Raw genomic sequence first — 112,898 nt, 5'->3', positions numbered from 1 at the left:
ATATCCGCAAAGCGGCGAGGTATAGATTTCAACGGATGGCATGTGAGGTCGGTCCCGGTCCTGTCTTACAATGGGTCCTAATTAGGCATCCTTGGCCACGCGCGCCAGTGCTATCACGTCAACGTTTTCCGCGCCCGCGTCAAAGGCGGCCTGCGTCGCGGCGGCGAAGGTCGCGCCCGAGGTCATCACGTCATCGACCAGCAGCACATTGCGCCCGGCCAGGATATGCGCCCGCCTGGGGTTGGGCTGGATCGCGTCGCGGATATTGGCAAAGCGGGCCTCACGGTCCCTGCCATCCTGGCTGCCGGTGGCGCGCACCCGTTTCAGCGCGTCGGGCGCAAAGAAGCCCTGCGTCTGGTTGGCCAGCGCCTGCGCCAGCAGCGCAGACTGATTGAAGCGCCGCCGAAAGAGACGCCACCAATGCAGCGGCACCGGCACGATCACGGTATCCTCGGTGATGAGGGGGGCCGCGGCACGGGCGAGCCAGGGACCGGCGGCGCGCGCGACATCCGCCCGGTCGCCGTGCTTCAGCGCCAGCACCAGCCTGCGCCCGTTGCCCGCGTAAACCATAACCGCGCGCCCCCTGGACCAGGGGCGCGCGATGGTCATGCAATCGTCGCAACGCAACCCCTCCTCGGGGTCGGTGCCGGGCAAGGGGGTGCCGCAGGCATCGCAGGCGGCCCCGGTGACAAAGGGGGTATCGGCCCAACAGGTGGCGCAGAGGCCAAAGCCGGTTTCGACCGCCGCACCGCAGGAAATGCAATCCGGCGGATAAATCGCATCAACAGCCGTTTGCATTTTCATTGCGTCCCCCTAGGTTGCAGCGCGATGCAAGACGATCCCGCCAAAGACCGCCCCTCCTTCGTGGACCAGGCCGCCCTGACCCGCCAGCGCACCCGCGCGCGGCTGGACCGGGCCGGGTTCCTGCATGACGAGGCGCGCCTTGAACTTCAGGAAAGACTGCTCGACGTTAACAGATCGTTTACACATCCCGCCATCGTGACACCTTTTTGCGATACGTGGGCGGATTTTCTGCCAGATGCGCGCGTGGTGCCGGATGCAGCGGTGCTGGATCTCGACCCCGGCGCGCATGACCTGGTTATCCACACGATGGGGCTGCATTGGGCCGACGACCCGGTGGGCCAGATCGTGCAATGCCGCCGGGCGCTGCAACCTGACGGGTTGTTCATCGGCGTCATGCTCGGCGGTGACAGCTTGCAGGAGCTGCGCCTGTCGCTGGCGCAGGCCGAGGCCGAGGTGATGGGCGGCCTCTCGCCCCGCGTCGCCCCGATGGGCGAGATCCGCGATCTTGGCGGGCTGCTCGGTCGTGCCGGTCTGTCGCTGCCCGTGGCCGACCGGCTGCCGCGCGACGTGAGTTACCAGACGATGTTTCACCTCATTCGCGACCTGCGCGACATGGGCGAGACCAATGCCCTGACCGCGCGTCACCGGGCGATACCGCCGCGTGCCTTCTTCCCCCGCGCGGCGCAGATCTATGCCGACAATCACGGCACAGGCGAGGGGCGCATCAAGGCCAGGTTCGAGCTGGTCTTCCTGACCGGATGGGCGCCGCATGACAGCCAGCAAAAGCCGCTGCGCCCCGGATCGGCCGCCGCCCGTCTGGCCGAGGCGCTTGAGACCACCGAATTCAACGAGGCCGCGAAGCCCGTCCCGCCGAGGAAAGACGACACATGACAGCCCTGCCCCACGCCCCCGCCGATCATCCGCCCGTCAAGTTCGGCAAGATCGGCATCCTTCTGGCCAATCTCGGCACGCCGGACCATTACAGCTACTGGCCGATGCGGCGCTACCTGAACGAGTTCCTCTCGGATCAGCGCGTCATCGACTATCCGAAATGGAAATGGCAGCCGCTGTTGCAGCTGATCATCCTGTCGAAGCGCCCCTTCACCTCGGGCGCGGCCTACAAGTCGATCTGGAACCACGACAAGGGCGAAAGCCCGCTGATGACAATCACCAGGGATCAGACCGCGAAGATGGCCGAGGTGATGCAGGCCCGCCATGGCGACAAGGTGATGGTCGATTTCTGCATGCGCTATGGCAACCCGTCGACGGACTCGAAGGTCCGCGCGATGGTCGCGGCGGGCTGTGACCGCATCCTTTTTGTGCCCCTCTATCCGCAATATGCGGGCGCGACCTCGGCCACGGCGAATGACCAGTTCTTTCGCGCGTTGATGGCGGAGGCGTGGCAACCCGCCGCGCGCACCCTGCCCGCCTATTACGACCACCCCGCCTATATCGACGCGCTGGCGGGTTCAGTCGAGCGTGCCTATGCGGGGATGGAGACGCGCCCGGATGTGCTGGTCGCCTCGTATCACGGGATGCCGGAACGCTACCTGATGCAGGGCGATCCCTATCACTGCCAATGCCAGAAGGTAACACGGCTGCTGCGCGAGAAACTGGGATGGGACAAGAACAGCATCGTCACCAGTTTCCAGTCGAAATTCGGGCCGGAGGAATGGCTGAAACCCTACACGGTCGAGGAGGTCGCGCGGCTGGCCGAGGCGGGCAAGAAACGCATCGCCGTGATTGCGCCCGCGTTTTCCGCCGATTGCATCGAGACGCTGGAAGAGATCAACGAGGAGATCCGCGATGCCTTCATCGAGGCGGGCGGCGAGGGTTTCACCTATATCCCCTGCCTCAATGATGACGACGCCCATATCGCCGCGCTGGCGCAGGTGATCGACGAGAACCTTGGTGGGTGGGTCTAGGGCTGTTCAGGCCGCGACCGGGCGGCCCTGAAACTGGCGTTCGCCAACCCGCACGACGATATGGCCATTGGCCAGCTTGCGGACAAAGATGCCCTGAACGGACACGCATGAGCCGAGAAGTATGGTCTTGAGCACGTAGAAATCCCCCGAATTCTTTGGCTTGCGAAAATAGTTAGACGAGTTTTCCGAAAAATCTCCAAGAAAGGGTTAAATTCCTCGAAAAACCTCTACAGCCAGTCGCGCAGGATCGGGATCAGCGGCAGGTCGGCAGGCGGCATCGGGTAGTCGCGCAAGCGGTTCGGACGCGCCCATGCGAGGGTCTGCCCCTCCCGGCCCGTCACGATGCCTTGCCACTTGCGGCAGGCGAAGAGCGGCATCAGCAGGTGGAAATCCTCGTAGCTGTGGCTGGCGAAGGTCAGGGGCGCCAGGCAGCTTTCCCAGGTCTCGATCCCCAGTTCCTCGTGCAGTTCCCGGATCAAGGCGGCCTCGGGCGTTTCACCCGGTTCGACCTTGCCGCCCGGAAATTCCCACAGGCCGGCCATGGATTTGCCCTCGGGCCGCTGCGCCAGCAGGACGCGGCCATCGGGGTCGATCAGTGCCGCCGCCGACACCAGAATGGTTTTCACGACCGGTAATCCGCGTTGATGGTGATGTATTGATGCGTCAGGTCACAAGTCCAGACCGTGGCTTGCCCGTGACCGAGGCCCATATCGACCGCGATCAGAAGCTCCTCGCGGCGCATGTACTCCGCCCCCGCTTCCTCGGTGTAGCTTTCGGCGACCCATCCCTTTTCCGCGACCAGGATGTTGCCGAAGCGGATATTCAGCAGGTCGCGGTCAGCCGCGGCACCCGATTTGCCAACGGCCATGACGATCCGGCCCCAGTTCGGGTCTTCACCGGCAATGGCGGTCTTGACCAGCGGGCTGTCGGCAATGGCGCGGGCGACCTTCTCGGCATCCGCGTCATGCGCGGCCCCGGTCACGCGCACCTCGACCAGTTTCGTCGCCCCTTCCCCATCGCGCACGATCTGCAGGGCGAGGTCTTTCAGGACGCCATGCAGCGCCTCGGCGAAGGCCACGCCGGTATCGCCGGAGGCCGAGATGATCGGGTCATTGCCCGCGCGCCCCGTGGCACCGACCATCACCGTGTCGGATGTGGAGGTATCGCTATCGACCGTGACCGCGTTGAAGCTGGTCCTGACGCCCGCGCGCAGCATGTCCTGCAAGACCGGCTGCGCAATCGCGGCGTCGGTGAAGATATAGGCCAGCATCGTGGCCATATCCGGCGCGATCATGCCCGAGCCCTTGGCAAAGCCGCCGATGCGCACGGGTGTGCCGTCCAGATCGACCTCGGCCCATGCCCCCTTGGCAAACGTATCCGTCGTCATGATCGCGCGCGCGGCACCGGGCCAGCCATCGGGGACCAACCCGTCCTTGAGCGCGGCCATCGCGTCGGTGATCTTCTCGGGGGCAAGCGGCTGGCCGATCACCCCGGTCGAGGCGGAGAACACGTGCCCCTTGGGCAGGTCCATCAGCGTCGCCAGCCCGCCCGTGACGGCATCGACCGTCGCCTGGCCCGCATGGCCGGTGAAGGCGTTGGAATTGCCCGCGTTGACGATGATGGCAAAGCCCTCTTCCGGCACGGGTGCCAGCGCGGCCAGCTTGGCTTCGCAATCCAGCACCGGCGCGGAGCGGGTCGAGGAGCGGGTGAACACCCCCGCGATCACCGATCCCGGCGCCAGTTCGGCCAGCATCACATCCGGGCGGTCCTTGTATTTCACACCCGCCGCGAAGGAAGACAGGCGCAAGCCGTCAAGCGGCGGGATGACCGGGAAGCCATCCCTGGGGGCCAGCGGCGATACCGCTGGTCCCGATGTCTTGGCGGGGGCCGTGTTGCGCGCCTGTTTCAGCTTTTTCTTCAGCTTCCGCAGGCGCTTTTTCAGCTTGGCGTTCTCAGCCGCCAGATCGTCCGACTGTGCCATATTGGCCCCCTATATGTGACGATCAGTTGCCGATCAGCGCGGAATCACGGATCAGCGCGGGGTCGATCTCCAGCTCGGGGCGGTCGATCTCGGCATTCTCGGAGAGATCCTCGATATAGGCATCGACGCGCGCCACGCGCAGGCCCTCGACCAGATCGGCGCGCACTTGGTCAAGCGCAGGGGCGTCCTGTTCACGGGTTTCGTTCAGCTTCACGACATGCCAGCCAAATTGCGTCTCGACCGGGGCGGAAATCTCGCCGACCTCCAGTTCGAACACGGCTTCCTCGAAGCTCGGTACCATCATGCCGGGGCTGAACCAGCCAAGCTGACCGCCATTGGGGCCCGAGGGGCCGGTGGAATTCTGCTGCGCCAGTTCGGCGAAATCGGCACCGCCTTCGAGTTCCTCGATCAGCGACTGCGCCTCTTCCTCGGTTTCGACCAGGATATGCGAGGCGTTGTATTCGGTCGCGGGCGCGGCGTCGCCATATTGCGCGTCGTATTCGGCCTGCACGTCTTCCTCGGCCACATCGGCATTGCCGACCGCGTCCAGCGCCATCGCGGCCAGGTAGGCGCGGCGTTCGTTCTCAAGCCCGATCTGCATCGCCTGGCTCATGTCCTCGGCAACGGCGGACGCGACGACCTCCTGCTGGACAAGCTGTTCCAGGATCGCGTCAAGCAGCACGTCATCGGGCAGGGCCTGATACTGCTCGGGCAGTTGCGACCGCGCCACGATGACATGGCCCAGCGTGATGTCGCTGCCATTCACGGTGGCCAGCACCGTATCGGCATCCTGGGCCATGGCGGGCGTGATCATCAGGGTGGCAAGCGCCACACCGGCGAGAAACTTTCTGGTCATCGATGGAACATCCTTCGTTGGTTGGGCCGGGGCGGTCCCCCGGCTGCGTTGACACATTTCCGGCAGCCCCTTATGTCCCTTTCGGGTTCGGCATCGGGCTTAGCCTTACTTGGGGGTCGTTTTAGACTGCCGCAACCGGCCGAACAACCCGATGCCAACAGGAACGGTCCCATGCGCCCGCATCCGGGGCGCAATTCAGCGGAAGGCGATAGAAAAAATGCTTGGGTTAGGAACACTCACGAAAAAGGTCTTCGGCACACCGAATGACCGCAAGGTCAAAGCCGCCCGTCCGATCATCGAAAAGATCAACGCGCTGGAGCCCGAGTTCGAGAAGCTCTCGGATACCGAGATCGTCGCCAAGACCGCCGACCTGCGCCTGCGCGCCCAGAATGGCGAAGCGCTGGACGATCTCCTGCCCGAAGCCTTTGCCAATTGCCGCGAGGCCGCGCGGCGTGCTTTGGGCCTGCGCGCCTTCGACGTGCAGTTGATGGGCGGGGTCTTCATGCACCAGGGCAATATCGCCGAGATGAAGACCGGCGAGGGCAAGACCCTTGTCGCCACCTTCCCCGCCTATCTCAACGCGCTGTCCGGCAAGGGCGTGCATGTCGTGACCGTCAACGACTACCTGGCCAAGCGTGACGCCGAATGGATGAGCAAGGTCTACACCGCGCTTGGCCTGTCCACCGGCGTCGTCTATCCGCGCCAGCCCGATGCCGAGAAACGCGACGCCTATGCCGCCGACATCACCTATGCCACCAATAACGAGCTTGGGTTTGATTATCTGCGCGACAACATGCGGCCCACGCTGAAAGACATGGCACAGCGCGGACATAATTTCGCGATTGTCGATGAGGTCGACTCGATCCTGATCGACGAGGCGCGCACGCCGCTGATCATCTCGGGCCCCGCCGATGACCGCTCGGACCTCTATATCTCGATGAACGAGGTCATCCCGCATGTGCAGGAAGGCCATTTTACCCTGGACGAAAAGACCCGCGCAGTGACCTTCACCGACGAGGGCAACGAGTTCATGGAGGAAAAGCTGCACGAGGTCGGCATCCTGCCCGAGGAGCAGAGCCTCTATGACCCCGAGTCGACGACAATCGTCCACCACGCCACCAACGCGCTGCGCGCCCACAAGGTCTTTACCCGCGACAAGGATTACATCGTGCGCGATGGCGAAGTCGTGCTGATCGACGAATTCACCGGCCGGATGATGCCGGGCCGCCGCCTCAGCGACGGTCTGCACCAGGCGATCGAGGCCAAGGAAGGCGCGAATATCCAGCCCGAGAACGTGACGCTGGCCTCTGTGACCTTCCAGAACTATTTCCGCCTCTATGACAAGCTGTCCGGCATGACCGGCACCGCCGCCACCGAGGCCGAGGAATTCGCCTCGATCTACGGGCTTGGCGTGGTCGAGATCCCCACCAACCAGCCGATTGCGCGGGTAGACGAGGATGACCGCGTCTACCGCACCGGCACCGAGAAATACGCCGCCATTGTCGAGGAAATCCGCGAAGCCCACGAAAAGGGCCAGCCGGTCCTGGTCGGCACCACCTCGATCGAGAAATCCGAGATGCTCAGCCAATTGCTGACCAAGGCCAAGCTCAAGCATAACGTGCTGAACGCGCGCCAGCATGAGCAGGAGGCGCAGATCATCGCCGATGCCGGCAAACTGGGCGCGGTGACCATCGCCACCAACATGGCCGGGCGCGGCACCGACATCAAACTGGGCGGCAATGTCGATTTCCAGATCATGGAGGCCATCGCCGCAGACCCCGACGCCAACCCCGACGAGATTCGCGCGCGGATCATCGAGGAACACGCCGCCGATGAACAGGCGGTGAAGGAGGCGGGCGGTCTTTACGTTCTGGCCACCGAACGCCACGAAAGCCGCCGCATCGACAACCAGTTGCGCGGCCGCTCGGGCCGTCAGGGCGACCCCGGCCGCTCCTCCTTCTTCCTCAGCCTCGAAGATGACCTGATGCGCATTTTCGGCTCGGAACGGCTGGACAAGATGCTGTCGACCCTGGGCATGGAGGAAGGCGAGGCCATCGTTCACCCCTGGGTCAACAAATCGCTGGAACGCGCCCAGGCCAAGGTCGAGGGGCGCAACTTCGACATCCGCAAGCAACTGCTCAAGTTCGACGACGTGATGAACGACCAGCGCAAGGTGATCTTCGGCCAGCGGCTGGAGATCATGGCCGCCGAGGATATCAACGATGTGGCCGAGGACATGCGCCACCAGGTCGTCGATGACATGATCGAAACCTACATGCCGCCCCGCTCCTACGCCGATCAGTGGGACACGGACGGGCTGCACGAGGCGGTCAAGCAGGCGTTGTCGCTGGACCTGCCCATCGGCGAATGGGCCGAGGAGGAAGGCGTCGACGATGACGATATCCGCGAACGCATCATCAAGGCGTCGGATGCGTTCATGGCCAAGAAGGCGGTGGATTTCGGGCCCGAGAACATGCGCCAGATCGAAAAGCAGCTTCTCTTGCAGACCATCGACGCGAAATGGCGCGAACACCTGGTGACGCTGGAACACCTGCGCTCGGTCGTGGGCTTCCGTGGCTATGCGCAGCGCGATCCGCTGAACGAATACAAGACCGAGAGCTTCCAGCTCTTCGAGGGGATGCTGGACAGCCTGCGCGCCGATGTGACCGAGAAACTTTCCCGCATCCAGCCGATGACGCCGGAACAGCAGGCCGAGGTCATGCGCCAGATGAAGGAACGCCAGGCCGCCGCCCAGGCCGCAGCCGAGGCGACGCCGACACCGGGTTCCGCCCCCGATGACCAGGCCGCCGGGTTCGACGAGAACGACCCCGCGACCTGGGGCAATCCGGGCCGCAACGACCCCTGCCCCTGCGGCTCGGGCAAGAAGTTCAAGCATTGCCACGGGCGGCTGGCCTGACACCGGATCGGGCGATGCGCGGGGGCCACAGCCTGCGCGCATTTCCCCCGGATTACCACCAAGGCTCCGTATTCTCGCCCCAATTGAACGCGATTGTTTCCGGGAAATCGACCCGCCCGGAGGCATGTCCATGATCAGCAAACCCAAAGCAGCGATTGCCCTCACCGTGGGCCTCGGCATTGTCGGCAGCGCCGCGCTCTACATGCAGGCCGGGGGCTCTGCCGAGACGCCCGCGCCCCGGGTTGCCGCGATCACGCCCGTCGCCCCTGCCGCGCCCGAGCCCATGCCGGTGGCGCTGGACGCCGAGGCCGTGACCACGGAGACAGCCCCCACGCCGGTCCCGATCATCGCGCCGATGAACGCGCCCGTCGCGCCCACCCTGCCGATGCCCGGTGCCGCCCGGCCCGAGCGTCTGGCCCAGGCCGACGCGCCCGAGATCGTGACCGATCAGGCGCTCAGCCCCTTCGGCCTGCCCTGCGGCCTGACCGTCACCACCGAGGCCCGCCCCGGCGCCATGGTGGCCCTCGACATCATGGACCCGTGCCAGGGCAATGCCCGTGTCGTGGTGGAACATTCCGGCCTGAACCTGACCGGCCAGACCGACGTGATGGGCATCCTCACGATGGACATCCCGGCCTTTGAAAGCCCCGCCTTCTTTACCGTGCGCATGCCCGACGGGGCCTCGGCCTCGGCGCTGGCGGGCCTGCCCGATATCGGCGATTACACCCGCGTCGGCCTGCAATGGAACGAGGATCGCGCGCTGGAGCTTCACGCGATGGAGTTCGGCGCGACCTATGGCGATCCCGGCCATATCTGGCGCGAGAACCCCGGCACACCCGCCCGCGCGGAGGCGGGCGAAGGCGGCTTCCTGACCCGCCTCGGCACCACCGATGTGGACGCGCCAATGCTGGCCGAGATCTACACTTTCCCGCGCGATACGCTGAACGGCGACGGCACCGTGCGCCTCTCGATCGAGGCCGAAGTGACCGAGGCCAATTGCGGCCAGGACACCCTCGCGCGCACGCTTGAATCGGACGAGGAAGGCGCGGTCGCGGTGATCGAACTGACCTTCACCGTGCCCGGATGCGACGCCGTGGGCGATTATCTGGTGTTGCAAAATCTGTTGCAGGACTTGAGAGTCGCCACCAACTGAGACCTGATCGGCGCTGACACTCCCATGCACTCTTACCTGGGGGCGGCTGTCATGGCCGCCCTTTTGATGTTGAGCACCGCCCTGCCCGCCTCCGCACAGGATGTGGCCCTGCGCAGCCATGACGGAAGCGTCGAACTCTCCGGCACGCTGATCGGGTTCGACGGGGAATATTACCGCGTCGACAGCATCTACGGGCCGCTGACCGTCAGCGCCCAGGGTGTGACCTGCCGTGGCCCCGGCTGCCCCGACCTGGAAAACTACGTCGCCGAGATCCGCTTTGCCGGAGCCTCCGCGATCACCGATCAGCTGTTCCCGGCCCTCGTCGCCCGCTTTGCAGCCAGCCGCGACCTGACCCTGCGGCGGCAGGTGCTGGATGCCGACCGCTCGGTGTTCTCGCTGATCCGCGAGGATGCGCAGGTCGCGGCGCGGTTCCATGTCACCGGGACCAGCACCGATGAGGGGCTGGCGGCCCTTCTGGCGCGCGAGACCGACATCGCGCTGGCCACGCGCCAGCCCGACGAAACCGAGGCCGCCGCCGCCCGCGCCGCCGATCAGGGCGACATCTCGATGGTCGCGCGCAGCCGGATCATCGGGCTGGACGCGCTGGTGCCGCTGGTGGCACCCGGCAACCCGGTGGACGCGCTGTCGCTGGAGGATCTGGCGGGGATCTTCGCGGGCGAGGTGACCAATTGGCAGGACATGGACGGCCCCGACGCGCCCATCGCGCTGCACCTTCTGGAGCCCTCGACCGGCCACGCGCAGGATGTGGAGACCCGCATCCTCGCCCCGTTCGACCGCCAGCCCGCGGCCACGATCATCCGCCATGCCAGCACGGCGGCGCTTGCCGATGCGGTCGCCGCCGACCCCTTCGCCATCGGGATCGGCAGCTATTCCGAGATCGGCAATGCGCGCCTTGTGCCCCTGCGCGGGGTCTGCGGTTTCATCCAGCACGCCACGCCCGACAGCCTGAAATCCGAGGATTACCCCCTGACGGCGCCCTTGTTCGTCTACCTGCCCGTCCGCCGGATGCCGCAGCTTGGCCGCGAGTTCCTGGCCTTTTTCGAAAGCCAGGACGCCGACCGGGTGATCCGCCGCCTTGGCTTCGTCAACCAGGCGATCACCGCACAACCCCTGCGGGAACAAGGCGAGAGGCTGGCCAACGCGGTGGCAGCGGCGGGCGAGGAGGTCGATCTTGAGGATTTGCAGGAGATGGTCGCCGCCATGGCCGGGGCCGAGCGCCTGTCGCCCACCTTCCGCTTCGGCGATGGCACGGCCGAGCTGGACGCCCAATCGCTCAGCGCCGTCGCACGGCTGTCCCGCGCCATCGAACGCGGGGTCTATGACGGGCGAGACCTGGTCTTCGTCGGGTTTTCCGACAGTCAGGGCAACGCGGGCGCGAACCTGCGGCTGGCGCGCGGACGCGCCGAGGCGGTGCGGCTGGCGGTGATGGCGGCGGCCTCGGATGGTGATCTCAACCGCATCCGGTTGCGCGTCGAGGCTTTCGGCGAGGCGCTGCCGATGGCCTGTGACGACACCGCCGCAGGGCGCGCGGTGAACCGCCGGGTGGAGGTCTGGCTGCGGTGATCGGCGTCTCGATGGGTTTGGCCGGGCGGCACCGCGCTCGGTCGACCGAGCGCGTTCGCGGCCCGTGGGCGGGCCGCATCCCCCTTACAGATAGCCCGCGCTTCGGAAACTCAACTCGCTCGCCTTGCCGATGATCAGGTGGTCATGGATCACGATCCCCAACACCTCCGCCGCGTCGCGGATCGCGTAGGTCATCGAGATGTCGCTTTCCGACGGCGTCGGGTCACCCGACGGGTGGTTGTGGATCAGGATGATCGCCGAGGCGTTCAACTCCAGCGCCCGTTTCACCACCTCGCGCGGATAGACCGGGACGTGATCGACCGTGCCCCGGCTTTGCTGCTCATCCGCGATCAGCACGTTCTTGCGATCGAGGAACAGCACCCGGAACTGCTCGATATCGCCATGCGCCATGGCGGTCTGGCAATATTCCAGCAGGCTGTCCCAGGAGGACAGGACCGGTTTCCGGATGATCTTGGCGCGGGCCATGCGGTGGCCCACGGCCTCCATCAGTTTCAGCTCGAACACCACCGCATCGCCGACGCCCTCGACATCGCGCAGCCGCGCGGGCGGGGCGGCGAGGACATGGTTGAGGTCGCCGAACCGCTTGATCAGCCGCTTCGCCAGCGGCTTGGTATCGCCCCGGCGGATCGCGCGATAGAGCACCATTTCCAGCAATTCGTAATCCGGCACCGCCTGCGCGCCGCCCTCCGTAAAGCGCTGGCGCAGCCGGACGCGGTGGTTCTTGCGGTGGTCTTCCACCAATTCCGCACCGGGGTCGCGCGGCCCGGTCGCGGGGGTGGCAAGATCGAACCCCGGCAGGGGCGCTTCGCAGAATCGGTCAAGGGCACGGGTCATGCCCGCCAGACTGCCGCGCAAAGGTTAACGCAGAGTTAGGGACCTTTCGGAAAGGACTGCATCACTGAACGCTGCCTGAAATCGTGGATTTCAACGCGTTCAGTGATCATGCAACTTTCAGGTATTCCGAAAAGTTCATCAGGGATACACCCAGGAATCGAGCAGCCGCCCGGTCAGCGTCGCGGCCAGCGTATCGCCGTCCTCGACCGGCACGAGGTCCAGGTTGATGTTCGATATGGTGACGTAGCTTTCCGGCTGATCGGGGTGCAGCATCGCGGTCAGGCGCAGCAGCATCGGGCCGATCGCGGGGTCGGTATAGGTTGCGATCAGATGCACGCCCGTCACGTCGCCAAAGTCGATCTGCTCGACGGCCAGCATCCGCGGCTCCTCGAACCCCTCCACGGCGCGCGGGTAAAGCTGCTCCTGCAAGACCTGCGCGGCGATGGCGACGCGGGTGCGCAGGGGATCCTCCGCCTCCTCGGCCATCGGGATGGAGACGGTCACGACCTGGATGTTCTCCAGGAACTGGCGCGGCTCGGTGTCGGTGGCGAAGGTGAATTTCACGAAAGCCCCGCCATCGGGCTGACCATCGGCGATCAGCGCCACATCGCCGCGCTCGGGCACCGAGACCGAGAACGGCACCGGCACCTCGATGCCGAAGCGCTCGGTATAGCGGGCGTCGAAATGGAAATCCTGCGCGCGGTAGGCGCCTTCGAACTCGAACAGGTTGAACTCGACGCTTGCCTCTTGCGCGGATGCGGCCCCGGCCAGCGCTAGCGCGCCGGCGGTCAGGATGGATCGCAGGATCATGTCAAACCTCATATGTCGGGTGGAATTTGCCGCCCGGCGACAGGGTGAAGATCTCGTACCCCTCCGCCGTCACGCCGATGGAATGCTCGAACTGCGCGCTCAGGCTCTTGTCGCGGGTCACGGCGGTCCAGTCATCGGCCAGCACCTTGGTCTCGGCCCGGCCCAGGTTGACCATCGGCTCGATGGTGAAGAACATGCCTTCCTCCAGCTTCGGCCCCTGCCCCGGCCGCCCGTAATGCAGCACGTTGGGCGGGGCGTGAAACACCTGCCCCAACCCATGCCCGCAGAAATCGCGCACCACCGACATGCGCTGGCTTTCCACGAAGCTCTGGATCGCGTGGCCGATATCGCCGAAGGTGTTGCCGGGCTTGACCGCCTCGATCCCCTTCATCAGCGCGTCATGGGTGATCTGCACCAGCCGTTCGGCCTTGCGCGGGATCCGGCCCGCGACATACATGCGGGATGTATCGCCGAACCAGCCATCGACGATCACGGTCACGTCGATATTCAGGATATCGCCCTCCTTCAGTACCTTGTCGCCCGGTATCCCGTGGCAGACGACATGGTTCACGCTGATGCAACTGGCGTGCTGATAGCCCTTGTAGCCGATCGTGGCCGATTTGGCCCCGGCCTCGGTCACCAGCCGCTCGATCTCGGCATCTATCGCGCCGGTGGTGGCACCGGGCACGACATGGCCCGCGATATCGTCAAGGATGCGGGCGGCCAAGGCCCCTGCCTTGTGCATGCCTGCGAAATCCTCGGGTCCATGAATGCGGATGCCGTCGCGGGTGAGCCGGCCTTTGAAATCGTCCAATGATCTTCTCCACCTCGGGGGTCGGCCCCTAGATAGGCCAAGCGGCGGTCAGTTTCCAGTGATGGAAATCGCGCGTGTCTCTGGCCCTGCGCCGCGCGGCAAGCTAGGATTCCCGCGAAACAGAGGGACAGAGGCGCATGGCAAATCCAACCGCGGCGATGCTGGTGATCGGGGACGAGATCCTTTCGGGCCGCACCAGGGACAGCAACACCAACCACCTGGCGCAGGAGTTGACCAGCCACGGCATCACTTTGGCCGAGGTGCGCATGGTCCCCGACAATATCGCCGTCATCATCGACGCCGTTCGCGCCCTCAGCACCGCCTATGACCATGTCTTCACCTCGGGCGGGATCGGCCCGACGCATGACGACATCACAGCCGATGCGATCGCCGAGGCGTTCGGCGTGGGCCTCGACGTGCGCGACGATGCCCGCGAATTGATGCAGGCGCATTACGACCGCGCGGGGATGGAGTTCAACGCAGCCCGGATGCGCATGGCCCGTATTCCCGACGGGGCGACGCTGATCGAGAACCCGGTTTCCGTCGCGCCGGGCTTCACGGTTGAAAACGTGCATGTCATGGCCGGGGTGCCTGCCGTGTTCGAGGCGATGGTCGCCTCCATCGTGCCGACGCTGGCCAGCGGCGAACAGGTGCTCAGCCAGAGCCTGCGCGTCCTGCGCGGCGAGGGTGACATCGCGGGGCCGTTGGGCGAAGTGGCAAAGGCACATCCCGAAGTCTCCATCGGATCGTATCCCTTCACCCGCGACGGGGTTTTCGGCTCCAACATCGTGGTGCGCTCGACCGATGGCGCGGCGGTCGATGCCGTGATCACCGAGCTTGCGCGGCTTTTCCACGTCCGCAGATGAGCCTGCGCGAAACCGCCCTTTTCGACGCCATCGAGGCCACCTGGCCCGCCGCCGCGCTGCACAGTCACGGTCCTTGGCTGGTGCGCGAGGGGCGTGGCGGGGGCAAGCGGGTGTCTTCTGTCAGTGCCGTGCGGGATTGGGAGCCGGATGACATTCCCGCCGCCGAGGCCGCGCTGGCCAAACTGGGGCAGGAGCCGCTCTTTCAACTGCGCCATGGCGAGGCTGCACTGGACGCCGAGCTTGCCGCGCGCGGCTACGACGTGATCGACCCGGTCGATGTGCTGACCTGCCCGGTCTCCACCCTCACCGCCGATCTGGGGCGGCTCGACACCATCCCCTCCTGGCCGCCGCTTGCCGTGCAGGCCGAGATCTGGGCGTCGGGCGGCATCGGCCCCGCGCGACTTGCGGTGATGGAGCGCGCCACCGGCCCCAAGACCGCGCTGATGGGCCGCCACCGCGACCGCCCCATCGCAACCGGTTTCATCGCCTGTCACGGCCCCATCGCCATGCTGCACGCGCTGGAGGTCGTGCCCGAGGCCCGCCGCCAAGGCATCGCCCGCAAGATGATGCAGGGTGCCGCCAACTGGGCCGCGCGTCAGAATGCGCGGGAAATTGCCGTTCTGGTCGTTCGGACCAACGAGGCGGCGCAATCGCTCTACAGGTCTCTGGGAATGTCGCCCGAAAGCCACTATTTCTACCGCATCAAGAAAGGCCACGCCTGATATGAAACCCGACCCCAACGCCACCGCGCTGGACCTGCCGCCGATGGACCCGCTGCCCGAGCGGACGCAGAAATACTTCGACATCTGCGCCGAGAAACTGGGCCTCATCCCCAACGTGCTGGCCGCCTATGCCTTCGACGAGGCCAAGCTGAACGCCTTTACGGGCATCTATAACGACCTGATGTTGGGTGACAGCAACCTGACCAAGCTGGAACGCGAGATGATCGCGGTCGCGGTCTCCTCGGTCAATCGCTGCTTCTACTGCCTTGTCGCCCACGGCCAGGCGGTGCGCGAATTGTCCGGCGACCCGGCCCTGGGCGAGGCGCTGGTGATGAATTACCGCGTCGCGCCGCTCGATGCGCGCCAGCGCGCCATGCTGGATTTCGCGGTGCAGATGACGGAGGCCAGCTACCGCATCGAGGAACCCGACCGCCAGCGCCTGCGCGATCACGGGTTTTCCGACCGCGACATCTGGGACATTGCCGCCGTGGCCTCGTTCTTCAACATGACCAACCGCATGGCCTCGGCCGTCGATATGCGCCCCAATGCGGAATACCACGGCCAGAACCGGTGATCCGCGCCGCCCTCATATCGCTGCTGGCGCTCGCCACGCCCGCCGCCGCGCTGGAGCTGGAGCTTCCCGGCGCTGCCGAGTTGGCGCATGAGGAGGTGGAGACCGCGACCACCTATAGCCTGCCGGTCTCGCCCTGGCTCGGCTCCAGCGCCGATATGCTGGTGGTCGAAGGTGCGCTGTCCCGCTCGGTCTGGCAGGTGCAGGATTACGCGGGCAGTGCGGCACGGCTCATGGCGCTTCTGCGGGACCAGTTGGAGGCGCAAGGGTATGAGGCCATCTTCGCCTGCGACACGGTGCTGTGTGGCGGGTTTGATTTCCGCTTCGCGATGGACGTGACGCCGGAACCCGCGATGCATGTCGACCTGGGCGAATATTCCTACCTCGTGGCCGAGGCCAGGATTGGCGAGGGCACCGAGTATATCGGCCTGCTGACCTCACGCGGGGGCAGTCGCGGCTATGTCCACATGGTGCGGATCAGCCCCGCCGACATGGCCGATCTCGACGTCGGCGTCTCGACCCGCTCGCCCGCCGGGGACGAGATCGCGGGCCTGCATGACCGCCTCGACCGGGTCGGTGCCGCGACGCTGGCCGATCTGCAATTCGACACCGGGTCGGCCACCCTCTCGGATCGTGACTATCCGTCGCTGGAAGACCTTGCCGCCTATCTCGCCGACCACCCCGACACCCGCGTGGTTCTGGTCGGCCATACCGATGCCGAGGGGTCGCTGGAAGGCAATATCGCCCTCAGCCGCGCGCGCGCGGTCGCGGTGCGCGAACACCTGATCGACAGCCTGGGGACGGAACCCGCCCAACTGGCCGCCGAGGGCGTGGGATACCTGGCCCCGCGCGCCAACAACGCCAGCGACGAGGGCCGCCAGCGCAACCGCCGGGTCGAGGTTGTCATCGTCGCGCGATGATCCCCTTGACGAAAAAAACGCCGCCCAGGATATGAGCGGCGCTGAAAGGTGCCCCGCGGGACGGACGCGCGCGGGGTTGGCATGAACTCAGGTCTCGGATGTTACCACTCGTCGGGGCCCTTTTCGCGGAACTTGTCGACGAGGAAATCAATGAAGGCGCGCACTTTCGGTTGCGTGTAGCGCCCCGGCGGATAGACGGCATAGATGCCCTGCGTCTCCATCGGCAGATCGGGGATCGCATCCTCCAGCAGCCCGTTGCGCACATAATCGGCATAGAGGAAGGACGGCAGATAGGCGATGCCAAGCCCGCCCACGGCGGCGTTGAGCAACGATTGCCCGTCATTCACGGTCAGCGACCCGGCGGTGCGCACCTGGCGCTTCTCGCCCGAGGGTGCGGTGATCTTCCACACATTGCCCGCGGCCTGGTTGGAATAATGCAGCAGCTTGTGATCGTTCAGATCGTCGATCTTCTGGGGTCGGCCGAATTTCTTGAAATAATCCGGGCTCGCGATCATCCGCTTGGTGGTCTCGGTCAGCTTGCGGGCGCGCAGGGAACTGTCCTCCAGCTCACCCACCCGGATGGCCATGTCGAAGCCTTCGGAAATCAACTCCACGTAGCGGTTGTTCAGCACCATGTTGACAGTGATATCGGGATATTCATGCAGGAACCCGCCCAGGATTGGCGACAGGTGATTGACCCCGAAATCGGTCGCGACGGATACCCGCAACATCCCCGAGGGCGCGCTTTGCATGGCGGTGACCAGCGCGTCGGCCTCGCCCGCGTCATTCAGCACCCTTCGCGCGCGGTCGTAATAGGCAAGCCCGATCTCGGTCGGGCTGACGCGGCGCGTGGTGCGGTTGAGCAGGCGCGCCCCAAGCCGGGTTTCAAGGCTCGAGACATGCTTGGACACCGCCGACTTGGAGATGCCCATCTTTCTGGCCGCGTCCGTGAAGCCGCCCTGGTCCACAACCGTGGCGAAGGCTTCCATTTCTGTCAGACGGTCCATTCGTTCACCTGTTCACTTGAGTAACTTCAGCAACAGGTATCGTTTCCAAATGCGGCGCGATTACGGAGCGCGGCGGGCCAAACACGGGTATTACGGCGGATCGTTAATGGCGGGGACACCATGATTGTGGCGAAACCCGATACAGTCCGACCGCCACGGCAGGATTGTCCACAAAGAGCTCCGCCCATCTTCTTTGTTCTGAAAATATCCTGGGGAGCGCGAGGGGCAACGCCCCTCGCATCGGTCGGATTGCGCAGCAATTCGAACCCGAAAGCCGCGCACCGGCCAGAGGTTACAGAACCGCCGCCAGATGCGCGCCCTGGTTGATCGCCCGCTTGGCATCCAGTTCCGCCGCCACGTCCGCGCCGCCGATGACATGGGCCTCGATCCCCGCCGCCTCCAACTCGTCGGCCAGGCTGCGGTTCGAGACCTGCCCGGCACAGAGCACGATGGTATCGGCCTCGATCAGCGTCGGGTTCTCGCGCGCCTCGCCAAGGCTGATATGCAGGCCCTTTTCGTCGATGCGCTCGTAATTCACACCGGCGGCCATCTCGACCTGTTTCATCTTCAGCGCGGCGCGATGGATCCAGCCCGTGGTCTTGCCCAACCGCTTGCCGGGCTTCTCGTTCTTCCTTTGCAACAACGTCACTTGCCGCGCGGGCGCTTCGGGCCGCGGGCCTTCGGGCGCGACGCCGCCGCGATCCCGGGCCGGGTCGCTGACGCCCCATTCGGTCTTCCACAAGGTCAAGTCCTCGGTCGGGCTCTCGCCTTCATGCACCAGGAACTCGGCGACATCGAAGCCGATCCCGCCCGCGCCGATCACGGCCACGCGCTTGCCCACCGGGGCCTTGTGCAGCAGCACATCGACGTAAGACAGGACATTCGGCCCGTCCTGCCCCGGAATCTGCGGATCGCGCGGGGTGACGCCGGTGGCGATCACCACCTCGTCGAAACCGCGAAGATCCTCGACCCCCGGCGCAACACCAAGCCGCAAGGTAATCCCCGCCGTCTCGACCATGCGCGCATACCAATCGACGAGGCCGATGAACTCCTCCTTGCCGGGGATGGCCTTGGCCATGTTGAGCTGCCCGCCGATCTGGTCGGCCTTGTCGAAGATCGTCACCCGATGCCCCCTCTCCGCCGCGATGATGCCGGTCGACAGCCCCGCCGCGCCTGCGCCGATAATGGCGATGGATTTGGGGGTTTCGGTCGGCGCATAGGTCAGCACCGTTTCATGGCAAGCGCGCGGATTGACCAGGCACGAGGTCAGCTTGCCGCTGAATGTGTGATCCAGGCAGGCCTGGTTGCAGGCGATGCAGGGCGCGATCTGGTCCGCGCGCCCCTCGGCCGCCTTGTTGACGAAATCGGCATCCGCCAGGAAGGGCCGCGCCATCGAGACCATGTCGGCGCAGCCGTCCGCCAGAACCTCCTCGGCCACATCGGGCATGTTGATCCGGTTCGAGGTGATGACCGGTATCCCCACCTTGCCCATCAGCTTTTTCGTGACCCAGGCAAAGGCCTTGCGCGGGACGGATGTGGCGATGGTCGGCACCCGCGCCTCGTGCCAGCCGATGCCGGTATTGATGATCGTGGCCCCGGCCTTCTCGACCTCCTGCGCCAGCTGCACGACTTCGGCGTGGGTCGAGCCTTCCGGGATCAGGTCGATCATGGACAGGCGATAGATCAAGATGAACTCCGGCCCCACCGCCTCGCGCACGCGGCGCACGACCTCGATGGGCAGGCGGATGCGGTTCTCATAGCTGCCGCCCCACCGGTCGGTGCGCTTGTTGGTATGCGTCACGATGAACTGGTTGAGGAAATAGCCCTCCGACCCCATCACCTCGACCCCGTCATAGCCTGCCTCCTGCGCACGGGTGGCCGCGGTGACAATATCGGCGATCTGCTTCTCGATCCCCTCCTCGTCCAACTCCTTCGGCGGAAAGGGCGAGATCGGGGATTTCACCGGCGAGGGCGCGACGCAATCGGGCGAATAGGCATAGCGCCCCGCATGCAGGATCTGCATCGCGATCTTGCCGCCCGCTTCATGCACCGCATCCGTGATCACCCGGTGGTTCTCGATATCCTGCGGGGTGTACAGCCCCGCCGCCCCCGGAAACACACCACCCTCGGCATTGGGGGCCATGCCGCCCGTCACGATCAGCGCCACACCCCCGCGCGCACGCTCGGCATAGAACTCGGCCACGCGGGGCCAGTCCTTGGTTTCCTCCAGGCCCGTGTGCATCGAGCCCATCAGAACCCGGTTCCTGAGCGTGGTGAAGCCGAGATCGAGCGGGGCCAGAAGATGCGGATAGAGGCTATGTGACATGGCGGTCTCCCAATTTCGCGCCAAGATGACGCGAGGGGCGCGGCTTGTCACGCAGAACGCGGCGTCAGAGGGGTGGGGTGTTGGTGTGATGTCGTGGGGATAGCGGGTCCAAAGCGATCAAGGAAAACCGCCCGAACCCTCGCAGACCAGCGACAGCCGGTAGGAATGGTGAACTACCTGCCTGCAGGACTTCAGGTCGTGCCGAGAAATCCCGACGACCATTGATAAACGGTCGCCGGTATTCTTGATGCCAACTGAGATTCAGTTGTTGGCGGTCAACGGATCAATGATCTGAGAAATCTTGGTGACCTTGGATACGGGGATTCCGCTCAGCTCCGCATGCCTGCTGATTTCTTCCTCACTCTTGGCAAGGTAGACGCAGAAGGTTTTTTCTCCTGCGACATAGGAGTGCTGCCACTGAATGCCAGGGCCGATGGTCTCCAGTGCCTGGTTTGACGCCCGGGCGGCACCGCAAAGTTCGGTCAGGGAAAACTCGCCGATGCCAGGGATGTCGCGTTCGATGATATAACGGTCCATTTACTGATTTCCTTTGATGCTTCAAATGCTGTCGTTCCATGACTCTGCATGGCCATCGGCCAATCTCAAAACTCAATTTTCTTTATACCGGTAAAGGTTTTTTACAATAATCAGCTTTGATATTTTGCGAGCTAAAGGTATTCTTTACTTATGGTCGCCTTAACGCATCTCAGATCCTTACAGGCCGTCGAGCTCGCCATCCGAAAGGGGTCGTTGAAGGCTGCGGCGGACACGCTTGGTATCACACCTGCAGCCGTCGGGCAGCGTGTCAGAACGCTTGAAGACTACCTGGGGTCCGATCTCTTGTTGAGAGGGCGTTCGGGATTGCAACCGACGCCGCAGCTTGAACACGCTCTTGCTGACTTGCAGATGGCGTTTGCCGCACTCGAACGGGTGACAGATGCGCTCGACTTCCAACGTGTCAGCGAAATACAGATGGTCGCAGACCCGGATTGGGCCGAACTCTGGCTGGCACCGCGTATCGGCGCCTTCCGTGCCGAACATCCAAACATCCTGTTCTGCATAAACGGGGCTGGAGATGTCCCTTTGAGGTTGGGTGCGCCCGATATACGTATCGACTACGGAGAAGGCGCTGGCGAGCCCCTGTTTACCGACGTCTTGTTGCCCGTAACCGGCCCCGACAATCCGCGCCGTATTGCAGATTGGGACCCGGTCCTGCAGATGGAGGGGATGCCGCTACTGCACCTCAAAGGACAGCGGGATAGCATTAATCACCCTGGATGGGTCGAGTGGTTTCAGAGGTTTGGCCATCGCGAACGTGGCCCGGATCGCGGGGTCCATTATCCAAATGCCCGGGTCGCGTTGGAGGCGGTGCGCCAGAACGTGGGATTTCTGGTGTGCGGCTTGTCTCTGGTCTTGAACGATCTGGAAGACGGAACCATCGTCCACCCGTTCCCGGTGTCCCAACACCTTGCAGCGCCGCATCCCTACAGGCTCAAGCTTCGTCCTGATGCTGCAAAGAGACCCCAGGTACAAAGGTTTGCCGCATGGCTACGCAGCATGGCCAGCGAGACACGCAGTGAAATCCAGCGATTGGGTAGCCTGTAGGTCAGACAGGGCCATCAACAGATATTGGTCCGGACTGCATTATGCCCCTTCTCGGCAAGGTCGGAGCCTACACAGGACCTCCCCCATCACCGATCCGTCAATCCGCCCCCGTCTCCACGCAATGCCGCCGGAACGCGCGCTTCAACAGCTCCAGCTCCTCCCGCAATTGCACGATCTCGGCGCGGATGTCGTGTTCCAGCGGCTCACCGGCCAGGATCGTGATGCGGTCCAGCACCTCGTTGTCAGCGGCGCTGCGCAAGTTCACCGTCTGCACCCCGTCCGACAGGACCGAGGTGGGCAGGTCGAGCCCCACCAGGTGATGGCCCGGATGGCTCTCCATCTCGCTGACCTCGACGCCGCCCAAGACGCGGTCCAGATGCACCGCCTCGATCACCGGCGGCGTGCCGGAACAGGCCAGCACGCCCTCGTAGCGGCCAGCGGTCAGGCGGGTGCGGGTCAGGGTGATCTCGGCCATCTCGTGCCCTCCTTCAGATATCGGCGCGCGGGGCGCGGGTCAGGGTCAGGTCGCGCAGAAGGACCTGGTTCATGCCGGGATTGTCAAAGATCAGGTCGATCCAGATCTTCTCGACCCGCTTTTCGTTGATGTTGGAATAGGCCAGGTCGAACTCGGCCAGCCCGCGGGTCTCGACGAACTCCACCTGCCGCACGATCTGTTCCGTATTCGGCCCGTGCTGCACGTTGAGCCGCGCATAGACCTCGATCGGGTTTTCCCGCGCCATGTCGCAGCGCAGGGTGATGAAATGGTTGCGGGTCAACTGCCGGATCGCCGGATCGGGCAAGGTCAGCACCAGCGACAGGAACGAGCCGTCGAAGCGGTAGACATCCACCTGCGTGGCATAGCCCGCCGCATCCTCGGGCCGGGCGTTGCGGATCTGGCGCAGGCAGATCTCGGACTGCGCGCAATCGTGAAACAGCGTCACATTGTCCGACAGCTTGTGGGGGCTGTCCGCCGCCACGGTGCCGACGGTCCCGCAAGGCTCGCACCAGGGTGCGGGCCGCCAGGCCCAATCGCATTGGTCGGGGCGCAGGATGCCGCTTTGCGGATCGGGGATCAGCGCCGCCTCGGCAGCATTGGTCAGCTTGTCCAGCCGCACCCGCAAGGCCCGCGCCGTGGCGGTCAGGTCGACCAGTTCCTCGGCGTTCATCCCAGGCACCCTATCGGCCAGCGCGGTCCATTTCCGGATCGACCTGCGCAGCATCCGCTTTTCGATGAACCCGCTCATTCCCGTCATGCCCCCGTTACGGCCCCGTACCCTGGCCGGGTTTATCCCGCCCTTTCGTTAACGCCCCATTATTCTCCGAAACAATCCGACATTCCAGAGTGTTCCGGCGCCGCGCTGCCGTGGGGCCGGAGGCTCCGCCACTTCCGCTGCTGCGGGCAGGGCCTCGACCGGGTCGGCGACGGCCACGGAATTCGCGTCAATCACCGCGTTCGTATAGTCCTGCAACGTGGCCAGCGCCGCCTCGCTTTCGATCGGCGTCTCGATGGTTTCGAGCACCGTCAGCGTGGCGATCCGGTTGCCAACATCGAGGTAGGAGCGCCAGTATTCCGCGCTCACATCCTCGACCTCCCCGGCGCTGCTGTCGCGTGCGCGCAGGAAATAGATGTCACCCTGGTGAAAGCTGTCGAGGATCTCGACCGTCCCGGCATCGCCGTTGCGGCTCAGCAATTCGCGGCCCTCCTCGGACTGAAAGAACTGGTCCAGTTCGGGGATCGTCTCGCGCAAGCTCTGCGGCGGGTCGGGTTGCGAGACCGAGGCCGTCAGAACCGCCGGAACCTCCGGTTGCGCTTCGGACCGGCGGTTGGCAATGACGGCGCAATTGCCAAGCAGGACAAAGGCCGTGGCACCCCGGTCATTGGTCGAGCTTGGGTCGACACAGAAGCCCTGCGGCCCGGTGATGATGACCTGGTCGGTTGTGACGGCTACCTCGCGCGCGGGCGGCGGGCCCGGATCGGGGCGCAGGCCACGCAGAGGCCCCGCGCCGCCGCAGGCCGTGAGAAGCAGAGTGGACACAAGCGCAATCCGTGCCATCGGCGACCCGCGGGGTGGCGATCCGCCGGTGGTATTGACCAATTTATGCCTGCCAAGTCCGAACCTCCTCGGAGCGCAGGGCAAACCTCCCAGTATCGCCGCCCCGTGCGGGCGGGTCGGCGATGGCGCGGCGGCCTGCGGCCTTATTCCGCGCCGCGGCACCAATGAACCGCTTCTAGAGGTCCATATAGACATGCCGCTCCTCTTTGGCGCCGGGATGGGTGACCGCCCCATAGCGCGCCGACCCCACAAGCTGCGCGTATTTCCACAATGCGCCCGAGGCATAGTTGGTCTCTTTCGGCCCGGTCCACTCCGCCTTGCGGGCCTCAAGCTCCTCGGCCGTCAGATCGACCGACAGCTCGCCCGTCTGCGCGTTGATCGTGATCACGTCGCCGTTTCGCAGCAGCGCGATCGGCCCGCCATGCGCCGCTTCCGGCCCGACATGGCCGACGCAGAAGCCGCGCGTGGCACCCGAGAACCGCCCATCGGTGATCAGCGCCACCTTCTTGCCCATGCCCTGACCGGACAGCGCCGCCGTGGTCGCCAGCATCTCGCGCATGCCGGGGCCACCTGCCGGACCCTCGTTGCGGATGACGATGACCTCGCCCTCCTCGTAGGTGCGCGCCTTGACGGCGGCAAAGGCCTCCTCTTCGCTTTCAAAAACCCGTGCGGGGCCGCTAAAGACCTGCTGTTCGGCGCTCATGCCCGCGACCTTGACGATGGCCCCGTCGGGCGCAAGGTTGCCTTTCAGGCCGACAACCCCGCCGGTCCTGGTCAGCGGTGTCTCGATGGGATAGATCACGCGGCCATCGGCCTCGCGCTCGACCCGGTCCAGCTCCTCGCCCATTTCTCTGCCGCTCGCAGTCATGCAATCCTCGTGCATCAGCCCCGCCTTGCGCAATTCCTTCATCACGACCGGCACGCCGCCCGCCTCGTAAAGGTCTTTCGCCACATATTGCCCGCCCGGTTTCAGATCGACGAAATAGGGCGTTTCGCGGAAGATGTCGCAGACATCCTCGAGGAAAAAGTCGATCCCCGCCTCATGTGCCATCGCGGGCAGGTGCAGACCGGCATTGGTCGAGCCACCGGTGCAGGCCACGACGCGCGCCGCGTTCTCGAACGCCTTGCGGGTGCAGATGTCGCGGGCGCGGATGTTGCGCTCGATGAGGTTCATGACGGCGGCCCCCGACGCCGCCCCGTATTCGGCGCGCGATTCAAACGGCGCGGGCATGCCGGAAGAGTTGAACAGCGCCAGCCCGATCGCCTCTGAGACGCAGGCCATGGTGTTGGCGGTGAACTGCCCGCCACAGGCCCCGGCGGAGGGGCAGGCGACCCGCTCCAGCACCGCCAACTGCGCTTCAGAGACATCGCCCGCCTGGTAGCGGCCCACCGCCTCGAACATGTCCTGCACGGTCAGATCGCGGGTGGCGAAATCTTCCGGCACATCCGCACCCTCCGGCACCTTGCCCGGCAGGATCGAGCCGCCATAGAGGAACACCGAGGGCGTATTCAGCCGGATCATCGCCATCATCATCCCCGGCAGGGACTTGTCGCAGCCCGCAAGCCCCACCAGCGCGTCATAGCAATGGCCGCGCATGGTCAGCTCGACCGTGTCGGCGATCGCCTCGCGGCTGGCCAGGGACGACCGCATCCCCTCATGCCCCATGGCGATCCCGTCGGTGACGGTGATGGTGGTGAACTCGCGCGGGGTGCCGCCTGCGCCCAGCACGCCGGTCTTGACCGATTGCGCCTGCCAGTTGAGCGCGATGTTGCAGGGCGCGGCCTCGTTCCAGCAGGTGGCGACGCCGACAAAGGGCTGGTCGATCTGTTCCTCGGTCAGATCCATCGCGTAGAAATACGACCGGTGCGGTGCGCGTTCGGGGCCCTCGGTGACATGGCGGCTTGGCAGGCGGGACTTGTCGGTCTTGTTCTTCAGCATCGGTGTGGCTCCTCGGGTCGCATTTCGTGGCTCGGTCGAGGAATAGAACGCGAGGCAAACCCGCACAAGCGTGATTGCCGCCCCGGCGCGGGCAGGTTACAGCACTTTGCGTTTCATCTGAAAACAGACATATCGCAATGCGGGTTCGACCGTAGGGAGAGGCAGCGCATTTCGATTCAATTCAAACGCAAAGTGCTTTAGGCTGACAAAAAAGAACAGGCATTCGAGCTGATGACCACAAAAGCGCATGACGCATTCATCGCCCCGGCGCGGGCGCGGCCTCAGCTTTGGCGGCTGATCGTCGGGCTGATCCTTGTCGGGGTCACGTCCATCGCCTGGTTCTTCACCGTGGTGGGGGTGATCTACCTTGTGTCGGGCAGCGGCGGCCCGGAATGGGTGGCGCGGATGGCTCGCGCCGATACGCCCACATCGACGCTGCTGGTGCTGTCGATGCTTTTCGGGCTCGGTCTCGGCGCGATGCTGGCGGCGCGGCTCCTGCACGGGCGCGGCCCCGACACGCTTCTTGGCCGCCGCCGCCGGGTGATCCGCCATTTCGCCTGGGCCACCGGGGTCTGCGCCGCCGTCCTCATCGTCTCGACCCTCATCCCCTATGGCTACCAGCCCCTTCCCGGCCTTGACCTCAACCTGTGGCTGTCCTTCCTGCCGCTCGCCCTGGTGGCGATCCTGTTCCAATCCGGGGCCGAGGAGCTCCTCTTTAGGGGCTACATCCAGCAGCAGCTTGCCGCCCGGTTCAACAGCCCCCTGATCTGGATGCTGATCCCCTCGCTCCTCTTCGGGGCGGCCCATTTCGACCCCAACAATCCGCCGGTCCTGGCCTGGCTGATTGTGGCGGCGGCGGGCGTCTTCGGCCTCTGCGCCGCCGACCTGACGGCGCGCACCGGCTCCATCGGGGCCGCCTGGGGCTTTCACTTCGCCAACAATGTCGCGGCGATCCTGATCGTGGCGCTGAATGGCAACCTCTCGGGCCTGGCGCTCTATGTGACGCCCTTCGGGCCCCAGGACGTCGAAATTCTGCAACCGCTGATCCTGCGCGACATCGCCACGACCGTGGTGATCTACGCCGCGATCAGGATGGCCCTTTCGCGCCGCGCTGCCTAAGCGTCAATTGCATTTCCCGGCATCGCGCCTTATCTGGACCAAACGACCAAAGGAAGCGTCAGGCAGACCATGAACTGGATCACCAATTACGTCCGCCCCCGGATCAATTCGCTGTTCTCGCGCCGCGAGGTGCCCGAGAACCTGTGGACCAAATGCGACGAATGCGGCTCGATGCTGTTCCACCGGGAACTGTCCGAGAACCTGAACGTCTGCACCAATTGCGACCACCACATGGCCCTGACCCCGCGTGACCGGTTCACCGCGCTTTTCGACAATGGTGTCTTCTCCGAGGTGCAGGTTCCCGTCCCCGTCGCCGACCCGCTGCATTTCCGCGACCAGAAAAAATATCCCGACCGGATGCGCGCCGCCCAGCGCAACACCGGCGAGGCCGAGGCCATGCTGGTCGCAGAGGGTGAGGTCGGGCGCACCCGCATTGTCGCCGCGGCGCAGGATTTCAGCTTCATGGGCGGCTCCATGGGGATGTTCGTCGGCAACGCCATCATCGCCGCCGCCGAGCGCGCGGTCGAGCGCAAGCTGCCGCTGGTCCTCTTCTCCGCCGCCGGTGGCGCCCGGATGCAGGAGGGGATCCTGTCGCTGATGCAGATGCCCCGCGCCACGGTTGCGATCCAGATGCTGCGCGAGGCGGGCCTGCCCTACATCGTCGTGCTGACCCACCCGACCACGGGTGGCGTCACCGCCTCCTACGCGATGCTCGGCGATGTGCAGATCGCCGAACCCAATGCGCTGATCTGCTTCGCCGGTCCCCGCGTCATCGAACAGACCATCCGCGAGACCCTGCCCGAGGGCTTCCAGCGCTCCGAATACCTGCTGGATCACGGCATGCTGGACCGGGTGACTCACCGCAAGGACATGAAGGACGAGCTTGTCTCGATCCTGCGGATGCTGACCCATCAACCGCCCCCGGTGCGCGGCGACCTGCCCGCGCCCGAGGATGAGGCGGCGGCGATTGTCCCTCCGAAAGACGCGGCTGAGACCCCGTGACCGAGGCGCGCTCCGACATCCTCCTTGACCGGATGATGACGCTTCACCCCAAGATCATCGACCTGACGCTGGACCGGATGCACCGGCTTCTGGCCCAGCTGGATCATCCCGAACGCCGCCTGCCGCCGGTCATCCATGCCGCCGGGACCAATGGCAAGGGCTCGACGCTCGCCATGATCCGCGCCGGGCTGGAGGGCGCGGGCCACAGCACCCATGTCTACACCTCGCCGCACCTGGCCCGGTTTCACGAACGCATCCGGCTGGCCGGTGAGGTGATCGACGAGGACGTGCTCAGCGATTTCCTCGATGAATGTCTGGCCGCGAACGGGCCCGACAGCATCACCTATTTCGAGATCACGACCTGCGCCGCGTTTCTGGCCTTCGAGCGCATCAAGGCCGATTTCACCTTGCTGGAGACGGGTTTGGGCGGTCGGCTGGACGCCACCAACGTGGTCGATCAGCCGCGCCTGACGGTGATCACCCGCATCGACCTGGACCATGAGCAATATCTGGGCGACACCATCGCCCGCATCGCCTTCGAGAAGGCCGGGATCCTCAAGCGCGGCGTGCCCTGCGTGGTCGGCCCGCAGCATGACGACGCGATGCAGGTGATCGAGGCGCAGGCGGCCCGCCTTGGCGTGCCGCTGATCGCGCAAGGCCAGCACTGGCATGTCTGGGAAGAACGCGGGCGGCTGGTCTACCAGGACGAAACCGGTTTGCTTGACCTGCCGATGCCGATCCTCGTCGGCGCGCACCAGGTCCAGAACGCGGGCACCGCCATCGCCGCCCTGCGCCACCTGGGCAAGGACGAGGCGGCCTGCGAGGCGGCGCTCACCAACGCGGTCTGGCCCGCCCGGATGCAGCGCCTCAAGGCCGGCCCGCTGGTCGATCTGGCCGAGGCAGCGGGGTCCGAGCTCTGGCTCGATGGCGGTCACAACCCGGCGGCGGCGGCGGCAGTCGTCGAATCGCTCTCGCGCCTGCCGCCGCGCCCGACACATATGATCTGCGGGATGCTGAACACCAAGGACACGGGCGGCTTCATGCGCCCCCTGGCCGGTGTCGCCGAAAGCCTGCACGCCGTCTCGATCCCCGGTATCTCCGCGACGCTCACGGCGGAGGAAACCGTCGCCCACGCCCGCGCCGCGGGGCTTGACGCCGAACCCGCCGAGGATGTCGCCAGCGCCCTGCGCGCGATCCTGTCCAAATCCCCCGGCGCACGGGTGCTGATCTGCGGCTCGCTCTACCTCGCGGGGGTGGTCCTGCAATCCAACCGGTAGGGCGGGGTTTACCCTGCGATACGGCTGTCACATGGATGGGCGACCGCCATGGGCCGGTTTGCGTCCGAACTGAGAAAACTCTTCGATGCAGCCAAGGTCAGTTCACGGAAGAGTTGCTTGACCTTCCTGCGGACGGAAGGTCTAGCATCGCGCTCCGAGTTCAACGAATTTCAAGGCGCCTATGGAGATCACCTATCAGACGCTGCTGCTTGCATTCGGCCTCGGGCTACTCGGTTTTGTCGAACCCTGCACCATCGGCGCGCATATGCTGTTTCTGGGCGGCCAGAGAACCCGCCCGATGGGTCAACGGATCAGCGCGGCTTTGATCTTTCTACTGGCGCGACTCGTCGTGATGGGCGGGTTTGGCGGCTTGATCGTCGTGCTGGGCCAGCGCCTCATCGACGTTCAAACCGGCGCGTGGCTGGCGTTTGGCGCGATTTATCTGGGCCTCGGGTTTGCGATCCTCGCGGGGTGGGACAAGATGATGCGCCACCGCATCGGGTTGGCGCCCGAAAGATGGAAGGTCGCCTCCAACCCGCTGCTTCAGGGGTTGGCCTTCGGCCTGAACATTCCCGCCTGCGCCGCGCCGGTCCTTTTCGGGCTTATCGGCACCGCGACCGTCAGCGGCTCGGCCACGACCGGTTTCCTGATGATGGCGGTCTTTGCCCTGGCACTGTCGCTTCCACTCCTGCCGCTCTCCATCGCGCCCGGCCTTGCCCGGCCCCTTGACCGGCTTGCGGACTGGTTGCGGCCACGTCGCTGGCTGCTGGGCATGATCTTTGTCGGGCTGGGTGTCTGGTCGGTCTGGTTTGGCCTCTTCGTGGACCCCGTGGACTGGAGCGGGACGTGACCCCCCGCCGCCGCTTCTGGCACGTCGCGGGCGCGGGCACCGCATTCCAGGCCGGTTCGGCGGCGGTGGACAGTGCAACGGTCATGTCGGCGCTGGTCTTCCAACTGACCGGCAGCGCTGTCGCCGTGGGGGCCGTTTCCACGATCCTGCGCCTCGGCTGGCTCTTGCCGCAACTCTTCGTCGGCTATTTTGCCGGTCGCGGTGCGTCCTCCATGCCGTTCTATGTCCTGGGCGCGTTTGGACGAACGGCGGCCATTGCCCTGCTCGCGATCGCCCTCTGGGTCGGCGCAAATCTCGGCTGGAGCTACGCCGCGCTCGGTGCGGTGACACTTGTGCTGTGGGTGCTTTATGCGTTCCTCAGCGGGATCGTCGGCGTTCCCTACAACGACATCGTCGCCCGGTCGGTTCCGTCTGACCGGCGGAGCCGGATGCTTTCAATCCGCTTCTTCGGGGGAGGGGTCGTTGCCCTTCTTGTCGCCGCGCTGGCGGATAATCTGCTCCGGACGCTCGATTTCCCGATCTCCTATGCCGCGGTGCTTGGGATTGCGGCGTGCCTGATGTTGCTCTCGTCCTTCATCTTCACCGCGATGGGTGAGCCCGCACAGACGACGCCCGCCAAAGCGGCGGCAAGCTTCACCGCCTATCTGCGAGAGGGGGCCGTGACGTTTCGGGACGATCCGGTGTTCCGCCGCTTCGTCTTTGCGCAATGGTGCGGCGGCGCGGTTCTCATTGCCGCTCCGTTCTTCATCGTCGCGGCCAACGGGCTTGGGGTGGGTCTGGAGAACGTGGCGCTTCTGCTCGGTGCCCAGACCGCAGGCGCGCTTGCGGGAAATCCGCTATGGGGCTGGTGGGGCGACAGCCGGGGCAAGTTGAGCCTGATGCGCGGGATCGCCATTGCCCGCACGGCCCCGCCGATCGCGCTTCTCGCTCTTCTGCTGCTGCCCGTGCCGCCGGAGGCAGCCATGCCGATCCTGCTGGCCGTATTCTTCGGTCTCGGCGCATTGGCGAACGGCCTGACGATTGCGGTCATCGGATTGCTGATGGAAATATCGCCGGACGACCGGCGCCCCGCCTATAGCGGGTATTTCAACGCGCTGACGGCACCTGCGTTCGTTCTGCCGCTTGTCGGGGGTTTCGCCGTCGCCGCCCTGGGGACATGGATCGTATTCGCAGCCGCGCTCGCTGCCGCGCTCGGTCAGATCGCGTTCCTTCTGCGCATCGACGTCGGGGAATGAAGAAGATCGACAGGGCCGCTCGGCTATCGGGATGAAAAGCGGGCCCACGGCCAGTTTCTGGAAATTCCGGGGCAGCAAACAGGCGAGGCGATCCGCGAGCTTCTCCCGTCACGCCCAGCGCACAACTCCCGCCCCTTGCCCTCATCTCTGTGCGCAAATCGGTATGAACGGGGGGTGCATCGAGGGGTGTACGCAGGGTGCACGGCGCTTTTCAGTAGCCCGTCATCTCCAGATAGCCCCGCCCTTCGTGGCTGCCGCTGAAGGAAATCGGCCCCTCCCAATAGGCGAAACTCAGGTCCATCCAGGCCCCGGGGTTGAGCGGCGTGGTCACGATATCCACCCCCCTCTCCGGCAGTTCAACGCGCCAGGAAACCGGCACCTCGCGCCCCGCAATCTCGGCCCATTCCAGCGCCTCCATCCGCAGTTCCCCATCGCCATAAGGCGTCACCGTGCCATCGGGGTCTATCCATGTGGCAGAGGTGAAAACAGTCTCTAAACCACGTAAACCGAACCCCATCAGCCGCGCACCATCGACGAATTGCAGCGAGAACCAGTCCCAACCTTCCTGGTCCGCCGCTAAGGGCTGCGAGGACCATTCCCGGTCCAGCCAGCCATTGCCGGTGACCTCCACATCCCCCTCCGGCAAGGTCAGGGTTCCGGTGACGCGGTAGAAGGGCTGCGAGTAGTAATGGCTCGCCTGCCCCTGCGGCGATTTCACCGAATAGCCGTCCTGCCCATGAAAGATGATCGGCCCGTCGGCGGTCAGGTCGAGGTCATAGGAAAAATCCATCCCCCGCGCGAAGAGGGAAAGCTGTTGCAAATCAAGCCCTTCCCCCCGCATCTCCCAATCGTCGATGAAGGCCGTGAAGGGCTCCGCCACCACCCCCGCCTGCCCGATTCCGCCCCGCGCGAAGCGCTCGGAACGGTAATGCGTCTCCGCTGTCGTCAGCCCCGCATGGCCCAGATAAACCTGGCCCCCGTCCCATCCCTCAGCCTCCTCCGGGCGCAGGGCGGACCGGAACAGCGTCCATTGCACGCCGAACGCGCGCCCATCCTCGGCCTCCAGCGTGGCGGTCAGATACCACCATTCGATGCGGAAATCGGGGTGTGCGCCGTGGTCCTGCGGGAAGGTGATGTCATAATCCGGGTCGGGGATGGAAAACCCCTGCGCCTCGGTGCCCAGGCCCGCAAACCCCTGTGTTAGAGCCTGATTTGCCCAGAAGATTGCCAGCAGAAAGACCCTAACGTTCATTGGAGAACACCTTTAGCAATTGCGCCGGCGGAAGCCGCAGCAACCGCAATGCAGGCAATGCCGCCGCGATGGTCGAGGACAGCATCGCATAGCCCAGAAGCCGCGCGTAGTCGGCGGGGAACAGCGTCATTGGCAACCGCCAGCCGAACGCCTCCACGTTGACGATGGCGAGCAGCACCCAGGCCAGCGCCAGCCCCACCGGCAGCGCGATGACCCAGGTGACGGCGACGATGCCAAGCGTCCGGATCAGCTCGGTCCGCGCCAACCGCGCCCGCGTCTGCCCAAGCGCCCAGATCGGCGCGACCTGCGGCAGGCGCATGTTTGCAAGGGTCAGAAGGCTCGCCAACAAGGCAAACCCGGCCACCGCAAGGGTCAGGACATTGAGCGCGCCGGTCACGCGGAAAGTCTGGTCGAAGACACGCAGGGCCACCGCCTTCTGGCTGGCCTGGTCACGGATATGGCCCTGCGGCAGATCAAAGCGCGCCAACACCGATTGCCGCAGCGCCTCCACATCCGCATCCCCGGTGCGAAAGGCGGATCGGGTCTGGTCCGTGTCGGGAAAGGTCTGCTCCAGCAGGTCGAGCGAAATCATGGCCTGCCCGTTCGGGTTGCCGTAATCGGAGTAGATCGCAGCAACCGGGAGTGTCAGATCAGGATGCAGCGTCACGCGGTCGCCCAGATCCAGCCCAGACCGGCGCGCGAGTTGTTCGTTGATCAGCAGCCCAGTGTCGTCCGCGAGCCTATCCCATGGGTCGGTAACAGTCTCTAACAAAGGCCAATACTCGCGATAGGTGTCATCGTCCACGATGCCGAAGACGGTTGCGGGCAGCCCGTCGATCCGGGTCTCGGCCATGGCAATCGGCAGGACGGAAGCCACCTGGGGCGCGAGGAAGTCGCGGATTGCGTCGGCCTGATACTCGTCCTGCGCAGTGATGTAGAGCTCCGACACAAGCCTCTGATCCAGCCAGCCTGCGAAGGTCAGCCGGAACGAGCCGACCATTGTGGAGACACCGATATTGGCGGCCAGCGCCAGCAGCAGCGCCATCAAAGCCAATGACAGGCCGGGCAGCAATTGCCGCGTGTCTGCCAGCACCCATTCGCCATAGGCGGAGCGGATCGGGCGTTCTGCAATGCGCAGGACCACGACGACCACACCGGGCAGAAGCAACGCCGCCCCGATCAGCAGCGCCCCGAGGCTGAGGAACCCGATGGCCAGCGATCCGCCGATCCCCGCCAGAGCCGCGCTGATCACCAGCAGGACCGCGCCCACCCCGGCCTGCCGCCGCGTCGCGCGGGCCGAGCGCATCGACCACGCTCGCGGTTGCGCCGGGGCCAGAAGCGGCATGGTGATGAGGTGCCAGAAGGATTGCGCCGACGAGACCCAGGTGCCAAGCACCGCGATGGCAAGCCCGAGGAGGGCCCAGACCGGTCGGAAGGCCAGTGTGCCGCTGATCTGTGCGCCGTAGAGATTATGCAGCGTTCCCGCGACATCCGGCAGCAGCGCCGCCGCGATCACATAGCCAAGGATCACGCCCGCGCTGCCTGCGACCAGCGCGATCAGCGTGACCTCGAAGGCGAGTGCGGTAATCAGCCGGCTGAACGGCACGCCGATGGCGCGCAGGGTGCGGAACACCGGCCGCCGCTGCTCGAACGCAAGTCCTATGGAGGCGTGAACGATGAAGAGGCCGACCGCGAAGGAAAGAAAGCCGAAGGCCGTCAGGTTGAGGTGAAAGCTGTCGGTCAGGCGCGAGAGATCCTGCTCGCCAGCCGGGGCTTCCCGCCGGAGATCGGTGAGAGTCGAGAGGGGCGGCAGACCGTCGGGTTGCGTGGGCACCAGGGTGAGGAAGGAGAGGGTGTTCCGCTCCAGCAGCCGCGCGGCGGTGCCGATATCGGTCAGCATCAGGCCGGGGGCAATGGCGTCAGAGGTGATGATAGCGGGGAAATCGGGGGGCGCCGCCGGGGCGCTATCAGGGGCGACGAAGACCAGACCGGGGCGCCCGAGGAAGGCGGGCGCATCGGCGGTGGTTTCAAACGCGCCTTGGGGTATCGCACCCGTTGGCGCGGTCAGGGGATCGACCCCGATGACCCGCCATGTGGTGCCGGAGAGGGCAAGCTCGCCCTCCATCACCGGAGACACCAGCCAGCCCGCGCGGCGCAGGGAAACATAGTCTGCAACAGGGATTTCGGCCCCGTCGGGAGAGATCAGCCGTTCGCCCTGTCCGGCCCCGAGCGTGCTGGCGGCGCGGGCGTAGCTCTGCCGCGCCTCCTCGTTGATCGCCTGCACCCCGGACCAGAGCGCGGTGGCCAGCGCGAGACCCAGAACAAGCGTCGCCAATTGGCCGGGGTGGCGGCGCCAGTGCGAGAAAAGCGTCTCTAATACGGGCATATCAGCGGGTTTCCAACAGGCCGTGACGCAGGTGGACGCGGCGCGCGAAGCCTTCCGCCAACCGCCGCGAGTGGGTCGCCATGACCAGCGCCGCGCCCGTTTCGGTGACCAGTTCGTGCATCAAGGCCATGACCGCGTCGCCGGTTGCCTCATCCAGGTTTCCGGTCGGCTCATCGGCCAGCACAAGGCGGGGACCGGCAACCAGGGTGCGCCCGATGGCGACGCGCTGTTGCTGGCCACCCGACAGCTGTTCGGGATAGCGATGCTCCAACCCGGCCAGGCCAAGCCGGTCAGTCAGGCGCGCCACGCGCTCGGGGTCGTGCCTGCCCGCCAGCCGCGCCTGAAGCGCCAGGTTCTGCGCCACGGTCAGGGACGGAACCAGGTTGAATTGCTGGAACACCAGCCCGATGCGGCTGCGGCGGACCTTGGCCCGATCGGCGTCGGAAAGGGACAAGAGGTCCTGCCCCTCGAAGGTGATCTTTCCGCCCTGCGCATCATCCAGCCCCGCCATCAGGTGCAGAAGGGTCGATTTGCCCGAGCCGCTTTCGCCGGTCAGGGCGAGGGTGTCGCCTTCCTTCACGCTCAAGGACACGCCACGCAAGACCGGGACCGGACCGTCGGCGGTGTCGAAGCATTTTTCGAGGGATGTGATGTCCAGCACGGGGGGGGATGCTCGCCTTTGCGGATATGCGTGTAAGGTCGGTCGATCGGCCTCGGTGTCAAGTTGACCGCGACGGGGCGCGACATGCAAGGCTGGATCAGACCGGACACCGTGGCGATCATCCCCGCCGCGCTGACCGAATCCCGTGCGCCTAGCCTGAGCCGGCCATAATCTGCCCGGCGAAGGATCGCCTAGTCTTTCGCCCAATCCGCGCTCTGCATCTCGCGCAGGCGCGATGCGGTGCGTTCGAACTCGAAACTGCCGGTGCCCTTGTCATAGAGCCGTTCCGGCGTCTCCTCGGCCGAGATGATAAGCTGCGTCTTGGCCTCGTAGAGCGCGTCGATCAGGGTGACGAAACGCTTGGCCTCGTTGAAGCGGGACTTGTCCAGTTTCGGTACGTTTTCCAGCACCAGCAGCTTTACCGCACCGGCCAGCGCGAGGTAATCGGCGGGGCCGAGCGGACGGCCACAGAGATCGTCGAACCCGATCCGTGCCATCCCGGCCCAGTAGTTCGGCAGATGCACCTCGCGTTTCTTGATCTCCAGCACCAATTCCTCGCTCTTGCCGCCCGTCAAATCCGTCCAGATCTCGTCAATCGCGGCCTTCGCGGCATCGTCTGCGGGGTGGAAATAGGTCTGCGCACCCGAAAGGCGATCCTGCCGGTAGTCGGTCAGGGCCGTGATTTCATGCACTGTCAGCGTCTCGTTCAAGAGCTCGATGAAGGGCAGGAAAAGCTGCCGGTTGAGACCATCCTTGTAAAGGTCATCCGGCGGGCGGTTCGAGGTTGCAACCACGACCACCCCGGCCTGAAACAGCATCTCGAACAGGCGCCCGACGATCATCGCGTCGGTGATGTCGGTGATCTGCATCTCGTCGAAGCACAGCAGGCGCAGGTTCCTGGCCACCGCATCGGCGACAGGCTTCAGCGCATCATCCACCCCGGTCTTGCGCGCCTCATGCAGGCCGGACTGAATCTCCTGCATGAAAGCGTGGAAATGCACCCGGCGTTTCTCGGCAATCCCGGCATGGGCATAGAACAGGTCCATCAGCATCGACTTGCCGCGCCCGACGCCGCCCCACAGGTAGACGCCGCGAATACCCTCGGGGATGGTCGGTTTGAAGAAGCGGCCAAGCAGGCCCTTGGGCGGCGCGACGGGGCGGTCCTCCAGCGTCTCGCGCAGCTCTTCCAGCACCAGCAGAACCTCGCGCTGGCCGGGATCGGGGCGCAGAAGCCCCTCGGCCACGCGGGTGTCGTAGATTGCCTGAAGATGCTGTCCCATGCCGGTCTTGGTAACGCGAAGCGCGGGGGCCGCGCCACCGGAATTCTAGAGATTATCCTCGATCGCCTCGGCGACACTGGCGGGATGCGTGTAGGGAAGCCCGTGGTCGGCCCCCTCAAGCTCGACCTGCATCGCCTTGCGGTTGACCTGCGCCAGACGACCCATGGCCGAGATCGGGATCGCGCCATCCTCGGTCCCCCAGATCGCCAGCACCGGCAGCCCCGCCGCGGCGATGGCGCGATGGGTGGCGGATTGATCCTCCGCCAGGATACCGCGGGCCGAGGAGAGCATGGCCGCCAGCGTGCCGGATTTCCCGACCTCCTGGCACATCCTGGCCACGATGTCGCGCGCGGCAGGGTCGGTATAGGGCGGATCGGCATAGGTCGAGAGGAAGACGCGCGCGCCGAACACCTCTTGCAGCCAGTCGCCCAGAAGGGGGGCCTTGCGGGTGAAATTGGCCAGCGGGCTGATGTTGAACTCCAACCCTGCCGGGGCCAGCAGTACCAGCGCCTCGACCCTCTCGGGGCTGCGCGCGGCAAAGGCCGAGGCAATCGCGCCGCCCATGGAGTAGCCCATCAGGGTAATCTTGCCGGTGATCCCCTCGGCCTCTAGCAACTGGTCCAGATGGCACAGGAAGAACCCGGCGTTCTGGCGGCCCATGACACGATCCGAATGGCCGCGCCCGAAATGGTCATAGGTGATGACGCGGTAGCCCATGTCGGTGAGGTAGGGCAGGAGCGGATCGAACACATAGGACGGGGTCGAAAGGCCGTGAATACAGACCATGACCGGGCCATCCTCGGGGCCGTGGCGGGTGACATGGGTGGTGCCCATCCTGAGCGGCACCAGGTCGCCCGGCACCTGATCGCGGAACTCCTGCACGCCGGGGCGACGGAACCTGGCCAGCATGTAGGTGCCGCCAAAGAAGATCAGCAGGAGGATGACGATAACCAAAACCCCGGTCATGCGCGCGCCTCCGCCTCGGTCAGCAGCCCCTCGGACACCAGCCGCGCGGCCCATGCCTCCGGTCCGTCGAAAAGATGTGTCTGCCAGCCGCGTGTTTCGGCGGCCTCGATATTCTCGGCGCGATCATCAGTGAACAGCAGGTGCTTGGGCGCAAGGCCGCTGTCGGTTTCGACATGGGCGTAGATCGCAGGGTCCGGCTTGGACAGGCGCAGGTGGCCCGAGATATAGGGACGGTCGAAATCGCGCAGGAACGGGTAATGCGCCTGCGCCAGGGCAAAGCTCTCGACTCCGAAATTCGACAGGGCAAAGACGGGGATGTCCTTGGCCTGAAGCGCGCGCATCAGGTGCAGGGAGTGCGGAATGACCGGCGTGGCAAGCTCCAGCCAGCGGTCATGCCACATGCGGATCTCGTCTCGATATTCGGGGTAGCCCTCGGCGGTCTCGTAGATCACGTCACGGAACCCCTGCCCCAGATCGACGCGGTCATTCATGCCATGCAGATCGACCGCTGCGAACATGGCGCGGCGGCGATCCTCGCCGATTTCGGCATCGTAGAACCGTTCCGGCTGCCATTCGATCAACACGTTGCCGATATCGAGAACAACCGCGCGGATGGTCATTCGGCCACCCCGTAAAGCGCCTCGGCATGAAAGTTGATGTGATCTTCCATGAAGGTCGAGATGAAGAAATAGCTGTGATCGTAGCCCGGTTGCAGGCGCAGCGTGGCGTGTTGGCGGCGTGCGGCGATGGCTTGCGCCAGGGCCTCGGTCTTGAGAAGGTCGCCGAACTGGTCCGCCGTGCCGGTGTCGATCAGAACGGGTCCGGGAAAGCCCGCCTGCCGCATCAGGTGGGTGGCGTCATGGGCGGCCCAATCGGCCTCATCCCCCGCCAGATAGGCGGCGAACTGCTTGCGGCCCCAATCGCTGTCGGTCGGGTTGCAGATGGGTGCGAAGGCCGAGACGCTGGCAAAACGGTCGGGCAGCGTCATGGCGATGGTCAGCGCGCCATGCCCGCCCATGGAATGCCCGGTGATGGCCTGGCGGCCCTCATCCAGCGCAAAATGCCCGAAGACGGCGGCGGGCAGATCCTCGGTGATGTAGTCCCACATCTGGAAATGCTCGGCCCAGGGGTCTTGCGTGGCGTTGATGTAGAAGCCCGCGCCCTGCCCCAGATCATAGGCCTCGTCATCCGGCACGCCGTCGCCGCGCGGGCTGGTGTCGGGGAAAACCAGCGCGATGCCCTGTTCGGCGGCCCAAAGTTGCGCGCCTGCCTTCACCATGGCGTTCTCATGCGTGCAGGTCAGGCCCGACAGGAACCACAGGACCGGTACGGGCAGGTCCGCGGCCTCCTGCGGCAGGAACAGGCCAAAGGTCATGTCGGTCCCGGTGGCCTTGCTGGCATGGCGATAGACGCCCTGGGTGCCGCCGAATGCGCGGTTCTCGGACAGGGTTTCCATGGGATGGGCCTCCTTCATAGCGGTTTAGCCAATGGCCTAACCCGCAGGCGCCGCCCCGGCAAGCCGTCACAGAAGCGGGGTGACCCAGGCGATGACCAGCGACACGCTCAGGATCGAGACCATGGTCGAGATCAGGATCGAGGCCGAGACACGTTGCGGCGCGACGCCGTAATGCTGCGCCAGGATATAGACATTGCCCGCCACCGGCAGCGAGGCCGCCGCGATCATCACGCCCGCGTCGAACGCCGGCACGGGAAACAGGATCAGCGCGGCAAAGGCGACGGCGGCGGGGTGCAGCACCAGCTTGCAGAAGCTGAGCCAGCCCGCGACCGACATGCGTTCCGCCGATTTGCCCGCCAGCGACGCCCCGATGGCAAAAAGCGCGCCGGGCGTGGCGGCAGCCCCCAGGATGGTGAGGAACTCATTCGCCACATCGGGGATCGGGATCGAGAGACCCGAGAACGCCAGCCCGAGGCTGATCGCCACGATCATCGGGTTCCTGATCAGGCCAAGCCCCACCGTCCTGAAGATCGCCAGCGACATCCGCCCGTCGCGCGATCCCGTGATCAGGATCGTGATGAGGCTGGAGAACACGACAAGATCGACCGCCAGCACCATCAGGACCGGGCCCGCCGCGGCCTCGCCCATCAGCACGACCAGCATCGGCACGCCCAGAAAGCCGGTATTGCCGATCACCGCGCATTGCGCCTCGACCGCGGCCTCGGCAATGCCGATCCGGCGGATCATCGCGACCATGGTGGCCAGCAGGTAGACCACGCCGCAGCCCCAGAGATAGGCGGCCACGAACCACCAGTTGAAGATTTCCGAGATCGACAGGTTGGCGGAGAAGTTGAACAGCATCGCCGAAAGGGCGAAGTAGAAGACGAATTTTGTCAGGTAGGCCGTCGCCTCGGGCGTGAAGAACCCCGTGCGCCCGGCCTGAAACCCGAGCGCGATCAATCCGAAGAAGGGAAGGGTTTTCAGGAAGATCTCGACCATTTGGCAAAGGGCTATGGCATCCGCGCGAGGCTGTCCAGCGGCCAGATCGCTTGCCGAACTGAACCGATCGGTTTAATATCCGGTTTGGACGCGACGAAGGGATCACGACGTGAACGCACCTGTGCGCAAGGGCCGGAAATACGACCAGGTTCTGGAAGGGGCCCGGTCCGTTTTCATGCGCGAGGGGTTCGAAGGCGCCAGCGTGGACCAGATCGCCCGCGATGCGCACGTGTCCAAGGCCACTCTCTACAGTTACTTCCCCGACAAGCAGTCCCTCTTCCTGGCCGTCATCACGCATGATTGCGAGATGCAGGCGCGCGGCGCGATGTCCGAGGATATCGTGCAAAAACCGGTGCCCGAGGCGCTCTATGCCATTGCCCATTCCTTCGTGTCGTTCTTCCTGACCGGGTTCGCCTTGCAGATGTTCCGGCTTTGCGTCGCGGAATCCATGCGCTTTCCTGAGCTTGGGCGCGCCTTCTATGAGACCGGGCCGCAGAACGCGCAGAACCAGATCATCGCCTATCTGGAAACCCCGCGGGCGCGGGCGGAGCTGGAGATCGAGGACAGCTATGTTGCCGCCGATCAGCTGCTGCAAATGTGCCGGACGGATCTCTTGCTGAAGCGGCTCTTCGGCGTGGTCGGTGACGCGTCCGAGGACGAGATCGACCGCATCAGCCGCGAAGCGGTCGCGACCTTCCTGGCCCGATACCAGCGCAGGCCCTGACTACTTGCCGCTATCACCGGCCGGTGCCCCGGCCATCTGCTGGTCCCAAAGCTCCTCCAGCCGGTCGGCCACGGATTCGCGTGCATCATTGTCGCTGTCGGAGTTGAAGACGATCAGGAACGGGGCGACTAGGCCGGCCTCGATCGGGCAGATGAACAGCGCATCGACAACCTCGCCGCGCATGTCGTAGCCGCCGATGGTCCATTCGCTGCGCCCGGTGAAACCGTCGCCGCCATAGGCCATGCGGTAGGCATCCACCGTCGCTTCGGCCATTCGCATACATTCGTCGCGATCTTCCATCGACCCCAGGTCGGCAATGGTCCAGCCCTCGGCCCCCGCCGCCCCGGCAGAAAGCGCCAGGGCAATCCCGGCGGAAATCAGCGGCTTTCTCATTTCAAACTACCCTCCCCGGAATGAATCGGGTGCCGGACCGGGTCGGGCCCGGCACCGTCCGTCAGTATACCACAACCGCGCGGATCGATTCGCCTTTGTGCATCAGGTCAAAGCCTTCGTTGATCTCATCGAGGCTAAGGATATGGGTGATCATCGGGTCGATCTCGATCTTGCCGTCCATGTACCAATCGACGATCCCCGGCACCTCGGTGCGCCCGCGCGCGCCGCCGAATGCGGTGCCTTTCCAGGTGCGCCCGGTGACAAGCTGGAAGGGCCGGGTGGAAATCTCGGCCCCGGCGGGGGCAACCCCGATGATCACCGATGTGCCCCATCCCTTGTGGCAGGCCTCAAGCGCGGCCCGCATCACCTGCACATTGCCGGTCGCGTCAAAGGTGTAATCGGCTCCGCCGCCGGTCAGCTCCACCAGATGCGCGACCAGGTCGCCCTCGACCTCGGAGGGGTTGACGAAATCGGTCATGCCGAATTCCTCGGCCATCTTGCGCTTGTCCTCGTTCAGGTCGACACCGACGATCTGATCGGCCCCCGCCATGCGCAGACCCTGCACGACGTTGAGGCCGATGCCGCCGAGACCGAAGACAATCGCGGTGCTGCCGATCTCGACCTTGGCGGTGTTGATCACCGCGCCGATGCCGGTGGTCACGCCGCAGCCGATATAGCAGATCTTGTCGAAAGGCGCGTCGTCGCGGACCTTGGCCAGCGCGATCTCGGGCACCACGGTGTGGTTGGCGAAGGTCGAGCAGCCCATATAGTGGTGGATCGGCGTGCCATCCAGCATCGAGAATCGCGTCGTGCCATCGGGCATCAGCCCTTTGCCCTGCGTTTCACGGATCGACTGGCAGAGGTTGGTTTTCGGGTTCAGGCAGTATTCGCATTCGCGGCATTCCGGCGTGTAGAGCGGAATCACGTGATCGCCCGGTTTCAGAGAGGTGACGCCGGGCCCGACCTCCAGCACCACGCCCGCGCCCTCGTGGCCGAGAATGGCGGGGAATATGCCCTCGGGATCGGCGCCCGAGCGGGTGAATTCATCGGTGTGGCAAAGCCCGGTGGCCTTGATCTCGACCAGAACCTCGCCCTCCTTCGGGCCTTCGAGGTTCACTTCCATGATTTCCAGCGGTTTTCCGGCTTCCAAAGCCACGGCGGCACGGGTGCGCATGATTGTCCCTTTCCTGATGCTTGCTTGGGTCAAGCCTGTGCCAAAAGCGGTGGCTTTTCAATGGTGGTGATGGTGGGGGTTGTGCCGAATCTCTATATGTGTATATTAAACACTAATTAGAGGAGACACTCAATTATGAAATGCCTTATTCTTGCCGCAGCCCTTGCCCTGACCGCCGCCCCGATGGCCAGCGCGCAATTCATTGCCACACCGGGTCAGTTCATGCCCACCCCCGAGGCGAACACACACCCGGTCATCGGCGTCGGTGGCTGGACCGGCATCCCCCAGCCCCCCCGGAACGATGGTTGCGGTGCCGGTTCCATGCAGTCCTATGTCGGGCAGCCCCTGTCCTATGCCTATGCGACCGATGCCGCCATGAATGCCCGCATCCTGCGCCCCGGCATGATCACCAACATGATGTATGACGCGCAGCGGCTGAATTTCCACGTCGATTCAGGCGACACGATCACCCGCATCGCCTGCGGCTAAGGCAGAAGGATTTCCAGCCATGAAACGCCATATGCTCGCCACCGCCCTGGCCCTGACCGCCGCGCCGATGGCCAGTGCAGAAATCTTCATCACGCCCATAGCTCCTGAGCTTCCACCGGGAATCGCTTCTGAGCCGGTCGGTTGGGGTAACGATCCAAGCCAGCCCTGCGGCGCGAACTGGCTGCAAGGAATGGTTGGTCAACCCCTGTCCTATGCCTATGCGACCGATGCCGCGATGAACGCCCGCATCTTGCGGCCCGACGCGGTCGTGACGATGGACTACATCCCGCATCGCCTGAACTTCCATGTCGATAAGGCCGATATGATTTCGCGCATCGCCTGCGGCTGAACGCACGCCATTCAAGGAGACCCCGATATGAAACGCCACGCCCTTGCCGCCACTCTTGCCCTGATTGCCGCCCCGGCCCTGGCCGATAGCGACCCGCAGCCTCCTGCCATGTTCCTGACGGTCGAGCCCGCCGCCGATACCTGCCATGCCGGTGCGCTGGCCTATCTGATCGGTGTCCCCGCCGAGAATGTCGACGGGCTGGAACAGATGGGCCGCGTCTCGTCCCCGCATTCAATAGGCACGACGGATTATCTGCCAAGCCGCCGGAACATCGGTGTCGACGAAAACGGCATCATCACCGGCGTGACCTGCGGCTGACCCGAGAAAGAGACCATAGACATGAAACATCTTCTCATCCTCACCGCCCTGACCCTGCTGACAGCAGGGGCCGCACAGGCCAACCGCATCATCCAACCCTATTGTGGCGAAGGCAGCGCCTGCCAGGCAGCCATGGAAAACACCGCAAACCCGAACTATGCCGCCCTGAGCGCCAATGATGCCGGGCCAAGTTGGGAACTGGGCCCTGTCAGCCCAATTGCCGACTCGGTCGCCGTGTGTACCGCCACCGAAGGCTGCGACCCGGTCCTCCGCACCCCGGTTGTGGTTGGCAACGACTGTTCGCTGTCTGAACCTGAGAGCTTCCTTGGCCATAATATCTCGATCCTCGCGGACTATCCCGACCTGTGGGTGCGCGTCTTTGACCCTGATCACCTGGTCGGGACGACGGATTACTGGCCCGGGCGGATCAACCTGACCACCGATGCGGATGGGGTGATTGTCACCGCCGGATGCGGATGACTTGCGCCCGGCGCTGATTCCCCCTATATCCCCCTCAACAGCGGCGCGTCGGCCTCCACCCCCGACGCTCCACCGGGAACTATCAACGGGCCGCGCGCCCGTTTTTTTGTGTTGGACCCATGTCAGACCTGATCGCCAAGACCGCCATCGACAAACGCCTCGCCGAGATCGTCACCCCCGTCATCGAAGGGTTGGGGTTCGAACTGGTGCGCCTGCGCCTGATGAGCGGCAAGACCAAGACATTGCAGATCATGGCCGAGCGCCCCGATGGCAGCATCGACGTGGACGATTGCGGCCAGATTTCCACCGCCGTCTCGGCGCTGATGGATGTCGAGGACCCGATCGAGGACAATTACGCGCTTGAGGTCTCCAGCCCCGGCATCGACCGGCCCCTGACCCGGCTCAAGGATTTCGATACCTGGCAAGGCTACGAGGCCAAGCTGGAAACCACCGAACTGATTGACGGGCGCCGCCGCTTCAAGGGCGAGCTGGCGGGCGTCGAGGGCGATGAAGTGCTGGTCAACCTGCCCGAGGGCGGCGAGACCGTGACGGTCGGGCTGCAATTCGACTGGCTCAGCGATGCCAAGCTGGTGCTGACCGAAGACCTGATCAGTGAAATGCTGCGCCAACGCAAGGCGGCGGGACTTATTGACGAAACCCAATTCGACGAGATCGAAACAGAGATGCCTGACCGGGCGGAGGACTGAAGACAATGGCAATCACGTCTGCAAACCAGCTGGAACTGCTGCAAACCGCCGAGGCGGTGGCCCGCGAGAAGATGATCGACCCCGGCCTGGTGGTCGAGGCGATGGAGGAAAGCCTCGCGCGGGCCGCCAAGTCGCGCTACGGCTCGGAGCTGGATATCCGCGTCCATATCGACCGCAAGACCGGTCGCGCCACCTTTACCCGCGTGCGCACCGTGGTCGAGGAGGTGGAGAATCACTTCACCGAGTTGAGCGTGAAGGAAGCGCAGGAATTCAAGGAAGGCGCGGTTGCCGGCGATGAGATCGTCGACGAGGTTCCGCCCGTGGAAATGGGCCGGATCGCCGCGCAATCGGCCAAGCAGGTGATCCTGCAAAAGGTGCGTGAGGCCGAGCGTGACCGCCAGTACGAGGAATTCAAGGACCGCGCCGGCACGATCATCAACGGCCAGGTCAAGCGCGAGGAATATGGCAATGTCATCGTCGACATTGGCCGGGGCGAGGCCGTGCTGCGCCGCAACGAGAAGATCGGCCGCGAAAGCTATCGCCCCAATGACCGCATCCGCGTCTATATCAAGGATGTGCGCCGCGAGCCGCGCGGACCGCAGATCTTCCTCAGCCGCACCGCGCCGGAATTCATGGCCGAGCTGTTCAAGATGGAAGTGCCCGAGATTTATGACGGAATCATCGAGATCAAGGCCGTCGCCCGCGACCCCGGCAGCCGCGCCAAGATCGCCGTGATCTCCTATGACAACGCCATCGACCCGGTCGGCGCCTGTGTGGGCATGCGCGGCAGCCGTGTGCAGGCCGTGGTCAACGAGCTTCAGGGCGAAAAGATCGACATCATCCCGTGGAACGAGGATGCGCCGACCTTCCTTGTGAACGCGCTGCAGCCCGCCGAGGTCTCCAAGGTGGTTCTGGACGAGGATGCGGGCAAGATCGAAGTGGTCGTGCCGGATGACCAGCTGAGCCTTGCGATTGGCCGCCGTGGTCAGAACGTGCGCCTGGCCAGCCAGCTGACCGGGCTCGACATCGACATCCTGACCGAGGACGAGGAAAGCGCCCGCCGCCAGGCCGAGTTCGCCGAGCGTACGCAGATCTTCATGGACAACCTCGACCTCGACGAATTCTTCGCGCAGCTTCTGGTTTCCGAGGGCTTCACCTCGCTGGAGGAGGTCGCCTATGTCGAGCAGGACGAACTTCTGGTCATCGACGGTGTCGACGAGGACACCGCGCAGGAATTGCAGGCCCGTGCCCGCGACTACCTGGAAGAGCAGAACAAGAAGGCTTTGGAACACGCCAAGGAGTTGGGCGTTGAGCAGAGCCTCATTGATTTCGAAGGGCTGACCCCCCAGATGTTGGAGGCATTGGGCGAGGACGGCGTCAAGACGCTGGACGATTTCGCCACCTGCGCCGATTGGGAACTGGCCGGCGGCTGGACCACGGTGGACGGGCAGCGCGTCAAGGATGACGGGCTGCTTGAGAAATTCGATGTCAGCCTGGAAGAAGCGCAGAACATGGTGATGACCGCGCGCCTGCAACTGGGGTGGGTGACCATCGAGGAACTGGAAGAACGCGCCGCAGCCGAGGCGGAAGCCGAAGCCGCCGCCGCAGAAGAGGAGGCCGGAGCCTGATCGCAGGCTTCGGAACCTGACCGGAATGACCCGGGGTGGCCAAACCAGAACCAGCGATGAGCCCGAACGGCGCTGCATCGCGACCGGCGAAAGCCAGCCCAAATCCGGGCTGATCCGCTTTGTCGTGGGTCCGGACGAGACGATCGTGCCGGACCTGCTGGAAAAGCTGCCCGGTCGCGGCATCTGGGTCTCCGCGGATCCGGCGGCGCTGGCCAAGGCGGTGGAGAAGAACCTCTTCAGCCGGGGCGCGAAACGCAAGGTGACCCTACCGGATGACCTGGTCGCCCAGGTCGAGGCGGGGCTGGCGCGCCGCGTGGTGGACCTTGTCTCGCTGGCGCGCAAATCGGGCCATGCGGTTGCCGGGTTCGAGAAGGTGAAGATATGGCTTGCTGAGGGGCGGGCCAAGGTATTGCTCCAGGCCGCCGATGGCTCGGAGCGTGGAAAAACGAAACTCTGGACGCCGGAGGGAGGCCGATATTTCGGCTGTCTGACGTCCCAGGAATTGGGTTTGGCTTTCGGCCGCCAAAGTGTGATACATGGCGCGCTGGCGGCTGGTGGACTCGAACGACGTGTTGTAGAGGAGGCCTCGAAGCTGCGGGGCCTGCGCGGCACATACGGCGAAAACCTCGCCGAGAAGGATGCGAAAGACGTATGAGCGATCAAGACGGTAAAAAAACCCTGGGGCTTTCCGGTGGCGCGCGCAATGGCCGCGTGAACCAGAGCTTCTCGCGCGGGCGGACGAAAAGCGTTGTGGTGGAAACCAAGCGCAAGCGTGTGGTCGTGCCCAAGCCCGGATCCTCGAGTGGCGGTGCTGGCGGTGAAGCCGTCAAGCGCCCCTCGGGCGTGTCCGACGCCGAGATGGAGCGCCGCCTGAAGGCGTTGCAGGCCGCGAAATCCCGCGAGGCCGAAGAGGCCGAGACCCGCGCCCGCGAGGAGCGTGAGCGCGAGGAGGAACGCGAACGCCGCCGCGCCGAGATCGAGGCCAAGGAACGCGAAGAGCGTGAGCGCGAAGAGGCGCTGAAGGCCAAGGAAGAGGACGACCAGCGCCGCCTGGCCGAGGAGGAAGCGCGCCGCACCGCCGAAAAGGCCGCGACCGACGCCCCGGCCCCCGCGAAATCCGCCGATCCGCAGCGCGCGCCGGTCAACAAGCCCGGAACGCCGACGCCCCGCCGCGACAAGGATCGCGACGACAAGGGCGGGCGCGGCAAGGCCCCCGAGCGCGATGGCCGCCGCACCGGCAAGCTGACCGTGAACCAGGCGCTTGCAGGCCGCGATGGCGGACGCCAGCGGTCGATGGCCGCGATGAAGCGCAAGCAGGAGCGCGCCCGGCAGAAGGCCATGGGCGGCCCGGTCGAGCGTGAAAAGATCGTGCGCGACGTGCAGGTGCCGGATTCGATCATCGTCTCCGAGCTTGCCAACCGCATGGCGGAACGCGTCGCCGACGTGGTCAAGGCGCTGATGAACATGGGCATGATGGTCACGCAGAACCAGCCCGTTGATCAAGATACCGCCGAGCTGATCGTCGAGGAATTTGGCCACAACATGGTTCGGGTCTCCGATTCCGACGTGGAACAGGTCATCGACTCGGTCGAGGACAAGCCCGAGGATCTGGTCTCGCGCCCGCCGGTCATCACCATCATGGGCCATGTCGACCACGGCAAGACCTCGCTTCTGGACGCGATCCGCAACGCCAAGGTCGTCGCCGGTGAGGCGGGCGGCATCACGCAGCATATCGGGGCCTACCAGGTCACCACCGACAAGGGTGCGGTGCTGTCCTTCCTCGATACGCCGGGCCACGCGGCCTTTACCTCGATGCGCGCGCGCGGTGCCCAGGTCACGGATATCGTGGTTTTGGTCGTGGCCGCCGATGACGCGGTGATGCCGCAGACGGTGGAGGCGATCAATCACGCCAAGGCCGCAGGCGTCCCGATGATCGTCGCGATCAACAAGATCGACCGCCCCGCCGCCGACCCCAACAAGGTCCGCACCGACCTGCTTCAGCACGAAGTCGTGGTCGAGGGCATGTCGGGCGACGTGCAGGATGTCGAGGTTTCGGCCATGACCGGCCAGGGCCTGGACGACCTGCTGGACGCCATCGCGTTGCAGGCCGAAATCCTGGAACTGAAGGCCAACCCCGACCGCTCCGCCTCGGGCGCGGTGATCGAGGCGCAGCTGGATGTGGGTCGCGGCCCCGTCGCCACGGTTCTGGTGCAGAACGGCACCCTGAAACAGGGCGATATCTTCGTCGTCGGCGAACAATGGGGCAAAGTCCGCGCGTTGGTCGATGACAAGGGCGAACGTGTGAAAGAGGCCGGTCCGTCGGTTCCGGTCGAGGTTCTCGGCCTCAACGGCACGCCCGAGGCGGGCGACGTCCTGAACGTCGTCGACACCGAGGCACAGGCCCGCGAAATCGCCGATTACCGGACCCAGGCCGCCAAGGACAAGCGCGCCGCAGCCGGTGCCGCGACCACGCTCGATCAGCTTCTGGCCAAGGCCAAGGCGGATGAGAGCGTGGCCGAATTGCCGGTCTTGATGAAAGCCGATGTGCAGGGGTCCGCCGAGGCGATCGCGCAAGCGCTGGAGAAGATCGGAAACGACGAAGTGCGTGTGCGCATCCTTCATGCCGGTGTGGGTGCCATCACCGAAAGCGACATCACCCTGGCCGAAGCGTCCGGCGCACCGGTGATCGGCTTCAACGTCCGGGCCAATGCGCCTGCACGCAACGCGGCCAACCAGAAGGGTGTCGAGATCCGCTATTACTCGATCATCTACGATCTGGTGGATGACGTGAAAAAGGCGGCCTCTGGTTTGCTCTCGGCGGAGGTGCGCGAGAACTTCATCGGTTACGCCGAGATCAAGGACACGTTCCGCGTCACCGGCGTCGGCAATGTCGCGGGCTGCCTGGTGACCGAAGGCGTGGCCCGCCGCTCCGCCGGGGTGCGCCTCTTGCGCGACAACGTGGTGATCCACGAAGGCACGCTGAAGACGCTCAAGCGCTTCAAGGACGAAGTGAAAGAGGTCCAGTCCGGCCAGGAATGCGGCATGGCGTTCGAGAATTACGACGATATCCGCAAAGGCGATGTCATCGAAATCTTCGAGCGCGAAGAGGTCGAGCGCAGCCTGACCTGACACCGGGCTACGGGAACAAGAGAAAGGCGCGCCGCCGGGTCCGGGGGCGCGCCTTTCTCGTTCTCGGTGACGGATCGCCTACTCGGACGCGTCCTCTTCCATTTCATCGTCCTCCATTTCATCGTCCTCCATCTCGTCGGGACCGAGCGAGACAATGAAGGCCCAGAGGTTGGCCACATCCTCTTCATCCACCCGCTGCGGGGACATCGCGCTGCGCAGGCGGCTGTTGCCGGTGTATTCGCGCAGGAACTCGGTGGCGTTCGGGACATACTCGCTGAAGGTCTCCTCATTCCAGACCAGCCCGGCCTCGGCGGCCTCAAGGATGCCGGGACCATAGCGGAAATCCTCGATGCTGGCGGCGGGACGCCCGGAGATGCCGTAGAGGTTCGGCCCGGTACGCCCGTTGCGGCCGGCCAGCACGTTGCCCTCGGGGTCGCGCACGACGTGGCAGGCGATACATTGGCGGAACGCCGCCTCACCGGCTTGGGGATCACCGGACGGGGCGGCCTCATCGCTGTCGGCAAACGCCATCGGCGCGGCCAGCATAGCGGCTGCAAAGCTAAGGGTACGGATCATTCTAGTCCTCCTGATAATCACATTCGCGCAGTGAGTGGCAATATAGTGCGCCATCGCGGCGGGGAAACCCGAAAGAATTGTCACGGGCGGGCGCAGCGAGCCGGGTCGTGCCCGTGCCTTGCGGCCCCCTCTCTTGCGGCCACCCGGCCAGATGGTCATATAGGCCACGCAACCAAGGAGATCGGCATGAGCAATTCGGAGTTCCCCGGCTGGCACGGCACCACGATCATCGGCATCCGCAAGGGCGATGAGGTCGTTGTCGCGGGTGATGGCCAGGTCAGCCTGGGTCAGACCGTGATCAAGGGCTCGGCCCGCAAGGTGCGCCGCCTGTCTCCCGGCGGCTATGACGTCGTGGCCGGGTTCGCAGGCTCTACCGCCGATGCTTTTGCGCTGCTGGAGCGGCTGGAGGCCAAGCTGGAGGCCACGCCGGGTCAATTGCAGCGCGCCAGTGTCGAACTGGCCAAGGACTGGCGCACCGACAAGTACCTGCAAAAGCTGGAGGCGATGCTGATCGTGACCGACGGGTCGGAACTCTACGTCATTACCGGCGCGGGCGATGTGCTGGAACCCGAACACGGGATTGCCGCCATCGGATCGGGCGGCAACTATGCCCTCGCGGCCGCCCGCGCGATGATCGACACCGACAAGGACGCCGAGGAGATCGCCCGCAGCGCCATGCAGATCGCGGCCGATATCTGTGTCTATACCAACGGAAATCTGACGGTCGAGCGGATCGGCAAATGACCGACATCACCCGCGACGACATCCGCGCCGCCGTCGGCGCGGGCATGATGACCGAGGCGCAGGCGGCCTCGCTGGTGGCGCTTTCGCAGACCCGCAGCGGGGTGCGTCAGCACATGTCGGGGCTGGATGAGCCGTTCGAGCTGTTCCGTGGGTTCAACGAGGTCTTCATCATCGTGGGTCTCGTCATCCTCTATTCGGGCTGGCTTGGCGTCACCGGCATCACGCTGACCAACTTCACCGCCAACGGCTCCACCTGGACCTTGATCTACGCGCTGATCGCCATCGCGGTGATCGGCCTCCTGGCGTGGTATTTCACCCTGAAACGACGGATGGTCGGCCCCTCCATCGTGCTCGCCATCTTCTTCGCGCAGGCGGCGGGTCAGTTGGGGGCGGCGCTTGGCTGGATGATGCAGGCGAACCTGCCGCAATGGCTGACCATGGCGGCGGGCACGGCGACGGTGCTTCTTGGCGGCTATTACGCGATATTCCGGGTGCCGTTCACCATGGCGCTGATCGCGGGCGGCGTGTTCCTGACGGCCTTCGGGCTTGTCTCGCTTGGCGGCACCCTGCCCCAGGATCCGCGTGACATGTTCCTGCTGACCAATGACGGCCCCTTCGCGATCCTGACCATGGCGCTTGGGCTTGTCGGCCTGATCGTGGCGCTCTGGTTCGACATGAGCGACCCGCATCGCCTGACCCGCCGCGCGCAAAGCGGGTTCTGGCTGCATGTCATCGCCGCACCCGCCATCGTCAACACCGTGGCGCTGACCCTGTTCGAGATCGGAACCCTGTCGGCGCAGGCCAGCCTGATCGCCTTCGTCGCCGCCATGGCGATCTTTGCCATCGTGATCGACCGGCGGTCCTTCCTTGTCTCGGCGGTCGGCTATATCGTGGCCCTGTCGATGACGGTGATCGAGGATAACGCCTTCTTCGTCATCCTTGGCCTCGGCCTTGTCCTGGTGCTGCTTGGCGCGAAATGGGAAGCGATCCGCCGCACCGTCCTGAACGGCCTGCCCCGCTTTCCCGGCAAGACCCGCCTTCCCCCCTGGCAGATGCTGCCCAAAGAGGAGCCCGCACCATGACCGACATGACCCCGCGCGAAATCGTCAGCGAGTTGGACCGCTTCGTGATCGGCCAGAAGGACGCCAAGCGCGCCGTGGCCGTGGCCCTGCGCAACCGCTGGCGGCGCAAGCAGCTGTCCGACGACCTGCGCGACGAGGTCTACCCCAAGAACATCCTGATGATCGGCCCCACCGGCGTCGGCAAGACCGAGATCAGCCGCCGCCTGGCGAAGCTGGCCCATGCGCCGTTCCTCAAGGTCGAAGCAACCAAGTTTACCGAGGTGGGCTATGTCGGGCGCGACGTGGAACAGATCATCCGCGATCTGGTCGACAACGCCATCATCCAGACCCGCGCCCATATGCGCGAGGAGGTCAAGGCCCGCGCCGAAGCCGCCGCCGAGGATCGCGTGATCGAGGCCATCGCAGGCTCCGACGCCCGCGAGCAGACCCGCGAGATGTTCCGAAAGAAGCTGCGCGACGGCCTGCTGGACGATCATGAGATCGAGCTGGACGTGGCCGACACCTCCAACCCGATGAGCATGTTCGAGATCCCCGGCCAGCCGGGGCAGAACATGGGGATGATGAACCTCGGCGACGTGTTCGGGAAAGCCTTCGGGGGGCGCACCACGCGGCGCAAGATGAAGGTGCGCGACAGCTATGACGTGCTGATCGGCGAGGAGGCCGACAAGCTGCTGGACGACGAGACCGTGACCAAGGCCGCGCTGGAAGCGGTGGAGCAGAACGGCATCGTGTTTCTGGACGAGATCGACAAGGTTTGCGCCCGGTCGGATGCGCGCGGCGCGGATGTCTCCCGCGAGGGCGTGCAGCGCGACCTGCTGCCGCTGATCGAAGGCACCACCGTCTCGACCAAGCACGGCGCCGTGCAGACCGATCATATCCTTTTCATCGCCTCGGGCGCGTTCCATATCGCCAAGCCCTCGGACCTGTTGCCCGAATTGCAGGGCCGCCTGCCGATCCGGGTCGAGTTGCGGGCGCTGACGGAAGAGGATTTCGTGCGCATCCTGACCGAGACCGACAACGCCCTGACCCGGCAATACACCGCCTTGATGGCGACGGAGGAGGTGAAGGTCGCCTTCACCGAGGACGGGATCAAGGCCCTGGCGGGGATCGCGGCGCAGGTCAATCAGAGCATTGAGAATATCGGCGCACGCAGGCTCTATACCGTGATGGAACGGGTGTTCGAGGAGCTCAGCTTCACCGCCCCCGACCGCACCGGGGACGAGATTGTCGTGGATGCCACGTTCGTCGACGATAATCTGGGCGAGTTGATGAAATCCGCCGATCTCAGCCGCTACGTGCTATAGGGGCTGCGAGTCTCCCCGCGATCGGTTAGGGCCGTTCAGATGATCCGTCCTCTCTTCCTTGTTCTGGCCGTGTTTGTTGCCTCCTGCGGGCCGCAACCGCGCATCGAAATGGTGCCGGATGAAACCCAGGTGACGGCGACACGCACCGTCTTCGTCGCCACGAACCGCGCCTTCGAGGACCAGAGCTACAGCGCCGGACGCGAGTCCCAACTGGATTACACGAGGTTCGAGGTCGCGATCCCGCCCGTGCGTGAGGTCGGCGAGATCTCCTGGGCCGAATACCGCTATGATCCGGAGACAGATTTTGGTGTCGTGCGGGCTGACCGCTACGGCAGTGCGGGAGCCTTCCGCAGCCAGATCCGCCGCGAATTGCAGGCGCGTCCCGTCGCCGACCGCGAGGTCGTGGTGTTCATCCACGGCTATAACAACAACTTCGCTTCGGGCCTCTTTCGCGTGGCGCAGATGGCGCATGATTACGACACGGCCGGCGTGGTTGCGCATTTCTCATGGCCCAGTGCGGGCAACCCGCTTGGCTATGTCTTCGACCGCGAAAGCGCGACATTCTCGCGCGATGCGCTTGAGGTGTTCCTGCGCGACCTCTCTGCCGCCGGGGCCGAAAGGATCCTCTTGATCGGGCATTCTGTCGGGGCCAGCCTGGCGATGGAGACCCTGCGCCAGATACGGATTTCGGGCAATGACGCGGTGCTGGACGATCTGTCAGGCGTTGTCCTGATTTCGCCCGATATCGACATCGAGGTGTTCCAGACACAGGCCCGCGCGCTGGAACCCCTGCCGCAGCCCTTCGTCATCATGACATCGCGCCAGGACCGCGCGCTACGACTGTCGGCCGGCATTACCGGGCGGCAGAACCGGCTTGGCAGCATCGGCACGCCCGAGGATGTGGCTGAATTCGAGATCACGCTGATCGACCTTTCGGCCTTCGAGGGCGGGGCGGGCGATTGGGCCAATCACGCGACCTTTGCCACCTCGCCGTCGCTGATCCGGCTGCTCGGGGGCTTCCCGACCTTCGGCGCGGCACAGGAAGAAAGCGCCATCGGTCTCGTGCCCGGAACGGTCCTGACGATCCAGAACGCGACGCAGATCCTGCTCAGCCCCGTCTTGCAATGACGCCGTTCACGACCTTCCTGCGCGACAATGCGGCGTTTCTTTTTGCGGGCGGGCTTCTGGCCTTCACCTCCAGCTTTGGACAGACCTTCTTTATCTCGATCTTCGCGGGTCAGATCATGGAGGAATTTTCGCTCAGCCATGGGCAGTGGGGCGTGATCTATTCCATCGGCACCGCGGCCTCGGCGGCGGTGATGTTGTGGTCGGGCGCGCTGACCGACCGGTTTCGCGTCAGGAACCTGGGGGTTGTTGTGCTGCTTGGCCTTGCCGGGGCCTCTGTCGTCATGGCCGGAAACCCCTGGGGCTGGCTGTTGCCGGTGTCGATCTTCCTGCTGCGGCTGACCGGGCAGGGCATGACCAGCCACATCGCCACGGTCGCCATGGCGCGCTGGTTCGTGGCGACGCGGGGTCGGGCGCTGGCCGTGGCGGGAACCGGGATCGCCCTGGGCGAGGCGCTGCTGCCGCTGCTTTTCGTCTGGGTCATGGCCTTTGTCGACTGGCGGCTTCTGTGGCTGGCGGCGGGGCTGTTCGTGCTGATGGTGGTGCCGCTGATGCACCGGCTGCTGAGGCAGGAGCGTACGCCGCAATCGCTGGCGGAATCGGACAATGTCACGGGGATGCAGGACCGCCACTGGACCCGCGGCCAGATGCTGCGCCACCCGCTGTTCTGGTGCATGCTTCCCGCCATCATGGGCCCGTCCGCCTTTGTAACCGCCCTGTTTTTCCAGCAGGTTCACCTGTCGGAGATGAAGGGATGGAGCCATGTGTCCTTTGTCGCGCTGTTCCCTCTCTACACCACCGTGGTGACGGTGTTCATGCTGCTGTCGGGATGGGCCATCGACCGGTTCGGCACCGCGCGGCTGATGCCCTGGTATCAGGTTCCCATCGCGCTCAGCTTCCTCGTCATGGCCAGCGCCGAGAGCCTCTTTGGCGCGGCGCTGGCCTATGCGCTGATGGGTGTAACCTCGGGCGCGAACGCCACACTGCCCGCCGCCTTCTGGGCCGAGTTCTACGGCACCCGCAACCTGGGCGGGATCAAGGCGGTGGCGACGGCGGCAATGGTCCTCGGGTCGGCCATCGGACCGGCGATCACGGGGCTGTTGATCGACGCGGGCATGCCGTTCACGACGCAAATGTCAGGGATTGCCGTCTGGTTCATCGCATCGTCGCTTCTCCTGACCTTTGGCGTGATCCGCGCCCGCCCCAGTCTAGCGCGAGCGGCGTAGATAGACGTAATAGGCGCCAGCGCCTCCATGGCGCAGGTGCGCCTCGCGGATTTCCAGGACCAGCCCCGACAGGGGGGCCGCGCGCAGCCAGGCGGGAACCTGGTGTTTCAACACGCCGCGGCGCGCGGGGATCGGGCCGGGATCGTCGCGATGTTTGCCCTTGCCGGTGATCACCAGGACCAACCGCTTGCCCTGCGCCTGCGCGCGCTGGATGAAACCGATCAGCGCGGGATGCGCCTGATCCAATGTCATGCCGTGCAGGTCGATCCGGCCCTCGGGGCTCAGCTTGCCGCGTTTCATCTTCTTGTGGGTGGCGTGATCCATGCGGACGGGCGCCGCGGCCAGACGGTCCGAGATCGACGGGGACAGGCGGTGGCCGGGCAGGGCGGGCGGCGCGGTCTCACCGATGCGGAAATCCTGCACCTTGAAATCCGGCTCCGGCGTCCTGGCCGGTGTCGGTTTCGGTTTTGGACGCGATTGGTCAAGAACGGGTTTCTTGGGCTGCGCATTGCGCGTCACGGTCTTGGCGACGGCGGACCACAGTTTCCTGTCCTCATTGCTGAGCGTCCTGGGCGGGCGTCGGGCCATGGCTCAAGCCTCCGGCACGGCCAGATTGGCAAGTTCGATCGGCAAGAGAACGATCATCCGGCCAGGGTCGCGGATGCGGCCCGCCTCGCGCCCCGCCGCGTCGCCGGTGCCGTAGAAGATGTCGGCGCGTTGCGGCCCCTGAATGGCGGACCCGGTGTCCTGCGCGATCATCAAGCGGCGCAGGGGGGCTTCGCCATCCTTCTCGATCCAGACCGGCGCACCGAGGGGCGTGAAATCGGGATCGACCGCAATGCTGCGCATGGTGGTGATGGAGCGGTTCATCGCACCAAGCGGGCCATCCTCCGGGTTGCGGGTGCGGATGACGCGGAAGAAGACGTAGGAGGGGTTGTGATACAGCAGGGCGCGCCCCTCGACGGGATTGCGCCGCACCCAGTTACGGATCACCTGCGCCGAGACCTGATGCGGCTGGTAGATGCCACGCCGGACCAGTTCCTGCCCGACCGAGCGGTATTCATGCCCGTTGCGCCCGCCATAGCCGACCCGGATCACCGATCCGTCGCGCAGGCGGATGCGGCCCGACCCCTGGACTTGCAGAAAGAACAGCTCGACCGAATCGTCGACCCAGGCGATCTCCAGCCCGCGACCCTCCAGCACGCCGCTCTCCTCGATCTCCTGCCGCGTGCGCCAGAGGCCAGTGACCTCGGGGGGCAGGCGATAGACCGGGTAGCGAAAGCGCCCCGTGCGCACGCGCGAGCCGTCAAGCTCAGGCTCGAAATATCCGGTAAAGAGCGCGTCACCTTCGCCGCCGTACATCACGGGGCGGAAGAACAGCTCGAAAAACGTGCGGGCGGCGGGGCGTTGTTGGGCAAGTGCACAGAGGCGGAGCCACTCGCCATCCGTCATGTCGGGGCAGGTGTTCAGGAACACGTCGAGCGCGGCCTCGTGATCATCCTCGGCCCAACCGTCGAGATCGTCGAAACGGAGGATCTCGGCACTAACCTGGGGCATGGCGGGCGTTCCGATGCTGGCGATAAGCGATACCAGCAGTGCTATCAGCCCGCCGCGCATGGGTCATCCGCCAGTGGCAACCAGGACCCAGTTCGGGTTGTCGCTGCCCATCTCGCGGGCAAAGGTCCAGATATCGCGCTGCCGCTTGATGGCGTTGGGGTCGCCTTCGACAACCTCGCCCTCGGCATTGCGCACGACCGAGGTCAGTTCGCCGACGAAGCGGATGGTGATCTGCGCCTCGCTGGTGGCGCGGTCAAATTCGGCCTCCTGCAGGGTCAATTCGCGCACACCGACGAAATTGGCGTCGATTGTCAGGCCCTGCGCCTCGCGCTCGGATATGACGGATTCGAACGTCTCCATCACGTCATCGGCCAGGAAGGGGCGCAGCCCGTCGACATCACCGTTCTCGAACGCCATCAGGATCATTTCATAGGCGCCGCGCGCACCGCCCAGGAATTCCGAGACGCTGAAGCCGGGTTCGGCCATCTTCATCGCGGCCAGCGCCTTGGCCGAATTGCTGCCATCCTCGACATGATCGGTGATGTCACGGTCGGGGCCGCCCTCGATCACCTCGAAATCGCGGCGACGGTCGGGGCGGCTGCGCTCCACCGGGCGCATAGGTTCCGATTCGTGGCCTTCCCGCGTGCCCAACACGCTGCGCAGCTTGAGGATCAGGAATATCGCGATCCCGGCCAGCACCAGCAATTGCAGAAGCGAAGAATTCATCGCGGGACACCTCTTGTCTCGGTTGTGGCCTTACATATTCGGACCAATCACACATATGTAGGCACGGGGGACGGGCAAGTCCATGTGGCAGAGCCGCGAGTTTCCGCCCTTTTGGCCAGAAAGGAACGCATATGTGGCTGTTTTTTCTTTTCGTCGGTGTGCCGATCCTCGAGATCGCCCTGTTCATCCAGGTCGGCGGCTGGCTTGGCCTGTGGCCGACGCTGGCCATCGTGGTCGCCACGGCGTTTGCAGGCACGATGATGGTGAAGTCGCAGGGCGCACAGGCATTGGCGAAATTGCAGCGCAGTTTCAATGACCTGACCGACCCGACCGAGCCGCTGGCCCATGGCGCGATGATCCTGTTTTCCGGCGCGCTCTTGCTGACGCCGGGGTTTTTCACCGACGCGCTTGGCTTTGCGCTGCTGTTTCCGGGCGTGCGCCGTTTCGTGATGCGCCAGATCGGCAAGCGGATCGAGGTCCGCTCGGTCGTGTCAGGGCAGGAGCGCTGGCGCGCGCGGCCCGACGACGATGTGATCGACGGCGACTACGAGGTCGAGGGGAGCGAGCGGCGCGGCCCCACGGACCTGACCAGGCATTGAGGCCCCCAGACGGGTCTGGTAAACCGCGCCATGAACATTTGATGGGAGAGCCTGATGGCCGAAGAAAACGGGGCCGAAAGCCCGGAAACCACCGCCGGGCAGGATGCGCCGGTGATGCCGAAGATGCAGATCCTGGGCCAGTTCGTCCGCGATCTGTCCTTCGAGAATATCGCCGCACAGAAAGGCGTGCAGGGCAATACGCAGCCCGAGGTGCAGATGCAGATCGGCGTCGAGGGGCGCAAGCGTCAGACCGAGAACCAGTATGACGTGGTGATCAAGCTGAAGATCGACAGCAAGACCAAGGAAGACAACCAGCAGATTTTCCTGATCGAGATGGAATACGCCGGGATCTTCCAGATCGAGAACATCAAGCAGCAGCAGTTGCACCCGTTCCTGCATATCGAATGTCCGCGGATGCTGTTTCCTTACGTCCGGCGCATCGTGTCCGACGTGACCCGCGATGGCGGTTTCCCGGCGCTAAACCTCGACAATGTCGATTTCATCCAGGTTTACCGCAACGATCTGGCCCGCCGCGCGCAGGCCAAGCCGCACGCCGACGCCTGAAGCATGTCGCTCAAAAGTGGGAACCGGTTTTGAGCCTCTCGGACATGCGACTCTAAGACCGGTTCCAGACAGCGCCGTCGCCCAACTCGTCTACAAAGGCGGCATGGGCGGCGGCTTCTTCTTCTGTAAGACGGGATGGCAGCGGGGTCGGACGGGGCCGGGGGCGCCAGCTCTCGGTATCCTGTCCTAGCCCCTGATCGCGGCTGCGTGTGTTCAGCACCAAACCCGGTTGCCGACCGCCGATCAGTTCCAGATAGACCTCGGCCAGGATCTCGGAATCGAGCAGTGCGCCGTGCTTCTCACGCGCGGAATTGTCGATCCCGAAGCGACGGCAGAGCGCATCGAGGGATGCGGGCGAGCCGGGGAATTTCTTGCGCGCGATGGCCAGCGTGTCCAGCGCCTGGGTGTCGGGCAGCTTGCGCAATTTCGCCCATTCCAGCTCGGCGTTCAGGAACTTCATGTCGAAGCCCGCATTGTGAATGACCAGCTGCGCGTCGCCGACGAAATCCAGAAACTCCTGTGCGATGGCGCGGAAGACCGGCTTGTCGCGCAGGAATTCATCGCCCAAGCCATGGACCGCAAAGGCCGATTCCGGCATCGCCCGCTCGGGGTTGATATATTGGTGATAGACCCGGCCCGTGGGCATGTGGTTGAGCAACTCAACCCCCCCGATCTCGACGATCCGGTCGCCTTCTGCCGGTTCGAACCCCGTGGTTTCGGTATCCAGAACGATCTGCCGCATCACATGCCTTTCGTCAGGTTGTCGATCAACGCATCCACCTTCTGCCGCGTCACGTCACGGTCGTAGGTTTCGATAACATAGTCTGCCCGTTGCCTTTTTTCACGATCCGGAACCTGGCGGGCGAGGATCGAAGCGAATGTCTTTTCGGTCATGCCGGGCCGCTCCAGCACGCGGCGGCGCTGTTCCGTGGCATCGACCGAGACCACAAGAACCGCGTCCATCGCATCCGCCGCGCCGGTTTCATAGAGCAAGGGGATATCGAGGACCACCAGCGGGGCATCGGAATGCGCCGCCAGGAAATCGGCGCGGTCCTGCGCGACGAGGGGATGCACGATGGCCTCGATCTGTTTCAGGGCCGTGTCGTCACGCGCCATCCAATCCTTGAGCGCCCCGCGATCCACGGCACCGTCCGTCACCGCCTGGGGGCAGATTTCGGCGATCTCGGGCCCCGCCGCGCCACCCGCCTGATAGAGGCGATGCACCGCCGCGTCAGCATCCCAGACCGGCACACCGGCGCGGCGAAAGAAATTGGCCGTGGTCGTCTTGCCCATCCCGATGGAGCCGGTGAGACCCAGGACAAAGCTCATTCCTGCCCCAACATCACCGCGCGCAATTCGTCGTCAACCTCGGGCTTCTTGCCGAACCAGCGCTCGAAACCGGGGGCCGCCTGATGCAGCAGCATTCCCAAGCCATCGACAACATGGCAGCCGATCGCAGCCGCATCGCGCAGGAGGTCGGTTTCCAGCGGGTTATAGACAATATCGGCCACGACCGTGCGCGGGTAGAGATTGTCGAGGTTGATATGCAGCGGCTGGCCGCCCGCCATGCCAAGCGAGGTGGTATTCACAAGAAACGCCGTGTCGGGCAACACATCGGGAATGCGGGTCCAGTCCGTGACCTGCACCCGCGCGCCGAAATGCTGGTGCAGCGCGTCGGCGCGGCTGCGGGTGCGGTTGACCAGGAAGATATGCGGGCATCCCTCGGCCAGCAGGGTGCAAACAATCGCCCGCGCCGCGCCGCCGGCACCCAGGACCAGCGCGGCCCCCTCGTCGGCGCGCCAGCCGGGGGTGTATTGTTTCACGTTCTCGATAAAGCCCGCGCCGTCGGTATTATCCGCCTGCAAACGCCCGTTCGCCGTGAAGGTCAGCGTGTTCGCCGCCCCGATCAGCGCCGCGCGGTCGGTCACGCCATCGGCGATCTGCAACACGGTTTCCTTGTGCGGGATGGTGACGTTGACGCCGGAAAACCCAAGTTCCGGCAACAGGCGCAGCGTTTCATGCAGATTGTCGCGCGTTACATGCAGCGGCACGTAATGCCCGTCTATGCCATAGCGATCCAGCCAATGGCCATGCAACCGGGGCGAGCGGCTATGCGCGATCGGATCGCCGATCACACCGGCAAGCAGCAATTTGTCACTCATCCCTCGATCACCCCCCTCTGGGTCAGGTAACCGATCAGCTCCAGCAATGGCAAACCCAGAACGGTGAAATAGTCGCCCTCGACCCGCGAGAAGAGGCGCACGCCCTCCTGCTCCAGCTTGTAGGCCCCGACGGAATCGGCGATGCCGGGCCAGTTGCGGCTCATGTATTGGGCGATGTAGTCGTCGCTGAGGTTGCGCATTTCCAGCCGGACCTGGCCGACATGCCGCCAGACAGGTTGTTCGTTCTCGTAGATCACAACGGCGGAGTGCAGCTTGTGGCTGTGGCCGCGCAGTTCGATCAGTTGCGAAATCGCGGCCTCCACGTTCTTGGGTTTGGAAAGCAGCTTGCCACGAAATTCCAGCACCTGATCGCAGCCGATCACCATCGCGTCGGCGTGTTTCTGTGAGACCTTGCGGGCTTTGTATTCGGCCAGGGCATCGGCGATGTCATGCGGCGTGGCCCCCTCCTGAAGCATCGCGGCCTTGATCGCCGCCTCGTCGATCCGGGCGGCCTGCGTCTTGAACCGGATCCCCGATTGCTTGAGCAGCGACTGACGGACCTCGGACGCCGTGGCGAGGATGAGCGCAGGCATTGGATAACTCTCTGAACAAGTCACGGGAAAACCGCTTGGATGGGATCTGTATAACTGCGCGATTCAGCGAAATCCACGGAAGTTGGCCGGGTTATGCCGCTTTTGCGCGGGAGTTACCCTTGGGGGCAATCGTCGCACCGGGACCGGTGAAGAAACCGGGGCCCCGCGTGAGTCGGCCACAGGTTTTCAACAGATTGATCCGGCATGGTTCTTGAATATTTCCTTTTAGTATCAGTGTTATAAGTAAATTGATCCAAGATTGATCAGATTTGCCTGGATCTCGGATGCCCTGTGGACAGGTCTGTGCAGCGATACGGCCAAACCGAGTTATCCCTGTTATCCAGAGGCCCAACAACAACAACATCTTTTCTTTCTTAAATATTTATTATTGAAGAGGGACAGTGAAGGAGTGTGACATGATCGGTGAATATCTGGCCGCGGCCTACCCCTGGACCAAGAGCTTGCATGTCATCTCGGTCATCGCCTGGATGGCCGGGTTGTTCTACCTGCCGCGTCTCTTCGTCTACCACGCGGAGAAGGTCGGAGCCGGCACCGAAACCGACGCCCTCTTTCAGACCATGGAATACCGTCTGCTGCGCGCGATCATGAACCCGGCGATGATCGCCACCTGGGTGTTTGGCCTCGGCCTGGTCTTCACGCCCGGTGTTGTCTACTGGGGCGATGTCTGGCCCTGGACCAAGGCGGCGGCGGTGTTGGTGATGACCTGGTTCCACCATTGGCTGGCCTGGCGCCGCAAGGACTTCGCCAAGGGGGAAAACACCCGTTCCGGGCGCAGCTACCGGATCTGGAACGAGGTGCCGACCGTGTTGCTGATCGTCATCGTTGTCTCGGTCATCGCGCGGCCTTTCTCCTGAGACGGTTGACTTTGCGCCCAAGCGGCCTTAACTCGCGGGTCAACGGGGCCGTCCGGCCCATGTTGTTTCCCATTGAAACCTGCTCCATTGGCGCGCCGATACCCGGCTGAGCCATGCGAGGGACGAGATTATCCGCATGACAATTGACGAGCTTGAGCCCATCGAACAACTGAATCTGGCTGACCTGAAAGCCAAGTCTCCCAAGGATCTTCTGGCGATGGCCGAAGAGCTGGAGATCGAGAACGCCTCGACCATGCGCAAGGGCGACATGATGTTCTCGATCCTCAAGGAGCGGGCCGAGGATGGCTGGGAAATCTCGGGCGATGGTGTGCTTGAGGTTTTGCAGGACGGGTTCGGCTTCCTGCGCTCGCCCGAAGCGAACTACCTACCCGGCCCCGATGACATCTATGTCTCGCCCGAGATGATCCGCAAACACAGCTTGCGCACCGGTGACACGGTTGATGGCGTGATCAACGCCCCGCGCGAGAATGAGCGCTATTTCGGGCTGGTGAAGGCCACCAAGATCAACTTCCAGGATCCCGAGCAGGCCCGCCACAAGATCAACTTCGACAACCTGACGCCGCTTTACCCCGATGAGCGGTTGCAGATGGAAACGGCGGACCCCACCACCAAGGACCGTTCGGCCCGGATCATCGACCTGGTCGCGCCCATCGGCAAGGGCCAGCGCTGCCTGATCGTGGCGCCGCCGCGGACGGGCAAGACGGTGCTATTGCAGAACATCGCCCATTCGATCGAGCAGAACCATCCGGAATGCTACCTGATCGTGTTGCTGATCGACGAACGGCCGGAAGAAGTCACCGACATGCAGCGCTCGGTGAAGGGTGAAGTCGTTTCCTCCACCTTCGATGAGCCCGCGACCCGTCACGTGGCCGTGGCCGAGATGGTGATCGAAAAGGCGAAACGCCTGGTCGAACACAAACGCGACGTTGTGATCCTGCTCGATTCGATCACCCGCCTGGGGCGCGCCTTCAACACGGTCGTTCCGTCCTCGGGCAAGGTTTTGACCGGTGGTGTCGATGCCAACGCGTTGCAACGGCCCAAGCGGTTCTTCGGCGCCGCGCGGAATATCGAGGAGGGCGGATCGCTGACCATCATCGCCACCGCGCTCATTGATACCGGCAGCCGCATGGACGAGGTGATCTTTGAAGAGTTCAAGGGCACCGGCAACAGCGAGATCGTGCTGGATCGCAAGGTCGCCGACAAGCGTGTTTTCCCGGCCATGGACATTCTCAAATCCGGCACGCGGAAAGAGGATCTGCTGGTCGATAAGGCTGACCTGCAAAAGACCTTCCTGCTGCGCCGTATCCTGAACCCGATGGGCACCACGGATGCAATCGAGTTCCTGATCTCGAAGCTCAAACAGACCAAGACAAACTCGGATTTCTTCGATTCGATGAACAGCTGACCGAACGGTCGGAGGCCCCCGCAATGGACACGATCTATGCCCTGGCCACCGCGCCGGGCAAAGCTGGCGTCGGGGTGATCAGGATTTCAGGTGAACAGGCGACCCGGATCGGGCAGGCCCTGGCCGGGTCGCTGCGCGCCATCGGGGCCGCGCGGCTGCGCGTCTTGCGGGACGGGGCAGGCGGGCATCTGGACGATGCGCTTGTGATCCGCTTCGCGGCCCCGAACAGCTTCACTGGCGAGGATGTGGTCGAGTTCCAGACCCATGGCAGCCCGGCGACGATCAAGGCGGTTCTTGGAGCGATTGAGGCGACGGGTCTGGCGCGACTGGCGGAACCGGGAGAGTTCACCCGTCGCGCGCTTGAGAACGACCGGATGGACCTGGCGCAGGTCGAGGGACTCGCCGATCTGCTGGATGCCGAGACCGAGGCGCAGCGGGTGCAATCCTTGCGCGTGCTCTCCGGGGCCTTGGGCGATCTTGTAGAAGACTGGCGCGCCGACCTTCTGCAGGCGGTGGCTTTGCTGGAAGTGACGATCGATTTCGCGGATGAAGAGGTGCCGGTCGACGTGGCCCCTGAGGTGCTGGAACTGATCGGCAGGGTGGGTGCGTCACTGCATCGCGAGATTGCAGGCGTCGAGGTGGCAGAGCGCATTAGAGATGGGTTCGAGGTTGCGATCCTTGGCGCACCGAACGCTGGAAAATCCACACTTCTCAATATGTTAGCTGGTCGTGAGGCGGCCATTACCTCGGATGTCGCGGGCACCACGCGCGATGTGATTGAGGTGCGCATGGATTTGCGCGGCCTGCCCGTGACGTTTCTGGATACCGCCGGATTGCGCGAGTCGAGCGACGTGGTTGAACGGATCGGGATCGAGCGTGCCCGCGCCCGGGCCGAAGCGGCCGATCTCCGCGTTTTCCTGAAGTCCGAGCGAGATGAAGTGCCGCCAATTCCCTTGCGGAAAGAGGATTTGGTTCTGCAAGGCAAAGCTGATAAATACCCCGATCTGGGGGATGGAATCTCCGGTTTGACAGGCGCGGGGGTGGACCGGCTGATCGACACGCTCGCGGCGAGACTTGAGGCGCGGACGGCGCGTGCGGCAACCGCGACCCACCTGCGCCATGCCCAGGCAATGATTGGGGCGGTTACTGCGTTGGAGGCGGCGCAGGCTGAAGTTCAGGCCGGGTCGGAGCGGACAGAGTTGGCGGCGGAGCAGTTACGACACGCGGTGCGGCGCCTGGATGCCCTGATCGGGCGAATGGATGTTGAGACGGTGTTGGGCGAGATCTTCTCGCGCTTCTGTCTCGGGAAATGAGGTGTTTCACGTGAAACATTCGGATTTCGATGTTGTGGTGATCGGCGGCGGCCATGCCGGTGCAGACGCGGCGCATGTTGCTGCGCGGGCCGGTGCGCGGGTTGCTTTGCTGACGCTGCGCGCCGATGCGATTGGCGTCATGTCCTGCAATCCGGCCATTGGCGGCTTGGGCAAAGGCCATCTGGTGCGTGAGATTGACGCGCTTGGCGGCGCCATGGGACGGGTGGCGGATGCGTCTGGTATCCAGTTCCGGCTGCTCAATCGTCGCAAGGGTCCGGCAGTGCAGGGGCCACGGACGCAATCGGATCGCAAGCTTTATAAACAGGCGATGCAAGCCGAGCTTTCCGGTCTCGACGGCCTGACGGTGATCGAAGGAGAGGCCGCCGATTTCCTGATGGATGGGGACCGCGTTCGCGGTGTTCGGCTTGCCGACGGCTCGGAAATTCGGGCAGGAGCGGTGGTTCTGACCACCGGGACTTTCCTGCGCGGTGTCATCCATATCGGCGATGAACAACGGCCCGGTGGCCGGATGGGCGACAAGCCCTCGGTCCTGCTGGCCGAGCGGATCGACAGTTTTGACCTGCCGCTTGGGCGTTTGAAAACGGGGACGCCGCCACGACTGAACGGGCGCAGCATCAACTGGGACGTGCTGGACAGCCAGTCGGCCGATGATGATCCGGTGATGTTCTCGTTCCTGTCCAACGGACCGCAGGTTCGCCAGATCGCCTGCGGCATCACCCACACGAACGCGCAAACACATGAGATCATCCGCGATAACCTCGCGCGCTCGGCCATGTATGGTGGGCATATCGACGGTGTCGGCCCGCGCTATTGCCCCTCGATCGAGGATAAGATCGTGCGGTTCGCCGACAAGGATTCCCACCAGATTTTCTTGGAACCGGAAGGGCTGGATGATGACACGATCTATCCGAACGGAATATCCACGTCGCTGCCCGTTGATGTTCAGGAGGCCTATGTTCGCTCGATCACTGGTCTGGAAGCGGCCGAGATCCTGCAACCGGGTTATGCGATTGAATACGATTACGTCGATCCCCGCGCCCTGACGCCTGAATTGCAGGTCAAGGATGTGCCGGGTCTCTATCTTGCGGGGCAAATCAACGGGACAACCGGATATGAGGAGGCCGCCGCGCAGGGGTTGGTCGCGGGCTTGAACGCCGCGCACGAGGCGCTCGGGCGCGACCCGGTGCAGTTCAGCCGCGCGGAAAGTTATATTGGCGTGATGATCGACGATCTCGTGACGCGGGGGGTTTCCGAACCCTACCGCATGTTTACTTCCCGCGCCGAATTTCGTCTGACCTTGCGCGCGGACAATGCGGATCAGCGTCTGACGCCCCTGGCCATGGCACTTGGGCTCGCCAGCCCGGAGCGAATTACGCGGTTCGAGGACAAGATGGATCGGCTGGCCAAGGGCTATGACGTGATGCGCGGGCAGCGCGTCACGCCGTCAGAGGCCCGCAAACACGGGCTGAACGTCAATCAGGATGGACAGAGGCGCACGGCATTGGAGTTGTTGGGCTTCCCGGATATCAAGATGGATGACCTTGCGGCGATCTGGCCCGAGGTGGACGCGCTGGATGTGGAAACCAAGGCACAGCTTTCGCGGGAGGCCCTCTACGCCAGTTATATCGAACGCCAGAAATCCGATGTCGCCGCCTTGAAGCGGGATGAGGCGCACCGGATTCCGGAGGGGTTCGTTTATGACGGGATTGACGGGCTGTCGAATGAATTGCGCGGTAAACTTGCACGGATTCAACCGCAAACGCTGGGGCAGGCGGGGCGGATCGACGGGATGACCCCCGCGGCGCTGACCTTGTTGCTGATGAAACTGCGCCAGGCGGAGCGCAGGCGCGCATGACGGATGACGCGGCGAAGGCGTGGTTCGCGGCCCATGTTTCACGTGAAACACTGGAGCGCCTGCAGATCTACGCCGAGGAGTTGATGAAATGGCAAAAGGCGATCAATCTCGTCTCAGCCAGCACCTTGCCCGATCTCTGGACGCGCCATTTCCTGGATTCGGCGCAGATTTTCGCCCTTGCCGATGGGAAAACGGGTCATTGGGTCGATATCGGCTCCGGTGCCGGCTTCCCCGGCCTGGTCTGTGCCGCAATGGCAGGCCCCGAGATGCACTTCACCTTCATCGAATCCGACCTGCGCAAGGGCAGCTTCCTGAACAGCACCGCGACGAAGATGGGGGTGAAGATAAGGGTTCTCTCGCAACGGATCGAAGACGCCGCGCCACAAAACGCCGACATCCTCAGCGCCCGTGCCCTGACCTCATTAAGCGGGCTTTGCGCCTTCGCGGAGCGACATCTTGCCCCTGACGGTGTTGCGCTCTTCCTAAAGGGGGCAACACATGCAAAGGAAATCGAGGAAGCACTTGAGGCCTGGACGATGAAGATGGACAGTCTTCCCAGTCGGACGGCCGATGGGGCCGTGATTCTGAAAATCGGAGAGATCAGCCGTGCCTGAACCCATGCGCCCGCGCTGCATTGCCATCGCCAACCAGAAGGGCGGGGTGGGCAAGACGACCACAGCCATCAACCTGGGCGCTGCCCTTGCTGCCGAAGGCCAGCGCGTGTTGATCATCGACCTGGACCCGCAGGGCAACGCCTCCACGGGTTTGGGAATTGACGCGGATCAGCGAAACTATACCACCTATGACCTGCTGATCGAGGGCATGGCCCTGCAGGAAATCGTGCTGCCGACCGAGGTGGAAGACCTCTGGATCGCGCCTGCGACGACCGATCTGAGTTCCGCAGATGTGGAGCTTGTGGCCAATGAAAACAGGGTTTTCCTGCTGAAGGACGCGCTTGCGCCCGAGTTCTTGCAGGGGTTCGACATCGTCCTGATGGATTGCCCGCCGTCGCTGAACCTTCTCACCGTCAATGCGATGGCCGCCGCCGATGCGGTTCTGGTGCCGCTCCAGACCGAATTCTTTGCGCTGGAAGGACTGTCGCAACTGATGATGACCATCCGTGAGGTGCGGCAATCGGCCAATCCCCGGCTGCGCATCGAGGGCGTCGTGCTGACCATGTTCGACATGCGCAACAATCTCTGCCGTCAGGTCGAAGAAGACGCGCGCGCGAACCTGGGGGAGCTGGTCTACGAGACGCGGATTCCGCGCAATGTCCGGCTCAGCGAAGCGCCGTCCTACGCGATGCCGATCCTGCAATACGATCCAAATTCGCGCGGCAGCGAAGCCTACATTAGCCTGGCGCGAGAGGTTCTTTCGCGGCAGTTGCAACCCGCCTGACAGGAGAAGACCATGGCAAATCGAGACAGACGCGGGCTTGGGCGGGGATTGTCGGCGCTGATGGCGGATATTCCGCAGGGCGATACTGAAGCGCCGACCCCGGATGCGCCGCGTCGCGCGGATATGCAGGTGCCAATCGAACGCGTGCGCCCGAACCCCGATCAGCCGCGCCGCGCTTTCACACAGGAAGCCTTGGAGGAACTGGCCGCGTCAGTGCGCGAGAAGGGGATCATCCAACCGCTGATCGTGCGCCCCGATCCTGACGCCGAGGGGCATTTCCAGATTGTTGCGGGCGAACGCCGCTGGCGGGCGGCGCAGATGGCGCAACTGCACGAAATACCGGTGATCGTGCGGGAGTTCGACGATACGGAAGTCCTGGAAGTCGCGATTATCGAGAACATCCAGCGCGCCGACCTAAACCCGATCGAGGAAGCAACGGGCTATCGCCAGTTGATGGAGCGGTTTGACCAGACCCAGGAACACCTGGCCAACGCGATGGGCAAAAGCCGGTCGCATATCGCCAACCTGATGCGGCTCCTGTCGCTGCCCGACGAGGTGCAGACGATGCTGCGCAACAGCCAGCTTTCGGCGGGCCATGCGCGGGCCTTGATCGGTCGAGACGATGCGGTTGACCTGGCGCGTGAGATTGTGCGCAAGGGCCTGTCGGTTCGCGATGTCGAGACCCTGACACGGAAAAAGAAGAAAGCCGATACAGGCGGCGGTCGAACTGGTGCACGGCCCGAAAAGGATGCCGATACTGTCGCGTTGGAGGGCGATCTGAGCGCCGCCATTGGCAAGCCCGTGACCATCGACCATGACGCGGAGAGCGGCAGCGGTCATGTGAAGATCCGCTACACGGATCTGGCGCAGCTGGACGATATCATCCAGATCCTGAACCGCGGCTAGGCCAGAAGTTCCCGCAAGATCGCGTTCAATACGGGGCGGCCCTGATCCGTGGCCGCAATTCGATCCTTCGTGACGGTCAGGAAGCCATCATCCTGAAGCCAGGCCAGCGCACCCTCAGGCAATCCCGCGCCGTTCAGTGCCTCGAATCGACTGCGGGAGCTGCCTTCGCGCAGGCGCAGGCTCATCATCAGGTATTCGACCGCCTGATCGGCGGGTGTAATCACCTCTGTTGACGCCGTTCCGGTGCCGGTCGTCTCCACCTGGATGAGCCAGGTCAATGGGGCGAGGGCGGTTTCGGTGGCGTGACGACCGCTTGCATCCGTGAGCCGCCCATGCGCGCCGGGACCAATCCCGATGTAGTCTCCACCGCGCCAATAGATCAGGTTGTGGCGGCTTTCGGCCATGTCGCGGGCATAGTTCGAGATCTCGTATCCGCCCATACCGGCGGCCTCGCACAGCTCCTGCGTGACGAAATACATTGCCGCGGCATCATCATCGGGCGGCAGGCCGCGCAACCCCCCGCGCGCGTGTCGATCCCCGAAGGCCGTGCCGTCCTCGATGGTCAGCTGGTAGAGCGACAGGTGATCTATCGCCATATCGAGAGCCTGATTCAGCTCCCGCCGCCAATCCTCGATCCGCTGATCCTGACGGGCATAGATCAGGTCGAAACTGACCCTGTCAAAGAGGTTACGGGCGGTGTCATAGGCCGCCAGCGCCTCGGCCACGCTGTGCAGTCGCCCAAGCCGCTTGAGATCCGGATCGTTCAGCGCCTGAATACCCATCGAGATGCGATTGACGCCCGCGTCGCGATACCCGGCAAAGCGTCCTGCCTCGACGGACCCAGGATTGGCCTCAAGCGTGACCTCGAAACTGTTGGATAGGGGCCAGGTTAGCCGAATCTCTTCAAGAATCGCGTGAACCAGATCGGGATTCATCAGGGAAGGGGTGCCGCCTCCAAAAAAAACCGTATCGAGATGGCGGCCCCTGGTGATCTCTCCATAGCGGCGGATTTCGGACAGGTAGGCGCGTTGCCACCGATCCTGGTCTATATGGGCCGAGACATGGCTGTTGAAATCGCAATAGGGGCATTTCGACTGGCAGAAGGGCCAATGAAGGTAGAGGCCGAACCCGCCCTCGGGCTGCATTTCAGCGGTCAAGTGCCGCCACCAGTTTGCGGAAGGCATCGGCGCGGTGGCTGATCCGGTTCTTCTCGTCCCGATCCATCTCTCCGAAAGTCGTAACATAGCCTTCTGGTTGGAAAATCGGGTCATACCCATGACCCTGATCGCCGCGCATGGGCCAGACCAGTTCGCCCTTCATCACGCCGGGAAAGACTTCATCATGGCCATCGGGCCAGGCCAGGACCAAGGTGCAGCAAAACCGCGCGGTATGCGGGGCGCGGACACCCGACGCGACCAGCCTCTCATGCGTCTTGGTCATGGCCATGACGAAGTCGCGGCCCGTAGGCGTCTCGGCCCAATCGGCGGTGTAGACACCGGGCGCGCCATCCAGGGCGTCGATCTCGATCCCGGAATCGTCGGCCAGCGCGGGCAGGCCGGTGGCCTTCGCGGCGGCATGTGCCTTGATGCGGGCATTCTCCACAAAGGTAGTGCCGGTTTCCTCTGGTTCGGGCAGCTCATGGGCCTTGGCGGATGTCACCGTGATGCCGAGCGGATGGAGGAGATGTGCAATCTCCTCCAGCTTGCCCTCGTTATGGGTCGCAATCAGCAAGGTATCGCCGGTAAAGCGCCGCATCAGGTAGTGGCCGCTTTCTGTGCCACAACCAGCTCGGCCACGCCTTTCTCGGCCAGGCCCATCAATTCCAGAAACTGATCCTTGCCAAAGGTCGCGCCCTCTGCGCTGGCCTGAAGCTCGATCATCCGGCCCGCGCCGGTCATGACGAAATTGCCGTCGGTCCCGGCCTCGCTATCCTCGTCGTAATCCAGGTCCAGCACCGATTGTCCGGCATAGATGCCGCAGGACACTGCGGCGACGTGATCGGTGATTGGGTCCGAGATCACGTCACCCGCCTTCATCAGCTTGTTCACCGCAAGGCGCAGCGCGACCCAACCGCCGGTGATTGCCGCGCAGCGGGTGCCGCCATCGGCCTGGATGACATCGCAATCGACCGTGATCTGCCGTTCGCCAAGCGCCACCCTGTCGATGCCGGCGCGCAGAGACCTACCTATAAGACGTTGAATTTCCTGTGTTCTTCCGGATTGCTTACCGGCGGAGGACTCACGCCGCATCCGCGTATGCGTGGCGCGCGGCAGCATCCCGTATTCCGCCGTCACCCAGCCCTGGCCGGTGTTGCGCAGGAAGGGCGGCACGCGTTCCTCAAGCGAGGCGGTGCAAAGCACCTGGGTGTTGCCGCATTTGATCAGGCAGGAGCCCTCGGCATAGCGCGGCACATCGGTTTCAATGGAAATCGGACGCATCTGGTCTAGGTTTCGGCCGGAGGGGCGCATATCTGTCTCCCGATAGGGTTGGTTTGGACCGGGGATAGACCCACGCCCGGCCCACACGCAACCCCGATTGACCTTGCGGGCACGACCCCGCTTAATAACCCGGACCTGACCCGGCCCGAAATGATGACAGAAACCACCAAGATCCTTGCCGAAATGAACGACCGCTCCCGCGAGGTGTTCCGCCGCGTGGTCGAAGGCTATCTGGATACCGGCGCGCCGATGGGGTCACGCACGCTGACCCGCAGCCTGTCCGAGAAAGTGTCGGCCGCCACGGTGCGCAATGTCATGCAGGATCTGGAATATATGGGCCTGCTCGGCAGTCCGCATGTCTCGGCCGGTCGGGTTCCGACGCAGCTTGGCCTGCGGATGTTCGTCGATGGCTTGCTGGAGGTCGGCGACCTGACCAGCGATGACCGGAAGCGGCTGGATGACACGCTTGGCGACAACACGGCGGATGTGACGCATAAGCTGGACCGGCTCGGCTCGGCCCTGTCGGGTGTGGCGCAGGGGGCCAGCCTTGTCCTGACGCCCAAGCGCGAGGCCCCGATCCAGCATGTCGAATTTGTCTCGCTTTCCCCCGAACGTGCGTTGGTGGTGCTGGTCTTTGCCGATGGCCATGTCGAGAACCGTGTTTTCAGGCCGCCCCCCGGTCAAACCCCAAGCTCGATGCGCGAGGCGGCGAATTTCCTGAACGCATTGGCCGCGGGCAAGACCGTGACCGAATTGCGCCGCGCGATGGAGACCGAGGTGCAGGCGCGCCGACAGGAAATCGACAGCCTGGCGCGCGAATTGATCGAGAGCGGTGCCGCCATGTGGGTGGATGAAGGCGACCGGACCGAGCGGCTGATCGTGCGCGGGCGGTCCCATCTGCTTGATTCGGGGCCCGAGACGGAGGAGCTGGAGCGTATCCGCACCCTCTTCGACGATCTTGAGCGCAAACGCGATATCGCCGAGTTCCTCGAACTGACCGAGGAAGGCGACGGTGTGCGCATTTTTATCGGGTCGGAGAACAAACTTTTCTCACTTTCGGGTTCCTCTCTGGTGGTTTCCCCATATATGAACGCTGATCGAAAGATCATCGGAGCGGTCGGGGTCATAGGCCCCACGCGGCTGAACTACGGTCGCATCGTTCCGATAGTGGATTACACGGCACAACTGGTCGGAAAGCTGATTGCCGACCAGGGATAAGAGGCAATGGCATGGCTGAACCGAAAGACGATACGTTCCTGGACGACCCCGAGGCCATAGAGGCCGAGATCGAGGCGGCCCTCGAAGGCGAGGAGGCGGCGCTTGATGGCGGCAAGGAGACGGTCGACATCACCGAGGATCAGGGCCCGTCCGAGCTGGAACTGATGCGCGCCGAGCGTGACGAGATGAAGGACCGGCTGCTGCGGGTTCTGGCGGAATCGGAAAACGTGCGCAAACGCGCCGACCGGGACCGGCGCGAGGGTGAGCAATATGGAGGCTCGAGACTGGCCCGCGATCTGCTGCCGGTTTACGACAACCTTTACCGCGCGCTGCAATCGGCGAAGGAAAAGGAAAATGAGGCCGCAACCGCGGTGATCGAGGGCGTGGAACTGACTTTGCGCGAATTGCTCAACGTCTTCTCCAAGCACGGCGTGTCGCCGCTGGTGCCCGAGGTGGGGGACACGTTCAACCCGCAGGAGCATGAGGCGATGTTCGAGGCGCCGCTGCCCAACACCAAGAAGGGCGAAATCATCCAGGTGATGGCCGTGGGCTTCATGCTGCATGACCGCCTGCTGCGCCCGGCACAGGTCGGCGTCTCGTCGAACCCCGGTTAATCGCCGGACAGCTCTTTCAGCTCATAGATCAAATCCAGCGCATCCCGCGGTGAAAGCGTGTCGGGATGGATGGATTTGAGCCGGTCGAGCAGGGGCGAGGGCTTGGACGGGGCAGGGGGCGGTGCCTGCACGGCAGAGAAAAGCGGCAAATCGTCGATCAGCGCCTTTTGCCGTTCACCGCCCTCGCGCTCGCCCTTTTCCAGCGCCTCCAGCACCGATTGCGCACGTGAAACAACCGCCTGCGGCAGGCCCGCCAGTTTCGCCACCTGCACACCGTAGGAGCGGTCCGCACCGCCGGGGCGCACCTCGTGCAGGAAAATCACGTCACCCTCCCATTCCCGCACGGCGACGGTGGCATTCTCGACCCCCTTCATGCGGTCGGCAAGCGACGTCATCTCGTGGTAATGCGTGGCAAAAAGCGCGCGGCACTTGTTCACGTCATGCAGGTGTTCCAGCGTCGCCCATGCGATGGAGAGGCCGTCATAGGTCGCCGTGCCGCGCCCGATTTCATCCAGGATCACAAGCGCCCGGTCATCGGCCTGGTTCAGGATCGCGGCGGTCTCGACCATCTCCACCATGAAGGTGGAGCGCCCCTGCGCCAGGTCGTCCGACGCGCCCACGCGGCTGAAGACCTGGCTGACAAGGCCGATGGTGGCGTTGGAGGCCGGCACATAGCTGCCCATCTGCGCGAGGATGGCGATAAGGGCGTTCTGCCGCAGATAGGTCGATTTACCGGCCATGTTGGGGCCGGTCAGAAGGATCAGCGCGGCCTCGTCCACCTGCGCGGAAAGCTGGCAGTCATTGGTGATGAAGGGCTCACCCGACTTTTGCAGGCTGCGTTCCACGACGGGATGCCGCCCGCCCGCGATCACGAAATCGCGGCTGTCATTCACGACCGGTCGGACCCAGTTTTCCTCCCGTGCGAGCGTTGCCAGCGCGCTGGCAAGGTCGATCTCCGCGAGGGCGCTGGCGGCGGTGCTGACGGCCTCATGCTGGTCCAGAACGGCCTGCTTTAGAGACTGAAACAGGGACTTCTCGATTTCCAGCACCCGGTTTCCCGCGTTCAGGATGCGGGTCTCGATCTCGGACAGGTCTACGGTCGTGAACCGCACCTGGTTGGCGGTGGTCTGGCGATGGATGAAGCGTTCGGACAGCGGCGGCGACAGCATCTTCTGCGCATGCGTGGCCGTGGTTTCGATGAAATAGCCCAAGACGTTGTTATGCTTGATCTTGAGCGAGGTTATCCCCGTCGCCTCGATGAATTCGGCCTGCATCCCGGCGATCACGCCGCGCCCCTCGTCGCGCAGCCGCCGGGTCTCGTCCAGTTCCGCGTGATAGCCGCTGGCGATAAAGCCGCCGTCCCGCGCCAGAAGCGGCGGTTCGGCGATCAGCGCGCTTTCGAGCAGCGCGATCAGGGTGTCATGGCCCGCCAGCCCCGCGCTTGCCTCGGCCAGCAGCGGGGGCAGGTCGGTCCTTTCCAGCATCTTGTGCAGTATCCGCGCCTCGATCAGCCCATTTCGGATCGCGGCAAGGTCACGCGGGCCGGCCCGATCCAGCGACAGGCGCGACAGGGCGCGGTCCATGTCGGGCACCCGGCGCAGGGCGTCGCGCAGATCCTCGGCGATCCGGTCCTGATCCTGAAAGAACCCGATGGAGTCGAGTCGTCCCTGGATCACGTCCGCCTGCGTCGAGGGGCTGGAGAGCCGACGTTCCAGCAACCGCGCCCCGGCGGCGGTGATCGTCCGGTCAATCGTGGCGAGCAGCGATCCCGCACGGCCCCCCGCCAGCGCCGAGGTCAGCTCCAGATTGCGCCGGGTCGCCGCGTCGATCTGCATCATCCGCCCCGGGACCTGACCCACGGGCGGGCGCAGGAGCGGCAGGTTTCCTTTCTGCGTGATCTCCAGGTAATCGACAATCGCACCCATGGCCGAAAGGTCCGCGCGGCTGAACTGCCCGAAGGCATCGAGCGATTTCACCTGAAACAAAGACTGAATCCGTGTCTCCGCAGACCGGCTGTCGAAACTGGCGGGCGAGAGCGGGGCGATCGCGGCGCCGGTCTCCTCCAGCACCTGCATCGCGGCCTGATCCAGCCCGTCGGCGACCAGAACCTCCCGCGCGCCAAGCCGGGCAAGCTCTGGCCCCAACCGTACCAGCGGGCAGGCCATCACGTGAAACGCGCCGGTGGAAATGTCCGTCCAGGCCAGCGCGCCGTCACCGCGAATATCCGCGTAAGCCGCCAGGAAATTGTGGCGACGTGCCTCAAGCAGGCTGTCCTCGGTCAAGGTGCCGGGGGTGACCAGCCGGACAACTTCGCGCCGGACCACGGATTTGGATCCGCGTTTCTTGGCCTCCGCCGGGTCTTCCATCTGTTCGCAAACCGCAACGCGAAACCCCTTGCGGATCAGGGTCAGGAAATACCCCTCGGCGGAATGGGCGGGCACACCGCACATCGGAATATCCTCGCCCTGGTGCTTGCCGCGCTTGGTCAGCGCGATATCCAGCGCCTCGGCGGCGGCGACCGCATCGTCAAAGAACATTTCGTAGAAATCGCCCATCCGGTAGAACAGAAGCGCATCGCGATGCTGCGCCTTGATCTCCAGAAACTGCGCCATCATCGGCGTCACTTGTGCGTTCATCCCCGCCCCCTGGCCCGTTCCGCGAAGTCTACAAATTGTGGCGGGCGGGTGAAAGACCGCAATCCGAGCGGGCGGCTTTAAGGTTGTGGATGAAAGACATCCTGAAACAGCTTTGTTGAGATAGCGCGCGCGGGGCGGTATCACTCGACCGCTGAGCCCCGAAAAAGGATGCACCGGACCCATGGCGACAAAGTCGAAAATCACCCGCGAAGAGGCGCTGTCCTATCACTTGGAGCCGCGCCCCGGCAAGATCGACATCCAGGCCTCGGTGCCGATGACGACGCAGCGCGACCTGAGCCTGGCCTATTCCCCTGGTGTGGCGGTGCCGTGCGAGGCCATCGCCGAGAACCCGGAATGTGCCTATGACTACACCTCCAAGGGCAACATGGTCGCCGTGATCTCGAACGGGACCGCGGTTCTGGGCCTTGGCAACCTGGGCGCGCTGGCTTCCAAGCCGGTGATGGAGGGCAAGGCGGTCTTGTTCAAGCGCTTCGCCGACGTGAACTCCATCGACATCGAGCTGGACACCGAAGACCCGGAGGCCTTCATAAACGCGGTGCGCCTGATGGGGCCGAGCTTTGGCGGCATCAACCTTGAGGATATCAAGGCCCCCGAATGCTTCATCATCGAGCAGACGCTCAAGGAACAGATGGACATCCCCGTCTTTCACGACGACCAGCACGGCACGGCGGTGATTTGCGCCGCCGGTCTGATCAACGCGCTGCATCTCAGCGGCAAGAGGATCGAGGAGGTGAAGATCGTCCTCAATGGGGCAGGTGCCGCCGGGATCGCCTGCCTGGAGTTGCTGAAGGCGATGGGTGCGCGGCACGACAATTGCATCATGTGCGACACCAAGGGCGTCATCTACCAGGGCCGCACCGAGGGCATGAACCAGTGGAAATCGGCCCATGCCGTCAAGACCGAGGCGCGCAGCCTGGAAGAGGCGATGACGGGGTGCGACGTGTTCCTGGGCGTTTCCGCCAAGGGCGCGGTGACGCAGGAGATGGTGAAATCCATGGCCGACAACCCGGTCATCTTCGCCATGGCCAACCCGGACCCCGAGATCACACCCGAAGAGGCGCATGAGGTCCGCGCCGACGCCATCGTGGCAACGGGCCGCAGCGATTACCCCAACCAGGTCAACAACGTGCTTGGTTTTCCCTATCTCTTCCGCGGCGCGCTGGACATCCATGCCCGCGCCATCAATGACGAGATGAAGATCGCCTGCGCCGAGGCGCTCGCCGAACTGGCCCGCGCCGATGTCCCCGACGAGGTCGCGGTGGCCTATGGCCGCAAGCTGACCTTCGGGCGCGACTACATCATCCCCACGCCCTTCGACCCAAGGCTGATCTACACCATCCCGCCCGCCGTGGCGAAGGCGGGGATGGATACCGGCGTTGCGCGGCGGCCCATCGTGGATATGGACGGGTATGCACATTCGCTGCAGGCCCGGATGGACCCGACCGCCTCGATCCTCAGCGGCATGTATTCCCGTGCCCGCAAGGCGCAGGCGCGGATGATCTTTGCCGAGGGCGACGATATCCGCGTGCTGCGCGCCGCCGTCGCCTATCAGCGCAATGGTATGGGCAACGCGGTTGTCGTGGGGCGCGAGGCGCAGGTGCGCGAGATGCTGGAGACGGTGGGCCTTGGCGATGCCGCGCGCGAGTTGGAGATCGTGAACGCAGCCAACACGCGGCATCTGGAAAGCTACAAGTCGTTCCTCTACCAACGCCTGCAACGCAAGGGGTTCGACAGCCAGGACATCCACCGGCTGGCCGCGCGCGACCGGCATGTCTTTGCCTCGCTGATGCTGGCGCATGGGCATGGGGATGGGTTGGTGACGGGGGCGACGCGGAAATCGGCGCATGCGCTTGGGCTGATCGGACATGTATTCGACGCCAAGGCCGAGGATGGCGCGGTGGGTGTCACGGCCCTGTTTCACAAGGGGCGGATCGTTCTGATCTGCGACACACTGGTGCATGAATGGCCGAGCGCCGAGGATATGGCGCTGATCGCGCGGCGCGGGGCCGCCGTGGCGCGGGGCCTTGGAATCGAGCCGCGCGTGGCCTTTGTCAGCTTCTCGACCTTCGGCTATCCGGTGTCCGAGCGGGCCGAGAAGATGCACCAGGCACCTGCCGTTCTGGACCGAATTGGCGTTGATTTTGAATATGATGGCGAGATGACGGTGGATGTGGCGCTGAACCAGAAAGTCTTGGACAATTACCCGTTCAGCCGCCTCACCGGCCCCGCCAATGTGCTGGTGGTCCCGGCGCGGCATTCGGCCTCGATCTCGGTGAAACTGATGCAGGAGATGGCGGGCGCGACGGTGATCGGGCCGATCCTGACGGGGCTGGATCACCCGGTGCAGATCTGCTCGAACGTCTCCACCGCGAATGACATTTTGAACATGGCGGTGATGGCGGCGTGTGAGATCGGGCGACAATAAGGCGCGAAAACGGGCGTACACCCCCTGTACACCCCCCGATGCGCCCCCCGTACAGACGGGTCGGCGCGAGAGCCCGGAAATGACGTAGCCCCCGGCGCTGAATCCAAGCCCCTTACATTGTGTTCCTGCTGCTTGGTCTGATTGGTGTGCGATGCGGAAAGGAGGACCGACAAGGTGACCACTATCAAGCTGGCGATTTGCAGCATTTTCGTAGGCTTTGTCGTCCTGGGCGTAAAGGCGCTTGCGTATTGGATGACCGGTTCGGTCGCGCTGTTGTCAGACGCGCTTGAAAGCACGGTCAATGTCGCAACGGCCTTCGCTGCCCTCATTGCCATTCAGGTCGCGGCCAAACCCGCCGATGCCAATCATCCTTACGGGCATAACAAGGCGGAATTCTTCAGTGCGGTCCTTGAAGGTGTGATGATTATCGTCGCCGCGCTGCTGATCTTGCGAGAAGCCTACCACGGCTTCATGGAGCCGATCGGGCTTGATGCGCCGATTGAGGGGCTTCTTGTGAATCTGGGGGCGACCGTCATCAACGGTGTTTGGGCATGGGTTCTGATTTCTCGTGGACGGAAACGACAATCTCCGGCGTTGGTGGCCGATGGAAAACACCTGGTAACGGATGTTCTTACCTCTGTCGGCGTGGCTGTGGGCGTTCTTCTTGCGGTTGCAACGGGGTGGTGGATCCTTGATCCGGCGCTGGCCGTCCTGGTGGCCGTCAACATCCTTTGGTCGGGCTCGAAGATCATCAAGGAATCCTTGAGCGGCCTGATGGATGAAGCCGTGTCAGAGAAAACGCTGAACAGCATCAGAGAGATCATCGCGGCGGAGGCGGATGGGGCGATGGAGGCTCACGACCTTCGCACACGCCATGCAGGGTCCGTGATCTTCATAGATTTCCACCTCATCGTGCCCGGAGAGACGACCGTGTTCCGCGCACATGAAATCTGTGATCGGATCGAGAATGGCTTGAGGGATGCGTTGGCGGATGCGCGGATTACAATTCATGTCGAACCGGAGCACAAATCGAAGCAATCCGGGATCATCGTCCTTGAGTGAGGGATGGTCCTGGCCGCGATGCCAAATATAGTCTGCCGGGCCAAGCAGACCTTGGTGAATGAGCGTCGAAAGACCGCTCTGCAGCGCCAACCGGATGTGCCAAACCAAGACGCCCCCGCAGAAAACCTGCGGGGGCGTTTTGCAAAAGCGGTCCAACACATCCGGCAAAGGGCTGGCGCGACAACCTTTCGCGCACCCCGCCTGGCGCGGGCGGTCAGTCCTTGATCGAATCCCAGAAGCTCTTGACCTTGTCGAAGAAGCTGCTGGCATTGGGGTTGTTCGAGCCCGAGGACGCCTCGTCGAACTCGCGCATCAGCTCCTTCTGGCGCGAGGTCAGCTTGACCGGGGTTTCGACCGCCAGCTCGATATACATGTCGCCCTGACCGGGGCCGCGCAGCGCGGGCATCCCCTTGGAGCGCAGGCGCATCTGGCGGCCCGATTGCGAGCCTTCGGGCACCTTCACCCGGCTGCGGCCGCCGTCGATCGTGGGCACCTCGATCTCGCCGCCCAGGGCGGCCTTGACCATCGAGACCGGCACCCGGCAGAACAGGTCCAGCCCGTCGCGCTTGAAGATGTCGTGTTCGGCCACGTCGATGAAGATGTAGAGGTCGCCCGGCGGGCCGCCGCGCAGACCGGCCTCACCCTCGCCCGAGAGGCGGATACGGGTGCCGGTCTCGACGCCTGCGGGGATATTGACCGAGAGCGCCTTTTCCTTCTGCACCCGGCCCGCGCCGCCGCAGGCCTTGCACGGGTTCTTGACGATCTGACCGGCACCCGAACAGGTCGGGCAGGTGCGTTCGACGGTGAAGAAGCCCTGCTGCGCGCGGACCTTGCCCATGCCGGAGCAGGTCGGGCAGCTTTGCGGTTCCGCGCCGCCCTCGGCGCCGGATCCGTTACATTCCTCGCAGGTGGCCGAAGCCGGGACGGTGATGGATTTGTGCAGGCCCGTATAGGCATCTTCCAGCGAGATGCGCAGGTTGTAGCGCAGGTCCGAGCCGCGCGCGGCGCGTCGGCCTCCGCCGGGGCCGCGTTGACCGCCCATGAAATCGCCGAACAGATCCTCGAACACGTCCGAGAAGGCGCTGGCGAAATCGCCCTGGCCACCGGGGCCGCCGCCCGCACGCGGGCCGCCGCCCATGCCGCCGTCAAAGGCGGCGTGGCCGTAGCGGTCATAGGCCGCCTTCTTGTTGGCGTCCTTCAGAACCTCGTAGGCTTCGTTGGCTTCCTTGAACTGCGCCTCGGCCTCCGGGTTGTCGGAATTGCGGTCGGGATGCAGTTCCTTGGCCTTCTTGCGATAGCCTTTCTTGATCTCCTCGGCGGACGCGCCTTTCGAGACCCCGAGCACATCGTAGAAATCGCGTTTTGCCATGTTAATTCAGTTCCCCTCTGAAACGCATCGACCGGCCAGGGGATCCCGGGCCGGTCTCAACGTGGGTCAGGTCACGCGCTTACGACCGGCGGTCGTCGTCGCCCAGATCCTCGAAATCCGCATCGACGATGTCGTCATCGACACTGGACGGCCCGTCGGAGCCTTCCGGCGCCTCTTCGCCCTCGGCCTCGGCCTGCGCCTTGTAGATCGCTTCACCCAGTTTCATGGCCGCTTCGGTCACGTTCTGGATGCCGCCCTTGATCTTGCCGGCGTCCTCGGATTCCATGTTCTCCTCGAGCGCCTTGATCGCCAGTTCGATGGCTTCCACCGTGGTCGGATCGACCTTGTCGGAATGTTCCTCCAGCGATTTCTGGGTCGAGTGGATCAGGCTCTCGGCCTGGTTCCGGGCTTCGACCAGCTCACGGCGGCCCTTGTCGGCCTCGGCGTTTTCCTCGGCGTCGCGCACCATTTGCTCGATGTCTTCATCGCTGAGACCGCCCGAGGCCTGGATCGTGATGTTCTGTTCCTTGCCGGTGCCCTTGTCCTTGGCACTGACCGACACGATGCCGTTGGCGTCGATGTCGAAGGTCACCTCGATCTGCGGCAGGCCGCGCGGGGCGGGGGGGATATCCTCAAGGTTGAACTGGCCGAGCATCTTGTTGTCGGCGGCCATCTCACGCTCACCCTGGAAGACCCGGATCGTCACCGCGTTCTGGTTGTCTTCGGCGGTCGAGAAGATCTGGCTCTTCTTGGTCGGGATGGTGGTGTTGCGGTCGATGAGGCGAGTGAAGACACCGCCGAGCGTCTCGATACCCAGAGACAGCGGCGTCACGTCCAGAAGGACCACGTCCTTGACGTCGCCTTGCAGAACACCGGCCTGGATCGCCGCGCCAAGCGCCACGACCTCATCGGGGTTCACGCCCTTGTTGGGTTCCTTGCCGAAGAAGCTGGTCACCTCCTCGATCACCTTGGGCATCCGGGTCATGCCGCCGACCAGCACGACCTCATCAATGTCGGACTTGGACAGGCCCGCATCCTTGAGCGCCGCCTGGCAGGGTTTCATCGACTTCTTGATCAGGTCGGAAACCAGGCTTTCCAGCTTGGCACGGGTCAGTTTCTGCACCATGTGCAGCGGCTGGCCGCCCTTGGGGTCCATCGAGATGAACGGCTGGTTGATCTCGGTCTGCGTGGCCGAGGACAGTTCGATCTTGGCTTTCTCAGCGGCCTCTTTCAGGCGCTGCAGGGCCATCTTGTCCTTGGTCAGGTCGACGCCGTTTTCCTTTTTGAACTCATCGGCCAGGTAGTTGACGATGCGCATGTCAAAGTCTTCGCCACCCAGGAAGGTGTCGCCATTGGTCGATTTCACTTCGAAAAGGCCATCGTCGATTTCGAGGATGGTCACGTCGAAGGTGCCGCCGCCGAGGTCATAGACGGCGATGGTCTTGGTCTCTTTCTTGTCGAGGCCATAGGCGAGGGCTGCCGCGGTCGGCTCGTTGATGATGCGCAGGACTTCCAGGCCCGCGATCTTGCCGGCATCCTTGGTGGCCTGACGCTGGGCGTCGTTGAAATAGGCGGGCACGGTGATGACGGCCTGGGTGACTTCCTCACCCAGATAGCTTTCGGCGGTTTCCTTCATCTTGCCCAAGATCAGGGCCGAGACCTGGCTGGGCGAATATTTCTCGCCGCGCACTTCGACCCAGGCGTCGCCATTGCCGCCATCGACGATGGCGTAGGGCACCAGTTTGCGGTCCTTCTCGACCGCGGCATCGGACATGCGGCGCCCGATGAGGCGCTTGACGGCGAAGATGGTGTTGTCGGGGTTGGTGACCGCCTGCCGTTTTGCGGACTGGCCGACCAGACGCTCATCATCGGTGTAGCCGACGATCGAGGGCGTGGTGCGGGCGCCTTCGGCATTTTCGATCACACGCGGGCGTGCGCCGTCCATGATGGCGACGCAAGAGTTGGTTGTTCCGAGGTCGATACCAATGACTTTGGCCATGTTTTCAGATCCCTTCTTCAAGGCGATGTTGCAGAGGGCAGGTCCGGTTGCGGCCCCCGGCCCCCTTTTAGGTAAAGGCCGGGGCTGCCCCGACCGCGCTTCGCAGGGTATATAAGTGGGGGCCTGCGCCGCTGCAACAGGGGGATGGGCGGAAGGTTTACGATTCTGCAACAGGGGGCGGAGAAACCACGATGCAGGTGCTGAATACGCGGGGGTTCCTGATTTACAAGGAATTTCTTGGGGCGGAAGCGCAAGGCGCGTTGCTGGAGGATATCCGGGGCGTGGTCCGGGCCGCGCCGCTGATGGTGCCGGTGACGCCGCGCGGGCGGGAAATGTCGGTGCGCATGACCTCGGCCGGACGGGTCGGATGGGTCACGGACCGGCGCGGCTATCGCTATGAGGATCGGCACCCAACGGGCGTCGACTGGCCCGCGATCCCGGAGCGTGTGCTGGAGATATGGCGCGCCCTATCGGGTGTGGAGCGGCTGCCGGATAGCTGCCTGATCAACTTCTACGGCGACGGCGCGCGGATGGGGATGCACCAGGACAAGGACGAGGGGGATTTCTCAATGCCCGTGGTCTCGGTCTCGCTTGGGGACGCGGCGCTGTTCCGCATGGGCAGTGACGCGCGCGGCGGCAAGACCGAGTCTCTCTGGCTCAGCTCGGGCGATGTCGTGGTGATGGGCGGTGCGGCGCGGCTCCACCATCACGGTGTGGACCGGATCAGGTTCGGATCCTCGCCGCTCCTGCCCAAGGGCGGGCGGATCAATCTGACGCTGCGGGTGGTGGACTGTTGATACGCGATGTCCGAGAAGCTCAAAACCGGTTCCCGCTTTTGAGCGACATGCCTTAACGCGCCAGCGAACAACATCCGTCCAGAAGCACGGTCTGGCCGCCGCTGCGGCGCAGGAATTGGGCGACGATGCCGTAATCCCGGTCGCTCATCCCGTCCGAGCAGATGCCCCGGCGGATGAAGGCGGTCATCGTCGCGGTGCCGCTGTCCAGGTCCAGCGCGAACATCGACGGGCCCCGGCCCGAGGCGCTGCCGGACCACCGTTCGGCATGGGGCTGGTTCTGAACCTCGAAATCGCTCCAGCTGCCGCCGCCGACCTGGCGGTCATAGCTCCAGAATGGCTCGGTCCCCGAGCAATAGAGCGGCGCGGGCAGGCCCTGGTCCCAGGACGGGCCGGTGCGGGTCAGGTAGCGCATCGAGGACCAGCCCGACATCTCGCCCATCGAGACACGGCCCCAACGGCGATCCTCGGTGGTGCCGATAACCTCGACCCCGGTGGCATTGCGCGCGAGCGTGCCGATGATCTGGTGGTTGACGCCCGGCCCGGCGCGCACGTTCAGGATGTCGCCGGGGGGTACGTCGGTGACGTTGAAAAGGGCGGGGTAGTCCTGCACCTGGGCCGAGGCCATGGTGCCAAAGATCACGAAGAACAGGGAAAGAAGTAGCTTTTTCATCTATGTGCCATCCAACTAGCCGAGGCGCGCTTGCGCGTGTAAAAATCGCCCATCAGGCCCAATAATAGAAAGGCCAGGGTAAAATAGATCGGGTACTGCCAATTCGTATAATGCGGGAAATAGTTGTTGAAAGCAAATCCGCGCGACTGGTCGATCAGGTGAAACAGCGGGTTCCAGTCGAACCAGGGGATCATGAAACCCGGCAGGCTGTTGGCCACGAACATCTTGCCCGAGGCGATCATGTTGGCGCGGGTATAGAGCGTCTGGATCAGCGAGATGGCATCCGGAATCCAGGGTTTCAGCGACAGAAGCACCAGACCGATGGCACAGCCCGAGGCCCATCCCAGAAGATACATCATGCCGACCCCGGCCCAATCGTGAATCTCGATCGGGTTGAGGATCGTGTGAATGCCGAACATGATCACGATAAGCGACAGCGTCTGGATATAGAGCGCCGCGAGGGCCGAGGACGCGATTGCCACCAGCGTGTTCATGGGCGCGTGCTGCATCATCGCCGATGTCGGCCCCTCGGCCCCCAGGACGGCCCCGAGTGCCTTGATATGCGTCAGGTAGAGGAAGATCCCCGTCAGCAGGTAGATCATGAAATCGCCGCGGATCATCATGCCGCGTGTGCCCAGGACGGTGAACATGAAATAGAAGGCGAACACGAAAAGCAGCGCCTGCATGATGCTCATGAACAGGGCCATCAGCGCGTTGCCATGCGTTTCACGCACCTTGCGGACGGTGGAATGGTAGGTCAGTTCGCACAGGTTCAGGATGATCCCGAAGGTCGTGCGCCGTGTGTCTTGACGAAATTGCATCTTTAACCTGCTTGCCTGACCGATCTTCGCGGCCCCTGTCTTTGTCGCAGGGAATTCTTGCTCAATCGTTGGTAGGAGACGATAAACGCAAAACCCGGATTTTTCAATCGACGCTATGGAAAGGCACTTGATGGATTTCGACAAGATGGAAACCGTGTTCCGCACCCTCGCATTGCAGGCGGGCGCGCGGATCATGGAGATTTACGACGCCGACGATTTCGAGGTGAAGGCGAAGTCCGATGACAGCCCGGTGACCGAGGCCGACGAGGCCGCCGATGCGCTGATCTCCGCCGGGTTGCGGGCGGCGTTTCCGGAGGTGACGCTGGTGACCGAGGAACAGGCGGCGAGCCACTCCGAGACGGCGGCCAGTTTCCTCATCGTCGATCCGCTGGACGGCACCAAGGAGTTCATCAAGCGGCGCGGCGATTTCACGGTGAACATCGCCTATGTGGTCGACGGCGTTCCGGTGCGTGGCGTGGTCTATGCGCCAGCAAAAGCGCGGCTTTTCTACACCGATGCCGAGGGGCGCTCGGTCGAGGAGGCGGGGCCGTTCAGCGAGGGGGAAAAAGGCTCTGTCAAAGGGATGTCAGTGTCTGACCCGGACAATTCCGCCCTGCTGGTGGTGGCGTCGAAATCGCACCGGGACGCGGCGACCGATGCCTATATCGGGAAATATGAGACAGCCGACATGAAAAGCGCGGGATCGTCCCTGAAGTTCTGCCTGGTCGCGACCGGCGAGGCCGACATCTACCCGAGGCTCGGCCGCACGATGGAATGGGACACGGCGGCAGGCGATGCGGTCTTGCGCGGCGCGGGCGGGCAGATGGTCCGGTTCGAGGATCACGCGCCCTTTACCTATGGCAAGCCGGGCTATGAGAACCCGTTCTTCATCGCCTATGCGCCCGGCGTCGATCTGAAAGGCGCGTGACATGACGACCGTCTGCATCATCCCCGCGCGCTATGCCTCGATGCGCTATCCCGGCAAGCCGCTGGCCGAGTTGCGCGGCGCCACGGGGCAGGCGCGCAGCCTGATCGAGCGCAGCTGGCGCGCGGCGCGAAATGTTGCGGGGATCGACGCGGTCTATGTCGCCACCGATGACGCGCGGATCAGGGCGGCGGCGGAGGGGTTCGGGGCGCGGGTGCTGATGACTTCGGAAGCGTGCCGCAACGGCACCGAACGCTGCGCCGAGGCGCTCGGGCAGCTTTCGGGTGTCGACATGGTGGTGAACCTGCAAGGCGATGCGCCGCTGACGCCCGCCTGGTTCCTGGAAGACCTGATCGCGGGTCTGCGCAAGGCCCCCGATGCGGCGCTGGCCACGCCGGTCCTGCGCTGCGACGGGGAAACCCATGCCGCGCTGGTCGCCGACCGTCAGGCGGGCCGCGTCGGGGGCACCACGGCGGTGTTCGATGCCGATCACCACGGGCTCTATTTCTCCAAGGAGGTCATTCCCTATACCGGCCAGACCTACGCCCCCGAGGCCGAAACGCCGGTATTTCACCATGTCGGGGTCTATGCCTACCGGCCCGATGCGCTCCTGGCCTATCCGACCTGGCCCGTGGGCAGGCTGGAGGTGCTGGAGGGGCTGGAGCAATTGCGGTTCCTGGAGGCCGGGCACAAGGTGCTCTGCGTCGAAGTCGAGGCGCGGGGGCGCAAGTTCTGGGAGTTGAACAACCCCGAGGACGTGCCCCGGATCGAGGCAATGCTGGCCGAGATGGGGGAACCTTGAGCGAGAGCCCCACCGTCAGCGTCGTCATCGTCAGCCACGGGCGGCCCGAGTTGCTGCGCCGCGCGGCGATCGGGGTCAGCCAGCTGTTCCATCGCCCGTTCGAACTGGTCGTGGTGGCCGATCAGGCCGGGCTGGTCGCGATCTCGGACCTGCCTTTCGCGCAATGGATCAAGACCGGGCATCAGGCCGAGGCGAATATCTCCGCCGCGCGCAACCAGGCGGCGGGTCTGGCGGCGGGCGAGATCCTGGCCTTCATCGACGATGACGCGGTGCCGGAGCCGACATGGCTGAACCATCTGACCGCGCCTTTCGCCGATCCGGAGGTCATGGCCACGACCGGGACCGTGCTTGGCCGCAACGGAATATCCGTGCAGTGGGGCCAGCGGAGCGTCGATGCCGAGGGCGTGGCGCATCCGCTGAATGGGCCGCTGCCCGTGGGGCAAGCGGTCAAGCTGGAAGGCACCAATATGGCGATCCGGCGGCCTGCGCTGCAAACGCTCGGCGGGTTCGATCCCGGTTTCACGTTTTTCCTGGATGAAACCGATCTGGCCTGGCGGTTGCACAAGGCCGGGATGCGGGCGGGTTTCGCGCCGCTCGCCACGGTCCATCACGGCTATGCCGAAAGCCTTCGCCGCAATGCGGGCCGCATCCCGCGCAGCCTGTTCCAGATCGGGGCGAGCAGCGTGATCTACCTGCGCAAGCACAGCGACCGGATGGACCAGCGGCTGACCGAGATCTTGCAGGAGCAATCGGAACGGGTGCAGCGCTTTGTGCGCAGCGGACAGATCGACGTCGAGGAGATGCGCCGCCTGCTGGACGATCTGCGCGCCGGGATGGAGGCGGGCCGCAGCGCCGAGATGGTCCCGCCGCAGGACTTGGCCCCGCCGCCCGATTTCGTCCCGCTGGTGGGCGGCGAAGCGCCCGAACCCTTGGTGCTATCGGGCCGCTGGTTCCAGCGCCGCAGACTTATGGAAACGGCACGGCAGGCTGCCGCCGAGGGACGCTCCTCCAGTGTCTTTCTGCTGGCCCCGACCGTGCGCGCGCATCGCGTGAGGTTCACGCGCTCGGGGGTCTGGCTGCAATCCGGCGGCCTCTTCGGTCCCTCTCTGCGCGACCAGCCCCGGTTTCGCCCCTGGGGCTTTGCTGCACGTATCGCGGCAGAAGAGGCACGGCTGCACGGAATTCGCTGGCCATGAATGGACATTCGGGGCCATATTCCGGCAAAAGACACAGAAATGGCCATATCTGGCGCAAGAACTGTCAAGGTTTTCGGGCAGCGTCGGAACATGGGGCACGAACCCCAGGCATTGGTCGCGCAGTAAGTTGGGATAGGTAATGAAGAAAGTCACCAAGGCGATTTTTCCAGTGGCAGGTTTGGGAACGCGGTTTCTGCCCGCGACCAAGTCGATCCCCAAGGAAATCATGACCCTGGTCGACCGGCCCCTGATCCAATACGCCATCGACGAGGCGCGCGCGGCGGGCATCAAGGAATTCATCTTTGTCACCGCCCGCGGAAAAAGTGCGCTGGAAGACTATTTCGATGTCGCGCCCGAGCTTGAGCATTCGCTGCGCAAGAAGGGCAAGCTGGACATTCTTGAGACGCTCAAGACCACCAATATGGATTCGGGCGAAATCGCCTATATGCGGCAGAACAAGGCGCTTGGCCTCGGCCACGCGGTCTGGTGCGCGCGCAGGCTTCTGGGCAATGAATCCTTCGCCGTGATCCTGCCCGATGACGTCATCGCCGCCGACAAGCCCTGTCTGCAACAGATGATGGAGGCCCATGCCGAGCTTGGCGGCAACATGGTCGCGGCGATGGAAGTGCCGCCCGAAAAGGCCTCGGCCTATGGGGTGCTGGACGTCAAGGAAGACATGGGGTCCGTCGTGTCGGTCAAGGGCATGGTCGAGAAACCGGCGGTCGAGGACGCGCCGTCGAACCTGGCCGTGATCGGGCGCTACATCCTGACGCCTGACGTCATGCGCAACCTCAACCGCGCCAAGGCGGGCAGCGGCGGCGAGGTGCAACTGACCGACGCCATCGCGCAGGAGATCGGGCGCGCGGACAATGTCTATGGTTTCCGGTTCCGGGGCCAGCGCTACGATTGCGGGTCAAAGGCCGGGTTCCTGCAGGCCACCGTCGCCTTCGGCCTTGCGCGAGAGGATCTGCGCGATGAGTTCTCGCAATTCCTCGACGGTGTCACCTCCATGAAAAACGCAGCCCAGTGACCTGATGGCAGGGGCGGCGCTGTGCCTTGATCTGACGCGGCTTCTGTCCCGCGTCGGGCTTGGGCCGCTGACCGGTGTGGACCGGGTCGAACGGGCCTATGCGGATTGGGTGCTGGCGGTTGACCCCGACCCAAGGTTCCTGGTGCGCACCTCGCGCGGATACCTGATTTGCGGGGCAGACGGCGCGCGGGCCTTCTTGCAGGCGCTGGACGCGGGCGGACCATGGGGAAAGCCCGATTTCCTGTCGCGCCTGACCGGGAAAGCCGCCAATCCACGCCACGCGGGTGAGGCGCTGTTGCGCCGTCACGCGCTGGCCCGGTGCCTGCCGGGGGGGTTGCTGCCGCGCCTGTCGGATCACCTGCGCGAGGATACGGTCTATCTGAATACAGGCCACAGCAACCTGAGCGAGCATACGCTGGCCGCCGTCCAGGCGCTGCCCGATCTGCGTGCGGCGGTCTTCATCCACGATCTCATCCCGCTGGAGCATCCCGAATATTCCAGCCCCGGTTTTCCCGCGCATTTCGCGCAGATGCTGACCCAGGTGATGACGCGCGCCGATCTGATCCTGTGCAATTCGCAAGACACGGCAGAACGGCTGCGCGGCCGGTTCGTGGATGCGCCCCCCGTCTTGCCCGCGCATCTGGGGGTGCCCGCGCCCGCAAGGCCCGAGCCGCTGGCGTTCGACAAAGATGTGCCGCGCTTCGTCGCGCTTGGCACCATCGAGCCGCGCAAGAACCATGCGCTGCTGCTGGATGTCTGGGAGAAGCTGCCCGAGGCGACCCGCCCGCATCTGCATATCGTCGGGCGGCGGGGATGGGCGGATGCGGCGCTGCTTGACCGGCTGGACAGTCATCCGCTGCGCAACATCGCGATATTCGAGCATGAGGGGCTGAGCGACGGGCAGGTCAGGACGCTGCTGACCGGGGCGCATGGGCTGCTTTTTCCGACCCATGCCGAGGGCTTTGGCTTGCCCGCGGTCGAGGCCGCGCAGCTTGGAACCCTGCCGATTTGCGCCGATCTGCCGGTTTTGCGAGAGATTCTGGGCGACTACGCCGTTTACCTGGACCCGCTGAATGCGTATTCTTGGATGGAAACGATAAAGAAACGGTCAGCGGTTAGCCTTGCGGCGGAATCGGTGGCCGAATTTCGCGTGCCGACATGGGCAGAGCATTTCAGGACGGTCGAAGCGGCGCTTTGGCCGGGTAGGCAGTAGGTGAGGCATGAGGGCGGTCCAGCGATACAAGCTGCGCCTTGAGCGAAAGAGGTTCCTTGTCAGGGCCTGGCGGAAAGCGCGTGAGCTGCTGCTTGTCGCCGACCGCACGGATGATATCCGCCCCTCGGACGTGCTGTGCTTTGTCACGCTGCGCAATGAACGCATCCGGCTGCCCTATTTCCTGACCTATTACCGCGACCGGGGCGTGTCGCATTTCATCATCGTCGATAATGACAGCACCGATGGCACCCGCGAATACCTGGCCGCGCAGGGCGATTGTTCGGTCTGGATGAGCCAGGGCAGCTACAAGCGGTCGCGGTTTGGCATGGATTGGCTGAACGCGCTGATGCGGCAATACGCACATGGCCATTGGTGCGTCGTGGTCGATCCGGATGAGTTCCTGATCTACCCGTTTTGCGACACGCGGCCCATTCCGGCGCTGACCGACTGGCTGGACTCCTCCTCGATCAAGTCCTTTGGCGCCATGCTGCTGGACATGTATCCCAAGGGGCCGATCACCGCGCAGCCCTATAATGAGGGGCAGAACCCGTTCGACATCGCCTGTTGGTTCGACAGCGGCAATTACATGATCGAGCGCAACTGGAATTACGGCAACCTGTGGATCCAGGGGGGGCCACGGGCGCGGCTGTTCTTCGACCAGAACCCCGAACGCGCGCCGGCGCTGAACAAGATACCGCTGGTGAAATGGAACAAGGGCTATGCCTTTGCCAGTTCGACCCACATGCTGCTGCCGCGCGGGCTGAACCTGGTTTTCGACGAATGGGGCGGTGAGAAAGCGTCGGGGGTGCTGATGCACGCCAAGTTCCTCGACACCTTCACGACGAAGGCGCGGGAGGAGCTTCAGCGCAAGCAGCACTATGCCAACAGCCATGAATACAAGGCCTATCATTCCGGCCTGAACGAGGATCCGAACCTGTGGTGCAAATGGTCAGAACGCTACATCAACTGGCGCCAGCTTGAGATCCTGGGCCTCATGTCCAAGGGAAACTGGGCATGAGCGTCGGGTTTGTCATGATGTGTCACACCGCGCTGGACCGGGCCGCGCAGGTGGCGCGTCATTGGGCCGAACGGGATTGCCCGGTGGTGATCCATATCGACAAGCGGGTGGCCAAGGCGTCCTTCGACGGGCTGCGCGAGGCCGTGAAAGACCTGCACAACATCCGTTTTTGCGGGCGGCACAAATGCGAATGGGGCACCTGGTCGCTGGTGGCCGCATCGCAATCGGGCTCCGAGATGATGCTGCGGGAATTTCCCGAGGTCCGGCATGTGTTCCTGTCCAGCGGCTCGTGCCTGCCGCTGCGCCCGGTGGAGGAGCTGCGCGCCTACCTCGCCGCGCGCCCGCGCACCGATTTCATCGAAAGTGTCACCACCGAGGATGTGGAATGGACCGTTGACGGGCTGCATTCCGAACGCTTCCAGCTGCGGTTTCCGTTCTCGTGGAAACGGCACCGGTATCTCTTTGACCGCTATGTCGAGTTCCAGCGCAACATCGGCTTCAGGCGCAAGATGCCGGACAAGCTGGTGCCGCATCTGGGTAGCCAATGGTGGTGCCTGACGCGGCAGACCCTGTCGGCGATCCTGCAAGACCCGTCGCGCAAGATCTATGACCGCTATTTCAAACTGGTCTGGATCCCCGACGAAAGCTATTACCAGACGCTGGTGCGCAAATACTCGACCCGGATCGAAAGCCGGTCGCTGACGCTGTCCAAGTTCGATTTCCAGGGCAAGCCGCATGTCTTCTACGACGATCACCTGCATCTGCTGCGCCGGTCCGACTGTTTCGTCGCGCGCAAGATCTGGTCCAAGGCGGATCGTCTCTATGACACGTTCCTGACCGACCAGGATCGCGGCACCGTCATGGCCGAACCTGCGCCGGGCAAGATCGACCGGGTTTTCGCCAAGGCGCTGGAGCGCCGGACCCGGGGCCGCGCCGGCATGTATATGCACAGCCGGTTCCCCAATCCGAATTGGGAAAACGGCAAGACCTGTGCGCCCTATTCGGTGTTCCAGGGCTTCAACGACCTGTTTGAAAACTTCGAGCCCTGGCTGTCGCGCCGCTTGGGCACGCGGGTGCATGGCAACCTCTTCGACCGGACCCGCGCCCGGTTCGCGGGCGATGGTGACGTCTATTCCGGCTGTCTGTCGGCCAGCGCGGCCTTGCGCGACTACAACCCCGAACGATTCCTGACCAGCCTGATCTGGAACACGCGCGGCGAGCGGCAGGTGTTCCAGTTTTCCCCCCGCGACAAGCAGCGCATCGCCTGGTTCATGGCCGAGGATGGCAATGCGCAGATCTCGGTCATCACCGGGGCCTGGGCGGTGCCGCTGTTCAATGCCAACAAGGATTTCCTGACCATCCGCAAGCAGGCCGCGCATCTGCAGAAGCAGGAGGTCGATTTCATAGATATCCTGCGCCGGGTGCAGACCCGCGCCGAGGTGCGGATATGGTCGCTGGCCGAGTTCATCGAGGAACCGATGGAACATCTGCAATCCATCCTCGATTCGATGGGCGGCCCCGCCGTCGGCCGCCTGACCGAGGCGCCGCGCATGGTCGATCTGACCGGGTTCGGGCAATTCCTGCAAAACCTGAAGAACCAGGGCATGAACCCGCATATGATGGGCGATTTCCCCGTCGAACTGGGCGGGGCGCAGCCCAAACAGGACGGCACGCGTCCATATCTGGTGAGGTAGGACATGGACCGCAAATTCGACGCTTTCGTGATCTTCGCGGAAATGCGGACGGGCTCGAACTATCTTGAGGCGACGCTGAATGACCTGCCCGATCTGGATTGCCTGGGCGAGGTCTATAACCCCACCTTCATGGGGCACCATAACAGGTTCGAGATGCACGGCATCGACATGGACCGGCGCGAGAAGAAGCCGCTGGACCTGCTGGAGGCCATCATCGACAACGCCGAGGAAGGGGTGACGCCGGGGTTCCGCTTCTTCCACGATCATGACGCGCGCGTGCTGGACCGGATCCTGCCCGACCCGGCCATCGCCAAGGTAATCCTGACCCGCAACCCGCTGGACAGTTACGTGAGCCGCCGGATTGCCTCGGAGACCGGGCAATGGCGGCTGACCGACATGAAACACGCCCGCAGCGCCAAGATCGAGTTTCGCCAGTGGGAGTTCGAGAACATGCTGACCGACCTGCAGGAGTTTCAGGTCAGGTTGCAGCGCGGGCTTCAGACCACCGGGCAGACCGCGTTCTACATCCGTTACGATGACATCAACGATGTCGAGGTGATCAACGGGCTGGCGCGGTTCCTGGGATCGGAGCATGAGCTGGACGGCACCAATTCCAAGCTCAAGAAGCAGAACCCGAGCGATCTGAGCGAGAAGGTCGAAAATTACGACCATATGGTACGGATGCTGTCCAAGCTGGACCGGTTCGAGCTGGACAAGACCCCGAATTTCGAGCCGCCCCGCCATGCCGGGGTGCCGAATTTCTGCGCGACGCCCGAGGCGGGGTTGCTCTTCATGCCGATCAAGGGCGCGGCGGTGGAGCCGGTCAAGTCATGGATGGCGGCGCTGGACGGGATCGCGACGGGCGACCTGTTGGGCGCGATGAACCAGAAGGATCTGCGCCAATGGATGCGCAAGCATCCGGGCTATCGCAGCTTCACCGTGCTGCGGCACCCGCTGGAGCGCGCCTATCACGTCTTCAACACCTGCATCCTGCCCAATGACCGGCCCGCCTTCAGCAATATCCGCCGGGTGCTGCGCAAGCGCTATGGCCTGCCGATCCCTGAAGAGGGGCTGATCAAGGGCTATTACGCCGACCAGCATCAGGAGGCGTTCATCGCTTTCCTGCATTTTCTCAAGGGCAATCTGGCGGGGCAGACCAGTGTGAAGGTGGAACCCGTCTTCGCCTCGCAAACCGCGATCCTTCAGGGCATGGCGGGCGTGACGCTTCCCGATCACCTGTTCCGCGAGGAAGACCTGATCGAGGGGTTGCCGCGGCTGGCCAGGGGGCAGACCGGCAAGGAGGTGGAGTTTGATATGCCCGTCGATGACGGGCCGTTCCCGCTGTCCGAGATCAACAATTACGAGACCGAGGCGCTGATCGGCGAGATCTATCGCAAGGATTTCGTCAATTTCGGCTTTGCCCCCTGGGAGGGGTGAGTCACGCCGCTTGCGACGTGCGCGCCTCGGTCAGCAGGGCATGGATGGCGTGCGGATCGGTGGTGGCGCGCAGTTTGCGACACAGGGCCGGATCGCGCAGGGTGCGCGAGACCAGCGCCAGCGCCTTGAGGTGTTGCGTCCCGGCCTCTTCCGGTGCGAAGAGGGCGAAGACCAGATCGACGGGCTGCTTATCGACGGATTCGAACTCGACCGGGTGATCAAGCTTCACGAACACACCCTGAACGCCCTCCAGCCCTTCCAGCCGTGCATGCGGCAGGGCGACGCCATGGCCGAAGCCGGTGGGCCCGAGCGTCTCGCGATCCAGAAGGGCGGCGCAGATCTCGGTCGTGCTGTGGCCGGTGACGTCACGCGCCAGGTCCGCCACCGTCTGCATCAGGCGCTTCTTGCTGGTGATGTCCGACACGAGCTTGACAGCCTGCGGGCGCAGTATCGTTGAAAGTTGCATATGGTGTCCCTGTTGGCGGGGCCGGCCCCAATCCGGCCCCGATCTCTGGTTCTATCCGGTCAGCGCGGGTCGATCCAGCCGACATTGCCGTCGTCGCGCCGATAGACCACGTTCACCCCGTCATGACCCTCGCGGCGGAAGACCAGGACCGGCGCGCCGGCGATCTCCATCTGCATCACGGCCTCGCCGACGGAGAGCGAGGGGATCTTGGCCTCCATCTCGGCGACGATGATGGGTTGCAGCGAATCGGGCTCGTCCGCGTCGCTGTCTTCGGTCCCGGCCAGGATGTAGGACGAGGCAATCATGTGTTCAATGGGCTGCGCCCGGTCGCGGTGATGGTCCTTGAGGCGGCGCTTGTAACGGCGGAGCTGCTTTTCCATCTTCTCGCAGCATTGATCGAACGCGGAATAGATCTCGTGGCTCTTGGCCTTGGCCGAGGCGGTCATGCCGGTGGACAGATGCACGATCGCCTCGCAGGCGTATTCGCTGCCGCTGCGCGAGAAAATGATCGACGCATCGGTCGGGCGCTCGGCATATTTGCTGACGGCGGACCCGAGCCCGTCCTTTACATGAGTCTGAAGAGCATCTCCGATGTCGATCTGCTTGCCGCTAATCTGGTAACGCATTCGGCCTCCAATTTATTTGGGCAGTCCCGCGGGGCAATCCCGCGGTCCGCGTGTCAGTGCCTCGATGTCGGGAAGAAACCGGGAATGATCTTGCGCCTTTGGCGGCCCCCGAAAGGTCCGGTCTGAAGTGGCAATGGTCAGACGCGATTTTGAACATCACCTCCATTTGGCGACGAAACGGGGGGGACTGTCAATGCGGTCGAATGCCTGACGCCGCGAAACGATGTGTTCAGGTGATGCGGAAGGATTGGCCCAGGTAGACGCGGCGCACGTTCTCGTCCTGCACCACCTCTTCGGCGGTGCCGCTCATCAAGACGGTGCCGTCATGCAGGATATAGGCGCGGTCCACGATCTCCAGCGTCTCGCGCACGTTGTGATCGGTGATCAGCACGCCAAGCCCGCGCTTCTTGAGGTCCGAGACCAGGCCCCGAATTTCCGCCACCGCGATGGGATCGACGCCCGCGAAGGGTTCATCCAGCAGCAGGTAGCGTGGGTTCGAGGCCAGACAGCGGGCGATCTCGGCGCGGCGGCGTTCCCCGCCCGAAAGCGACAGGGCAGGGGCCGCGCGCAGATGGCTGATCGAGAAATCGGACAGGAGTTCCTCAAGCCGTTCATGGCGCTGGTGGCGGTGTTTCTCGGTGATCTCCAGGATGGCCATGATATTGGCCTCGACCGTCAGCCCGCGAAAGATCGACATTTCCTGCGGCAGGTAGCCGATTCCGGCCTTGGCGCGGCGATACATCGGAAAGCGGGTGACGTCCTGACCGTCCAGCATCACGGTGCCGCCCTCGGGCGTGACCAGACCGGCGATGGAATAGAAACAGGTGGTCTTGCCCGAGCCGTTGGGCCCGAGAAGCGCCACCACCTCGCCCCGGTTCAGCGACAGGGTGACATCGCGGATCACCGGGCGGCGGCGATAGCTCTTGCGCAGGTTGGTGACATGCAGCCCTTGCTGCCCGTCGGCCATGACAAGATCGGGTTTGCCCTCCATGGCCTCATTCCGCCGGTTGCAGGACCGTGCGCACACGCCCCTCGACCGTGCCGTTGCCGGTGGTGAGGTCAATAGACAGGCGATCGCCGGCAATGGCGGTGCGGCCTTGCGTGACCAGGACATCCCCGATCAGGACCATCGCGCCCGAGCCCACGGAATATTCCGCCCGGTCGCCTTCGGCCGCGTCGTCGCCACGGGTCAGGAGGACGCCGCCGGTGGCCACGACCTCGTTGACCTGCTGCGCGCCGCCTTGTTCCGCGTAGAACACAGAAACCTCGCCTGCGGCCATGCGCAGATCTCCCTGGATGACGATGACATTGCCCGAGAAAATCGCGTTGCCCGTCGCCTGATCGACGCTGAGACTGTCCGACGTCACCTCGACCGGCTGGCTGGCATCATGCGCCACGCCGCCAAAGCCGATTGCCGTCTGGGCAAGGGCGGGCAGGGAAAACACCAGGATCGAAACGAGAGCGGCGACAATGATCCGCATGGAAACTCCATCAATTTTGAGGATCATATAGCATCCGAACCCCGCCGTTGAAAACGACAAGATTGTTGCCTTCCGTTCCCGTCACCCGCATCGAGCCCGCCTCCAGCGTCAGATCGGGTCCGGTGACCGAAACGGCACCGGGCGATTCGGCCATGAACTCGGTCAGGTTGAATTGCAGCATCTCGGTCGAGAGCCGATAGCCGGTCGAAGTGGTCAGCCCCACCGACCGGCTGAGATCGGCCATCTGCGCGGCCAGATCGAAGAGGCCGGTTTCCGCCACGATGAGCAAGATCGCCTCGGCCGAGATGTCCACCCGCGCCTCGATATCGGTGGCGGCGATATGGTCGGGCTGGTCGGCCACCGGCGTGGCGCGGTCGGCGGTGAAGATCACCTCGCGCCCGTCGCTCAGCGTGCCGGCGAACCGGGGCCGGCCCAGGCTCTGCTCGCGCGCCAGCTCCTCGACATCGACATTGGCGAAGGGAATGGCGCGGTTGGGGTCGGGCGTGCGCGAGAACAGGAACAGCGTCGACAGAAGCGCCAGCGCCAGCAGCGGCAGGATGACCTTCACCCAGGCGACAAATCTCGAATAGGCGTTGGACGCGGCCATCGGTCTAATGCGCGAAGATGTCGATCTCGGGCCACCCGGCCAGATCGAGCCTGGCGCGCGTGGGCAGGAAATCGAAACAGGCCTGCGCCATGTCGCTGCGGCCCTCGCGCTCCAGCATCTCCTGGAAGATCTCGCGCAGGCGGTGCAGGTAGAGCACGTCGGAGGCGGCATAGGTTTTCTGCGCCTCGCTCAGCGTCTCCGCGCCCCAGTCCGAGCTTTGCTGCTGCTTGGAAATGTCGATGTTCAGCATCTCCTGGCAGAGGTTCTTCAACCCGTGCCGGTCGGTATAGGTGCGCACCAGTTTCGACGCGATCTTGGTGCAGAAGACGGGCGCGGTGAGGGCCCCGAAGGCGTGATACATCACGGCAATGTCGAAGCGCCCGAAATGGAACAGCTTCAGCGTGTCGGGATCTTCCAGAAGGCGGGCAAGGTTGGGGGCCTCGGTCTGTCCCTTCGCCACCTGGATCAGATGCGCATTTCCGTCGCCATCCGACATCTGCACCAGGCACAGCCGGTCACGATGCGGGTTGAGGCCCATGGTCTCGCAATCAATCGCGACGATGGGGCCAAGCGTCAGGCCATCGGGCAGGTCGTTCTGGTAAAGATGGATGGTCACGTCGGGGTCTTCCTTCCTAGCGGCTGCCGGAGGAAGAGTGGTGCCCAGGAGAGGACTCGAACCTCCACATCCTTGCGAATACTAGCACCTGAAGCTAGCGCGTCTACCAATTCCGCCACCTGGGCAGGTGTCGTGAGGCCGCGATGTAGCCCCGCGCGCGATCCGTGTCAACGGGGCTTTCGTGAAAAATGCCGCGCCGGGGGCGAGACGAATTGCGCCTTGTCCGGCAGGCTCCGCGCGCGTATCACCATGGCCAGACAAGACCGGAGGATGAAGGCATGGCAAAACTGGTGACGATCTTTGGCGGATCGGGCTTTTTGGGCCGCTATATCGCCCGGCGGATGGCCAACCAGGGCTGGCGCGTGCGCGTCGCCGTACGCCGTCCGAACGAGGCGATCTTCGTGCGCACCTATGGCACGGTCGGCCAGGTTGTGCCGGTGCTGGCCAATATCCGTGACGATGCCTCGGTCGCCGCCGCGATCGGCGGGGCGGATGCGGTGATCAACTGTGTCGGCACCTTCGACATGAGCGGCCGCAACAATTTCGACGCCGTGCAGGTCGAGGGCGCGGGCCGCGTCGCGCGCCTGACGGCGGAGGCCGGGATCGACCGGCTGGTGCATATTTCCGCCATTGGCGCGGATGCGGAGTCCGACAGCGCCTATGCCCGCAGCAAGGCCGAGGGCGAGGCCGCGATCCTCGATCATATGCCGGGCGCGGTGATCCTGCGCCCCTCGGTCATGTTCGGGACCGAGGATGCGTTCTTCAACCGCTTCGCCCGGATGACCAAGTTCGGCCCGGTCCTGCCGCTGGTCGGCGGTCAGACGAGGTTCCAGCCGGTCTATGTCGATGACGTGGCCCATGCGGCCCAGATGGGTGTGACGGGCAAGGCCGCCCCCGGCATCTATGAGCTTGGCGGGCCGGATGTCGGCACGCTGCGCAGCTTCATCGAATTGATGCTGCGCCTGATCCGCCGCCGCCGCCTGGTGATGAACATGCCGTTCTGGATGGGCTCGGTCATGGCCTGGGGTCTGAATGCCGCGCAGGTCATGACCGGTGGCCTCTTCCACAACTCGATCCTGACCCGCGACCAGGTGCGCCAGTTGCGCCAGGACAACGTGGTGTCCGAGGACGCGAAGGGGTTTGACGATCTGGGGCTTCAGCCCACGGATATGGAGGCGGTGCTGGATGATTACCTCTGGGTCTACCGCCCCGGCGGGCAGTATGCCGACATTCAGGCCAGCGCGCGCAACATGCGCAACACTCAGGTATAGGCGATCCCCAGCAGGACCAGCCCGAGGATCACCCGGTAGATTACATAAGGCGTGAAGCTGACGCTTTCCAGCAGCCGCATCATGACGCTCAGCGCGGCCAATGCGGCGGCGAAGGAAAAGATCGCGGCAATGGCCATGTCGCGGGCCAGCCCTGCATTTGCATCGCCGATCACCTCAGCCCCGAGCAGCACGCCCGAGGCGATGATCGTCGGAATCGACATCAGCATCGACAACCGCGCCGCGTCGCTGCGGGTGTAGCCAAGCATCCGCGCCCCGGTGATGGTGATGCCGGACCGCGACGTGCCGGGGATCAGCGCCACCGCCTGCCACAGACCCATGATCAGAGCATGGCGGAGCGTCCAGTGCCGCGCCGCCAACCTCTCCTGCCCGCGCTGGTCGGCCCAGTAGAGCACCAGACCGAAGATCAGCATGGTCCAGCCGATCACGGCGATCGAGCGCAGGGCATCGCTATAGCCCGTCAGGTTCAGCGCGAGGCCGAAAAGGATGACGGGGATGGTGCCGATGACCAGCCCAAGCGCCAGCCGCGCCTCGCGGCTGTCGGTGTCGCGCGCGGCAAGCCTGCGAAACCCGGTCAGCGCCATCCGCACATCCGAGCGGAAATACAGCACCACCGCGCCGAGCGTGCCGATATGCACGGCCACGTCGATCACCTGGCCCTGATCCTCCATTCCGGTCAGCTGGGGCAGCAGAATCAGGTGGCCCGACGAGGAAATCGGCAGGAATTCGGTGATCCCCTGGATGATCGCGACAAGAAGAAGGTGAAACAGGCTCATGTCGGGCTATCCTGGTTGGACAGATTCATGTCAGCGTAAGCTATTGATGTTACGTATATTTCTGTATGATAAGTCAATTATACTTACCTTTAATGCGACTCCGGACAGAAATTCGGTGTGGAAATCCACAGGAAATATGAATATAGGTCAGCATCACTGTCTTTTCACGAGAAATCGCACACTTTATAGGGTGGCTTTGGGTCTTATGCCGAAGTTTCGAGGGGCGCGCCATGGCTGAACAGAAGATGCTGAAATTCGTGACCGTGGGCAAGGACATGCCCGAAAAGCGCAGCGCGGATACGCGGCGGCAGGATTTTCACGAGATCTATGGCGAATACGCGCGCGAGAAGGCGGCCGAGCAGGCGGGCCGGTGCAGCCAGTGCGGCGTGCCCTATTGCCAGACCCATTGCCCGCTGCACAACAACATCCCCGACTGGCTGCGCCTGACCGCCGAGGGGCGCTTGCAGGAAGCCTATGAGCTGAGCCAGGCCACCAACACCTTTCCGGAAATCTGTGGCCGCATCTGCCCGCAGGATCGCCTCTGCGAAGGCAATTGCGTGATCGAGCAATCCGGCCACGGCACCGTCACCATCGGCGCGGTCGAGAAATACATTACCGATACCGCCTGGGAGGAAGGCTGGGTCAAGCCGATCGCGCCCAAGTCCGAGCGGCCCGAGAGCGTCGGCATCATCGGCGCGGGACCGGGGGGGCTTGCCGCCGCCGACCGTCTGCGCCGTGCCGGACTCCAGGTCACCGTCTATGACCGCTACGACCGCGCGGGCGGGCTGATGACCTATGGCATCCCCGGTTTCAAGCTGGAGAAGGACGTCGTGATGCGCCGCAACGATCAGCTGGAACAGGGCGGCGTCGCCTTCCGGCTGAACTGCAATGTCGGCGAGGAGATCGGCTTTGCCGAGATCCGCGAAGCCCATGATTTCGTGGTCATCGCCACCGGCGTCTACAAATCCCGCGATCTGCCGGGGCCGGGTTCCGGGGCTGCTGGTCTTGTCCGGGCGATTGATTTTCTGACCGCGTCGAACCGCAAGAGCTTTGGCGATGACGTGCCCGAGTTCGACTCGGGCGAGCTCAATGCCGAGGGCAAGCGCGTCGTCGTGATCGGCGGCGGCGACACCGCGATGGACTGTGTGCGCACCGCCGTGCGGCAGGGTGCGACATCCGTGAAATGCCTCTATCGCCGCGACCGGGCCAACATGCCGGGGTCGCAGCGCGAGGTTGCGAATGCCGAGGAAGAGGGCGTGGAATTTGTCTGGCTGACCGCGCCCAACGGCTTTGCGGGCGACCCCGTGACCGGCACGATGGTGCAGCGGATGCGGTTGGGACAGCCCGATGTGACCGGCCGCCAGAGCCCCGAATTGATCGAAGGCGCGGATTATGTCGAGGAGGCCGACCTGGTCATCAAGGCGCTGGGGTTTGAACCGGAAGACCTGCCCGCCTTGTGGGACCAGCCGGAGCTGGAGGTCACCCGCTGGGGCACCGTCAAGACCAGTTTCCAGACCCATGAAACCAACCTGCCCGGTGTCTACGCGGTGGGCGATATCGCGCGCGGCGCGAGCCTTGTGGTCTGGGCGATCCGCGACGGGCGCGAGGCGGCGGATGCGATCCTGGAGCGGCTCGCCACATCCGCCTCGGTCGCGGCGGAATAGGGTTAACGGGGCGGATCGGGGCGAATTTCGGCCTGTCACCCCCCGTACACCCCCCGATGCACCCCCTGTGCAGACCGGGATGTGCTATGCGGGCAAAACGGGAAACCGGAGATTTGTTAATGGTCAAGGAGGCTGACATGTTTCTATCCATCCGCGCCGCACTCACCCTTGGGGCGCTGGCAATTGTGCCGGCCCTCGCCCCTGCACCCGCCTCGGCGCAGGGGGCGGGCACGGTCACGCCGCCGCCGGGTTGCACGGCGTTCATGACGGTGCAGTCGCGCGGCTGTTTCGTGTCGCATTACTGGACCTGCGAAGGCGATCCCGAGGGCACGCATTGGCGCATGTCGATGGATGGCGACGGGCCGTTTGCCCTGTCGCAAACCGATCGCGAGTTCCGCTGGCTGCTGTCCTATGACCTGCGCAATGGCGGGCAGAACACGCTGATCACGCCCGAGGAAGACCCGGCCTCGGTCACCGAGCTTTTCGCGACCGGCAGCGATTCCATGGTGTTCAGCACGATCTACGAGAGCCCCGGCGGAATGCGCATCCAACGCGATTACACCGGGTTCGACCGGCTGACCGGCGAGACGGTCGAGATCGACGGGCGGGTTCTGAACCGGACCGAGTTCTCCTATCAATACGACCTTGGCGAAGGTCCGCGCCGGGTTGAGGGAAATCAATATGTCCACGAGGGATGGCGCATCTTCTTCGGCGGTCAGGAAGTGACCACGCTGCCGAGCGGCGAAACAATCGAAAGCGACAATTCCCCGATGGAGTTCGCCGAACCCGGCGAGCGCGGCTTCCTGTCGGATCAGCCGCTCTACGATTGCGGAGACATGATGTCATGAGCCGCCGACATCCGCCCGCTTCCCGAGACAAGGACCACCCCGCCGTCGCCCGGACACCCCTGCGCAGGCCCCAGAATGAAGGAACCCCGCAATGACCAAATACGATGCCAACTGGGCCCGCGCCGAGCAGGAAAAGCGCAAGTGGATGGCGGAAAACAGTCTCTATTCCGAGGCGGATGAGCATTCCTCCTGCGGGGTGGGATTGGTCGTGTCGCTGGACGGCAAGCCGCGCCGGTCGGTGGTGGAGTCAGGGATTGCCGCGCTGAAAGCGATCTGGCATCGCGGCGCGGTCGATGCCGATGGCAAGACCGGCGATGGCGCGGGTATTCACGTGCAGATCCCCGTCACCTTCTTCTACGACCAGATCCGCCGCACCGGGCATGAGCCGGATTGGGACCAGCTGATCGCGGTCGGCCAGGTCTTTCTGCCGCGCAACGATTTCGGCGCGCAGGAGACCTGCCGCACCATCGTGGAATCGGAAGTTCTGCGCATGGGCTATTACATCTATGGCTGGCGCCATGTGCCGGTGAACATCGCCTGCCTGGGCGAGAAGGCCAACGCGACCCGGCCCGAGATCGAGCAGATCCTGATCTCGAACAGCAAGGGCGTGGATGAGGAGACCTTCGAGCGCGAGCTTTACGTCATTCGCCGCCGGATCGAGAAGGCGGCCTTTGCGGCGGGGGTGCGCGAGCTCTATCTGGCGAGCCTGTCGTGCCGGTCGATCATCTACAAGGGCATGATGCTGGCCGAGCAGGTCGCCGAGTTCTACCCGGATTTGCAGGATGACCGCTTCGAGAGCGCCTTTGCGATCTACCACCAGCGCTATTCCACCAACACCTTTCCGCAATGGTGGCTGGCGCAGCCGTTCCGGATGCTGGCCCATAACGGCGAGATCAACACGCTGAAGGGCAACCTGAACTGGATGAAAAGCCACGAGATCCGCATGGCGTCGAATTATTTCGGCGACCTGGCCGAGGATATAAAACCCATCGTTCCGGGGGGGTCGAGCGACTCTGCAGCACTTGATGCGGTGTTCGAGGTGCTGGTGCGGGCAGGCCGCAACGCGCCGATGGCCAAGACGATGCTGGTGCCCGAGGCCTGGTCGAAATCCACCACCGAGCTGCCCAAGGCGTGGCGCGACATGTATTCCTACTGCAACAGCGTCATCGAGCCCTGGGACGGCCCCGCCGCGCTGGCGATGACCGACGGGCGCTGGGTCTGCGCCGGGCTGGACCGCAACGGGCTGCGGCCGATGCGCTATGTGGTGACGGGCGACGGGCTGCTGATCGCGGGCTCCGAGGCCGGGATGGTGCCGGTCGACGAGGCGAAGATCGTCGAGAAGGGCGCGCTGGGCCCCGGCCAGATGATCGCGGTGGATATGGTTGAATCCAAGCTCTACCACGATGCCGAGATGAAGGACATGCTGTCGGCCTCGCGGCCCTTCGGCGACTGGGTGGGCCGGATCACCGAGCTGGAGAGCGAGACCGCCGGCCTGACCGAGACCCGCGACTACCAGGGCGAGGATCTGCGCAAGCGCCAGATCGCGGCGGGCTACACGATAGAGGAGCTTGAGAGCGTGCTGGCCCCGATGGGCGAGGACGGCAAGGAGGCGCTGGCCTCGATGGGCGACGACACGCCGAGCGCGGTGCTGTCCTCGACCTACCGGCCGCTGAGCCATTATTTCCGGCAGAATTTCAGCCAGGTGACAAACCCGCCCATCGACTCGCTTCGCGAGTTCCGGGTGATGAGCCTCAAGACCCGGTTCGGCAACCTCAAGAACGTGCTGGACGAGGATTCGAGCCAGACCGAGATCCTGGTGCTGGAAAGCCCCTTTGTCACCAATGCGCAATTCGACGCGATGCTGGGACATTTCGGCAAGAACGTGACCACCATCGACTGCACCTTCCCGGGCGATGGCGACCGGGGCGCGCTGCGCAAGGCGCTGGACCGGATCCGGGCCGAGGCCGAGGATGCGGTGCGTTCGGGCGCGGGGCATCTGGTGCTGAGCGACCGGGCGCAGGATGAGGACCGCGCCGCCATGCCGATGATCCTGGCGACCAGCGCGGTGCATAGCTGGCTGACGCGGCAGGGCTTGCGCACCTTCTGTTCGGTCAATGTGCGATCCGCCGAATGTATCGACCCGCATTACTTTGCGGTGCTGATCGGGGCGGGGGCGACGACCGTGAACGCCTACCTGGCGCAGGACAGCCTTGCCGACCGGATCGACCGGGGGCTGCTGGATTGCGACCTGACCACGGCGATGGCGCGCTATCGCAACGCGATTGACCAGGGGCTGCTCAAGATCATGGCGAAGATGGGAATCTCGGTGATCTCCTCCTATCGCGGCGGGCTGAATTTCGAGGCTGTGGGGCTGTCACGCTCCATGGTGGCCGAGTTCTTCCCAGGCATGCTCAGCCGGATCAGCGGCATCGGCGTGACCGGTGTGCAGCGCAAGGCCCTTGAGGTTCACGCGCGCGGCTGGAAGGCGGGCACCGACCTGCTGCCCATCGGCGGCTTCTACAAGGCGCGACGCTCGGGCGAGAAACACGCCTGGGAGGCGCAGACCATGCACATGCTGCAAATGGCCTGCAACACCGCGTCCTACGAGATGTGGAAGCAATACAGCGCCAAGATGAAGGCGAACCCGCCGATCCATCTGCGCGATCTGTTGGAGATCAAGCCGCTGGGCAAGCCGGTGCCGATTGAGGAGGTCGAAAGCATCACCTCGATCCGCAAGCGCTTTGTCACGCCGGGGATGAGCCTGGGCGCGCTGAGCCCCGAGGCGCACCGGACCCTGTCCATCGCGATGAACCGGATCGGCGCGAAGTCGGATTCCGGCGAGGGCGGCGAAAGCCCCGATGATTTCACGCCGGAACCCAATGGCGACAATGCCAGCGCCAAGATCAAGCAGGTGGCATCCGGTCGCTTCGGCGTGACGGCGGAATACCTGCTGGCCTGCGAGGAGCTGGAGATCAAGGTCGCGCAGGGCGCCAAGCCCGGTGAGGGCGGGCAGTTGCCGGGCATGAAAGTGACCGAGCTGATCGCCAAGCTGCGCCATTCGACGCCGGGAGTCACGCTGATCTCGCCGCCGCCGCATCACGACATCTATTCCATCGAGGATCTGGCGCAGCTGATTTACGACCTCAAGCAGATCAACCCGCGCGCCAAGGTGACGGTGAAGCTGGTGGCAAGCTCGGGCGTCGGCACGATCGCGGCGGGCGTGGCCAAGGCCAAGGCCGATATCATCCTGATCTCGGGCCATAATGGCGGCACCGGCGCATCGCCCGCGACGTCGATCAAGTTTGCGGGGCTGCCCTGGGAAATGGGCCTGACCGAGGCCCATCAGGTGCTGGCGATGAACCACCTGCGGGGCCGCGTCACGCTGCGCACCGATGGCGGTTTGCGCACGGGCCGCGACATCGTCATGGCCGCGATGATGGGGGCCGAGGAATATGGCATCGGCACCGCCGCCCTGATCGCGATGGGCTGCATCATGGTGCGCCAGTGCCAGTCGAACACCTGCCCGGTCGGCGTCTGCACCCAGGACGAGAAACTGCGCGACAAGTTCACCGGCAGCGCCGAAAAGGTGGTGAACCTCATCACCTTCTACGCGCAGGAGGTGCGCGAGTTGCTGGCCGCCATCGGCGCGCGGTCGCTCGATGAGGTCATCGGTCGGGCCGATCTGCTGAGCCAGGTCAGCCGGGGCAATGCGCATCTGGACGATCTCGACCTCAACCCGCTTCTGATCACCGTCGATGGGGCGGACCGGATCGTCTATGACCGCGACAAGCCGCGCAATGCGGTGTCGGACACGCTGGACGCCAAGATCGTGCGCGATGCCGACCGGTTCCTGCGTGACGGCGAGAAGATGCAGCTCAGCTATGCCGTGCAGAACACGCTGCGCACCATCGGCACGCGCACATCCAGCCATATCGTGCAGAATTTCGGGATGCGGAACGATCTTCAGCCCGATCACCTGACGGTCAAGCTGGAAGGCTCCGCCGGGCAATCCCTGGGGGCTTTTGCCGCGCCGGGATTGAAGCTGGAGGTGTCGGGCGATGCCAACGACTATGTCGGCAAGGGCCTGTCGGGCGGCATCATCGTGGTCCGGCAGGCACAGGTCAGCCCGCTGAAGGCCGATGAGAACACGATCATCGGCAATACCGTGCTTTACGGCGCGACCTCCGGCTACCTTTTTGCTGCCGGTCGGGCGGGCGAGCGCTTTGCCGTGCGCAATTCCGGCGCGCATGTGGTGATCGAGGGCTGCGGCTCGAACGGGTGCGAATACATGACCGGCGGGGTTGCGGTGATCCTGGGCTCCATCGGGGCCAATTTCGGCGCGGGCATGACCGGCGGCATGGCCTATCTCTACGATCCAGACGGGGCGTCGGTGGTCAACATGAACATGGAGACGCTGGTGACCGCCCCGGTGATGGACGGCCATTGGGAGGATGAGCTGCGCGGCCTGATCGAGCGTCATGCAGCCGAGACAGGGTCACGCAAGGCGGCCGATATACTGCAGCATTGGGATATGGAACGGGGGCATTTCCTGCAGGTCTGCCCCAAGGAGATGCTGGCCAAGCTGCCCTATCCGCTGGCGGTCGAGGATCAGGCCGTGCCCGCCGAATAGGGGCGGGAGCAAGGGGATAACGGGCGCGCCTCGGCCACCGGGGCGCGCCTTTTTCTTGTGCAATGCGGAAAAGTTGAACGAGAATCCGGGGGCGCGGTTTGCCTTGTCTTCACGAGTTGGCCGGTAGGCAGGGGCAGATGCGTTTGTCCCGAGGCCGCCCATGCCCACCACATATACAGACCAGTTCTTTGTCATCGACCCGGCAAACCCGCCCCCCTCCGGCACCAGCCTGACGGTGCAGAATTACGATTTCGTCGACAGTGACGATAATGGTTTCATCCAGCCCGGCGTGGGCGACACCGCCAACGGGGCCGAGGTCACCAGCGTCTGGATTGACGACACGATCACCGTGACGATGGGTGGCAGCACGGTCACCATCACCGGCGTGACGTTCTACCTCGACGGGCAGCCCGCGATCTTCACACCGACCGATGGCACGGTGTTGGAGGACGCGACCTTCCAAAGCGCCACCTATGTCACCGACAGCACCCAGGTGCCGGTGGGTGAATTGGGGCCGCCCTGTTTCACCCCCGGCACGGTGATCGAGACCGAGACCGGCCCGCGCCTGATCGAGACGCTGGCGCCCGGTGACAGGGTGCTGACGCGCGACCGGGGGATGCAGCCGGTCCTGTGGATCGGTCGCCGAACAATGCCCGGAACCGGTGCCTTCGCGCCGGTGCGCTTCGCGGCGGGGGCCATCGGCAACCCCGATCCGCTGACCGTCTCGCCGCAACACCGGATGCTGGTCACCGGCTGGCGGGCGGAGCTTTACTTTGGTGAGGCGGAGGTGCTGGTGGCGGCCAGGCACCTGGTCAATGGCAACACGATCCGGCAGGTGGAGAGGGCCGAGGTGACCTATATCCACCTGCTCTTCGCGGCGCATGAGATCGTGATGGCGGGCGGCGTCCCGTCGGAAAGCTTTTTCCTGGGCCATGCCCTGCGCGCCTGCGATGCCGACACGCGGGCCGAGCTTCTGGCGCTGTTCCCCGACCTCGCCCCCGGTGCGCGCGACCTGGTCCCGGCACGGCAGGTGGCGCGCCGGTTCGAGGGGGCAGTGCTGGCGGCGTGATCAGAGGTCAATCGCCACGGTCTCGGTCTCGGGCCACAGGGCCTCGCTGGTGGCGATCGTCGCGGCGAAGGTGATTGCCATGCCGGCGGCGGCGAGGATCAGGGTAAATCGGGTCATTGCGGGCCATCCTCTTGCGGTTCAGAGGTGACACGGGCCGCCGCCGGGTTTCCGTCGCTCTCAGCCCGGAAAACTGAACGCGTCCCGGCTGTAGCCCTGCAAATAGAGCAGCGCCGTCAGGTCGCCGTGATTGATGCGGATGTCGCACTCGGCCTGGACGGAAGGTTTCGCGTGCAGCGCGACGCCGGTGCCCGCCAGATGCAGCATTCCCAGGTCATTGGCCCCGTCGCCCACGGCGATGACATCCTCGACCCCGATCCCCAGGCGGGCAGTGATCTCCTGCAAGGCCGCGACCTTGGCGTCGCGCCCCAGGATGGGCAGGGCGACGGTGCCGGTCAGTTTTCCGCCCCCTTCCAGCAGCGTGTTGGCCCGGTTCTCGTCAAAGCCCAGATCGGCGGCCACCCGCGCGGTGAAGGCGGTGAACCCGCCCGAGACCAGCGCGGCATAGGCCCCCTGCGCCTTCATCGTCGCCACGAGTTCCGCGCCCCCTGGCATGAGGGTAATGCGGGTCGCCAGCACGGTGTCGATGACCGAGACGGGCAGATCCTTCAGCAGGCCGACCCGTTCGGTCAGCGCCGCCTCGAAATCCAGCTCGCCATTCATCGCCCGCGCGGTGATGCAAGCGACATGATCGCCGACGCCCGCCTCGGCGGCCAGTTCGTCGATACATTCCTGGCAGATCATGGTGCTGTCCATATCGGCCAGCAGCATTTTCTTGCGGCGGTTGCCGTCGGGCTGGATCACCAGATCGACGCCCTGCGCCTGCAGGCTCTGCCAGACCTCCCATTGGTTGGCGGGCAGGGTGGCCAGACCGAATTCGGCGGCCTCATCCGGAGACAGCCAGAGAATATCGCCGCCGCCCCAGGCATTGCGCAGGCTATCTGCAAGCGCGGGATCGAGGGCACCGGGACGGGCGATGAGGGTGGCGATGAACATTGGGCAGTTCCGAGGCAAGTCGCGTTTCCGACCGCATAGCCGCATTTTCCGACTTGTGCCAGCCGGTGCTTGGCCCTATCCCGGCAGGTGGGACACCCCTCCCCAACGAGGGGCGCTTATCTGGAAGGATACCAGCAATGGTTAAGACGATCCCGGCCGCGCGGCCGGTCACCAAACCTGTCGCCGTTCCGGCGAACCCGCGCTTTTCATCCGGCCCCTGTGCCAAACCCCCCACATGGACATCCGACGCCCTGGCCGATGCGCCTTTGGGCCGCAGCCACCGTGCCGCGATCGGCAAGGAGAAGCTGCGCGCCGCGATCGAGGGCACGCGCGAGATCCTCGGGATTCCCGCCGATTACCGGATCGGGATCGTACCGGCTTCGGATACCGGCGCTTTCGAGATGGCGATGTGGTCGCTGCTGGGGGAACGCCCGGTGCAGATGGTGGCCTGGGAAAGCTTCGGCGCGGGCTGGGTGACGGATGTGGTCAAGCAGCTCAAGATCGACGCCAGCACCCATGTCGCCGACTATGGCCGCATCGTCGACATGGCCGCTTTGGACTACGATCAGGACGCGTGCTTTACGTGGAACGGCACCACCTCGGGGGTGCGCGTGCCCTCGGGCGATGTGATCCCGGCGGACCGCGAGGGCCTGACGCTGTGCGATGCGACAAGTGCGGCCTTCGCGCAGGATCTGCCCTGGGACAAGCTGGATGTGACGACGTTCTCCTGGCAGAAGGTGATGGGCGGCGAGGCGGCGCATGGGATGCTGGTGCTGTCCCCCCGCGCGGTCGAACGGCTGGAGAGCTACACGCCCGCCTGGCCGCTGCCCAAGATCTTCCGCATGACCAAGGGTGGAAAGCTGATCGAGGGGATTTTCGAGGGTGCCACGATCAACACGCCGTCGATGCTGTGCGTCGAGGATTACCTCTTCGCGCTGAACTGGGCGCGGGAGGTTGGCGGGCTGGAGGGCCTGCGCGCGCGAGCCGATGCCAATGCGCGCGCGATCTGGGATTTCTGCGACAGCCGCGACTGGATCGCCAACCTGGCGGAAGACCCCGCGACGCGGTCGAACACCTCGGTCTGCCTCAAGTTCACCGATGAGCGGATCACGGATGGCGCGGCGTTTGCCAAGGCTGTTGCGAAGCGGCTGGAGGCGGAGGGCGTGGCACTTGATATCGGGGCCTACCGGGATGCGCCGGCGGGCCTGCGCATCTGGTGCGGCGCGACGGTCGAGACCGCCGATATCGAGGCGTTGCTTCCGTGGATCGACTGGGCCTATGAGGCCGAGATTTCCAACGCATGACCGGGTGGCGGGGTCAAACCCCGCCCTACCCATGACCTGTAGGGCGGGGCTTTCCCCGCCACCCCTCCATATTCAAAAAGGACCAGACCCATGGCCCCCAAAGTTCTCGTATCCGACAAACTCAGCGAAACCGCCGTGCAGATCTTCCGCGATCGCGGCATCGAGGTGGATTTCGAACCCGCGCTTGGCAAGGACAAGGATGCGCTTCTGGCGCGCATCGGCGACTATGACGGCCTCGCCATCCGTTCGGCCACCAAGGTGACGGAAAAGATCCTGGCCGCCGCGCCCAATCTGAAAGTCATCGGCCGTGCCGGGATTGGCACCGACAATATCGACAAGGTCGCGGCCTCCAAGCAGGGCGTGATCGTGATGAACACCCCCTTTGGCAACATGATCACCACCGCCGAGCACGCCATCGCGATGATGTTCGCCGTGGCGCGGCAAATCCCCGAGGCCAGCGCCTCGACCCATCAGGGCAAATGGGAGAAATCCCGCTTCATGGGGGTCGAACTGACCGGCAAGACGCTTGGCGTGATCGGCGCGGGCAATATCGGCGGCATCGTCTGCGACCGGGCCAAGGGCCTCAAGATGAAGGTCATGGCCTATGATCCGTTCCTCTCCGAGGAGAAGGCCGAGAAGATGGGCGTGCGCAAGGTCGAGCTGGAGGAGCTGTTCGCCCATGCCGATTTCATCACCCTGCATGTGCCCTATACCGAGCAGACCGCCAATATCCTCAGCCGCGAGAACATCGCCAAGCTGAAACCGGGCGTGCGTGTCATCAACTGCGCGCGCGGCGGGCTGGTCGATGAGGCGGCTTTGGCCGAGGCGCTGAAATCGGGCCATGTCGCGGGGGCGGGCTTCGACGTGTTCGAGGTTGAGCCTGCCACCGACAGCCCGCTTTTCGGCCTGCCCAACGTGGTCTGCACCCCGCATCTGGGGGCGGCAACAACCGAGGCGCAGGAAAACGTGGCGTTGCAGGTGGCCGAACAGATGTCGGATTACCTGCTGACGGGCGCGGTGCAGAACGCGCTGAACATGCCGTCGGTCACGGCGGCAGAGGCCAGGATCATGGGACCGTGGCTGAAGCTGGCGGGCCATCTGGGCAGTTTCGTCGGCCAACTGACCAAGGAGGCCATCGAGGAGATTCACATCACCTATAACGGTGTCGTCGGCACCATGAACCTTGAGGCGCTGAATTGCGGCGTGATCGCGGGGATCATGAAAGCGGTGAACCCGGATGTGAACATGGTCTCGGCCCCCGTCATCGCGCGCGACCGGGGCATCGAGATCTCGACCACCGCGCAGGACAAGACCGGTGCCTTCGAGGGCTATATAAGGCTGGAGGTGAAGACCGAGCTGCGCCAACGCTCCATCGCGGGGACGGTGTTTTCCGACGGCAAGCCGCGCTTCATCCAGATCAAGGGCATCAATATCGACGCCGAGGTGGGC

Annotated in this window: 108 protein-coding genes, 1 tRNA gene and 1 pseudogene (2 of these 110 cut by a window edge); 58 read left to right on the top strand and 52 right to left on the bottom strand. The window is 64.3% G+C overall.

Annotated features, from left to right (window positions below; all coding sequences use genetic code 11):
- Nucleotides 1-42: the start of a glutaredoxin 3 gene (grxC, locus tag HNS34_RS04515; RefSeq protein ID WP_172318461.1), read on the bottom strand. The gene continues 216 nt to the left of window position 1, outside the view; 42 of the gene's 258 nt are visible here — the first part of the coding sequence; it begins with the start codon at nt 40-42; its stop codon lies off the left edge, out of view.
- A 39-nt stretch (nt 43-81) separates the two neighbouring features.
- Nucleotides 82-804 (bottom strand): ComF family protein, encoded by a 723-nt coding sequence (locus HNS34_RS04510; protein ID WP_172318459.1) that lies wholly within the window; start codon nt 802-804, stop codon nt 82-84.
- 24 nt (nt 805-828) lie between these two features.
- On the opposite strand from HNS34_RS04510, the gene HNS34_RS04505 reads away from it, so the two are divergent.
- Both HNS34_RS04505 and hemH read left to right on the top strand, forming a co-directional pair.
- On the top strand, nt 829-1,695 hold the full coding sequence (locus HNS34_RS04505) for a methyltransferase domain-containing protein (RefSeq protein ID WP_172318457.1): 867 nt from the start codon (nt 829-831) through the stop codon (nt 1,693-1,695).
- Nucleotides 1,692-2,729, top strand: coding sequence for a ferrochelatase (gene hemH, locus HNS34_RS04500; RefSeq protein WP_172318455.1), 1,038 nt, complete (start codon nt 1,692-1,694; stop codon nt 2,727-2,729). The genes HNS34_RS04505 and hemH overlap by 4 nt, the downstream gene beginning before the upstream one ends.
- 6 nt (nt 2,730-2,735) lie before the next feature.
- Here the strand turns inward: hemH and HNS34_RS20895 are convergent, their stop codons facing one another.
- From HNS34_RS20895 to HNS34_RS04485, 4 genes are all read right to left on the bottom strand, one after another.
- Nucleotides 2,736-2,864 carry a hypothetical protein gene (locus tag HNS34_RS20895; RefSeq protein ID WP_328700462.1) on the bottom strand — a complete coding sequence of 43 codons (129 nt, stop codon included), beginning with the start codon at nt 2,862-2,864 and terminating at the stop codon, nt 2,736-2,738.
- Between the two features lie 92 nt (nt 2,865-2,956).
- A complete protein-coding gene (gene mutT / locus HNS34_RS04495; RefSeq protein ID WP_172318453.1) occupies nt 2,957-3,355 on the bottom strand; it encodes an 8-oxo-dGTP diphosphatase MutT in 399 nt (132 codons plus the stop codon).
- Nucleotides 3,352-4,710 (bottom strand): bifunctional glutamate N-acetyltransferase/amino-acid acetyltransferase ArgJ, encoded by a 1,359-nt coding sequence (argJ, locus tag HNS34_RS04490; protein ID WP_172318451.1) that lies wholly within the window; start codon nt 4,708-4,710, stop codon nt 3,352-3,354. Before argJ ends, mutT begins: the two co-directional genes overlap by 4 nt.
- A 22-nt stretch (nt 4,711-4,732) precedes the next feature.
- Nucleotides 4,733-5,566, bottom strand: coding sequence for a peptidylprolyl isomerase (locus tag HNS34_RS04485; protein WP_172318449.1), 834 nt, complete (start codon nt 5,564-5,566; stop codon nt 4,733-4,735).
- A gap of 217 nt (nt 5,567-5,783) precedes the next feature.
- On the opposite strand from HNS34_RS04485, the gene secA reads away from it, so the two are divergent.
- From secA to HNS34_RS04470, 3 genes are all read left to right on the top strand, one after another.
- Complete coding sequence (gene secA, locus HNS34_RS04480; RefSeq protein WP_172318447.1) at nt 5,784-8,483, top strand: preprotein translocase subunit SecA; 2,700 nt, start codon at nt 5,784-5,786, stop codon at nt 8,481-8,483.
- A 130-nt stretch (nt 8,484-8,613) separates the two neighbouring features.
- Nucleotides 8,614-9,636: a hypothetical protein gene (locus HNS34_RS04475; RefSeq protein ID WP_172318445.1), complete on the top strand. Its 1,023-nt coding sequence runs from the start codon at nt 8,614-8,616 to the stop codon at nt 9,634-9,636.
- Between the two features lie 51 nt (nt 9,637-9,687).
- On the top strand, nt 9,688-11,220 hold the full coding sequence (locus tag HNS34_RS04470; protein ID WP_235952617.1) for a phosphate ABC transporter substrate-binding/OmpA family protein: 1,533 nt from the start codon (nt 9,688-9,690) through the stop codon (nt 11,218-11,220).
- An 84-nt stretch (nt 11,221-11,304) separates the two neighbouring features.
- On the opposite strand, the gene radC is transcribed toward HNS34_RS04470, so the two are convergent.
- The 3 genes from radC to map form a co-directional block, all read right to left on the bottom strand.
- A complete protein-coding gene (gene radC / locus HNS34_RS04465; protein WP_172318441.1) occupies nt 11,305-12,075 on the bottom strand; it encodes a RadC family protein in 771 nt (256 codons plus the stop codon).
- A gap of 138 nt (nt 12,076-12,213) precedes the next feature.
- Nucleotides 12,214-12,885, bottom strand: a complete 672-nt coding sequence (locus tag HNS34_RS04460) for a hypothetical protein (RefSeq protein ID WP_172318439.1) — start codon at nt 12,883-12,885, stop codon at nt 12,214-12,216.
- Nucleotide 12,886: 1 nt separating this feature from the next.
- Nucleotides 12,887-13,699 (bottom strand): type I methionyl aminopeptidase, encoded by an 813-nt coding sequence (gene map, locus HNS34_RS04455; protein WP_172318437.1) that lies wholly within the window; start codon nt 13,697-13,699, stop codon nt 12,887-12,889.
- A 137-nt stretch (nt 13,700-13,836) separates the two neighbouring features.
- Here map and HNS34_RS04450 point away from each other — a divergent pair, with 137 nt between their 5' ends.
- Genes HNS34_RS04450 through HNS34_RS20970 form a run of 4 tightly spaced genes read left to right on the top strand, consistent with a single transcriptional unit; the run spans nt 13,837 to nt 16,778 of the window.
- Nucleotides 13,837-14,565 (top strand): competence/damage-inducible protein A, encoded by a 729-nt coding sequence (locus HNS34_RS04450; protein WP_172318435.1) that lies wholly within the window; start codon nt 13,837-13,839, stop codon nt 14,563-14,565.
- Nucleotides 14,562-15,287 carry a GNAT family N-acetyltransferase gene (locus tag HNS34_RS04445; protein ID WP_172318434.1) on the top strand — a complete coding sequence of 242 codons (726 nt, stop codon included), beginning with the start codon at nt 14,562-14,564 and terminating at the stop codon, nt 15,285-15,287. The genes HNS34_RS04450 and HNS34_RS04445 overlap by 4 nt, the downstream gene beginning before the upstream one ends.
- Nucleotide 15,288: 1 nt before the next feature.
- Nucleotides 15,289-15,861: a peroxidase-related enzyme gene (locus HNS34_RS04440; RefSeq protein WP_172318432.1), complete on the top strand. Its 573-nt coding sequence runs from the start codon at nt 15,289-15,291 to the stop codon at nt 15,859-15,861.
- Nucleotides 15,858-16,778 carry an OmpA family protein gene (locus tag HNS34_RS20970; RefSeq protein ID WP_172318430.1) on the top strand — a complete coding sequence of 307 codons (921 nt, stop codon included), beginning with the start codon at nt 15,858-15,860 and terminating at the stop codon, nt 16,776-16,778. The genes HNS34_RS04440 and HNS34_RS20970 overlap by 4 nt, the downstream gene beginning before the upstream one ends.
- A 101-nt stretch (nt 16,779-16,879) precedes the next feature.
- On the opposite strand, the gene HNS34_RS04430 is transcribed toward HNS34_RS20970, so the two are convergent.
- From HNS34_RS04430 to HNS34_RS04420, 3 genes are all read right to left on the bottom strand, one after another.
- The gene (locus tag HNS34_RS04430; RefSeq protein ID WP_172318428.1) at nt 16,880-17,785 is read right to left on the bottom strand and encodes a LysR family transcriptional regulator; all 906 of its coding nucleotides are present in this window, start codon (nt 17,783-17,785) and stop codon (nt 16,880-16,882) included.
- Between the two features lie 292 nt (nt 17,786-18,077).
- Complete coding sequence (locus tag HNS34_RS04425) at nt 18,078-20,111, bottom strand: NADPH-dependent 2,4-dienoyl-CoA reductase (protein ID WP_172318426.1); 2,034 nt, start codon at nt 20,109-20,111, stop codon at nt 18,078-18,080.
- A gap of 261 nt (nt 20,112-20,372) precedes the next feature.
- Entirely contained in the window at nt 20,373-20,648 is a 276-nt protein-coding gene (locus HNS34_RS04420; RefSeq protein WP_172318424.1) for a DUF4242 domain-containing protein, read from the bottom strand.
- A gap of 150 nt (nt 20,649-20,798) precedes the next feature.
- On the opposite strand from HNS34_RS04420, the gene HNS34_RS04415 reads away from it, so the two are divergent.
- Nucleotides 20,799-21,716, top strand: a complete 918-nt coding sequence (locus HNS34_RS04415) for a LysR family transcriptional regulator (protein WP_172318422.1) — start codon at nt 20,799-20,801, stop codon at nt 21,714-21,716.
- Nucleotides 21,717-21,813: 97 nt separating this feature from the next.
- On the opposite strand, the gene HNS34_RS04410 is transcribed toward HNS34_RS04415, so the two are convergent.
- The 4 genes from HNS34_RS04410 to ilvD form a co-directional block, all read right to left on the bottom strand.
- Nucleotides 21,814-22,191: a hypothetical protein gene (locus tag HNS34_RS04410; protein WP_172318420.1), complete on the bottom strand. Its 378-nt coding sequence runs from the start codon at nt 22,189-22,191 to the stop codon at nt 21,814-21,816.
- A gap of 13 nt (nt 22,192-22,204) precedes the next feature.
- Nucleotides 22,205-22,960: a DUF6478 family protein gene (locus HNS34_RS04405; protein ID WP_172318418.1), complete on the bottom strand. Its 756-nt coding sequence runs from the start codon at nt 22,958-22,960 to the stop codon at nt 22,205-22,207.
- 57 nt (nt 22,961-23,017) lie between these two features.
- Nucleotides 23,018-23,752, bottom strand: coding sequence for a hypothetical protein (locus HNS34_RS04400; RefSeq protein WP_172318416.1), 735 nt, complete (start codon nt 23,750-23,752; stop codon nt 23,018-23,020).
- Between the two features lie 193 nt (nt 23,753-23,945).
- Nucleotides 23,946-25,709: a dihydroxy-acid dehydratase gene (gene ilvD, locus HNS34_RS04395; protein WP_172318414.1), complete on the bottom strand. Its 1,764-nt coding sequence runs from the start codon at nt 25,707-25,709 to the stop codon at nt 23,946-23,948.
- 231 nt (nt 25,710-25,940) lie between these two features.
- Between ilvD and HNS34_RS04390 the strand changes: the two genes are divergently transcribed.
- The 5 genes from HNS34_RS04390 (at nt 25,941) to HNS34_RS04370 (ending at nt 31,192) form a co-directional block, all read left to right on the top strand.
- The gene (locus tag HNS34_RS04390) at nt 25,941-26,828 is read left to right on the top strand and encodes a CPBP family intramembrane glutamic endopeptidase (protein ID WP_172318412.1); all 888 of its coding nucleotides are present in this window, start codon (nt 25,941-25,943) and stop codon (nt 26,826-26,828) included.
- 69 nt (nt 26,829-26,897) lie between these two features.
- Nucleotides 26,898-27,830 carry an acetyl-CoA carboxylase, carboxyltransferase subunit beta gene (gene accD / locus HNS34_RS04385; protein WP_172318410.1) on the top strand — a complete coding sequence of 311 codons (933 nt, stop codon included), beginning with the start codon at nt 26,898-26,900 and terminating at the stop codon, nt 27,828-27,830.
- A 32-nt stretch (nt 27,831-27,862) separates the two neighbouring features.
- Complete coding sequence (locus tag HNS34_RS04380; RefSeq protein WP_214647430.1) at nt 27,863-29,107, top strand: bifunctional folylpolyglutamate synthase/dihydrofolate synthase; 1,245 nt, start codon at nt 27,863-27,865, stop codon at nt 29,105-29,107.
- A 181-nt stretch (nt 29,108-29,288) separates the two neighbouring features.
- Nucleotides 29,289-29,957, top strand: a complete 669-nt coding sequence (locus HNS34_RS04375) for an urease accessory protein UreH domain-containing protein (protein WP_172318406.1) — start codon at nt 29,289-29,291, stop codon at nt 29,955-29,957.
- Nucleotides 29,954-31,192 carry an MFS transporter gene (locus HNS34_RS04370; RefSeq protein ID WP_172318404.1) on the top strand — a complete coding sequence of 413 codons (1,239 nt, stop codon included), beginning with the start codon at nt 29,954-29,956 and terminating at the stop codon, nt 31,190-31,192. The genes HNS34_RS04375 and HNS34_RS04370 overlap by 4 nt, the downstream gene beginning before the upstream one ends.
- Before the next feature lie 211 nt (nt 31,193-31,403).
- Here HNS34_RS04370 and HNS34_RS04365 read toward each other — a convergent pair whose 3' ends face one another.
- The 9 genes and pseudogenes from HNS34_RS04365 to HNS34_RS04330 all read right to left on the bottom strand — a co-directional run bounded on the left by HNS34_RS04365 (nt 31,404) and on the right by HNS34_RS04330 (nt 40,192).
- Nucleotides 31,404-32,444, bottom strand: a complete 1,041-nt coding sequence (locus tag HNS34_RS04365; RefSeq protein WP_172318402.1) for a lipocalin-like domain-containing protein — start codon at nt 32,442-32,444, stop codon at nt 31,404-31,406.
- The gene (locus HNS34_RS04360; protein WP_172318400.1) at nt 32,434-34,830 is read right to left on the bottom strand and encodes an FtsX-like permease family protein; all 2,397 of its coding nucleotides are present in this window, start codon (nt 34,828-34,830) and stop codon (nt 32,434-32,436) included. Before HNS34_RS04360 ends, HNS34_RS04365 begins: the two co-directional genes overlap by 11 nt.
- Before the next feature lies 1 nt (nt 34,831).
- Nucleotides 34,832-35,491 carry an ABC transporter ATP-binding protein gene (locus HNS34_RS04355; protein WP_172318398.1) on the bottom strand — a complete coding sequence of 220 codons (660 nt, stop codon included), beginning with the start codon at nt 35,489-35,491 and terminating at the stop codon, nt 34,832-34,834.
- Between the two features lie 77 nt (nt 35,492-35,568).
- A pseudogene (locus tag HNS34_RS21080) lies at nt 35,569-35,667 on the bottom strand (metal ABC transporter permease); the annotation flags it as partial.
- 15 nt (nt 35,668-35,682) lie between these two features.
- Complete coding sequence (gene zapE, locus HNS34_RS04350) at nt 35,683-36,771, bottom strand: cell division protein ZapE (protein ID WP_172318396.1); 1,089 nt, start codon at nt 36,769-36,771, stop codon at nt 35,683-35,685.
- A gap of 45 nt (nt 36,772-36,816) precedes the next feature.
- Nucleotides 36,817-37,737, bottom strand: coding sequence for an alpha/beta fold hydrolase (locus HNS34_RS04345; RefSeq protein ID WP_172318394.1), 921 nt, complete (start codon nt 37,735-37,737; stop codon nt 36,817-36,819).
- Nucleotides 37,734-38,357 (bottom strand): HAD family hydrolase, encoded by a 624-nt coding sequence (locus tag HNS34_RS04340; RefSeq protein WP_172318392.1) that lies wholly within the window; start codon nt 38,355-38,357, stop codon nt 37,734-37,736. The genes HNS34_RS04345 and HNS34_RS04340 overlap by 4 nt, the downstream gene beginning before the upstream one ends.
- A complete protein-coding gene (gene fghA, locus HNS34_RS04335) occupies nt 38,354-39,193 on the bottom strand; it encodes an S-formylglutathione hydrolase (protein ID WP_172318390.1) in 840 nt (279 codons plus the stop codon). Before fghA ends, HNS34_RS04340 begins: the two co-directional genes overlap by 4 nt.
- A 66-nt stretch (nt 39,194-39,259) precedes the next feature.
- Nucleotides 39,260-40,192: an AEC family transporter gene (locus tag HNS34_RS04330; protein WP_172318388.1), complete on the bottom strand. Its 933-nt coding sequence runs from the start codon at nt 40,190-40,192 to the stop codon at nt 39,260-39,262.
- A 109-nt stretch (nt 40,193-40,301) separates the two neighbouring features.
- On the opposite strand from HNS34_RS04330, the gene HNS34_RS04325 reads away from it, so the two are divergent.
- A complete protein-coding gene (locus tag HNS34_RS04325; protein ID WP_172318386.1) occupies nt 40,302-40,916 on the top strand; it encodes a TetR/AcrR family transcriptional regulator in 615 nt (204 codons plus the stop codon).
- On the opposite strand, the gene HNS34_RS04320 is transcribed toward HNS34_RS04325, so the two are convergent.
- Together HNS34_RS04320 and HNS34_RS04315 are read right to left on the bottom strand one after the other, a co-directional pair.
- Nucleotides 40,917-41,309, bottom strand: a complete 393-nt coding sequence (locus tag HNS34_RS04320; RefSeq protein ID WP_172318384.1) for a hypothetical protein — start codon at nt 41,307-41,309, stop codon at nt 40,917-40,919.
- Between the two features lie 61 nt (nt 41,310-41,370).
- Nucleotides 41,371-42,483 (bottom strand): S-(hydroxymethyl)glutathione dehydrogenase/class III alcohol dehydrogenase, encoded by a 1,113-nt coding sequence (locus HNS34_RS04315; RefSeq protein WP_172318382.1) that lies wholly within the window; start codon nt 42,481-42,483, stop codon nt 41,371-41,373.
- Nucleotides 42,484-42,618: 135 nt separating this feature from the next.
- Between HNS34_RS04315 and HNS34_RS04310 the strand changes: the two genes are divergently transcribed.
- From HNS34_RS04310 to infB, 8 genes are all read left to right on the top strand, one after another.
- Nucleotides 42,619-42,972: an I78 family peptidase inhibitor gene (locus HNS34_RS04310; protein ID WP_172318380.1), complete on the top strand. Its 354-nt coding sequence runs from the start codon at nt 42,619-42,621 to the stop codon at nt 42,970-42,972.
- 19 nt (nt 42,973-42,991) lie between these two features.
- Nucleotides 42,992-43,321: an I78 family peptidase inhibitor gene (locus HNS34_RS04305; protein WP_214647419.1), complete on the top strand. Its 330-nt coding sequence runs from the start codon at nt 42,992-42,994 to the stop codon at nt 43,319-43,321.
- A gap of 27 nt (nt 43,322-43,348) precedes the next feature.
- Complete coding sequence (locus tag HNS34_RS04300) at nt 43,349-43,639, top strand: hypothetical protein (RefSeq protein WP_172318378.1); 291 nt, start codon at nt 43,349-43,351, stop codon at nt 43,637-43,639.
- A 21-nt stretch (nt 43,640-43,660) separates the two neighbouring features.
- Entirely contained in the window at nt 43,661-44,119 is a 459-nt protein-coding gene (locus HNS34_RS04295; RefSeq protein ID WP_172318376.1) for a hypothetical protein, read from the top strand.
- 119 nt (nt 44,120-44,238) lie between these two features.
- The gene (rimP, locus tag HNS34_RS04290; protein ID WP_172318374.1) at nt 44,239-44,826 is read left to right on the top strand and encodes a ribosome maturation factor RimP; all 588 of its coding nucleotides are present in this window, start codon (nt 44,239-44,241) and stop codon (nt 44,824-44,826) included.
- Nucleotides 44,827-44,831: 5 nt separating this feature from the next.
- The gene (gene nusA / locus HNS34_RS04285) at nt 44,832-46,454 is read left to right on the top strand and encodes a transcription termination factor NusA (protein WP_172318372.1); all 1,623 of its coding nucleotides are present in this window, start codon (nt 44,832-44,834) and stop codon (nt 46,452-46,454) included.
- A gap of 25 nt (nt 46,455-46,479) precedes the next feature.
- Nucleotides 46,480-47,109, top strand: coding sequence for an RNA-binding protein (locus HNS34_RS04280; protein WP_172318370.1), 630 nt, complete (start codon nt 46,480-46,482; stop codon nt 47,107-47,109).
- Nucleotides 47,106-49,583, top strand: a complete 2,478-nt coding sequence (gene infB / locus HNS34_RS04275; protein WP_172318368.1) for a translation initiation factor IF-2 — start codon at nt 47,106-47,108, stop codon at nt 49,581-49,583. The genes HNS34_RS04280 and infB overlap by 4 nt, the downstream gene beginning before the upstream one ends.
- Nucleotides 49,584-49,661: 78 nt before the next feature.
- Here the strand turns inward: infB and HNS34_RS04270 are convergent, their stop codons facing one another.
- On the bottom strand, nt 49,662-50,159 hold the full coding sequence (locus tag HNS34_RS04270) for a c-type cytochrome (protein WP_172318366.1): 498 nt from the start codon (nt 50,157-50,159) through the stop codon (nt 49,662-49,664).
- 186 nt (nt 50,160-50,345) lie between these two features.
- Between HNS34_RS04270 and hslV the strand changes: the two genes are divergently transcribed.
- From hslV to HNS34_RS04245, 5 genes are read left to right on the top strand one after another with little or no spacing between them, the layout of a single operon-like run.
- Nucleotides 50,346-50,903, top strand: coding sequence for an ATP-dependent protease subunit HslV (gene hslV, locus HNS34_RS04265; protein WP_172318364.1), 558 nt, complete (start codon nt 50,346-50,348; stop codon nt 50,901-50,903).
- Nucleotides 50,900-51,985, top strand: coding sequence for a hypothetical protein (locus HNS34_RS04260; RefSeq protein ID WP_172318362.1), 1,086 nt, complete (start codon nt 50,900-50,902; stop codon nt 51,983-51,985). Before hslV ends, HNS34_RS04260 begins: the two co-directional genes overlap by 4 nt.
- Nucleotides 51,982-53,289 carry an ATP-dependent protease ATPase subunit HslU gene (gene hslU, locus HNS34_RS04255; protein WP_172318360.1) on the top strand — a complete coding sequence of 436 codons (1,308 nt, stop codon included), beginning with the start codon at nt 51,982-51,984 and terminating at the stop codon, nt 53,287-53,289. Before HNS34_RS04260 ends, hslU begins: the two co-directional genes overlap by 4 nt.
- A 39-nt stretch (nt 53,290-53,328) precedes the next feature.
- Nucleotides 53,329-54,417 (top strand): alpha/beta hydrolase, encoded by a 1,089-nt coding sequence (locus HNS34_RS04250; protein WP_172318358.1) that lies wholly within the window; start codon nt 53,329-53,331, stop codon nt 54,415-54,417.
- On the top strand, nt 54,414-55,640 hold the full coding sequence (locus HNS34_RS04245; protein ID WP_172318356.1) for an MFS transporter: 1,227 nt from the start codon (nt 54,414-54,416) through the stop codon (nt 55,638-55,640). Before HNS34_RS04250 ends, HNS34_RS04245 begins: the two co-directional genes overlap by 4 nt.
- Here the strand turns inward: HNS34_RS04245 and HNS34_RS04240 are convergent.
- From HNS34_RS04240 to HNS34_RS04230, 3 genes are all read right to left on the bottom strand, one after another.
- Nucleotides 55,623-56,228 carry a Smr/MutS family protein gene (locus HNS34_RS04240; RefSeq protein ID WP_172318354.1) on the bottom strand — a complete coding sequence of 202 codons (606 nt, stop codon included), beginning with the start codon at nt 56,226-56,228 and terminating at the stop codon, nt 55,623-55,625. The genes HNS34_RS04245 and HNS34_RS04240 overlap by 18 nt on opposite strands.
- 3 nt (nt 56,229-56,231) lie before the next feature.
- On the bottom strand, nt 56,232-57,197 hold the full coding sequence (gene mltA / locus HNS34_RS04235; protein ID WP_235952616.1) for a murein transglycosylase A: 966 nt from the start codon (nt 57,195-57,197) through the stop codon (nt 56,232-56,234).
- A gap of 63 nt (nt 57,198-57,260) precedes the next feature.
- A complete protein-coding gene (locus HNS34_RS04230) occupies nt 57,261-57,923 on the bottom strand; it encodes a Tim44/TimA family putative adaptor protein (protein ID WP_172318348.1) in 663 nt (220 codons plus the stop codon).
- Between the two features lie 131 nt (nt 57,924-58,054).
- Here HNS34_RS04230 and HNS34_RS04225 point away from each other — a divergent pair, with 131 nt between their 5' ends.
- Both HNS34_RS04225 and secB read left to right on the top strand, forming a co-directional pair.
- Nucleotides 58,055-58,522: an FxsA family protein gene (locus HNS34_RS04225; RefSeq protein ID WP_172318346.1), complete on the top strand. Its 468-nt coding sequence runs from the start codon at nt 58,055-58,057 to the stop codon at nt 58,520-58,522.
- A 54-nt stretch (nt 58,523-58,576) separates the two neighbouring features.
- Nucleotides 58,577-59,086: a protein-export chaperone SecB gene (secB, locus tag HNS34_RS04220; RefSeq protein WP_172318344.1), complete on the top strand. Its 510-nt coding sequence runs from the start codon at nt 58,577-58,579 to the stop codon at nt 59,084-59,086.
- A 52-nt stretch (nt 59,087-59,138) separates the two neighbouring features.
- Here the strand turns inward: secB and dnaQ are convergent, their stop codons facing one another.
- Genes dnaQ through HNS34_RS04200 form a run of 4 tightly spaced genes read right to left on the bottom strand, consistent with a single transcriptional unit; the run spans nt 59,139 to nt 61,841 of the window.
- Nucleotides 59,139-59,828 carry a DNA polymerase III subunit epsilon gene (dnaQ, locus tag HNS34_RS04215; protein ID WP_172318342.1) on the bottom strand — a complete coding sequence of 230 codons (690 nt, stop codon included), beginning with the start codon at nt 59,826-59,828 and terminating at the stop codon, nt 59,139-59,141.
- Nucleotides 59,828-60,415 (bottom strand): dephospho-CoA kinase, encoded by a 588-nt coding sequence (coaE, locus tag HNS34_RS04210; protein ID WP_172318340.1) that lies wholly within the window; start codon nt 60,413-60,415, stop codon nt 59,828-59,830. Before coaE ends, dnaQ begins: the two co-directional genes overlap by 1 nt.
- Complete coding sequence (locus HNS34_RS04205; protein WP_172318338.1) at nt 60,412-61,248, bottom strand: shikimate dehydrogenase; 837 nt, start codon at nt 61,246-61,248, stop codon at nt 60,412-60,414. The genes coaE and HNS34_RS04205 overlap by 4 nt, the downstream gene beginning before the upstream one ends.
- On the bottom strand, nt 61,245-61,841 hold the full coding sequence (locus HNS34_RS04200) for a Maf family protein (RefSeq protein WP_172318336.1): 597 nt from the start codon (nt 61,839-61,841) through the stop codon (nt 61,245-61,247). Before HNS34_RS04200 ends, HNS34_RS04205 begins: the two co-directional genes overlap by 4 nt.
- Nucleotides 61,842-62,257: 416 nt before the next feature.
- Here HNS34_RS04200 and hemJ point away from each other — a divergent pair, with 416 nt between their 5' ends.
- The 7 genes from hemJ to HNS34_RS04165 all read left to right on the top strand — a co-directional run bounded on the left by hemJ (nt 62,258) and on the right by HNS34_RS04165 (nt 69,635).
- Nucleotides 62,258-62,716, top strand: coding sequence for a protoporphyrinogen oxidase HemJ (gene hemJ, locus HNS34_RS04195; RefSeq protein WP_172318334.1), 459 nt, complete (start codon nt 62,258-62,260; stop codon nt 62,714-62,716).
- A 136-nt stretch (nt 62,717-62,852) separates the two neighbouring features.
- Nucleotides 62,853-64,142 (top strand): transcription termination factor Rho, encoded by a 1,290-nt coding sequence (rho, locus tag HNS34_RS04190; RefSeq protein WP_172318332.1) that lies wholly within the window; start codon nt 62,853-62,855, stop codon nt 64,140-64,142.
- A gap of 23 nt (nt 64,143-64,165) precedes the next feature.
- The gene (gene mnmE / locus HNS34_RS04185) at nt 64,166-65,455 is read left to right on the top strand and encodes a tRNA uridine-5-carboxymethylaminomethyl(34) synthesis GTPase MnmE (protein ID WP_172318330.1); all 1,290 of its coding nucleotides are present in this window, start codon (nt 64,166-64,168) and stop codon (nt 65,453-65,455) included.
- Between the two features lies 1 nt (nt 65,456).
- Entirely contained in the window at nt 65,457-67,331 is a 1,875-nt protein-coding gene (gene mnmG, locus HNS34_RS04180; RefSeq protein ID WP_172318328.1) for a tRNA uridine-5-carboxymethylaminomethyl(34) synthesis enzyme MnmG, read from the top strand.
- Nucleotides 67,328-67,945 carry a 16S rRNA (guanine(527)-N(7))-methyltransferase RsmG gene (rsmG, locus tag HNS34_RS04175; protein WP_172318326.1) on the top strand — a complete coding sequence of 206 codons (618 nt, stop codon included), beginning with the start codon at nt 67,328-67,330 and terminating at the stop codon, nt 67,943-67,945. The genes mnmG and rsmG overlap by 4 nt, the downstream gene beginning before the upstream one ends.
- A 4-nt stretch (nt 67,946-67,949) precedes the next feature.
- The gene (locus HNS34_RS04170; protein ID WP_172318324.1) at nt 67,950-68,729 is read left to right on the top strand and encodes a ParA family protein; all 780 of its coding nucleotides are present in this window, start codon (nt 67,950-67,952) and stop codon (nt 68,727-68,729) included.
- Between the two features lie 12 nt (nt 68,730-68,741).
- The gene (locus HNS34_RS04165; protein WP_172318322.1) at nt 68,742-69,635 is read left to right on the top strand and encodes a ParB/RepB/Spo0J family partition protein; all 894 of its coding nucleotides are present in this window, start codon (nt 68,742-68,744) and stop codon (nt 69,633-69,635) included.
- Here HNS34_RS04165 and hemW read toward each other — a convergent pair.
- From hemW to rph, 3 genes are read right to left on the bottom strand one after another with little or no spacing between them, the layout of a single operon-like run.
- Nucleotides 69,632-70,780, bottom strand: a complete 1,149-nt coding sequence (gene hemW / locus HNS34_RS04160; protein WP_172318889.1) for a radical SAM family heme chaperone HemW — start codon at nt 70,778-70,780, stop codon at nt 69,632-69,634. The genes HNS34_RS04165 and hemW overlap by 4 nt on opposite strands.
- A 1-nt stretch (nt 70,781) precedes the next feature.
- Nucleotides 70,782-71,390: an RdgB/HAM1 family non-canonical purine NTP pyrophosphatase gene (gene rdgB / locus HNS34_RS04155; RefSeq protein ID WP_172318320.1), complete on the bottom strand. Its 609-nt coding sequence runs from the start codon at nt 71,388-71,390 to the stop codon at nt 70,782-70,784.
- Nucleotides 71,390-72,103 carry a ribonuclease PH gene (rph, locus tag HNS34_RS04150; protein WP_172318318.1) on the bottom strand — a complete coding sequence of 238 codons (714 nt, stop codon included), beginning with the start codon at nt 72,101-72,103 and terminating at the stop codon, nt 71,390-71,392. The genes rdgB and rph overlap by 1 nt, the downstream gene beginning before the upstream one ends.
- Nucleotides 72,104-72,226: 123 nt before the next feature.
- Here rph and hrcA point away from each other — a divergent pair, with 123 nt between their 5' ends.
- Together hrcA and HNS34_RS04140 are read left to right on the top strand one after the other, a co-directional pair.
- Complete coding sequence (hrcA, locus tag HNS34_RS04145; protein WP_172318887.1) at nt 72,227-73,291, top strand: heat-inducible transcriptional repressor HrcA; 1,065 nt, start codon at nt 72,227-72,229, stop codon at nt 73,289-73,291.
- An 11-nt stretch (nt 73,292-73,302) separates the two neighbouring features.
- Complete coding sequence (locus tag HNS34_RS04140; protein WP_172318316.1) at nt 73,303-73,905, top strand: nucleotide exchange factor GrpE; 603 nt, start codon at nt 73,303-73,305, stop codon at nt 73,903-73,905.
- Here the strand turns inward: HNS34_RS04140 and mutS are convergent.
- Nucleotides 73,902-76,541, bottom strand: a complete 2,640-nt coding sequence (gene mutS / locus HNS34_RS04135; RefSeq protein ID WP_235952615.1) for a DNA mismatch repair protein MutS — start codon at nt 76,539-76,541, stop codon at nt 73,902-73,904. The genes HNS34_RS04140 and mutS overlap by 4 nt on opposite strands.
- A gap of 181 nt (nt 76,542-76,722) precedes the next feature.
- Between mutS and HNS34_RS04130 the strand changes: the two genes are divergently transcribed.
- Nucleotides 76,723-78,987 carry an NADP-dependent malic enzyme gene (locus tag HNS34_RS04130; protein WP_172318314.1) on the top strand — a complete coding sequence of 755 codons (2,265 nt, stop codon included), beginning with the start codon at nt 76,723-76,725 and terminating at the stop codon, nt 78,985-78,987.
- Nucleotides 78,988-79,161: 174 nt separating this feature from the next.
- The gene (locus HNS34_RS04125) at nt 79,162-80,049 is read left to right on the top strand and encodes a cation diffusion facilitator family transporter (RefSeq protein WP_172318312.1); all 888 of its coding nucleotides are present in this window, start codon (nt 79,162-79,164) and stop codon (nt 80,047-80,049) included.
- Nucleotides 80,050-80,263: 214 nt separating this feature from the next.
- On the opposite strand, the gene dnaJ is transcribed toward HNS34_RS04125, so the two are convergent.
- Together dnaJ and dnaK are read right to left on the bottom strand one after the other, a co-directional pair.
- Entirely contained in the window at nt 80,264-81,418 is a 1,155-nt protein-coding gene (gene dnaJ, locus HNS34_RS04120) for a molecular chaperone DnaJ (RefSeq protein WP_172318310.1), read from the bottom strand.
- Nucleotides 81,419-81,497: 79 nt separating this feature from the next.
- Nucleotides 81,498-83,417, bottom strand: a complete 1,920-nt coding sequence (gene dnaK / locus HNS34_RS04115) for a molecular chaperone DnaK (RefSeq protein WP_172318308.1) — start codon at nt 83,415-83,417, stop codon at nt 81,498-81,500.
- Nucleotides 83,418-83,608: 191 nt separating this feature from the next.
- Here dnaK and HNS34_RS04110 point away from each other — a divergent pair, with 191 nt between their 5' ends.
- Nucleotides 83,609-84,214: an alpha-ketoglutarate-dependent dioxygenase AlkB family protein gene (locus HNS34_RS04110; protein WP_172318306.1), complete on the top strand. Its 606-nt coding sequence runs from the start codon at nt 83,609-83,611 to the stop codon at nt 84,212-84,214.
- A 52-nt stretch (nt 84,215-84,266) separates the two neighbouring features.
- Here HNS34_RS04110 and HNS34_RS04105 read toward each other — a convergent pair whose 3' ends face one another.
- Nucleotides 84,267-84,884, bottom strand: a complete 618-nt coding sequence (locus HNS34_RS04105; protein ID WP_172318304.1) for an SH3 domain-containing protein — start codon at nt 84,882-84,884, stop codon at nt 84,267-84,269.
- Complete coding sequence (locus HNS34_RS04100; protein ID WP_172318302.1) at nt 84,881-85,705, bottom strand: ABC transporter permease; 825 nt, start codon at nt 85,703-85,705, stop codon at nt 84,881-84,883. Before HNS34_RS04100 ends, HNS34_RS04105 begins: the two co-directional genes overlap by 4 nt.
- 130 nt (nt 85,706-85,835) lie before the next feature.
- Here HNS34_RS04100 and cysQ point away from each other — a divergent pair, with 130 nt between their 5' ends.
- From cysQ to HNS34_RS04060, 8 genes are all read left to right on the top strand, one after another.
- A complete protein-coding gene (gene cysQ, locus HNS34_RS04095) occupies nt 85,836-86,633 on the top strand; it encodes a 3'(2'),5'-bisphosphate nucleotidase CysQ (RefSeq protein ID WP_172318300.1) in 798 nt (265 codons plus the stop codon).
- Nucleotide 86,634: 1 nt separating this feature from the next.
- On the top strand, nt 86,635-87,432 hold the full coding sequence (locus tag HNS34_RS04090; protein WP_172318298.1) for a 3-deoxy-manno-octulosonate cytidylyltransferase: 798 nt from the start codon (nt 86,635-86,637) through the stop codon (nt 87,430-87,432).
- Nucleotides 87,429-88,628, top strand: a complete 1,200-nt coding sequence (locus HNS34_RS04085; RefSeq protein WP_172318296.1) for a glycosyltransferase family 2 protein — start codon at nt 87,429-87,431, stop codon at nt 88,626-88,628. Before HNS34_RS04090 ends, HNS34_RS04085 begins: the two co-directional genes overlap by 4 nt.
- A gap of 139 nt (nt 88,629-88,767) precedes the next feature.
- Nucleotides 88,768-89,658: a UTP--glucose-1-phosphate uridylyltransferase GalU gene (galU, locus tag HNS34_RS04080; RefSeq protein ID WP_172318294.1), complete on the top strand. Its 891-nt coding sequence runs from the start codon at nt 88,768-88,770 to the stop codon at nt 89,656-89,658.
- Between the two features lie 4 nt (nt 89,659-89,662).
- Complete coding sequence (locus HNS34_RS04075) at nt 89,663-90,871, top strand: glycosyltransferase family 4 protein (RefSeq protein WP_172318292.1); 1,209 nt, start codon at nt 89,663-89,665, stop codon at nt 90,869-90,871.
- A gap of 7 nt (nt 90,872-90,878) precedes the next feature.
- Nucleotides 90,879-91,889 carry a glycosyltransferase family 2 protein gene (locus tag HNS34_RS04070; RefSeq protein WP_172318290.1) on the top strand — a complete coding sequence of 337 codons (1,011 nt, stop codon included), beginning with the start codon at nt 90,879-90,881 and terminating at the stop codon, nt 91,887-91,889.
- Nucleotides 91,886-93,583: a DUF5927 domain-containing protein gene (locus HNS34_RS04065; protein WP_172318288.1), complete on the top strand. Its 1,698-nt coding sequence runs from the start codon at nt 91,886-91,888 to the stop codon at nt 93,581-93,583. Before HNS34_RS04070 ends, HNS34_RS04065 begins: the two co-directional genes overlap by 4 nt.
- 3 nt (nt 93,584-93,586) lie before the next feature.
- Complete coding sequence (locus tag HNS34_RS04060) at nt 93,587-95,020, top strand: nodulation protein NodH (RefSeq protein ID WP_172318286.1); 1,434 nt, start codon at nt 93,587-93,589, stop codon at nt 95,018-95,020.
- Nucleotide 95,021: 1 nt separating this feature from the next.
- Here the strand turns inward: HNS34_RS04060 and HNS34_RS04055 are convergent, their stop codons facing one another.
- From HNS34_RS04055 to HNS34_RS04025, 7 genes are all read right to left on the bottom strand, one after another.
- A complete protein-coding gene (locus HNS34_RS04055) occupies nt 95,022-95,486 on the bottom strand; it encodes a PTS sugar transporter subunit IIA (protein ID WP_172318284.1) in 465 nt (154 codons plus the stop codon).
- 59 nt (nt 95,487-95,545) lie between these two features.
- A complete protein-coding gene (gene hpf / locus HNS34_RS04050; protein ID WP_172318282.1) occupies nt 95,546-96,112 on the bottom strand; it encodes a ribosome hibernation-promoting factor, HPF/YfiA family in 567 nt (188 codons plus the stop codon).
- Between the two features lie 229 nt (nt 96,113-96,341).
- Nucleotides 96,342-97,103: an LPS export ABC transporter ATP-binding protein gene (gene lptB / locus HNS34_RS04045; protein ID WP_172318280.1), complete on the bottom strand. Its 762-nt coding sequence runs from the start codon at nt 97,101-97,103 to the stop codon at nt 96,342-96,344.
- Between the two features lie 4 nt (nt 97,104-97,107).
- Nucleotides 97,108-97,593 (bottom strand): lipopolysaccharide transport periplasmic protein LptA, encoded by a 486-nt coding sequence (lptA, locus tag HNS34_RS04040; protein ID WP_172318278.1) that lies wholly within the window; start codon nt 97,591-97,593, stop codon nt 97,108-97,110.
- 10 nt (nt 97,594-97,603) lie between these two features.
- The gene (gene lptC, locus HNS34_RS04035; protein ID WP_172318276.1) at nt 97,604-98,200 is read right to left on the bottom strand and encodes an LPS export ABC transporter periplasmic protein LptC; all 597 of its coding nucleotides are present in this window, start codon (nt 98,198-98,200) and stop codon (nt 97,604-97,606) included.
- A gap of 4 nt (nt 98,201-98,204) precedes the next feature.
- The gene (locus tag HNS34_RS04030) at nt 98,205-98,816 is read right to left on the bottom strand and encodes a ribonuclease D (protein ID WP_172318274.1); all 612 of its coding nucleotides are present in this window, start codon (nt 98,814-98,816) and stop codon (nt 98,205-98,207) included.
- A 38-nt stretch (nt 98,817-98,854) separates the two neighbouring features.
- A tRNA-Leu gene (locus tag HNS34_RS04025) sits at nt 98,855-98,941 on the bottom strand.
- Nucleotides 98,942-99,094: 153 nt separating this feature from the next.
- On the opposite strand from HNS34_RS04025, the gene HNS34_RS04020 reads away from it, so the two are divergent.
- Entirely contained in the window at nt 99,095-100,087 is a 993-nt protein-coding gene (locus HNS34_RS04020) for a complex I NDUFA9 subunit family protein (protein ID WP_172318272.1), read from the top strand.
- Here HNS34_RS04020 and HNS34_RS04015 read toward each other — a convergent pair.
- On the bottom strand, nt 100,078-100,881 hold the full coding sequence (locus HNS34_RS04015) for an undecaprenyl-diphosphate phosphatase (protein ID WP_172318270.1): 804 nt from the start codon (nt 100,879-100,881) through the stop codon (nt 100,078-100,080). The genes HNS34_RS04020 and HNS34_RS04015 overlap by 10 nt on opposite strands.
- 230 nt (nt 100,882-101,111) lie before the next feature.
- On the opposite strand from HNS34_RS04015, the gene HNS34_RS04010 reads away from it, so the two are divergent.
- The 4 genes from HNS34_RS04010 to HNS34_RS03995 all read left to right on the top strand — a co-directional run bounded on the left by HNS34_RS04010 (nt 101,112) and on the right by HNS34_RS03995 (nt 109,092).
- The gene (locus tag HNS34_RS04010; protein ID WP_172318268.1) at nt 101,112-102,545 is read left to right on the top strand and encodes an NAD(P)-dependent oxidoreductase; all 1,434 of its coding nucleotides are present in this window, start codon (nt 101,112-101,114) and stop codon (nt 102,543-102,545) included.
- Between the two features lie 137 nt (nt 102,546-102,682).
- Nucleotides 102,683-103,393, top strand: coding sequence for a hypothetical protein (locus HNS34_RS04005; protein WP_172318266.1), 711 nt, complete (start codon nt 102,683-102,685; stop codon nt 103,391-103,393).
- 91 nt (nt 103,394-103,484) lie between these two features.
- Nucleotides 103,485-108,023, top strand: a complete 4,539-nt coding sequence (gene gltB / locus HNS34_RS04000) for a glutamate synthase large subunit (protein ID WP_172318264.1) — start codon at nt 103,485-103,487, stop codon at nt 108,021-108,023.
- Between the two features lie 160 nt (nt 108,024-108,183).
- On the top strand, nt 108,184-109,092 hold the full coding sequence (locus tag HNS34_RS03995) for a Hint domain-containing protein (protein WP_172318262.1): 909 nt from the start codon (nt 108,184-108,186) through the stop codon (nt 109,090-109,092).
- 177 nt (nt 109,093-109,269) lie between these two features.
- Here the strand turns inward: HNS34_RS03995 and serB are convergent, their stop codons facing one another.
- Entirely contained in the window at nt 109,270-110,145 is an 876-nt protein-coding gene (serB, locus tag HNS34_RS03990) for a phosphoserine phosphatase SerB (RefSeq protein WP_172318260.1), read from the bottom strand.
- Nucleotides 110,146-110,282: 137 nt separating this feature from the next.
- Between serB and HNS34_RS03985 the strand changes: the two genes are divergently transcribed.
- Entirely contained in the window at nt 110,283-111,449 is a 1,167-nt protein-coding gene (locus HNS34_RS03985; RefSeq protein ID WP_172318258.1) for a phosphoserine transaminase, read from the top strand.
- A gap of 90 nt (nt 111,450-111,539) precedes the next feature.
- Nucleotides 111,540-112,898, top strand: partial view of a phosphoglycerate dehydrogenase gene (gene serA / locus HNS34_RS03980; protein ID WP_172318256.1) — the 5' portion only. 237 nt of this gene lie beyond the right edge of the window; only the first 1,359 of its 1,596 coding nucleotides appear in the window; the start codon lies at nt 111,540-111,542; the stop codon falls past the right edge of the window.

Origin of the sequence: Alterinioella nitratireducens, from assembly GCF_013155465.1 — a bacterium.
Taxonomy (GTDB): Bacteria; Pseudomonadota; Alphaproteobacteria; order Rhodobacterales; family Rhodobacteraceae; genus Alterinioella; species Alterinioella nitratireducens.
The sequence above is the reverse complement of the archived record's forward strand: the minus strand, read 5'-3'. Positions and strand labels throughout refer to the sequence as shown.

Bases quoted from the DNA above. Each gene is read 5' to 3' on its own strand.
- HNS34_RS04510 (WP_172318459.1), bottom strand. From the start codon at position 804: ATGAAAATGCAAACGGCTGTTGATGCGATTTATCCGCCGGATTGCATT.
- HNS34_RS04505 (WP_172318457.1), top strand. From the start codon at position 829: ATGCAAGACGATCCCGCCAAAGACCGCCCCTCCTTCGTGGACCAGGCC.
- hemH (WP_172318455.1), top strand. From the start codon at position 1,692: ATGACAGCCCTGCCCCACGCCCCCGCCGATCATCCGCCCGTCAAGTTC.
- argJ (WP_172318451.1), bottom strand. From the start codon at position 4,710: ATGGCACAGTCGGACGATCTGGCGGCTGAGAACGCCAAGCTGAAAAAG.
- HNS34_RS04485 (WP_172318449.1), bottom strand. From the start codon at position 5,566: ATGACCAGAAAGTTTCTCGCCGGTGTGGCGCTTGCCACCCTGATGATC.
- secA (WP_172318447.1), top strand. From the start codon at position 5,784: ATGCTTGGGTTAGGAACACTCACGAAAAAGGTCTTCGGCACACCGAAT.
- HNS34_RS04475 (WP_172318445.1), top strand. From the start codon at position 8,614: ATGATCAGCAAACCCAAAGCAGCGATTGCCCTCACCGTGGGCCTCGGC.
- HNS34_RS04470 (WP_235952617.1), top strand. From the start codon at position 9,688: ATGGCCGCCCTTTTGATGTTGAGCACCGCCCTGCCCGCCTCCGCACAG.
- radC (WP_172318441.1), bottom strand. From the start codon at position 12,075: ATGACCCGTGCCCTTGACCGATTCTGCGAAGCGCCCCTGCCGGGGTTC.
- HNS34_RS04460 (WP_172318439.1), bottom strand. From the start codon at position 12,885: ATGATCCTGCGATCCATCCTGACCGCCGGCGCGCTAGCGCTGGCCGGG.
- HNS34_RS04450 (WP_172318435.1), top strand. From the start codon at position 13,837: ATGGCAAATCCAACCGCGGCGATGCTGGTGATCGGGGACGAGATCCTT.
- HNS34_RS04445 (WP_172318434.1), top strand. From the start codon at position 14,562: ATGAGCCTGCGCGAAACCGCCCTTTTCGACGCCATCGAGGCCACCTGG.
- HNS34_RS04440 (WP_172318432.1), top strand. From the start codon at position 15,289: ATGAAACCCGACCCCAACGCCACCGCGCTGGACCTGCCGCCGATGGAC.
- HNS34_RS04430 (WP_172318428.1), bottom strand. From the start codon at position 17,785: ATGGACCGTCTGACAGAAATGGAAGCCTTCGCCACGGTTGTGGACCAG.
- HNS34_RS04425 (WP_172318426.1), bottom strand. From the start codon at position 20,111: ATGTCACATAGCCTCTATCCGCATCTTCTGGCCCCGCTCGATCTCGGC.
- HNS34_RS04420 (WP_172318424.1), bottom strand. From the start codon at position 20,648: ATGGACCGTTATATCATCGAACGCGACATCCCTGGCATCGGCGAGTTT.
- HNS34_RS04415 (WP_172318422.1), top strand. From the start codon at position 20,799: ATGGTCGCCTTAACGCATCTCAGATCCTTACAGGCCGTCGAGCTCGCC.
- HNS34_RS04410 (WP_172318420.1), bottom strand. From the start codon at position 22,191: ATGGCCGAGATCACCCTGACCCGCACCCGCCTGACCGCTGGCCGCTAC.
- HNS34_RS04405 (WP_172318418.1), bottom strand. From the start codon at position 22,960: ATGAGCGGGTTCATCGAAAAGCGGATGCTGCGCAGGTCGATCCGGAAA.
- ilvD (WP_172318414.1), bottom strand. From the start codon at position 25,709: ATGCTGAAGAACAAGACCGACAAGTCCCGCCTGCCAAGCCGCCATGTC.
- HNS34_RS04390 (WP_172318412.1), top strand. From the start codon at position 25,941: ATGACCACAAAAGCGCATGACGCATTCATCGCCCCGGCGCGGGCGCGG.
- accD (WP_172318410.1), top strand. From the start codon at position 26,898: ATGAACTGGATCACCAATTACGTCCGCCCCCGGATCAATTCGCTGTTC.
- HNS34_RS04380 (WP_214647430.1), top strand. From the start codon at position 27,863: ATGATGACGCTTCACCCCAAGATCATCGACCTGACGCTGGACCGGATG.
- HNS34_RS04375 (WP_172318406.1), top strand. From the start codon at position 29,289: ATGGAGATCACCTATCAGACGCTGCTGCTTGCATTCGGCCTCGGGCTA.
- HNS34_RS04365 (WP_172318402.1), bottom strand. From the start codon at position 32,444: ATGAACGTTAGGGTCTTTCTGCTGGCAATCTTCTGGGCAAATCAGGCT.
- HNS34_RS04360 (WP_172318400.1), bottom strand. From the start codon at position 34,830: ATGCCCGTATTAGAGACGCTTTTCTCGCACTGGCGCCGCCACCCCGGC.
- zapE (WP_172318396.1), bottom strand. From the start codon at position 36,771: ATGGGACAGCATCTTCAGGCAATCTACGACACCCGCGTGGCCGAGGGG.
- HNS34_RS04345 (WP_172318394.1), bottom strand. From the start codon at position 37,737: ATGACCGGGGTTTTGGTTATCGTCATCCTCCTGCTGATCTTCTTTGGC.
- HNS34_RS04340 (WP_172318392.1), bottom strand. From the start codon at position 38,357: ATGACCATCCGCGCGGTTGTTCTCGATATCGGCAACGTGTTGATCGAA.
- fghA (WP_172318390.1), bottom strand. From the start codon at position 39,193: ATGGAAACCCTGTCCGAGAACCGCGCATTCGGCGGCACCCAGGGCGTC.
- HNS34_RS04330 (WP_172318388.1), bottom strand. From the start codon at position 40,192: ATGGTCGAGATCTTCCTGAAAACCCTTCCCTTCTTCGGATTGATCGCG.
- HNS34_RS04320 (WP_172318384.1), bottom strand. From the start codon at position 41,309: ATGAGAAAGCCGCTGATTTCCGCCGGGATTGCCCTGGCGCTTTCTGCC.
- HNS34_RS04315 (WP_172318382.1), bottom strand. From the start codon at position 42,483: ATGCGCACCCGTGCCGCCGTGGCTTTGGAAGCCGGAAAACCGCTGGAA.
- HNS34_RS04310 (WP_172318380.1), top strand. From the start codon at position 42,619: ATGAAATGCCTTATTCTTGCCGCAGCCCTTGCCCTGACCGCCGCCCCG.
- HNS34_RS04305 (WP_214647419.1), top strand. From the start codon at position 42,992: ATGAAACGCCATATGCTCGCCACCGCCCTGGCCCTGACCGCCGCGCCG.
- HNS34_RS04300 (WP_172318378.1), top strand. From the start codon at position 43,349: ATGAAACGCCACGCCCTTGCCGCCACTCTTGCCCTGATTGCCGCCCCG.
- HNS34_RS04295 (WP_172318376.1), top strand. From the start codon at position 43,661: ATGAAACATCTTCTCATCCTCACCGCCCTGACCCTGCTGACAGCAGGG.
- rimP (WP_172318374.1), top strand. From the start codon at position 44,239: ATGTCAGACCTGATCGCCAAGACCGCCATCGACAAACGCCTCGCCGAG.
- nusA (WP_172318372.1), top strand. From the start codon at position 44,832: ATGGCAATCACGTCTGCAAACCAGCTGGAACTGCTGCAAACCGCCGAG.
- HNS34_RS04280 (WP_172318370.1), top strand. From the start codon at position 46,480: ATGACCCGGGGTGGCCAAACCAGAACCAGCGATGAGCCCGAACGGCGC.
- infB (WP_172318368.1), top strand. From the start codon at position 47,106: ATGAGCGATCAAGACGGTAAAAAAACCCTGGGGCTTTCCGGTGGCGCG.
- HNS34_RS04270 (WP_172318366.1), bottom strand. From the start codon at position 50,159: ATGATCCGTACCCTTAGCTTTGCAGCCGCTATGCTGGCCGCGCCGATG.
- hslV (WP_172318364.1), top strand. From the start codon at position 50,346: ATGAGCAATTCGGAGTTCCCCGGCTGGCACGGCACCACGATCATCGGC.
- HNS34_RS04260 (WP_172318362.1), top strand. From the start codon at position 50,900: ATGACCGACATCACCCGCGACGACATCCGCGCCGCCGTCGGCGCGGGC.
- hslU (WP_172318360.1), top strand. From the start codon at position 51,982: ATGACCGACATGACCCCGCGCGAAATCGTCAGCGAGTTGGACCGCTTC.
- HNS34_RS04250 (WP_172318358.1), top strand. From the start codon at position 53,329: ATGATCCGTCCTCTCTTCCTTGTTCTGGCCGTGTTTGTTGCCTCCTGC.
- HNS34_RS04245 (WP_172318356.1), top strand. From the start codon at position 54,414: ATGACGCCGTTCACGACCTTCCTGCGCGACAATGCGGCGTTTCTTTTT.
- HNS34_RS04240 (WP_172318354.1), bottom strand. From the start codon at position 56,228: ATGGCCCGACGCCCGCCCAGGACGCTCAGCAATGAGGACAGGAAACTG.
- mltA (WP_235952616.1), bottom strand. From the start codon at position 57,197: ATGCCCCAGGTTAGTGCCGAGATCCTCCGTTTCGACGATCTCGACGGT.
- HNS34_RS04230 (WP_172318348.1), bottom strand. From the start codon at position 57,923: ATGAATTCTTCGCTTCTGCAATTGCTGGTGCTGGCCGGGATCGCGATA.
- HNS34_RS04225 (WP_172318346.1), top strand. From the start codon at position 58,055: ATGTGGCTGTTTTTTCTTTTCGTCGGTGTGCCGATCCTCGAGATCGCC.
- secB (WP_172318344.1), top strand. From the start codon at position 58,577: ATGGCCGAAGAAAACGGGGCCGAAAGCCCGGAAACCACCGCCGGGCAG.
- dnaQ (WP_172318342.1), bottom strand. From the start codon at position 59,828: ATGCGGCAGATCGTTCTGGATACCGAAACCACGGGGTTCGAACCGGCA.
- coaE (WP_172318340.1), bottom strand. From the start codon at position 60,415: ATGAGCTTTGTCCTGGGTCTCACCGGCTCCATCGGGATGGGCAAGACG.
- HNS34_RS04205 (WP_172318338.1), bottom strand. From the start codon at position 61,248: ATGAGTGACAAATTGCTGCTTGCCGGTGTGATCGGCGATCCGATCGCG.
- HNS34_RS04200 (WP_172318336.1), bottom strand. From the start codon at position 61,841: ATGCCTGCGCTCATCCTCGCCACGGCGTCCGAGGTCCGTCAGTCGCTG.
- hemJ (WP_172318334.1), top strand. From the start codon at position 62,258: ATGATCGGTGAATATCTGGCCGCGGCCTACCCCTGGACCAAGAGCTTG.
- rho (WP_172318332.1), top strand. From the start codon at position 62,853: ATGACAATTGACGAGCTTGAGCCCATCGAACAACTGAATCTGGCTGAC.
- mnmE (WP_172318330.1), top strand. From the start codon at position 64,166: ATGGACACGATCTATGCCCTGGCCACCGCGCCGGGCAAAGCTGGCGTC.
- rsmG (WP_172318326.1), top strand. From the start codon at position 67,328: ATGACGGATGACGCGGCGAAGGCGTGGTTCGCGGCCCATGTTTCACGT.
- HNS34_RS04170 (WP_172318324.1), top strand. From the start codon at position 67,950: ATGCGCCCGCGCTGCATTGCCATCGCCAACCAGAAGGGCGGGGTGGGC.
- HNS34_RS04165 (WP_172318322.1), top strand. From the start codon at position 68,742: ATGGCAAATCGAGACAGACGCGGGCTTGGGCGGGGATTGTCGGCGCTG.
- hemW (WP_172318889.1), bottom strand. From the start codon at position 70,780: ATGCAGCCCGAGGGCGGGTTCGGCCTCTACCTTCATTGGCCCTTCTGC.
- rdgB (WP_172318320.1), bottom strand. From the start codon at position 71,390: ATGCGGCGCTTTACCGGCGATACCTTGCTGATTGCGACCCATAACGAG.
- rph (WP_172318318.1), bottom strand. From the start codon at position 72,103: ATGCGCCCCTCCGGCCGAAACCTAGACCAGATGCGTCCGATTTCCATT.
- hrcA (WP_172318887.1), top strand. From the start codon at position 72,227: ATGACAGAAACCACCAAGATCCTTGCCGAAATGAACGACCGCTCCCGC.
- HNS34_RS04140 (WP_172318316.1), top strand. From the start codon at position 73,303: ATGGCTGAACCGAAAGACGATACGTTCCTGGACGACCCCGAGGCCATA.
- mutS (WP_235952615.1), bottom strand. From the start codon at position 76,541: ATGAACGCACAAGTGACGCCGATGATGGCGCAGTTTCTGGAGATCAAG.
- HNS34_RS04130 (WP_172318314.1), top strand. From the start codon at position 76,723: ATGGCGACAAAGTCGAAAATCACCCGCGAAGAGGCGCTGTCCTATCAC.
- dnaJ (WP_172318310.1), bottom strand. From the start codon at position 81,418: ATGGCAAAACGCGATTTCTACGATGTGCTCGGGGTCTCGAAAGGCGCG.
- dnaK (WP_172318308.1), bottom strand. From the start codon at position 83,417: ATGGCCAAAGTCATTGGTATCGACCTCGGAACAACCAACTCTTGCGTC.
- HNS34_RS04110 (WP_172318306.1), top strand. From the start codon at position 83,609: ATGCAGGTGCTGAATACGCGGGGGTTCCTGATTTACAAGGAATTTCTT.
- HNS34_RS04105 (WP_172318304.1), bottom strand. From the start codon at position 84,884: ATGAAAAAGCTACTTCTTTCCCTGTTCTTCGTGATCTTTGGCACCATG.
- HNS34_RS04100 (WP_172318302.1), bottom strand. From the start codon at position 85,705: ATGCAATTTCGTCAAGACACACGGCGCACGACCTTCGGGATCATCCTG.
- cysQ (WP_172318300.1), top strand. From the start codon at position 85,836: ATGGATTTCGACAAGATGGAAACCGTGTTCCGCACCCTCGCATTGCAG.
- HNS34_RS04090 (WP_172318298.1), top strand. From the start codon at position 86,635: ATGACGACCGTCTGCATCATCCCCGCGCGCTATGCCTCGATGCGCTAT.
- galU (WP_172318294.1), top strand. From the start codon at position 88,768: ATGAAGAAAGTCACCAAGGCGATTTTTCCAGTGGCAGGTTTGGGAACG.
- HNS34_RS04075 (WP_172318292.1), top strand. From the start codon at position 89,663: ATGGCAGGGGCGGCGCTGTGCCTTGATCTGACGCGGCTTCTGTCCCGC.
- HNS34_RS04070 (WP_172318290.1), top strand. From the start codon at position 90,879: ATGAGGGCGGTCCAGCGATACAAGCTGCGCCTTGAGCGAAAGAGGTTC.
- HNS34_RS04065 (WP_172318288.1), top strand. From the start codon at position 91,886: ATGAGCGTCGGGTTTGTCATGATGTGTCACACCGCGCTGGACCGGGCC.
- HNS34_RS04060 (WP_172318286.1), top strand. From the start codon at position 93,587: ATGGACCGCAAATTCGACGCTTTCGTGATCTTCGCGGAAATGCGGACG.
- HNS34_RS04055 (WP_172318284.1), bottom strand. From the start codon at position 95,486: ATGCAACTTTCAACGATACTGCGCCCGCAGGCTGTCAAGCTCGTGTCG.
- hpf (WP_172318282.1), bottom strand. From the start codon at position 96,112: ATGCGTTACCAGATTAGCGGCAAGCAGATCGACATCGGAGATGCTCTT.
- lptB (WP_172318280.1), bottom strand. From the start codon at position 97,103: ATGGAGGGCAAACCCGATCTTGTCATGGCCGACGGGCAGCAAGGGCTG.
- lptA (WP_172318278.1), bottom strand. From the start codon at position 97,593: ATGCGGATCATTGTCGCCGCTCTCGTTTCGATCCTGGTGTTTTCCCTG.
- lptC (WP_172318276.1), bottom strand. From the start codon at position 98,200: ATGGCCGCGTCCAACGCCTATTCGAGATTTGTCGCCTGGGTGAAGGTC.
- HNS34_RS04020 (WP_172318272.1), top strand. From the start codon at position 99,095: ATGGCAAAACTGGTGACGATCTTTGGCGGATCGGGCTTTTTGGGCCGC.
- HNS34_RS04015 (WP_172318270.1), bottom strand. From the start codon at position 100,881: ATGAGCCTGTTTCACCTTCTTCTTGTCGCGATCATCCAGGGGATCACC.
- HNS34_RS04010 (WP_172318268.1), top strand. From the start codon at position 101,112: ATGGCTGAACAGAAGATGCTGAAATTCGTGACCGTGGGCAAGGACATG.
- HNS34_RS04005 (WP_172318266.1), top strand. From the start codon at position 102,683: ATGTTTCTATCCATCCGCGCCGCACTCACCCTTGGGGCGCTGGCAATT.
- gltB (WP_172318264.1), top strand. From the start codon at position 103,485: ATGACCAAATACGATGCCAACTGGGCCCGCGCCGAGCAGGAAAAGCGC.
- HNS34_RS03995 (WP_172318262.1), top strand. From the start codon at position 108,184: ATGCCCACCACATATACAGACCAGTTCTTTGTCATCGACCCGGCAAAC.
- serB (WP_172318260.1), bottom strand. From the start codon at position 110,145: ATGTTCATCGCCACCCTCATCGCCCGTCCCGGTGCCCTCGATCCCGCG.
- HNS34_RS03985 (WP_172318258.1), top strand. From the start codon at position 110,283: ATGGTTAAGACGATCCCGGCCGCGCGGCCGGTCACCAAACCTGTCGCC.